The sequence below is a fragment of the Campylobacter sp. 1569 genome (assembly GCF_024723675.1).
GTDB lineage: Bacteria > Campylobacterota > Campylobacteria > Campylobacterales > Campylobacteraceae > Campylobacter_D > Campylobacter_D jejuni_C.
In genome coordinates this window covers 57,672-146,799 of record NZ_JANQDB010000003.1, presented here as the reverse complement: position 1 = coordinate 146,799, position 89,128 = coordinate 57,672, and the positions used below count along the sequence as shown (strand labels likewise).

At 31.1% G+C, this 89,128-nt stretch carries 107 protein-coding genes, 4 tRNA genes and 1 pseudogene (1 of these 112 running past the window's edge); 35 read left to right on the top strand and 77 right to left on the bottom strand.

The window, feature by feature from the left end; all coding sequences use genetic code 11:
- The first annotated feature begins 368 nt into the window (after positions 1-368).
- The 6 genes from CAMP5060_RS02740 (at position 369) to CAMP5060_RS02715 (ending at position 10,092) form a co-directional block, all read left to right on the top strand.
- On the top strand, positions 369-1,781 hold the full coding sequence (locus CAMP5060_RS02740) for an aspartate ammonia-lyase (protein WP_214100100.1): 1,413 nt from the start codon (positions 369-371) through the stop codon (positions 1,779-1,781).
- 18 nt (positions 1,782-1,799) lie between these two features.
- A complete protein-coding gene (locus tag CAMP5060_RS02735) occupies positions 1,800-3,134 on the top strand; it encodes an anaerobic C4-dicarboxylate transporter (RefSeq protein ID WP_087699000.1) in 1,335 nt (444 codons plus the stop codon).
- 96 nt (positions 3,135-3,230) lie between these two features.
- Positions 3,231-4,574, top strand: a complete 1,344-nt coding sequence (locus CAMP5060_RS02730) for a TrkH family potassium uptake protein (RefSeq protein WP_337217855.1) — start codon at positions 3,231-3,233, stop codon at positions 4,572-4,574.
- Complete coding sequence (locus CAMP5060_RS02725; RefSeq protein WP_263675611.1) at positions 4,571-5,212, top strand: potassium channel family protein; 642 nt, start codon at positions 4,571-4,573, stop codon at positions 5,210-5,212. Before CAMP5060_RS02730 ends, CAMP5060_RS02725 begins: the two co-directional genes overlap by 4 nt.
- 630 nt (positions 5,213-5,842) lie before the next feature.
- Positions 5,843-9,799 (top strand): inverse autotransporter beta domain-containing protein, encoded by a 3,957-nt coding sequence (locus CAMP5060_RS02720; protein WP_337217854.1) that lies wholly within the window; start codon positions 5,843-5,845, stop codon positions 9,797-9,799.
- 20 nt (positions 9,800-9,819) lie between these two features.
- Complete coding sequence (locus tag CAMP5060_RS02715) at positions 9,820-10,092, top strand: hypothetical protein (RefSeq protein ID WP_337217853.1); 273 nt, start codon at positions 9,820-9,822, stop codon at positions 10,090-10,092.
- 8 nt (positions 10,093-10,100) lie between these two features.
- Here the strand turns inward: CAMP5060_RS02715 and CAMP5060_RS02710 are convergent.
- Positions 10,101-10,177: transfer RNA gene (locus CAMP5060_RS02710), tRNA-Met, on the bottom strand.
- A gap of 126 nt (positions 10,178-10,303) precedes the next feature.
- Between CAMP5060_RS02710 and CAMP5060_RS02705 the strand changes: the two genes are divergently transcribed.
- The gene (locus CAMP5060_RS02705; RefSeq protein WP_337217852.1) at positions 10,304-10,954 is read left to right on the top strand and encodes a putative metalloprotease CJM1_0395 family protein; all 651 of its coding nucleotides are present in this window, start codon (positions 10,304-10,306) and stop codon (positions 10,952-10,954) included.
- On the opposite strand, the gene CAMP5060_RS02700 is transcribed toward CAMP5060_RS02705, so the two are convergent.
- Positions 10,955-11,042 (bottom strand) — tRNA-Ser (locus tag CAMP5060_RS02700).
- Between the two features lie 52 nt (positions 11,043-11,094).
- On the opposite strand from CAMP5060_RS02700, the gene CAMP5060_RS02695 reads away from it, so the two are divergent.
- The 4 genes from CAMP5060_RS02695 to CAMP5060_RS02680 are packed head-to-tail and all read left to right on the top strand — an operon-like array spanning position 11,095 to position 14,619.
- On the top strand, positions 11,095-12,441 hold the full coding sequence (locus tag CAMP5060_RS02695; RefSeq protein WP_337217851.1) for a hypothetical protein: 1,347 nt from the start codon (positions 11,095-11,097) through the stop codon (positions 12,439-12,441).
- A gap of 9 nt (positions 12,442-12,450) precedes the next feature.
- Positions 12,451-13,071: a penicillin-binding protein activator LpoB gene (gene lpoB, locus CAMP5060_RS02690; protein WP_087700844.1), complete on the top strand. Its 621-nt coding sequence runs from the start codon at positions 12,451-12,453 to the stop codon at positions 13,069-13,071.
- Complete coding sequence (locus CAMP5060_RS02685; RefSeq protein ID WP_087700843.1) at positions 13,065-13,940, top strand: hypothetical protein; 876 nt, start codon at positions 13,065-13,067, stop codon at positions 13,938-13,940. The genes lpoB and CAMP5060_RS02685 overlap by 7 nt, the downstream gene beginning before the upstream one ends.
- Before the next feature lies 1 nt (position 13,941).
- On the top strand, positions 13,942-14,619 hold the full coding sequence (locus CAMP5060_RS02680; RefSeq protein ID WP_261545069.1) for a class I SAM-dependent methyltransferase: 678 nt from the start codon (positions 13,942-13,944) through the stop codon (positions 14,617-14,619).
- Here the strand turns inward: CAMP5060_RS02680 and CAMP5060_RS02675 are convergent.
- Together CAMP5060_RS02675 and mutY are read right to left on the bottom strand one after the other, a co-directional pair.
- Entirely contained in the window at positions 14,609-15,460 is an 852-nt protein-coding gene (locus CAMP5060_RS02675) for a radical SAM/SPASM domain-containing protein (protein WP_261545070.1), read from the bottom strand. The two genes, CAMP5060_RS02680 and CAMP5060_RS02675, sit on opposite strands and share 11 nt — an antisense overlap.
- The gene (mutY, locus tag CAMP5060_RS02670; protein ID WP_251813767.1) at positions 15,450-16,493 is read right to left on the bottom strand and encodes an A/G-specific adenine glycosylase; all 1,044 of its coding nucleotides are present in this window, start codon (positions 16,491-16,493) and stop codon (positions 15,450-15,452) included. The genes CAMP5060_RS02675 and mutY overlap by 11 nt, the downstream gene beginning before the upstream one ends.
- A gap of 73 nt (positions 16,494-16,566) precedes the next feature.
- Between mutY and CAMP5060_RS02665 the strand changes: the two genes are divergently transcribed.
- From CAMP5060_RS02665 to CAMP5060_RS02640, 6 genes are all read left to right on the top strand, one after another.
- Complete coding sequence (locus CAMP5060_RS02665) at positions 16,567-17,319, top strand: SIMPL domain-containing protein (protein ID WP_337217850.1); 753 nt, start codon at positions 16,567-16,569, stop codon at positions 17,317-17,319.
- Positions 17,320-17,381: 62 nt separating this feature from the next.
- Complete coding sequence (locus CAMP5060_RS02660; RefSeq protein WP_214125556.1) at positions 17,382-17,807, top strand: DUF1104 domain-containing protein; 426 nt, start codon at positions 17,382-17,384, stop codon at positions 17,805-17,807.
- Between the two features lies 1 nt (position 17,808).
- Positions 17,809-18,495, top strand: a complete 687-nt coding sequence (locus CAMP5060_RS02655) for a response regulator transcription factor (protein WP_087700837.1) — start codon at positions 17,809-17,811, stop codon at positions 18,493-18,495.
- On the top strand, positions 18,485-19,792 hold the full coding sequence (locus tag CAMP5060_RS02650; protein ID WP_087700836.1) for a sensor histidine kinase: 1,308 nt from the start codon (positions 18,485-18,487) through the stop codon (positions 19,790-19,792). The genes CAMP5060_RS02655 and CAMP5060_RS02650 overlap by 11 nt, the downstream gene beginning before the upstream one ends.
- A gap of 8 nt (positions 19,793-19,800) precedes the next feature.
- Complete coding sequence (ung, locus tag CAMP5060_RS02645) at positions 19,801-20,490, top strand: uracil-DNA glycosylase (RefSeq protein WP_214135758.1); 690 nt, start codon at positions 19,801-19,803, stop codon at positions 20,488-20,490.
- 49 nt (positions 20,491-20,539) lie between these two features.
- A complete protein-coding gene (locus CAMP5060_RS02640) occupies positions 20,540-20,794 on the top strand; it encodes a TFIIB-type zinc ribbon-containing protein (protein ID WP_087700834.1) in 255 nt (84 codons plus the stop codon).
- Between the two features lie 20 nt (positions 20,795-20,814).
- Here the strand turns inward: CAMP5060_RS02640 and CAMP5060_RS02635 are convergent, their stop codons facing one another.
- Complete coding sequence (locus CAMP5060_RS02635) at positions 20,815-21,651, bottom strand: ATP-binding protein (protein ID WP_087700833.1); 837 nt, start codon at positions 21,649-21,651, stop codon at positions 20,815-20,817.
- 65 nt (positions 21,652-21,716) lie between these two features.
- On the bottom strand, positions 21,717-22,592 hold the full coding sequence (locus CAMP5060_RS02630; RefSeq protein ID WP_087700832.1) for a helix-turn-helix domain-containing protein: 876 nt from the start codon (positions 22,590-22,592) through the stop codon (positions 21,717-21,719).
- Between the two features lie 103 nt (positions 22,593-22,695).
- On the opposite strand from CAMP5060_RS02630, the gene CAMP5060_RS02625 reads away from it, so the two are divergent.
- Positions 22,696-23,235, top strand: a complete 540-nt coding sequence (locus tag CAMP5060_RS02625) for a superoxide dismutase family protein (RefSeq protein WP_337217849.1) — start codon at positions 22,696-22,698, stop codon at positions 23,233-23,235.
- Between the two features lie 33 nt (positions 23,236-23,268).
- Here CAMP5060_RS02625 and CAMP5060_RS02620 read toward each other — a convergent pair whose 3' ends face one another.
- Genes CAMP5060_RS02620 through CAMP5060_RS02565 form a run of 12 tightly spaced genes read right to left on the bottom strand, consistent with a single transcriptional unit; the run spans position 23,269 to position 33,267 of the window.
- Positions 23,269-23,790 carry a flagellar FLiS export co-chaperone gene (locus CAMP5060_RS02620; protein WP_087700830.1) on the bottom strand — a complete coding sequence of 174 codons (522 nt, stop codon included), beginning with the start codon at positions 23,788-23,790 and terminating at the stop codon, positions 23,269-23,271.
- Positions 23,791-23,832: 42 nt separating this feature from the next.
- Complete coding sequence (locus tag CAMP5060_RS02615; protein WP_261545071.1) at positions 23,833-24,423, bottom strand: ABC-type transport auxiliary lipoprotein family protein; 591 nt, start codon at positions 24,421-24,423, stop codon at positions 23,833-23,835.
- A 1-nt stretch (position 24,424) separates the two neighbouring features.
- On the bottom strand, positions 24,425-25,249 hold the full coding sequence (locus CAMP5060_RS02610; RefSeq protein ID WP_337217848.1) for an MlaD family protein: 825 nt from the start codon (positions 25,247-25,249) through the stop codon (positions 24,425-24,427).
- A complete protein-coding gene (locus CAMP5060_RS02605; protein ID WP_087700827.1) occupies positions 25,249-25,971 on the bottom strand; it encodes an ABC transporter ATP-binding protein in 723 nt (240 codons plus the stop codon). Before CAMP5060_RS02605 ends, CAMP5060_RS02610 begins: the two co-directional genes overlap by 1 nt.
- Positions 25,968-27,068, bottom strand: a complete 1,101-nt coding sequence (locus CAMP5060_RS02600; RefSeq protein WP_442863346.1) for an MlaE family lipid ABC transporter permease subunit — start codon at positions 27,066-27,068, stop codon at positions 25,968-25,970. The genes CAMP5060_RS02605 and CAMP5060_RS02600 overlap by 4 nt, the downstream gene beginning before the upstream one ends.
- Position 27,069: 1 nt before the next feature.
- Positions 27,070-28,974 carry a transketolase gene (gene tkt / locus CAMP5060_RS02595; RefSeq protein WP_337217846.1) on the bottom strand — a complete coding sequence of 635 codons (1,905 nt, stop codon included), beginning with the start codon at positions 28,972-28,974 and terminating at the stop codon, positions 27,070-27,072.
- 3 nt (positions 28,975-28,977) lie between these two features.
- Positions 28,978-29,823: a polyprenyl synthetase family protein gene (locus tag CAMP5060_RS02590; protein WP_337217857.1), complete on the bottom strand. Its 846-nt coding sequence runs from the start codon at positions 29,821-29,823 to the stop codon at positions 28,978-28,980.
- Positions 29,823-30,902 carry a DUF7488 domain-containing protein gene (locus tag CAMP5060_RS02585; protein WP_337217845.1) on the bottom strand — a complete coding sequence of 360 codons (1,080 nt, stop codon included), beginning with the start codon at positions 30,900-30,902 and terminating at the stop codon, positions 29,823-29,825. Before CAMP5060_RS02585 ends, CAMP5060_RS02590 begins: the two co-directional genes overlap by 1 nt.
- The gene (locus tag CAMP5060_RS02580; protein WP_039617208.1) at positions 30,899-31,204 is read right to left on the bottom strand and encodes a YbaB/EbfC family nucleoid-associated protein; all 306 of its coding nucleotides are present in this window, start codon (positions 31,202-31,204) and stop codon (positions 30,899-30,901) included. The genes CAMP5060_RS02585 and CAMP5060_RS02580 overlap by 4 nt, the downstream gene beginning before the upstream one ends.
- Positions 31,205-32,488 (bottom strand): UDP-N-acetylmuramoyl-L-alanyl-D-glutamate--2,6-diaminopimelate ligase, encoded by a 1,284-nt coding sequence (locus tag CAMP5060_RS02575; protein WP_337217844.1) that lies wholly within the window; start codon positions 32,486-32,488, stop codon positions 31,205-31,207. It abuts the gene before it with no gap.
- A complete protein-coding gene (locus tag CAMP5060_RS02570; protein ID WP_087700821.1) occupies positions 32,472-33,011 on the bottom strand; it encodes a histidine kinase in 540 nt (179 codons plus the stop codon). The genes CAMP5060_RS02575 and CAMP5060_RS02570 overlap by 17 nt, the downstream gene beginning before the upstream one ends.
- The gene (locus tag CAMP5060_RS02565) at positions 32,998-33,267 is read right to left on the bottom strand and encodes a NifU family protein (RefSeq protein WP_261529928.1); all 270 of its coding nucleotides are present in this window, start codon (positions 33,265-33,267) and stop codon (positions 32,998-33,000) included. Before CAMP5060_RS02565 ends, CAMP5060_RS02570 begins: the two co-directional genes overlap by 14 nt.
- Positions 33,268-33,390: 123 nt before the next feature.
- Here CAMP5060_RS02565 and CAMP5060_RS02560 point away from each other — a divergent pair, with 123 nt between their 5' ends.
- A complete protein-coding gene (locus tag CAMP5060_RS02560) occupies positions 33,391-34,632 on the top strand; it encodes a multidrug effflux MFS transporter (protein WP_087700820.1) in 1,242 nt (413 codons plus the stop codon).
- 128 nt (positions 34,633-34,760) lie between these two features.
- Entirely contained in the window at positions 34,761-35,054 is a 294-nt protein-coding gene (locus CAMP5060_RS02555) for a hypothetical protein (RefSeq protein WP_214100117.1), read from the top strand.
- A 454-nt stretch (positions 35,055-35,508) separates the two neighbouring features.
- Here CAMP5060_RS02555 and flgE read toward each other — a convergent pair whose 3' ends face one another.
- The 15 genes from flgE to infA all read right to left on the bottom strand — a co-directional run bounded on the left by flgE (position 35,509) and on the right by infA (position 47,521).
- Positions 35,509-37,905 (bottom strand): flagellar hook protein FlgE, encoded by a 2,397-nt coding sequence (gene flgE / locus CAMP5060_RS02550; RefSeq protein WP_337217843.1) that lies wholly within the window; start codon positions 37,903-37,905, stop codon positions 35,509-35,511.
- 221 nt (positions 37,906-38,126) lie between these two features.
- Positions 38,127-38,753, bottom strand: coding sequence for a bifunctional phosphoribosyl-AMP cyclohydrolase/phosphoribosyl-ATP diphosphatase HisIE (gene hisIE / locus CAMP5060_RS02545; RefSeq protein ID WP_337217842.1), 627 nt, complete (start codon positions 38,751-38,753; stop codon positions 38,127-38,129).
- An 11-nt stretch (positions 38,754-38,764) separates the two neighbouring features.
- On the bottom strand, positions 38,765-39,532 hold the full coding sequence (gene hisF / locus CAMP5060_RS02540; RefSeq protein ID WP_263667426.1) for an imidazole glycerol phosphate synthase subunit HisF: 768 nt from the start codon (positions 39,530-39,532) through the stop codon (positions 38,765-38,767).
- Entirely contained in the window at positions 39,514-40,248 is a 735-nt protein-coding gene (gene hisA, locus CAMP5060_RS02535; protein ID WP_337217841.1) for a 1-(5-phosphoribosyl)-5-[(5-phosphoribosylamino)methylideneamino]imidazole-4-carboxamide isomerase, read from the bottom strand. Before hisA ends, hisF begins: the two co-directional genes overlap by 19 nt.
- Before the next feature lie 6 nt (positions 40,249-40,254).
- Positions 40,255-40,836 carry an imidazole glycerol phosphate synthase subunit HisH gene (gene hisH / locus CAMP5060_RS02530; protein ID WP_337217840.1) on the bottom strand — a complete coding sequence of 194 codons (582 nt, stop codon included), beginning with the start codon at positions 40,834-40,836 and terminating at the stop codon, positions 40,255-40,257.
- Positions 40,833-41,900, bottom strand: a complete 1,068-nt coding sequence (gene hisB / locus CAMP5060_RS02525; protein ID WP_214100123.1) for a bifunctional histidinol-phosphatase/imidazoleglycerol-phosphate dehydratase HisB — start codon at positions 41,898-41,900, stop codon at positions 40,833-40,835. The genes hisH and hisB overlap by 4 nt, the downstream gene beginning before the upstream one ends.
- Positions 41,897-43,177, bottom strand: coding sequence for a histidinol dehydrogenase (gene hisD, locus CAMP5060_RS02520; protein ID WP_337217839.1), 1,281 nt, complete (start codon positions 43,175-43,177; stop codon positions 41,897-41,899). Before hisD ends, hisB begins: the two co-directional genes overlap by 4 nt.
- A 9-nt stretch (positions 43,178-43,186) precedes the next feature.
- Positions 43,187-44,086, bottom strand: a complete 900-nt coding sequence (gene hisG, locus CAMP5060_RS02515; protein ID WP_214100125.1) for an ATP phosphoribosyltransferase — start codon at positions 44,084-44,086, stop codon at positions 43,187-43,189.
- Between the two features lie 116 nt (positions 44,087-44,202).
- Positions 44,203-44,556, bottom strand: a complete 354-nt coding sequence (rplQ, locus tag CAMP5060_RS02510) for a 50S ribosomal protein L17 (protein ID WP_012660847.1) — start codon at positions 44,554-44,556, stop codon at positions 44,203-44,205.
- A gap of 3 nt (positions 44,557-44,559) precedes the next feature.
- Positions 44,560-45,573, bottom strand: a complete 1,014-nt coding sequence (locus CAMP5060_RS02505; protein ID WP_039627711.1) for a DNA-directed RNA polymerase subunit alpha — start codon at positions 45,571-45,573, stop codon at positions 44,560-44,562.
- Between the two features lie 14 nt (positions 45,574-45,587).
- Positions 45,588-46,214, bottom strand: a complete 627-nt coding sequence (gene rpsD, locus CAMP5060_RS02500) for a 30S ribosomal protein S4 (protein WP_039617184.1) — start codon at positions 46,212-46,214, stop codon at positions 45,588-45,590.
- Between the two features lie 30 nt (positions 46,215-46,244).
- Positions 46,245-46,637, bottom strand: a complete 393-nt coding sequence (rpsK, locus tag CAMP5060_RS02495; protein ID WP_012660844.1) for a 30S ribosomal protein S11 — start codon at positions 46,635-46,637, stop codon at positions 46,245-46,247.
- Between the two features lie 9 nt (positions 46,638-46,646).
- Positions 46,647-47,012 carry a 30S ribosomal protein S13 gene (rpsM, locus tag CAMP5060_RS02490; protein ID WP_012660843.1) on the bottom strand — a complete coding sequence of 122 codons (366 nt, stop codon included), beginning with the start codon at positions 47,010-47,012 and terminating at the stop codon, positions 46,647-46,649.
- 3 nt (positions 47,013-47,015) lie between these two features.
- A complete protein-coding gene (gene rpmJ / locus CAMP5060_RS02485) occupies positions 47,016-47,129 on the bottom strand; it encodes a 50S ribosomal protein L36 (protein ID WP_002781429.1) in 114 nt (37 codons plus the stop codon).
- Positions 47,130-47,302: 173 nt separating this feature from the next.
- Positions 47,303-47,521 (bottom strand): translation initiation factor IF-1, encoded by a 219-nt coding sequence (gene infA, locus CAMP5060_RS02480; RefSeq protein WP_012660842.1) that lies wholly within the window; start codon positions 47,519-47,521, stop codon positions 47,303-47,305.
- A gap of 136 nt (positions 47,522-47,657) precedes the next feature.
- Here infA and CAMP5060_RS02475 point away from each other — a divergent pair, with 136 nt between their 5' ends.
- The 4 genes and pseudogenes from CAMP5060_RS02475 (at position 47,658) to CAMP5060_RS08280 (ending at position 51,711) form a co-directional block, all read left to right on the top strand.
- Entirely contained in the window at positions 47,658-48,947 is a 1,290-nt protein-coding gene (locus CAMP5060_RS02475) for an MFS transporter (protein ID WP_214100126.1), read from the top strand.
- A 54-nt stretch (positions 48,948-49,001) separates the two neighbouring features.
- Positions 49,002-49,925 carry a cytochrome-c peroxidase gene (locus CAMP5060_RS02470; RefSeq protein WP_337217856.1) on the top strand — a complete coding sequence of 308 codons (924 nt, stop codon included), beginning with the start codon at positions 49,002-49,004 and terminating at the stop codon, positions 49,923-49,925.
- Positions 49,909-50,586, top strand: a pseudogene (locus CAMP5060_RS08285) (DAHL domain-containing protein); the annotation flags it as partial. The gene CAMP5060_RS02470 and the pseudogene CAMP5060_RS08285, both read left to right, overlap by 17 nt.
- 477 nt (positions 50,587-51,063) lie before the next feature.
- A complete protein-coding gene (locus tag CAMP5060_RS08280) occupies positions 51,064-51,711 on the top strand; it encodes a methyl-accepting chemotaxis protein (protein WP_410689932.1) in 648 nt (215 codons plus the stop codon).
- Positions 51,712-51,727: 16 nt separating this feature from the next.
- Here CAMP5060_RS08280 and map read toward each other — a convergent pair whose 3' ends face one another.
- From map to rpsJ, 30 genes are all read right to left on the bottom strand, one after another.
- Complete coding sequence (gene map / locus CAMP5060_RS02460; protein ID WP_214100129.1) at positions 51,728-52,483, bottom strand: type I methionyl aminopeptidase; 756 nt, start codon at positions 52,481-52,483, stop codon at positions 51,728-51,730.
- Between the two features lie 90 nt (positions 52,484-52,573).
- Complete coding sequence (locus CAMP5060_RS02455; RefSeq protein ID WP_087700806.1) at positions 52,574-53,941, bottom strand: L-serine ammonia-lyase; 1,368 nt, start codon at positions 53,939-53,941, stop codon at positions 52,574-52,576.
- Between the two features lie 11 nt (positions 53,942-53,952).
- Entirely contained in the window at positions 53,953-55,236 is a 1,284-nt protein-coding gene (locus tag CAMP5060_RS02450; RefSeq protein ID WP_087700849.1) for an aromatic amino acid transport family protein, read from the bottom strand.
- Between the two features lie 100 nt (positions 55,237-55,336).
- Positions 55,337-56,365 (bottom strand): oxidoreductase, encoded by a 1,029-nt coding sequence (locus CAMP5060_RS02445; protein ID WP_337217838.1) that lies wholly within the window; start codon positions 56,363-56,365, stop codon positions 55,337-55,339.
- A gap of 226 nt (positions 56,366-56,591) precedes the next feature.
- Positions 56,592-57,143 (bottom strand): ribonuclease HII, encoded by a 552-nt coding sequence (locus CAMP5060_RS02440; protein ID WP_087700788.1) that lies wholly within the window; start codon positions 57,141-57,143, stop codon positions 56,592-56,594.
- Positions 57,143-57,616 (bottom strand): DNA-deoxyinosine glycosylase, encoded by a 474-nt coding sequence (locus tag CAMP5060_RS02435; protein WP_337217837.1) that lies wholly within the window; start codon positions 57,614-57,616, stop codon positions 57,143-57,145. Before CAMP5060_RS02435 ends, CAMP5060_RS02440 begins: the two co-directional genes overlap by 1 nt.
- 55 nt (positions 57,617-57,671) lie before the next feature.
- Positions 57,672-58,319, bottom strand: coding sequence for a ferritin family protein (locus CAMP5060_RS02430; RefSeq protein WP_087700790.1), 648 nt, complete (start codon positions 58,317-58,319; stop codon positions 57,672-57,674).
- An 82-nt stretch (positions 58,320-58,401) separates the two neighbouring features.
- Complete coding sequence (locus tag CAMP5060_RS02425) at positions 58,402-59,433, bottom strand: type II asparaginase (RefSeq protein WP_261529926.1); 1,032 nt, start codon at positions 59,431-59,433, stop codon at positions 58,402-58,404.
- 114 nt (positions 59,434-59,547) lie between these two features.
- Complete coding sequence (murI, locus tag CAMP5060_RS02420) at positions 59,548-60,288, bottom strand: glutamate racemase (RefSeq protein ID WP_214135746.1); 741 nt, start codon at positions 60,286-60,288, stop codon at positions 59,548-59,550.
- Between the two features lie 40 nt (positions 60,289-60,328).
- On the bottom strand, positions 60,329-61,591 hold the full coding sequence (gene secY / locus CAMP5060_RS02415; RefSeq protein ID WP_047207857.1) for a preprotein translocase subunit SecY: 1,263 nt from the start codon (positions 61,589-61,591) through the stop codon (positions 60,329-60,331).
- Positions 61,591-61,983 (bottom strand): 50S ribosomal protein L15, encoded by a 393-nt coding sequence (gene rplO, locus CAMP5060_RS02410; protein ID WP_039617163.1) that lies wholly within the window; start codon positions 61,981-61,983, stop codon positions 61,591-61,593. Before rplO ends, secY begins: the two co-directional genes overlap by 1 nt.
- Positions 61,984-61,986: 3 nt before the next feature.
- Positions 61,987-62,430: a 30S ribosomal protein S5 gene (gene rpsE / locus CAMP5060_RS02405; RefSeq protein WP_039617161.1), complete on the bottom strand. Its 444-nt coding sequence runs from the start codon at positions 62,428-62,430 to the stop codon at positions 61,987-61,989.
- Positions 62,431-62,446: 16 nt separating this feature from the next.
- Entirely contained in the window at positions 62,447-62,803 is a 357-nt protein-coding gene (gene rplR / locus CAMP5060_RS02400) for a 50S ribosomal protein L18 (protein ID WP_039617157.1), read from the bottom strand.
- A gap of 9 nt (positions 62,804-62,812) precedes the next feature.
- Entirely contained in the window at positions 62,813-63,349 is a 537-nt protein-coding gene (gene rplF / locus CAMP5060_RS02395) for a 50S ribosomal protein L6 (protein WP_039617154.1), read from the bottom strand.
- A 78-nt stretch (positions 63,350-63,427) separates the two neighbouring features.
- Positions 63,428-63,823 (bottom strand): 30S ribosomal protein S8, encoded by a 396-nt coding sequence (rpsH, locus tag CAMP5060_RS02390; RefSeq protein WP_039617152.1) that lies wholly within the window; start codon positions 63,821-63,823, stop codon positions 63,428-63,430.
- 12 nt (positions 63,824-63,835) lie between these two features.
- Complete coding sequence (locus CAMP5060_RS02385) at positions 63,836-64,021, bottom strand: type Z 30S ribosomal protein S14 (protein WP_012660824.1); 186 nt, start codon at positions 64,019-64,021, stop codon at positions 63,836-63,838.
- Between the two features lies 1 nt (position 64,022).
- On the bottom strand, positions 64,023-64,568 hold the full coding sequence (gene rplE / locus CAMP5060_RS02380; protein ID WP_012660823.1) for a 50S ribosomal protein L5: 546 nt from the start codon (positions 64,566-64,568) through the stop codon (positions 64,023-64,025).
- A gap of 1 nt (position 64,569) precedes the next feature.
- Positions 64,570-64,797, bottom strand: a complete 228-nt coding sequence (gene rplX / locus CAMP5060_RS02375) for a 50S ribosomal protein L24 (protein WP_012660822.1) — start codon at positions 64,795-64,797, stop codon at positions 64,570-64,572.
- On the bottom strand, positions 64,797-65,165 hold the full coding sequence (gene rplN, locus CAMP5060_RS02370; RefSeq protein WP_012660821.1) for a 50S ribosomal protein L14: 369 nt from the start codon (positions 65,163-65,165) through the stop codon (positions 64,797-64,799). Before rplN ends, rplX begins: the two co-directional genes overlap by 1 nt.
- Complete coding sequence (rpsQ, locus tag CAMP5060_RS02365) at positions 65,165-65,416, bottom strand: 30S ribosomal protein S17 (RefSeq protein ID WP_039617148.1); 252 nt, start codon at positions 65,414-65,416, stop codon at positions 65,165-65,167. Before rpsQ ends, rplN begins: the two co-directional genes overlap by 1 nt.
- 9 nt (positions 65,417-65,425) lie before the next feature.
- Positions 65,426-65,611 carry a 50S ribosomal protein L29 gene (gene rpmC / locus CAMP5060_RS02360; RefSeq protein ID WP_012660819.1) on the bottom strand — a complete coding sequence of 62 codons (186 nt, stop codon included), beginning with the start codon at positions 65,609-65,611 and terminating at the stop codon, positions 65,426-65,428.
- Positions 65,598-66,023, bottom strand: coding sequence for a 50S ribosomal protein L16 (gene rplP / locus CAMP5060_RS02355; RefSeq protein ID WP_012660818.1), 426 nt, complete (start codon positions 66,021-66,023; stop codon positions 65,598-65,600). The genes rpmC and rplP overlap by 14 nt, the downstream gene beginning before the upstream one ends.
- Positions 66,024-66,025: 2 nt before the next feature.
- A complete protein-coding gene (rpsC, locus tag CAMP5060_RS02350) occupies positions 66,026-66,727 on the bottom strand; it encodes a 30S ribosomal protein S3 (protein ID WP_039617145.1) in 702 nt (233 codons plus the stop codon).
- A gap of 1 nt (position 66,728) precedes the next feature.
- Positions 66,729-67,103 carry a 50S ribosomal protein L22 gene (gene rplV, locus CAMP5060_RS02345; protein WP_087700793.1) on the bottom strand — a complete coding sequence of 125 codons (375 nt, stop codon included), beginning with the start codon at positions 67,101-67,103 and terminating at the stop codon, positions 66,729-66,731.
- 9 nt (positions 67,104-67,112) lie between these two features.
- Positions 67,113-67,394: a 30S ribosomal protein S19 gene (rpsS, locus tag CAMP5060_RS02340; protein WP_039617142.1), complete on the bottom strand. Its 282-nt coding sequence runs from the start codon at positions 67,392-67,394 to the stop codon at positions 67,113-67,115.
- Position 67,395: 1 nt separating this feature from the next.
- Positions 67,396-68,226, bottom strand: coding sequence for a 50S ribosomal protein L2 (rplB, locus tag CAMP5060_RS02335; protein WP_087700794.1), 831 nt, complete (start codon positions 68,224-68,226; stop codon positions 67,396-67,398).
- A 1-nt stretch (position 68,227) separates the two neighbouring features.
- A complete protein-coding gene (locus tag CAMP5060_RS02330; RefSeq protein ID WP_012660813.1) occupies positions 68,228-68,509 on the bottom strand; it encodes a 50S ribosomal protein L23 in 282 nt (93 codons plus the stop codon).
- 1 nt (position 68,510) lies between these two features.
- A complete protein-coding gene (gene rplD, locus CAMP5060_RS02325) occupies positions 68,511-69,125 on the bottom strand; it encodes a 50S ribosomal protein L4 (protein ID WP_039617137.1) in 615 nt (204 codons plus the stop codon).
- On the bottom strand, positions 69,122-69,697 hold the full coding sequence (rplC, locus tag CAMP5060_RS02320; RefSeq protein WP_012660811.1) for a 50S ribosomal protein L3: 576 nt from the start codon (positions 69,695-69,697) through the stop codon (positions 69,122-69,124). The genes rplD and rplC overlap by 4 nt, the downstream gene beginning before the upstream one ends.
- Before the next feature lie 9 nt (positions 69,698-69,706).
- Positions 69,707-70,018, bottom strand: coding sequence for a 30S ribosomal protein S10 (rpsJ, locus tag CAMP5060_RS02315; protein ID WP_012660810.1), 312 nt, complete (start codon positions 70,016-70,018; stop codon positions 69,707-69,709).
- A gap of 227 nt (positions 70,019-70,245) precedes the next feature.
- On the opposite strand from rpsJ, the gene CAMP5060_RS02310 reads away from it, so the two are divergent.
- Positions 70,246-70,321: transfer RNA gene (locus CAMP5060_RS02310), tRNA-Ala, on the top strand.
- 18 nt (positions 70,322-70,339) lie between these two features.
- Positions 70,340-71,401: an ATP-binding protein gene (locus CAMP5060_RS02305; protein ID WP_214135745.1), complete on the top strand. Its 1,062-nt coding sequence runs from the start codon at positions 70,340-70,342 to the stop codon at positions 71,399-71,401.
- Here CAMP5060_RS02305 and CAMP5060_RS02300 read toward each other — a convergent pair.
- From CAMP5060_RS02300 to coaE, 3 genes are read right to left on the bottom strand one after another with little or no spacing between them, the layout of a single operon-like run.
- The gene (locus CAMP5060_RS02300; RefSeq protein WP_214135744.1) at positions 71,398-72,105 is read right to left on the bottom strand and encodes a glucosaminidase domain-containing protein; all 708 of its coding nucleotides are present in this window, start codon (positions 72,103-72,105) and stop codon (positions 71,398-71,400) included. The genes CAMP5060_RS02305 and CAMP5060_RS02300 overlap by 4 nt on opposite strands.
- Complete coding sequence (dapF, locus tag CAMP5060_RS02295; RefSeq protein WP_214100135.1) at positions 72,080-72,829, bottom strand: diaminopimelate epimerase; 750 nt, start codon at positions 72,827-72,829, stop codon at positions 72,080-72,082. Before dapF ends, CAMP5060_RS02300 begins: the two co-directional genes overlap by 26 nt.
- Positions 72,826-73,419, bottom strand: coding sequence for a dephospho-CoA kinase (gene coaE, locus CAMP5060_RS02290; protein ID WP_087700798.1), 594 nt, complete (start codon positions 73,417-73,419; stop codon positions 72,826-72,828). The genes dapF and coaE overlap by 4 nt, the downstream gene beginning before the upstream one ends.
- Before the next feature lie 58 nt (positions 73,420-73,477).
- Here coaE and purM point away from each other — a divergent pair, with 58 nt between their 5' ends.
- Positions 73,478-74,467, top strand: coding sequence for a phosphoribosylformylglycinamidine cyclo-ligase (gene purM, locus CAMP5060_RS02285; RefSeq protein WP_214135743.1), 990 nt, complete (start codon positions 73,478-73,480; stop codon positions 74,465-74,467).
- Between the two features lie 31 nt (positions 74,468-74,498).
- Here purM and sodB read toward each other — a convergent pair whose 3' ends face one another.
- The 5 genes from sodB to CAMP5060_RS02260 all read right to left on the bottom strand — a co-directional run bounded on the left by sodB (position 74,499) and on the right by CAMP5060_RS02260 (position 79,025).
- A complete protein-coding gene (gene sodB, locus CAMP5060_RS02280) occupies positions 74,499-75,152 on the bottom strand; it encodes a superoxide dismutase [Fe] (RefSeq protein WP_087700800.1) in 654 nt (217 codons plus the stop codon).
- Between the two features lie 66 nt (positions 75,153-75,218).
- Positions 75,219-75,728, bottom strand: a complete 510-nt coding sequence (gene nrdG, locus CAMP5060_RS02275; protein WP_337217149.1) for an anaerobic ribonucleoside-triphosphate reductase activating protein — start codon at positions 75,726-75,728, stop codon at positions 75,219-75,221.
- Positions 75,700-77,979, bottom strand: coding sequence for an anaerobic ribonucleoside triphosphate reductase (locus CAMP5060_RS02270; RefSeq protein ID WP_337217836.1), 2,280 nt, complete (start codon positions 77,977-77,979; stop codon positions 75,700-75,702). Before CAMP5060_RS02270 ends, nrdG begins: the two co-directional genes overlap by 29 nt.
- A 132-nt stretch (positions 77,980-78,111) precedes the next feature.
- Positions 78,112-78,726, bottom strand: coding sequence for a BspA family leucine-rich repeat surface protein (locus CAMP5060_RS02265; protein WP_087700802.1), 615 nt, complete (start codon positions 78,724-78,726; stop codon positions 78,112-78,114).
- Between the two features lie 224 nt (positions 78,727-78,950).
- Positions 78,951-79,025, bottom strand: a tRNA-Glu gene (locus tag CAMP5060_RS02260).
- 110 nt (positions 79,026-79,135) lie between these two features.
- Here CAMP5060_RS02260 and CAMP5060_RS02255 point away from each other — a divergent pair.
- Positions 79,136-79,693, top strand: coding sequence for a manganese efflux pump MntP (locus CAMP5060_RS02255; protein ID WP_337217835.1), 558 nt, complete (start codon positions 79,136-79,138; stop codon positions 79,691-79,693).
- Here the strand turns inward: CAMP5060_RS02255 and CAMP5060_RS02250 are convergent.
- Positions 79,690-80,448, bottom strand: coding sequence for an exodeoxyribonuclease III (locus CAMP5060_RS02250; RefSeq protein WP_039617114.1), 759 nt, complete (start codon positions 80,446-80,448; stop codon positions 79,690-79,692). The genes CAMP5060_RS02255 and CAMP5060_RS02250 overlap by 4 nt on opposite strands.
- Positions 80,449-80,546: 98 nt before the next feature.
- Here CAMP5060_RS02250 and CAMP5060_RS02245 point away from each other — a divergent pair, with 98 nt between their 5' ends.
- The 4 genes from CAMP5060_RS02245 to pyrC are packed head-to-tail and all read left to right on the top strand — an operon-like array spanning position 80,547 to position 83,666.
- Positions 80,547-82,079: a phosphoethanolamine transferase gene (locus tag CAMP5060_RS02245; protein WP_337217834.1), complete on the top strand. Its 1,533-nt coding sequence runs from the start codon at positions 80,547-80,549 to the stop codon at positions 82,077-82,079.
- Positions 82,079-82,450, top strand: a complete 372-nt coding sequence (locus tag CAMP5060_RS02240; protein ID WP_214125608.1) for a diacylglycerol kinase — start codon at positions 82,079-82,081, stop codon at positions 82,448-82,450. The genes CAMP5060_RS02245 and CAMP5060_RS02240 overlap by 1 nt, the downstream gene beginning before the upstream one ends.
- Positions 82,435-82,665, top strand: a complete 231-nt coding sequence (locus tag CAMP5060_RS02235; RefSeq protein ID WP_139427021.1) for a helix-turn-helix domain-containing protein — start codon at positions 82,435-82,437, stop codon at positions 82,663-82,665. Before CAMP5060_RS02240 ends, CAMP5060_RS02235 begins: the two co-directional genes overlap by 16 nt.
- Before the next feature lie 8 nt (positions 82,666-82,673).
- Positions 82,674-83,666, top strand: a complete 993-nt coding sequence (gene pyrC / locus CAMP5060_RS02230) for a dihydroorotase (protein WP_087699068.1) — start codon at positions 82,674-82,676, stop codon at positions 83,664-83,666.
- Positions 83,667-83,675: 9 nt separating this feature from the next.
- On the opposite strand, the gene CAMP5060_RS02225 is transcribed toward pyrC, so the two are convergent.
- Positions 83,676-84,374, bottom strand: coding sequence for a class I SAM-dependent methyltransferase (locus CAMP5060_RS02225; RefSeq protein ID WP_087699069.1), 699 nt, complete (start codon positions 84,372-84,374; stop codon positions 83,676-83,678).
- Positions 84,375-84,434: 60 nt separating this feature from the next.
- Here CAMP5060_RS02225 and CAMP5060_RS02220 point away from each other — a divergent pair, with 60 nt between their 5' ends.
- From CAMP5060_RS02220 to CAMP5060_RS02210, 3 genes are read left to right on the top strand one after another with little or no spacing between them, the layout of a single operon-like run.
- Positions 84,435-85,271, top strand: coding sequence for a metal ABC transporter solute-binding protein, Zn/Mn family (locus CAMP5060_RS02220; protein WP_337217833.1), 837 nt, complete (start codon positions 84,435-84,437; stop codon positions 85,269-85,271).
- A complete protein-coding gene (locus tag CAMP5060_RS02215; protein ID WP_087699071.1) occupies positions 85,268-86,017 on the top strand; it encodes an ATP-binding cassette domain-containing protein in 750 nt (249 codons plus the stop codon). The genes CAMP5060_RS02220 and CAMP5060_RS02215 overlap by 4 nt, the downstream gene beginning before the upstream one ends.
- Entirely contained in the window at positions 86,010-86,819 is an 810-nt protein-coding gene (locus tag CAMP5060_RS02210) for a metal ABC transporter permease (RefSeq protein ID WP_337217832.1), read from the top strand. The genes CAMP5060_RS02215 and CAMP5060_RS02210 overlap by 8 nt, the downstream gene beginning before the upstream one ends.
- Positions 86,820-86,828: 9 nt before the next feature.
- Here the strand turns inward: CAMP5060_RS02210 and CAMP5060_RS02205 are convergent, their stop codons facing one another.
- The 4 genes from CAMP5060_RS02205 to CAMP5060_RS02190 all read right to left on the bottom strand — a co-directional run.
- On the bottom strand, positions 86,829-87,737 hold the full coding sequence (locus CAMP5060_RS02205; protein WP_337217831.1) for a DNA ligase: 909 nt from the start codon (positions 87,735-87,737) through the stop codon (positions 86,829-86,831).
- Positions 87,715-88,068, bottom strand: a complete 354-nt coding sequence (gene rplT / locus CAMP5060_RS02200) for a 50S ribosomal protein L20 (protein WP_039617097.1) — start codon at positions 88,066-88,068, stop codon at positions 87,715-87,717. Before rplT ends, CAMP5060_RS02205 begins: the two co-directional genes overlap by 23 nt.
- Positions 88,069-88,166: 98 nt before the next feature.
- A complete protein-coding gene (rpmI, locus tag CAMP5060_RS02195) occupies positions 88,167-88,358 on the bottom strand; it encodes a 50S ribosomal protein L35 (protein WP_039617094.1) in 192 nt (63 codons plus the stop codon).
- A 76-nt stretch (positions 88,359-88,434) separates the two neighbouring features.
- Positions 88,435-89,128, bottom strand: partial view of a DNA adenine methylase gene (locus CAMP5060_RS02190; protein ID WP_337217830.1) — the 3' portion only. The gene runs 401 nt beyond the window's last position; only the last 694 of its 1,095 coding nucleotides appear in the window; the start codon falls outside the window, past its right edge — the gene reads right to left on this strand; its stop codon occupies positions 88,435-88,437.

The window sequence follows — 89,128 nt, the reverse complement described above, 5'->3', positions numbered from 1 at the left end:
AATTAGTGTTTAACTAGCAAGCTAAGGCTTGTTAGTTTTTAAATACTAGTATGGAATTTTGTTTATTTTTGAAAAATGATTTTCTACAAACTCTAATCAACATAGTTTACATTACAAAATCATCTTATATATACAATAAGTAAACATAAAACAATTAATATTAAATATAAACTACTATAATAAATATCGTAAAACATAAAAATACACACTAAATAATTGATATTAAGAAAATGAATATCAATATCTGACATATTTTTATATATTTTTATTGAAATTAGTAAAATTTATGAAACTTTTATAAAAAATTGTTATATAATACTCATTAAGTTTATAAACAAAACTTAAATAAAACCCACAAGGAGTACATCATGGGAACAAGAAAAGAACACGACTTTATTGGCGAGTTGGAAATTTCTGACGAGGTTTATTATGGAGTGCAAACTTTTAGAGCACTAGAAAACTTCCATATGAGTGGCAGAAGGTTGCAAGATTATCCTTATTTTGTAAAAGCTTTCGCTCAAGTTAAAAAAGCGGCTGCACTTGCCAACAAAGAAGTTGGAGTTCTTGATGCAGATAAAGCTGATGCTATCGCTAATGCTTGTGATAGATTAATTGCTGGTGAATTTTTAGATCAATTTGTAGTAGATATGATCCAAGGTGGTGCTGGTACTAGTACAAATATGAATACTAACGAAGTTATCACTAATATTGCTCTTGAAAGTATGGGGCATAAAAAAGGAGAATATCAATACCTTCATCCAAATGATCATACAAACTTAGGTCAATCTACAAATGATACTTATCCAAGTTCAATTAAAGTAGCAACCTACGCAAAACTTACTGATCTTTTAAAAGCTATGGAGCTTTTAAAAACTGAATTAGAAGCTAAAGCTAACGAATACAAAGATATCATTAAAATGGGTAGAACAGAGCTTGAAGATGCGGTTCCAACGACTTTAGGAAATACCTTCAATGCTTTTGCTAGCTATATTAAAAGCGATATTGCTAAAATCACAGCAGCCCGTGAATCAATGACTTATTTAAATCTTGGTGCAACAGCTATTGGTACAGGAATTAACTGCCATCCTGATTACAAATTTGTGGTTGAGAAAAAATTAAAAGAAATTACTGGTGTTGAATTTAAACCAGCAGAAGATTTCATTGCAGCTACTCAAGATACAGCTGACTTTGTACATGTAAGTGGTGCATTAAAAACTGCAGCTGTAAGACTATCTAAAATTGCAAATGACTTAAGATTAATGAATTCAGGTCCAAGATGTGGTTTAGGTGAAATTAATCTACCAAAAATGCAACCAGGTAGTTCTATCATGCCAGGTAAAGTAAATCCAGTAATTTGTGAAGCAGTGGGTGAAGCTTGCTATGAAGTTATAGGAAATGATGTTACTATCATGCTTTGCTCTGAAAGAGGTGAGTTTGAACTTAATGCATTTGAACCAGGTATTGCTTATGGATTATTCAACTCTATAGTATTACTTGAAAATGCAATGAAATCTCTAGCTGAAAAAGCTGTAAGAGGTTTGACAGCAAATCCTGAAGCATGCAAACAATCTGTGCTTAATTCAATCGGTATTGTTACAGCATTTAACCCTGTTTTAGGATACGAAAAATCTGCAAGTATTGCTAAAGAAGCTTTAGAAACTGGTAAAGCAGTTGGCGATATTTGTCTTGAAAGAGGATATCTTCCAAAAGAAGAAATTGAAAGAATTTTAACACCAGAAAATATGTTAAATCCTCACATGACAGAAAAAAGAAAAGCTTAATAATTTAGGAGTTTAATCATGGATATTATGATTATTTTACAACTTGTTGTCTTTCTTGGGGCAATCTTCATAGGTATCCGCCTTGGTGGCATAGCAATAGGCTATGCCGGAGGTTTGGGTGTTGTTATTTTAGGTCTTGTTTTAGGTATGAAGCCAGGTAATATTCCTTGGGATGTTATCTTAATCATCGCCGCAGCTATTGCTGCAATTTCAGCAATGCAACAAGCAGGTGGTTTAGATTATATGGTAAAAGTTACCGAAAGAATTTTACGTAAACATCCAAGATTTATCAACTACCTTGCACCGGCTTGCGGTTGGTTACTTACCATTTTAGCAGGTACTGGTAATGCGGTATTTTCATTAATGCCTGTTGTTATTGATGTTGCAAAATCACAAAACATTAAACCATCAGCTCCACTTTCGCTAATGGTTGTTGCTTCACAAATTGGTATTACAGCCTCTCCAGTTAGTGCTGCTGTTGTTTATATGACTGGCGTATTAGAACCGCTTGGTTGGAACTATCCTGCATTAATTGGTATTTGGATTGTAACTACTTTTGCTGCTTGTATGATTACAGCTTTCATTGTAAGTTTAATCACTCCTATGGATCTTAGCAAAGACCCTGTATACCAAGAACGTTTAAAAGCTGGCCTTGTAAAAAGCGCTTCTGATGTTTTACAAAGCGAAGATAAACCAGGTGCAAAACTTTCAGTTGCTATTTTCTTATTCACAGTATTAGCAGTTGTTCTTTATGCTACAGCAATTTCTAACAACATCAAGTGGATTGATCCAGTAGTTATCCCAAGAGATGCTGCGATTATGAGTTTCTTATTAACTGCTGCAACTTTAATTACATTCTTATGTAAAGTTGAACCTGCAAAAATTTTAGATACAAGTGTATTTAAATCAGGTATGACAGCTTGTGTATGTGTATTTGGTGTTGCTTGGCTTGGAAATACTTTCGTTGCAGGTCATGAAGCAGGTATTAAAGAAGTAGCAGGTGAGTGGGTTAAACAAACTCCAGCTATGCTTGCAGTTGCTTTCTTCTTTGCTAGTATGCTTTTATACTCTCAAGCAGCTACTGCAAAAGCTATTGTTCCAGTTATCATTGCTGCATTAGGAATTTCAGCTACAAATCCTGCAGATTCTTATATGCTAGTTGCTTGTTTTGCTGCTGTTTCAGCACTTTTCGTTCTTCCAACTTACCCTACTTTATTAGGTGCAGTTCAAATGGATGATACCGGCACAACAAGAATTGGAAAATTTATATTTAACCATGCATTCTTTATCCCAGGTGTATTAGCTATAGCTATAGCTGTTGCCTTAGGTTTCTTAGCAGTAGGTATGTTTTAATACTCCAACTTTCCACTTAAAAGTGGAAAGTTTTCTTCTTTTACTCATTAACCAATTTTAAGTAGAATGTTTCTTTTTACTTTTTAAAGAAACAAAATGACAAAATTATCTTTAGATAGAAATAATATAAGAATTTTATTTATAGGCTATATACTTATAGCACTTTTTGGTAGTTTTATCCTTATGCTACCTATCATGCACACAAAATCTATATCTTTTTTAGATGCATTTTTTACTAGTGCTTCAGCTGTAAGCATGACAGGACTTGTTGTATTAAATACTTCACTAGATTTTAGCTTTTATGGACAACTTGTTATTTTATTACTTATTCAAATAGGTGGCTTGGGCTATATGAGTATAGCCATGGCTTTATATATTCTAGTGCGTAAGAAAATGAGTTTTGGAGAAAAAAACCTTTTAAGAGAATCTTTGATTTATCCTAGCACTGATGGACTTGTAGGATTTTTAAAAAAGGTTTTATTTTTTGTATTTGCTATTGAGCTTATAGGAGCAATATTATTATTTTTTAGATTTAAACTTGATATGAATTTAAGTGAGGCTCTATGGGCTAGTATTTTTCACTCTATTTCAGCTTTCAACAATGCTGGTTTTAGTGTATTTGAAAGTGGTTTAATGCCTTATAGAAATGATTTTTGGATTAACTTCATTATCACTTCTTTAGTTATCATTGGAGGTTTGGGTTATTTTGTATTATTAGAATTATACTTTTTCTCCAAAAGACGTTTTGCAACTTTAAGCTTGCACACAAGACTTGTTTTAATTTCTACTGTTGTATTAATTATTTTTGCTAGTTTGGTAGTTTTTTTATTTGAATATCACAACCCAAAAAGTATTGGAGAATTTTCTCTTTTTGATAAAATTATGAGTGCATATTTTACAGCAGTAAATTACCGAACTGCAGGATTTAACACTCTTGATATTAGCACCTTTAAAGATGCAAGTTTATTTTTTGGATCTTTATTTATGATTATAGGTGGTGCACCTGGTGGAACTGCTGGAGGTATCAAAGTAACTACCTTTGCTGTGTTATTAATTTATGCTTATTGGAGTATCAAAGACAGCAATACAAGGATTTTTAACTTTGAAATTCCAAATGAAACCATTAATAAAGCTTTTATTATAACAGTAAGCTCTATTGTTTATATCATCACTTGTGTATTAATTTTATCCTTAATTGAAGATGATAAAAGCTTTCTACCCTTACTTTTTGAAACAAGTTCAGCATTTGCTACTGTTGGAGTTTCAGTAGGCGATGGTGGGACTTTATCGCTTAGCGCGCTTTTTAATTCTGAAAGTAAGTTAATTATCATTTTGCTTATGCTTAGTGGTAGAGTGGGTGTGCTTGCATTTTTATTTAGTATATTTTTTAAAGAAAAAGAAAAATATTTAAATTATCCAAAAGGAAAAATCATACTATGAAAAAAGAAACTTATGGTATTATAGGGCTTGGAAGGTTTGGCTCGGTTTTAGCAAAAGAACTTATTGATCAAGGCAAAAGAGTTATTGTTTCAGATATTGATGAAGAAGCAGTTAAGGAATTACAAGATCATGCGGACTTTGCTTATATTTTAGATTCTACTCATACTATAGCTTTAAAAGAAGCAGGTTATGCAAATGCTGATGTTGTCATACTCAGTATAGGTGAAAATTTAGAATCAAGCATACTCACTTTCATGGCTTTAAAAGAAATAGGGGTAAAAAATATCATTGCCAAAGCAAATTCTTCTACACATGGACAAATTCTTTCAAAACTTGGGGTTAATAAAGTTATCTATCCTGAAAAAGAATCTGCAAAGCGTTTGGCTAAAATTCTTATCACTAATCCAAATTTTGAGATCATAGATCTTTCAGCTAATACCATCAAAGTAGCAAAACTTTTAATAGATGAAAATTTAGCAGGAAAAACTTTGCAATCCATTGGACAAAACTTAAAAGTCATTGCACATAAACAGCATGATACTTGGAGTATTATGCCAAATTTAGAAACCACCGCTTATTTGAATGATATACTAATGCTACTTGGCACTCAAGAAGAACTAAATCAATACGAATATTAAAAAATCTAAAGCTTATTTTTAAGCTTTAGATTTATATTTAAATCACCTTTCATTTTCCATTAAATATTTTATATATTATTTTACCTATTGCCTGATTTATAAAAACATATAAACTATAATTAAATATATTTTTTTAATAAGTTATTTTAAGATTATAACAACTATTATCAACTTTATAAAAAACTCTATATTCTAATTATCTAAATAGTATAATAAGATATTTATACTCTTTATTTATTACCATATATAAGCTTAGTATTTATACTTCATATACTAAATATAATAAATACACTTTATATGCTTATATAAATACTATTTTACCATACCTACACATATATTAAACAATACAACAAAGTATAAATATAAAAGCTATAAAAGTCTATTTTTGCATTATTTAAAAAAAGTAAATAAAAGTAATTTTTGATGATATGTAAATAATAATAAATCTATATGTATTTTTTTAATAAAAAATAAAAGTAATTTTGATTATAGTTTATAAATAATTATTATTTTTGATAATTTTTTGTCTATTTTTCAATATTTTTATAATTTTTTTATCATTTTTTTATTTTTTGTGTTATCATATTCTCATCACAAATCAAACTTTATGAAAAGATTCAGGAGGAACTTATGAAGAAAACGCTTTTGTTTGTTTTATTCATACACACTTTTCTTTTTTCTCAAATAATGACTTTAAAAAATCAAGATAAAGTCATTGTGGGTGACAGCCAAGTTCTTGCAATTAATGATGCAAGCTACAATCAAAAACAACAACTTAAAGATCAACAAAACACTGATTCAAGAATCAACAAGATTTTAAAGGATAAACCTAATAAAGATTCTAATCTTAGTAAAGAAGATGAAGAATTATCTAATAAGGTTATTAACACCATCCAAACCATAGGTAATGTATATAATGCCAAAGATGGTAAAGAAAGAGATGAGATTGTTAGAGATTTAGCAAGTAATTATTTAAGCTTACAAGCTAATACTTTAATCCAAGAATATTTACACTCTCTTAATCACTCTATTAATAGTGAGTTTAATTTAAACTATAATGACAGAGGCGGTTTAAACGGTAGTGCCAAAGCACTTTTACCTATTATGAGTGAAGAAAACCCGAAAATCTCTTATTTTTTACAAAGTGGTATAGGTGGATATGATAATAGACTCATAGGTCATTTTGGTGGTGGTATAAGATATTATCCTAATGCGCTAGCATTAGATAATTCAGGTAATATCATGCTAGGATTAAACTTAGTTTATGATCATGATTTTAATAGAGAACACAAAAGAATGTCTTTGGGTTTTGAAAGCATGCTAGATACACTCGCTTTCCATGCTAATATTTATCAAAGACTAAGCGATTGGGTAGGAAGTTATGATTTTGATAAAGATTATATATTAGAACGCCCTGCTAATGGTTGGGATATGGGCATTAAATATGCTTTCCCTGCTATGAGTAATGTAGCTGTTTTTGCTAATATGAATAAATGGTATGGAGAAAAAGTAGCTCCATTTGGCAATGCAAGTTGTTATGAAGATTTAGAAAAAAATCCTTTAGTATATGAAGGAGGTATTACTTATTCTCTTTGCCCTGCCTTAAATTTTTCATTAAGCCATAAAAGAAGTAATGAAAGTGATAAACAAGGCACAAATATAGCTATGAATTTTAGCATACCTTTAGATAAAGATGGATTTAAACATGCTTTTGATACAAAATTAGCAGGTATAAGTAATACCATTGAAGGCTCTAGAACTCATTTTATAGATAGAGATTATTCTATGGTACTTGAATACAAAGCTATTAACAATGCTTATTATATTTCTTATTGTGGAAACTTAGGAGATAATACTCATTGTATCATGCTTAAAGATGGGTTTAATCAAATAGTAAAAAATATTCCTGTAACAGTAACACCAAAACAAAGCAGTGTGATTTTGAAAAATGGAAACAATTATATTAGCAACGAAGAAGGTAAAATTTTTATAAAAATTATACATGCTTACGGGGTACATCAAACTAGTCTACTTGTTACAGCGGGTAACTCTCAAGAAAGCTTTCCTATTACTATTATAACTCCAAAAGGAGATTTTAGAGTATTTGCTAAGCCTTCTAATATACAAAGATATGAAAAATCACTAATTACATTTGCAGGAAATGATTTAGCTGGAAATTTAGATATAAACTGGAAGCTAAATGGTAAAGGAAGTTTAGAAAAAACTCCAAGCTCAGATAAAACCGACAAAGATGGAAATTCAAACATCATCTATAAACCTGATGCAAACATGAAAGATAAAGAAAAAGTTGAAATTATTGCTAATGTATTAGGAGCTACTTTAAAAACCTTTGTTCAAATAGCAATTTATGGAGATGATGATATCATCTTAGATAAAACCACTATAGGTAATAAAGAAAAAACCCATGCAAGTTATAAAAACTTACAGCCTAATTCTACTAAAGTTAAATGGAGTATACAAGGAGATAATGCTTTATTTATTGATAAAGATAAAACCTCTAAAGAGCTTAATTTAATAGCTGATAAAAACGGTGAAAGCAATGTAGAAATCATAGGACTTAATGGAAATGAAAAAGTAAAAATCATTGCTAAAAATATGAGTGATGAATTAGTAAAAGAAAGAAGTAAAGATTTAGAGATTAAAAATTATACAGCCACCATGGAGCTTCCTACTGGAAAAGATCCTGTGACTCATCAAGACTTTGAAAAAGGAATGATTGATTATAAAAGTGACTTTGAAGTAAGACTTAAAGGTCTAATGCCAAAAACAAAAGTTTCATGGAAAGCTAAAGATATACAAAGCAATAAAACTTTAAGAATTAACAATGATAAAGAAAGCACAGCTGATGATAAAGGTGAGAGTAAGGTAGTATTTGAAGGAGTGAAAGATTTTAATATTAAAAGATTACAAATCATTGCTACTTATAATCAAAGCGCAGCTAGTACTCAAGAAGTAAGCGGTGAAATAAAACTCCACCAATACACCCCAAGCATTAATTTTAACAAAAATACTATCCATGCTTATGAAAGTGATAACAACAAAGCTTTAAAAGATCCAAAGCCTGATCATGTTGAAGTAACTTTAAAAGGTGGCAAACCTAATGAAAAAATAGAATGGAGTTTAAGTGGAGACGCTAGTTTAAGCAATCAAGAAGCAACATTTAATACTAGCGGTGAAGCTAGAACAACCGTTACCGCTAAAGCTCCATTTAAAGCTAATCCTATCATTAGTGTAAACACTTTAGATCAAAAGGTAAGTAAAGAGTTGCCTTATGATATTAAAACCTATACACCTAAAATAGAATATCCAAGCTTTGGTAGCAAAACAAAAACAATAGAATATAAAAAAGATTTTTCAATAAAAATAAATAATCTTTTACCTAACTCTACAATAGATGCAATTAGTGGAAGCAAGGGAGTAAAAGCCAAAAAAGATAGCTTTGATGTTAACAATAAAGGCGAAGTAATTTTAGAATTTGAAGGTATTAGTAATTATGCTATACCATCTATAGATATCAAATTTACTTACATAAAACAAGGTAATGAAAAAGCTGTTTATAAAATGGATAAAATCAATATTCATAATCCATATGATTTGGTTTTTAATTATGATAGCTTTTTAAATCCTTATGAAGGAAAGGATGTAAATCTTGAAATTTCAAAAGGTTTGGCAAATAGAAAATTAAAGTGGAGTATTAGCGGAGATGGGGAGTTTAAAAATACACCACCTGAGTACTTTAGCGAAACGGGTAAGATAAATATTCAAATTAAACCTAAAAAACCTTATCAAAATTCAGTTAGAGTTAATGTTAAATATGAAGATGATCCTTCTAAAGAATTTAGTCAAAGTATAAGATATGATTATCATCCGACTATAAAGCATAATTATAAAAATAAATTGATCGTTGACTTCAATAACGGATCAACTTTAAAATTAACAGGCCTAAAACCAAATTCTAAAGTTGTTTTAACCCCAAGCACAACACTTACATATACAAAATTAAACGATACAACAATTATGGCAAATGAAAACGGGGAAGCAGATTTAAATTTTTCTCCAGTCAAAAATATTTCTTCTTTAAATTACGAAGATAATCACAAATTCTTTTTAAAAATGCAATACGATAGAGGAGATGAACAAACAACATCTATTAACTCGCAAAACATTTTCCTAATAACAAAACACATTGTTATTGAATATAGTGGCTACAATAAAGGTTTATACTATGAAGCTATTTTTAGAGCAAGAGGTGGCATACCAGGTTTAAGAATGGGTCAACTCGCCTCTGTTAAATGGGTTGCAGGGTTAAGTGATCAAACCACCAAAGAAAACTCAAAAAATTTTGATAAAAATGGCGAAACATTAATAAGAGAATCTTTTATCTTTGCTACTGTACCTGCTAATCATACAACAAATGTTGATTTCTACTTTGATGCGCCAGAATTAGGTATAAAAATAGAAGAAAAAGATCTTACTTTTGATGCTTATAAGACAACTTATGATCTAGAAACTAGTTTTGAATGGTTTAGCTATAGTGCTAATATAGATAAACAGACCGAATATTAACAGTAATTATAGGTGAAACTATGCCTTTGCTTAACTTTATGCAGTTTCTATCTTTACTAGCTCAAATGTCAGAGATAGATCTTAAAGTCCTTATGGAATATAAGGACTTTTTGCTTAAAGCTCTGTCTTCTTTAGATGAAATAAGAAATTTGGACACAAAAGAATACATACATCTTGTTAGCATCCTTGAAAAATCATTTTTCGATAAACTCCAAATAGAAGAAAGTAAAAAGAAAGAAATTTGCAAGAATATCATCAAAATACTAAAAAATCATTGGAAAATGTTTTTTTGAAAGCCAGATGGTGTCAAGGGGGAGACTTGAACTCCCGACCTCCGGCTTATGAGACCAGCGCTCTAGCCAGCTGAGCTACCCTGACATAAAAAGAAGTTAAAATTATACTTTATTTTGCTTAACATTTCATAAAATATTTATTTTGTAAATTTTATATATTTTTCAACTTTTTTGTGCTACAAATATAAAACTATATTAAAAAAGGATTTTAATGCAAATTAGCTCAAGTTATGGCAATGCCTTTTACACGCAAAATCCTTATCAAAATGAAGATAAAAAACAAACCAAAGAAAATATTTCAGAAAAAGAAAATCCACAGCAAATAAAAGAAAATGATAACAATCAAGAAAAAGATGAAAAAACTCAAAAAGTCAATGGTAAAGACTTAAGTAATGAAGAAGTAAAACAAGTACGAGAACTTGAAAAAATCGACAGAGAAGTAAGAGCTCATGAAGCAGCCCATCAAGCAGCAGGTGGAGCCTTAGCAGGTGCTGCAAGTTTTGGCTATACAAGAGGCCCTGATAATAAAATGTATGCAGTTGAAGGAGAAGTGCCTATAAGAATGCAAAAAGGCAATACTCCTGAAGAAACTATAGCAAATGCTATGCAAGTAATTGCCGCGGCTATGGCACCAGCTGATCCTAGTCCGCAAGATTATAAAGTAGCAGCTAATGCTATGCAAATGCAAAATGATGCGCGCACCGAACAAGCTAAAATAAAAGCAGAAGAGCTAAAAGCACAAAATGAAAAAAGTGAAAATGAGAATGAGGAAAAAACAAATTCAAATTCCAAAGCTATAAAATCATACACACAAAATACATCACAAGATTATATAGGAAGTCAGTACAACAAAAGCGCATAGTGGCAGAGAGGAAGGGATTCGAACCCTCGGTGAGTTGCCCCACACACGCGTTCCAGGCGTGCTCCTTCGACCGCTCGGACACCTCTCTAAAAACGAAAATTATAACTTATTTTTTTAAATTTACACTAAAAAGGGAATTTATGAAGCTTTTTTACTCTTGTTTTTATCTTTTTATTTTACTTTTTTTAAGTGCTTGTTCAAATCATGCTAATGTTAATTTATCTTATGAAAAAGCCTTTATAAACAAACAATGCGATGAAAACATCCTAGCTTTAAAAAATGCAGACAAAGACACCATATATACTGGGTTAAATTTAGCTTCCTTAGCAAGAGTTTGTAAAGATTATGAAAAAAGTAATGCATTTTTTGATAAAGCAGAAGAAGCTTATAAATATGATGTGGATTTACAAAATGGGCTTCAAAAAGCCACTAGAAATTTTAGTGAAATTTTACTTAATGACACCATCAATGACTATCAAGGTTATTTTTATGAAAGGATTATGCTAAATACCTACAAAGGCTTAAATTATATGAGCTTAGGAGATTTTAAAAATGCAAGAGTAGAGTTTAACCGAGCTTTATACAGACAAGATAGAATGAAAGAATATTTTTATGATTACATACAAAAAGCTCAAGAAGAATACCAAAAAGAACTTCAAAAAGATAAAAAAACCTATGCGAGTTTTCAGCAAAATTTAAGCCCTATCTATAAACAATATAACAATCTCCTTAGTGCATTTAACGCAAATAAAAATTATACTAATATCTATACTAGCTATCTTAGTGCTTTATTTTTCTTTTTTGATAAAGATTACATTAAAGCTTATGATCTTTTAAAAGAAGTAGCTTTAAGCGATGTAAAAAACAAACAACTTCAAAAACAATTTCAAGTATTTGAAAAATTCACTCATTTAAAAACAACCTTCCCTCAACAAAAATATATTTTTATTATCTATGAAGATGGTTTTAGTGCTACAAAAGAAGAATTTAATCTTACTTTACCATTTATTTTTAATGATAATCTTGCAAATATTAGCGTAGCTTTTGCTTATTTAAAATCAAGAAATGCTTCTTATAAATTCTTGCAAAGCCAAGATGAAAAAACACAAAATTTAATTTATTTTGATGATATTATAGCAAGTGAATTTAAAACTCTTTTACCTTCTATGGTAATGAAAACCTTAGCCTCAAGTGCTCTTAAAACTTCAATTAATTTAGCCATAGCTAATAATGATTCTAGTGGTTTTTTATCATTTATTAGCACTGTTAGCACTGCTTTAATTAACAAAGCAGATCTTAGAATGTGGCAAGCTTTACCAAAAAGTGCTAGTATTTTAATGCTAAAAAATGAGGGTTTAGTTAAAATTTATGATGATAAAGAAAAAATAATATTTGAAGATAAATTAGAAAAAGATAAAAATTATATTGTGCTTATAAGATCTTTTGTACCAAATTCAAATATTATTTATAAAATTAAAGAACAATAAGGAGATAAAATGAAAAAAAGTTTATTTTTTATGATTTTTACGCTTTTAGTTTTCAGCGCTTGCTCTTCACAGCCAAAATATACCGATGGTAAAGCTTCTCAAAAAGTTCAAGGCGATGCACTTACTTTGGGACTTGATAGAGAAGATTTTGAAAAAACTGCTGAAGATATGATACAAAGTTTACTTAGCGATCCTGCTTTTGCAAATTTAAACAGCTCTAATAGAAAAGTTATTGCTATAGGAAAAATTATCAATGACACCCCACAAAGAATAGATACAGATAAACTCACTTCAAAAATTACCATAGCATTAAGAAAATCTGGCAAATTTATATTAACAACCGCTGTAGCTGCAGGTGGAGCAAAAGATAGTTTATCTCATGATGTAAGAGATTTAAGAGACAATGAAGAATTTAATCAAAACTCCATAGCTAAAAAAGGCACACTCTTAGCCCCAAATTTCTCACTTTCTGGTAAAATCAGACAAGATACTGTGAAACTTTATAATGGCAAAATTCAAACCGAGTATTTTTTCCATTTAATTCTTACGGATTTAACTAGTGGTTTAGCATTTTGGGAAGATGAAAAAACTATTAATAAAACAGGTAAAAGCAAGAGTGTAACATGGTAAAAAAAATACTAATACTTTTTTTAACCCTTATTTGTTTTTCTCAAGCACAAAATATCTTAAATAAAGAAAGCACGGGAGAGGGTTATGGAGCCACTAGAAGCGAAGCAGTAAAAAATGCCATTAATGAAGCTTTAGGAAAAATGAACGGATTAAAACAGGTAAAATTAAAAAAATTTGAATTCAATTTCAATGGCAATTTTGACATAGGCTATGATGAGGAAATTGAGCTAATAAGTAATGGTATTTTTAACAGTTATGATATAAAAACATTAACACAAATTAGTGCTAACGAATTTTATGCAAAAGTTATGATTTACAAAAAGCTTTACACTGAAAAAAATCTTGAAGATAAAAGCTCCTTGTTAATTATCAATACTGTAAAAAACGAATTATCAGTAGAATTTGAACAAGAATTTTTAGGAATTTTACTACAAAGTAAAAAATTTAAAATTATAGATAGAGCACATTTGGATATCTATAAAAAAGAAAAAGATATTTTACTTAATAATGGCAACGATGATGAATTAATTAAATTATACAATATCCTAGGTGCAGATTTTTTGTTAAGATTAACTCCAAAAATAGATCAAATTCAAAGCGAATCTGATACAAAAATATATAAGATTACGATTAATTATCGTTTAATAGAGTTTGCAACAATGCAAATTAAAGCATCTAATACCTTAGAATTTAAAATGACTTCTACAAGCAAATCAAGTAAACAAAAAGCTCTTAGAGGTATAGCCACAAAAATCGCAGATGATATATTTAAGCACTCTAAAAATAATAACGATGAAGAAGAAATAGAGCAAGGTTTGGACGCAAACTATCAAATTAACAATGAAGGTGGAGTTAATTTAGGTTTTTAAAATGCAAAAGGCTTGGGATATTAATGCAAAATTTTGGGATGCACAAATGGGAGATGATTCTAATGAATTTCATAAAAAAGTTGTGCGTCCTAAAGTCGAAGAATTACTAAACATACAAGATGATGATTATATTTTAGATATTGCTTGTGGAAATGGAAATTTTTCCGCTTATATGTGTAAAAAATATAACATAAATATTTACGCTTTTGATTATAGCGATCAAATGATAAAATTAGCAAAACAAAGATGGAAAAATTTTTTACACAAAATTCATTTTCAAACCATAGACGCTAGCGATGAATTGACTTTGCAAAATTTAGCTAAAAAACACACCTTTAGCAAAGCTGTTTCAAATATGGCTATCATGGATATGGAAAATATTCAGCCCTTATTCAAAAGTCTTTATTCCCTACTAAAAGAAAATGGAATTTTTGTTTTTGCTACTCAACATCCTTGTTTTGTAACATTGACTAAACAATATCTTAGCTCGCATAATTATCTCGGATTTGCATTTGAAAAACAACCTGTAAAACATCACTACTACCACCGTTCTTTGGAAGAAATTTTCAACACTTGTTTTAAAAATGGTTTTATCATAGATGGATTTTTTGAAGAACCTTTTTTAGATAAAGAATTCCCTGAAGTTATAATTGTCCGAGTAAGGAAAATCAGTTTTTAAATTGCAAAAACTCACACCTTTTACAAAGCTCAGCTTTTAAAATTCCTTGCTTAAAGCCTTCTTTTAATTCTATATATAAAGACGAATTTAAAAGCTCACTAAAATCTTTTTCAAAACAATTTCCAAGTTTTATATCCCCTTTAGTATCCAAACAACAAGGCACTAAAGTTCCATCACTTAAAATAGCAATTTGTCCATTTAAAGCGTGACAAAACCCCTTCTCTCTAACAACCTCATCTTTTAAAGAAGGCCATTTAAAAAGTCTAGCTTGGTGTAAGATAATATGCCTTTTTAGGCGATTTTTAGCTTTTTGCTTTTGAATTTTTACTTTAAAATTTTGCTCTAAAAAATCATAAATTTTTTCATTTTCTAAAGGTGGGTTGAAATTTTTGTCCAAATTCCATAGCCTTAAGTTGATAAAAGAATTATTTTTATTTTCTAAGTGTAAAAAAATAAGCTTCAAAATAGGCTCAAAGTATTCTTTTAAACTCATTCTACTTTGAGATAAAAAAGCACCCAAAGAGATATTAATTTGGTGTATATTTTTAAAACTTAAAACAAGATTGATTTTTTCTTCATCAAAATAAAACCCACTTGTAGTAAGCTCTATTTGCATATTAAATTTCAAAGCTATTTTTAAATACTCTTTTAAATTTAAAACCCTTAAAGGATCTCCAAGCACATGAAAAGCAAAAAGCTTGGCATGATTATGCACACTTTTGCAAATTTTTTCAAAATTTTCAAGGCTCATTTGTTTTCTTTGGGCTTTTTGGCTAGGACAAAAATCACATTTTAGCCCACAAATATCACTTAATTCTATATAAATTTTCTCAAAATGCATAATCACTCTTTTTAAAAAGCTCAAATGCTTTTAAAGCAAGTTTTGAAAGCGTGATATACTCTAATTCTTTATAAGCAAAAGCTTTAGCTTGCAAGTCTTCAAAATCATCATCTTTTAAAAAATACACCTTAGCGTTGATTTTGTATTTGGTATAAGAATGTTTGAATTCTCCTATAAATTTTGCTTTTTTTTGGTTTTTGTATTCTAAAAAATTATATAAATTAAAATACAATTTTTCTTGGCTCTTAATGAGTAAAAACTGCTCGTTTTTTTGCACTATAAGTATTTTTAAAATAGTATTTTTGTATTGAATTTTTTTAGATACATGAAATTTTTCATATTCATTTTTTCCACTACAAAAGTCTTTTAAAGGACAAATTTCACATTTTGCATTTTTAGGCAAGCAAACCAAAGCTCCTATATCTAACAAAGCTTGATTATGATCAAATGCATTATCATAGTTTAAAAATTCTTTCGCCCTTTGTGTTAAAAGTTTAGAGCTTGGATTTTGCAAACTATAAAATCTACTCAAAACTCTTTTTATATTTGCATCCACAAAAGACTTAGCTTGCAAAAAACCAAAGCAAGCTATAGCACCAGCTGTATATTCTCCAATACCAGGAAGCTTCTGAAGTTCATTAATATCAGATGGTAATTTTGCATTAAACTCTTGCGTGCAAATTTTTGCGCATTTGTGTATATTTCTAGCTCTAGTATAATACCCAAGTCCTTGCCAAGCTTTTAAAACCTCATCTTCACTTACCATAGAAAGCGCTTTTAAAGAAGGAAATTTAGCTAAAAACTGAAAATAATAATTTTGTAAAACACTTTTTACCTGAGTTTGTTGCAACATAATCTCACTGACATAAACCGCATAAGCAATATCAATGTTTTTTAATTTTTCTAAATCATCTGCTTTAGCGTATTTTTTATACTCATCATGCAAAATACGCCAAGGAAGACTTTTCCTACCGTTTTCGTTGTACCATTTCAAAATATTTTCATGAATTTTTTGCATTAAAACTTTCTTTATTTTTAAAAAATTATACAATCTATTCTTAAAGGCTTTATGATAAAATAAAAAAATATTTTAAAAAGGAGTAAAAATGAAAAGTTTTTTAAAAGGTTTGGGTTTAGGATTACTTTGTCTGGTATTATTTGTACTAGGAGTGGTTTTTAACACTGAATTTTTAGGCTTAAAAAATCACAATAAACAAAATATAGAATTTTCAAGAAATATAGAAGTATCTAATGAAATTATGCCAAATATCTTTAATGCTACTTTAAATTTTAGTGCGAGCGAAGAACTTAGTAAAAAAACCATTATTTCTAGCGATGAAAAAAATTATATTGCTAAAACATTTAAAGAAATCTCAGATCGTATTGCAAAAGAAAACTACTGTAAAGGCGGAAGCTATACTTTAGAGCCAAATTATAATTATTATCAAGGGGTAAAAACGTTAAATGGATATAGATTGTATTCTAATTTCACTTGCCAAATTCCACAAAATAAAAGTAAAGACTATGAAAATCTTATAAAAGATATAGAAAGCATTAGCGCTACCAACGTTTTCATCTCTTTTAATACTAAAGCCTTACAAGCTGGTTTTGATGAGGCTATTTTAGAAGCAAACAAAGAAGATTTATATGATCTTGCATTTAAAAAAGCTTTTGAAAAGGCTCAATATTATTCTAAAACTTTAGCAAAAACTTGCGTGATAAAAAACATTCATTTTGATAGTTGCAATATCAAACACAACGCTCCAAGCTTAGCAGCTAGTGCAGATAGTGTTGTATTGCCTATCGTTAAAAATGAAAAACAAAACCTAAAAGCAAATGTGCTTTTTGTTTGTCAATAAATTTCATTTTGGCTTTATTTTGAACTTTTATAATTTCTCATCATTAATTTAAAGGAGAAAAAATGAAAAAAATTATAAGTTTATTTATCGTAGGTTCTTTAGCGGCTTCATTTGCACTAGGAGCTGATTTTTCTAAAAAAAGCAATGATGAGATTTTAAATCTTGCAAAAAGCGTAAAAGCACAAGATCAAGCTGATTTAGTTATTGAGATGAAAAAAAGAATGAATGAGATGAAATACAAAGACGCAAGAGATTTTCATCAACAATTTAAAAACAATTTACGTGAAAATATCTCTAAACTCTCTCCACAAGAAAGAAATCAAAGAAGGGTTGTAGTACGAGAAAATATGCAAAAATTAACTGATAATATGAGTGGTAAAGAAATAAGAGAATTAAATTTGTATCATTATGGTAAAAATCCACACAAAGCACATCCAATGGATCATCAAAACCATAGAGTAAACCATGCAAACTGTCCAATGAGATAAAATGGCTACAAAAATTTTACTTCTCGAAGATGATTTAAGTTTAAGCGAAATTATATGCGATGCCTTAAGCGATGAGGGTTTTAAAGTCTCTTGTGTATATGATGCACAAGAGGCACTAGAAAAAGCTTATGAAGAAAATTTTGATCTTTGGATTTTTGATGTTAAAGTTCCAAAAGGAAACGGCTTTGAAGTCTTAAAAGAACTAAGAGAAAGTGCTAAAAACACCCCTGCTATATTTTTAACTTCTTTATCTATGCTTGATGATGTAAAGCAAGGTTTTTTATCAGGTTGTGATGATTATATTAAAAAACCTTTTGACATAGACGAATTAATTATCCGTGTAAAAAATATAATCAAACGAAATTTTAATCATCAAAAAGAAGATTTAATTTTAATAAGCCCCTCAAAGCATATTTATTTCGACACCATTAACAAAACTCTTTATCAAAATAAACAAATCATCACTCTCACTAACAAAGAAAAGGAGCTTTTAGCTTTACTTTTAAAAAAACGTCCGCATTTTGTAAGCTTAGAAACTATATTTGAAGAAATTTGGAGCTTAGATGAAGAGCCTGTAATTATGAGTCTTAGAGTTTATGTTAAAAACTTAAGGAAAATTCTTGGTAAAGATTTGATTATTAATCAAAGAAATATAGGATATGCCATCAGGTTAGAAGATGAAAAGTGAAAATTTCAATAACACTATTTTTAAAATTTTAACTCTTTATATTATCACAAGTGGAGTTTTTCTTGCATTATTTTTTATCACTTTTTACCAAAAAGAAGCAAGTTATATACGTTTAAATCAACTTACACATATGTATACTCATCATAATTATATATTACAAAACATCATAGAGTCAAAACATAACCAAATTCCACTAGAAAAAATCAACTTTACAGAAATATCCAACAAGCTTAACACATCTTTCGCCATCATTGCAGATAAAAAAATAATTTTTAGCAATCTATCCTTTGAAGCTTTAGGTATTTTAAATCAATTAGAAAAAAATGACTTTATTTATAATAAAAACAAAAAACTATTTATAGAATTTCTAAGAATTAGAAATCTTGATACTTATATAGATAGAAGCTACATAAAAAAACCTAGACACTACTTTAAATTTTTAAAATATAGAAATATTCATATTATTATGGAAACTGATGATCTTGGTTTTAAAAAAGAACAATATCGTCAAGATAATTACAATAATATTAATATTAATGATTTTTCAAATGAGCTTTGGAAATTGAAATTAAAAACTATTTTTTATACTCTTATATGTATTTTAATACTTGCCATCATTGCCTATATATTAATTTCACTTGTTTTTAAAAATATTGAGGAGCAATTTAAAGCATTAAATGATTTTATTAAAGATACTACGCACGAAATTAATACGCCTTTAAGTGTGATTTTAGCTAGTATTAAAAAATTTGATGATAATAGCTTAACTCCAAATAATGCAAAAAAATTAAATCATATTAAACTAGCAAGTAAAAATTTAAATCATATCTATCAAAATCTCATAGCATTAAATTTTTTCATACAAAAAGAAAATACCAAGGAAGATATAAATTTGAAAGAACTTTTAGAGCAAAGATTAGAATATTTTGACACTTTAATCTCACAAAAAAATCTCACCATTGAAAAAGAGCTTTTAGAGCAAAATTTCTATGCAAATAAAGAAGAAATACAAATTTTAATCGACAATCTTTTAAGCAATGCTATAAAATATACTAATACCCATAAGAAAATTTATATTTATTTAAAAGAAAAAACACTTAGTATTAAAGATGAAGGTCAAGGTATGAGTCAAAATGAAATGGCTCAAATTTTTACACGCTATAAACGCTTTAATCAAGATCAAGGTGGATTTGGTATAGGCTTGAATTTAGTTAAACAAATAGCTGATAAAAACAATATCAACATTAAAGTTTTAAGCAAAGAGAATGAAGGAAGTGAGTTTATACTTTCTTGGTAAGGATAAAAATGAATATTTGTTTAGAAAAAATAAAAATGGAACAAACTTGGAAAGAATTTTTAAAAGATGAGTTTTTAAAACCTTATTTTTTAGAGATAAAAACTCATTATATTAATACCATAAACGAAGGAAAAACCATATATCCGCCAGCAAATTTAATCTTTAATGCTTTTAACCTAGCTCCTTTACAAGATTTAAAAATCATACTTTTAGGACAAGACCCTTATCACAACCCAAATCAAGCTATGGGTTTAAGCTTTAGCGTGCCAATGGGAGTTAGAATTCCTCCATCTTTGCTTAATATCTACAAAGAATTGCAAAACGACTTAAACATCCCTATAGCAAAACATGGCGATCTTAGCAAATGGGCCAAACAGGGAATTTTACTTTTAAACTCTATCTTAAGTGTAGAAGCAAACAAACCTACTTCACACGCACATTTTGGTTGGCAAAAATTTACCGATGCGGTTATATCAAAACTTAGCAATGAAAAAGAGGGTTTGGTATTTTTACTTTGGGGGAATTATGCTAAAAACAAAAAAGTTTTAATCAACCCTCAAAAACATTTTATCCTAGAAGCGGCACATCCTTCGCCCTTAGCAAGAAATGCTTTTTTAGGTTGCAAACATTTTTCAAAAAGTAATGAAATTTTATTAAAACTTGGTAAAAGTCCTATTGATTGGGATTTAAACTCATAATTTACTTTTAATCTATATACTTTAATAAAATTTTTTATAAAGGATAAATATGAATTGCCCAGTTTGTGTAAATACAGCTTTATTGATGAGCGAAAGAAATGGGGTTGAGATTGATTATTGTCCAAAATGTCGTGGTGTTTGGCTTGATCGTGGTGAACTTGATAAAATCATAGAAAGAAGTTCTTCTCAAAGTACACAACCATCTCATCAACAAAATTATAACCAACAAGCAAACTATCATCACAATAATAGCTATAAATACAAGAAAAAAGAAAGTTGGCTTGGAGAATTATTTGACTTTTAAGCCAAAAGGCTTAAAAGTTTTTATAATTTTACTTTAATCAAGGCATTCTCTGCCATTTTTGGCACCCATAAATACTCACCATCAAAAAACATATCCGCAGGACCTTTTATAGGATTTAACTCTAATTTCATCTCTTTATTATCTTTTAAAGTATAAATATATCCCTGTAAATCTTTGCCCCAACTAGATACTAAAAGATTTTTATCTTTATCATACACAATACCATCAAACTGTTCTATTTTGTTGCTTAATTCTTGAATTTTCTTTGTATTTAAATCAACACTGATAATTTTTCCACCTGCTTTATCGCTTGGATCATAACCTGCTATAAATAAAGTATTTTTATCTATCAGCAATCCATTTGGACCACCATATTTTGAATCTAAATGGATAAAGTTTTCGTATTTTTTATCTTTTAAAAATACCTTATGAATATATCCTGTTCCTGTATCACTCACTAGTAATGTATCATTATCTAAAACTGCTATATCATTTAAAAATATTGCATTTTTTATAGGGAGTTTAAAAATTTCTTTTTTACTTTTTACATCAAAACCATATAAAACATCAATATCTACAACATACAAAGTATCACCTATTTTAGACATACCCTTTGGAGCATTAAGATTTTTGATAAATTCTAATTCTATAACTTTTCCATCTTTATCTAATTTTGAGATAAAACCATCATTATCTTTCCTTAGTGGAGCTAACTCTTTTCCTACATTGGACACATAAACTACACTTTCATCTACATACACACTTTCAGGATGTGCAAAACCTTTAAATTCTTGAACCTCTAAAGCATTTGCACTACAAAATGCAAATAAAGCTAAAGCTAAAATACTTTTTTTCATATTGTTACCTTTCTTAATTTTTATTCACAAATTTTAATATAATTTAAAAATAAAATCTATCATTTTTAAGATAAAAAATATAAGTTTTTTGATTTTTGTTCTTGTTTTGGAGTAATACCATATCTTTTTTTATATCTTGCTATAAACCAAGCAGGAGAATTAAACCCAAGTTCGTGACAAATTTGAGTAATATTCTTAGTAGAAAACTCTAATAGAAATTTGGCTTTTTCAAAGCGTTTATTATCAAGCCATTCCTTAGGACTTATACCAAAACTTTGTTTAAAATTGCGACTAAAACTTGCTATATCCATTTTACTAAATTTAGCCATAGAAGCTACATTTTCAAAATCATTTTGACAATATGCAAACATCTTATAAAGATCTAATTTAAAACCGTTTAAGATAGTCTTTAAAAAAGCTAGAAATTCTGCATTATCCTCACTATATAGCAAAGATAAAAACAATTCTTCAAATTTCAATCTAAGCAAATATTCATTATTTTTAGAAGTGCTTATACAAGGTAAAAACGACTGAAAAATACTCTTAGTTACAGAATCTGTTTTTAGGCTAAACAAACTTTTAGCACACTTTAAAGAGTTTAGCTTATAAATTAAATCTTGATATTTAAAAACAAGTTCTATTAAAACACTCTCTTTAAAACTCAAAATAATAGACTCATATGTATTTGCCTCATTTAGATAATCTCTAATAGAAAAGGAATTTTTTGTAAAAAAAATAATTTCATCTTTATTTACTTTAAAATGATTATCAATAGTATAAATACCTTTAGAACCTTCTAATATAAAAACCAAAGCATAGTCTTCAAATACGATTTCTATATTTCTATTACTTGAATTTTTTTGATAATAACATAACGACAGTAATGAATTTTTTAAAATATTTTGACTAACTTTTTTAAAGTCTCTTGGAAAAACTAACATTTTGACCTTTTTATAAGTTTTTTGATTATTATATTTTATAAAAAATAATTTTTTATTAATATTATATGTTACAATAAAATAATTTTTAACAAAAGGAGAGAAAATGAAAAAAATTATACTAGGCTCTTTACTGGCATCAAGTTTCTTAATTGGGGCAAATTTAGAAAATTTTGATCCAAAAGCACAAAAAGATCATTTAGTTATCAAAATGGAAATTCTTGATAAAAATGCCAACAAAAACGCAGGTGAAGTAGTAGCGGTACAAACTTCTTATGGAGTAGCATTTTACCCAAATCTTCAAGGTTTAGAAAGTGGAATTCATGGTTTTCATGTTCATGCGAATGCTGATTGTGGAGCAACTGATAAAGGTTTAGGTATGAAAGCAGGTGGCCACTGGGATCCTGAAAAAACTGATGCACATTCAAGTCCATGGGATGATAAAGGACATAAAGGAGATTTACCGCCACTTTATGTAGAAAAAGATGGGAAAACAACTAATCCTGTATTAGCACCAAAAATCAAAACTCTTGATGAGCTTAAAAACCATGCTCTAATGATACATTTTGGAGGAGACAATCACAGTGATCACCCAGCTGCACTTGGCGGTGGTGGTGCTAGAATGGCTTGTGGGGTTATTAAATAAATACACATACTAAAGGCTTTTTAGCCTTTAGTATCATTTAAAAAGCTTAGTAAAATCAAAATCATTTATAAGATCATGGCTTGATCCACCAAAACTTTGACTAGGACTATAAGTAGCAATAGCTACTGCAAGCTCACTAAGCATAGAAGCTATTTCTTCTCTTTTATCAACTATATAAGCTTTCATACCTTCATAATCACTTGTTTCTAAAATTTTTAAAGGATTGTAAATTTCAAAAGCAAAAGCCTTTGAACCAACATTTACATTATAATTATTATCAAATAAAGCATTGCCTAAAAATGAGCAACTATCTACTATTTTCAAACTTTCACTCGCGATTAAAACTTTATCTTGCACATCTTCATAATTTTTATCTTCTAAAAGTTTTGAAATTTTTTTCAATGAAGAATCTAAAATTTGCAAAGCACCGACAAAATCATTTGCATCGGTAATATCTTGACTAAATTTTTGTGTTTGGTGTTTTAAATTCGCACCATCTATACTTGAACCTACTTGTCCTAAATGTTTTTGCAAGATTTCTAATTCATCTCTCATAATACACCTTCCTTGTTATTGCTATAGCAAGAAAAGCATTTTTTATTCCAAATTTTGATTTATCCAAATCCTAAAATCTTTAGCAAAAAGCAAAAAAACCTCATCATAGTTTTGGATTAAAATTTGAGGATTATTATCATTTAATTCTTTTTCGTAGTAAAAATACTTACTCGCTATAAGTTTTTTGGTGTTTATTTGCACTAAATTTAAATTAATACCAAACTTTATTTTAGAATGCATCTCATCACTAAAATCTTGCTCTAATATATCTACTTTGCTCTCTAAAACATAATCAGCACTAGCTAGACTATCTTGATTTAAAACTGCTTTAAATACCCCCAAATCTTGCAAATGAAATTCCAAAAAAGATTTTATCATTAAAGCAGGATTTTCTTTCCAAAAATGATAAGCATAGGTATTAATAGCATAATCTTTTTTATAAAAAATTTCATTAGTATAAGCCAACCCTTTAGGTAAGGAAACTATGATAGTTGCATTTTTTTTATTTTGACTTTGTTCTAGCTTTTCTAAATTAATACTAAAGTATTTATTTGCAGGTAAAGTTTGACTTGGACTAATCAAAGAGCAAGCACTAAAAAGAATAGCTATTAAACTAATATATAAAAATTTCATTTTATTCTCCTGGAGCATATTGAGTTGCTTTATCTTTATAAATTACATTTGAAGGATTTTGCTTTAGACTATTTAATAATTGCGTAAAATCCAAAAATAAAACTCTTAAAATATCTAAATTTTCATTTAAAAGCATTCTGCTTTTATTAAGCTCATTAAGTTGGCTATTAGCATTGTTTAAAAAATTTGAAAATTCATCTGCACTTTTGCCAAGTTTAGAGCTTGTTTTATTTAAATTTGCTAAAAATGCTGGCGCATTAGCATTTAAATGTGCAGATAACTCTGATGAATTTTGTAAAATTTGCTCGATATTTTTTAAATTTTTATCGCTTAAAAGATTTTCTAGCTTAAGTTTTGAGACATTAATAAGCTCTAAGAGATTATTTGCTTGCTTATCTATACTTGTCAAAAAACTTTCTTTTGATGTTATAATAGGATAAGTATCATCATCTGCTTTTAAGACGCTAGCTTCTTCACTTCCGCCTGCAAGTTGAATAAATTTAAATCCTGTTATACCTTGAATTTGCAAGCTTGCATAAGTATCTGTTTTAACAACTAAACTAGAATCAAGCTTAACTAAAATTTTTACTCTTAGTTGCTTGCTCGAGCTATCTATGCTAATATTTTCGACACTGCCAACATCAACCCCTAAAAATTTAACCGGAGCTTTTACACTAAGTCCTGCAACTGATTCTTCCATATAAATTTCATAATATTTGAATGTCTCATCTTTTAAATTCCCATACCACACTATAAAAAACAAGCTGATAAAAAACAACACACAAACAAAAATTCCGATCAGAATATAATTTGCTTTATTTTCCATTATTGCATAAACCTCTCATAAAGTCTTGGATTTTGCTCTTGTAAAGCTTCAACATTTCCCAAAAAACCAACTTTTTTATTCTCTATAATCAAAAAGCGATTTAATACATTTTTCATACTTTCCTTATCATGAGTAATCAAAACCACACATAGTTTAAAACTTTGCTTTAAGTTCAAAAGCAATTCATCAAATTCTCTTGAACTATAAGGATCAAGCCCTGAAGTTGGCTCATCTAAAAAAAGCAATTTAGAATCAAGCGCTAAAGCTCTAGCTATGGCCACTCTTTTTTTCATACCCCCACTTAACTCACTTGGATAAAGCTTAGCCACACTCTCATCAAGCCCCACCATCTTAAGCTTCATCATAGCTATTTCTTTGATATCATTTTTATTAAGCTTTGTGTATTCAACTAAAGGTATGCTAATATTTTCAAGTATATTAAAAAAGCTAAATAATGCTCCATATTGAAAAACAACACCCCATTGTTTTTGCAAAAATAAAGCATCTTCATCACTTATATTTTTTAATTTCTTACCCAAAATTTCATACTCACCCTTATCAAAATGCTCAAGCATTAACATTTGTCTTAAAAGTACAGATTTACCACTACCACTACCACCTAAAATGCCAAAAATTTCATTATCATGCACTTCAAAGCTAATATCTTCATGTACACATTTGCTTCCAAAATAAGTGCTAATATTTTTAGCTTTTATAATCAAAATCCAGCCTTTGTTAAAAATACAGAAAAAATTGCATCAAAAGCTATCACCCAAAAAATAGCATTTACCACACTTTTTGTCGTATAAACACCTATGCTTTCGGTAGTTTTTTGCACAAAAAATCCTCTAAAACAAGCAATAGAAGCAATCAAAAATCCAAAAATAGGTGCTTTTATAAGCCCTATGATGATATGTTTTAACTCCACTGCTTCTTTAAAACGACTCATAAACTCACTCGCACTAATTTCTAAACTAAACCAAGCAACTACAATTCCACCTATAATGCTTAAAATATCAGCTACTATTACTACTAAAGGCATAGCAAGTGCTAAGGCTAAAACCCTAGGTAAAATGATAAACTCACTTTCTTTAAAACCCATAGTTTTCATCGCATCTATTTCATCAGTAAGCTTCATTACTCCAATTTGGGCTGTATAAGAACTTGCACTCCTACCAGCTATAACTATAGCACTAATTAATGGCGCAAGTTCTCTAGTGGCAGAAATTCCCATTAAATCAACAATATAAATATTAGCTCCAAATTGTGCAAGTTGATACGCAGCTTGATAAGCAAGCACTACACCGACAAGTAATGAAGTTAGCATAATAATAGGTAAAGCATTAATAGCACTATTTTCTACATGATATAAAAATGCCTTAAAGCGAAGTTTTTTAGGATTTAAAAGTGTTTTAAAACAAGTATAAATAATAAGCCCAATGAAATTTAAAAACTGCACCAAAAGCACAAAAGATTCAACAACCTTTTTTCCTAAATTTTCAAAAAAATCTTTGATTGTTTTTTTATCTTCATGAGAATTATAAAAGCTTTTATAGTGTTTTTGACAAAGTTCAAAAAGCTTAGCATGCTCACTTTTAAGATTTACTCTACTAAGCTCAAAACCTTTTTGCTTAAGTTCATTTTCTAAAGCTAGAAAATACCTAATCCCAGCAGTATCTATAAAATCTAAATTTGCATAATCAAAAATAATATTTTTTTGAGTAGGAAAATCTAATTTTTCTAATTTTCCTACACTAGTTTTATCCCATATACCAAAAACACTAAAAACACATTCTTGGTTTTTAATGTCTTTGATGATTTTATTTTTCATTACATAGACTTAAAATATATGAGCTTAATTTCTCCTCACTAAATCCAAAATGCTCAAATACATCTTTATCTTTACCACTCTCACCAAAACTTTCTATACCATAAAACTCATCACAAATTCTATAAAGTTCATTTGAATTTGCAGCTTCCACGCCTATAACCTTACCTTGTAAAATTCTTTCTTTATAAGACTTTTCTTGAGCAATAAATAACTCATAACAAGGCATAGAAACTACATTAGCAACCACACCTTTTTCTTTTAAAATCTTAGCTGTTTTTACACACAATGATACTTCACTACCACTTGCTAAAAGTGTAAATTGTGCATTTGCGTTTTCTTCTAATAAATAAGCCCCATTTTCCACATCTCCAAAAACAGGCTCACTTAAAGCGCTTAATTTTTGACGTGATAAAACAAAAACACTTGGCATATTAGTTTTAAGTGCAATCTGCCATGCTTTGACATTTTCAACCCCATCAGCTACTCTAAATGTCAATGAATTTGGCATAGCTCTAAAAGTGCTAAGTTGCTCTATAGGTTGGTGTGTTGGGCCATCTTCGCCCACACCTATGCTATCATGAGTAAAAATGAAAAAATGTTTAACCCTCATCAAAGCTGCTATTCTTGCAGCAGGTTTTAAATACTCGCTAAATATAAAAAAGGTAGCACAATAAGGCAAAAACAAACCATATCTAGCAAAAGCATTTGATATCGCAGCCATTGCATGCTCTCTTATACCATAGTGGACATTTTTTCCATTTGGAAAATCGCCCATATCTTTAAGTTCAGTTTTATTTGATGGACCTAAATCTGCACTACCACCTAAAAATCCCGGTAAAGCTTTAGCGATAGCATTTAAAATCATACCATTACTATCTCTAGTAGCTAAATCTTGTCCTTTAAAATCAGGAAATTGTATTTTTGAAAAATCAGGCTCTAAAAGCTCTTTTAATAAAGCTTGTTTTTCTGTATTTAAATTTTGCACTTTTTGATTCCACTTAGCTTGTGCTAAATCCCCAAGTTCTATTGCAGTGCTAAAGCGAATTTTAACTTCTTCTGGGATTTCAAAAGTTTTTTGCGGATCAAAACCTAAAACTTCTTTTGCCTTTTTTATAAGCTCTTCACCCAAAGGTGCTCCGTGAGAATGATGACTTCCCTCAAGATCTAAAGCTCCTTTAGCTATGGTAGTATGAGCGATGATTAAACAAGGCTTTTTACTTTCTTTAGCAGTTTTTAGTGCTAAATCAATTTGCTCAAAATCATGCCCATCTATCTCGAGTACTTCAAAATTTTGCGCTCTAAAACGCTCTTTTACATTTTCATTAAAAGCAATAGCCACATCACCTTCGATTGAAATATTATTGCTATCATAAATGATGATTAAATTATCAAGTTTGTGAAGTCCTGCTAAAGAACAAGCTTCATAAGAAATTCCTTCTTGTAAATCCCCATCACCACATAAACAATATACTTTGTGATTGATAATATCTTCACCCAAAAGCAAACTTGCCTTTTTAGCTGCCATAGCAAAGCCAACCGCATTTGCAATGCCTTGTCCTAAAGGTCCTGTAGCGATTTCAACACCTGGAGTGAAAATTTCGGGATGACCTGGAGTTTTAGAGTGTAATTGACGGAAATTTTTTAAGTCCTCTAAACTTACATCATAACCACTCAAATGCAAAAAGCTATAAAGCAAAGCACTAGCATGACCACCTGAAAAGACTAATCTATCGCGATTTAACCATGTAGGATCTTTTGGATTATGCACTAAATGAGTACTTAAAACACTTATAATATCTGCTAGACCCATAGGTGCACCTGGATGGCCCGAATTTGCCTTTTGTATCATATCCGCACATAAAAATCTTATAGTGTTGGCTTGTTTTTGTAACATTGTTTAACCTTTTAAATATTTATCAATCAAAATTTGAAGCTCATTAACAAGCTTAGAGTCTAAATTTTTCATTTTTTCTTCACATAGTGCAATTTTATCATCTTTTGCCTTTTTAGCACCTTCTAAACCTAAAAGTTTTACAAAAGAATTTTTGTGCAAGTCATTATGAGTTGGCTTTCCTGCTTCTTGAGTATCTAAAGTCGCATCGATAATGTCATCATTGATTTGAAAAACTAATCCTATCAAAAGCCCTATTTCATAAATTTGCTCGCATTCTTTTTCATCTAACTCACAAATTTCACAACCCATTTTTAAAGCCGCTGCGATTAATCTTGCAGTTTTATGAATGTGTAAAAACTCAACTTGTTCTAAATTTAAAGGCATGTCTTCAAAATAACAATCAATAGCTTGCCCGATAATCATACCGCCAAGCCCTGCATTAAAAGCTAAAGTTTCTATGAGTTTTAATTTAACATTTTCTTTTAAATCAAGTCTTGAAAGCAGTAAAAAAGCTTCGGTATTTAAAGCATCACCTACTAAAATAGCTGTGGTTTCATCGTATTTTTTGTGTAAAGTTTGCTTTCCTCTGCGCAAAGAAGCATTATCCATAGCAGGTAAATCATCATGTATTAAAGAGTAAGTGTGGATAAATTCCAAAGCCAAAGCCGCATTTAAAGCCTTTTCAAACAAAGCAGGATTTTTAGCATTCACTATCCCTAAAAGCAGTTGAGCTCTAAAATGCTTCCCACCAGCTTCTAACATCCATTTTAAAGCTTCATTGAAAAACGGATGAAAGCTTTGAATTTTAGGAAAATTTTGCTCTAAATGCTGTTTGAATTTTTCTAAAATCACTTACTTAGCCTTATAAAAAAGTCAAAATATCCTTTATTAAAATGCTCAAAATCATTATTTTTCGCCGAAGGGATATTACTTGCTTGTCTTGAAACTAAAACATCAAAAGTATTAGCTTGAGTTAATATGGTTTGAAGTTCATTGAAATTGTTGATTTTTTGATTATTAATTCTTAAAATTTTATCCCCTTTCATAAATCCAGCCATTTGCGCTTTAGAATTTGGAGTTACTTCTGTAACATTCATTTTCATATCTACGCGCAATCCTAGATTACTATAAAAAGAAGTTGGTTTAGCTTGAACTACTTTTTTAGGTTTAGCAAAAACCCCCAAATCTTTATCAAAAACTGTCGTGGAAATATTTACATCTTTATTATCTCTTAGCATATTAAAGTACAAAGTTGCACCACGATCAGCAAACAAAATTTTCTCATTTAGCTTTCTTAAATCATCATAAACTTGTCCATCTACACTCACAAGCTCATCATTAAGCAAAAATTGTCCGTTTTTGCGCACATTTTTTACATAAATTTTGCCATCACGCATATCAAAATCCACACCTATATCACCCCAATAAACATCAGGATATTTTGCAAAGTGTTTTAAATAACGATTACCTATGAGCTTGCCATCTTCTAAAGTTATACCTAACATTTTACAACATGGCGAGTTAAGCTCTCCGATTTTAGAAGTAAAATCAAGCTGATCACGCTCTGTTAAACTTTGTCCAAAATACTTCAAATGCCCTATATAGCTTTTATTGCTATCTAAAATTCCCACCCAGCTATTGCGCGTTAATTCTTCTTCATCTCCCATAAGAGCAGGGATTAAACTAAAATCTGTCTTTACCAAATATAAATTTAAAAAAGGATCATACTTGGTATAGCTGTTTAATTTCGCGTTTTTAGTTTTAACCACTGCTAGAGTATTTTCATTTAAAGCAAAGGCAGGTAAACCCTCATAAATTAACATACTAGCTTTGTTTTTTTCATAACAACCCAAAAAATCATTAAAAGTCGGTCTTGGTACAGCAAAAAGTACACAAGTTATACCCAAAATACAAAGTAAAATTCTCATAGCATTCCCATTCCGCTAAATAAATTACTAGCCATTGATTTTTTATTTTGTTCTACCATTTTCATCACATCATTCATCGCTGCTATTAATAAAATTTGCATAGATTCTTTATCTTCAAGCAAAGAATCATCAATATTTATATCGATGATTTCACCTTTTCCATTAGCACTAACTTTTACTAAACCACCGCCACTTTTTGCACTAAATTCTTTTTTTAAAGCCTCTTGCTCTAATTCATTTGCTTTCTCTTGAGCCTTAGTTAAAAGCTCACCCATTTTAGAAAAATCCATATTTTCAAACATTTATTTTCCTTCTTTTAATATCTCTAATACTACTTCTTTATCATTAAAAGGATATTTTACACCCTTAATCTCTTGATAAGTCTCATCACCCTTACCTAAAATCACCACAAAATCATTTTTAGTTTTAAGTTTTAATGCTTTTTTTATCGCTTCTTTTCTATCACATTCTATAAAAACACTCTCATCTTTTTCTATGCCACTTAAAATATCATTAATGATATCTATAGGCTCTTCTGAACGCGGATTATCACTTGTGATGATAAGGTTTTTAGCATAGTGTTTGGCAATTTTAGCCATTAACGGACGCTTAGTTTTATCTCTATCTCCCCCTGCTCCAAAAACTACAATCAAATCACGATACTTTAAAGCATCTAAAACTTTTTCTATACCATCAGATGTATGGGCAAAATCTACAATCACATCTTTTGCGACTACTTGCATTCTACCTTCAATGCCACCAAAATTACTAATGGCCTTTTCAAGCTCTTTTAAATTTGGTTTTACAAGTTCATTCACACAAGCACTTGCAGCTAAAAGATTATAAAGATTAAAAAGCCCCACCAAAGAAGAGTCAATCATAAAAGTTTCTTTTCCAAAATTTACCACAGCTTCAATGCCGTTTTTTAAAGCATAAGCTTTAATGTGATAATAACTTGGATTTTCTACTCCGTAAGTAAAAGCACCTTTGACATTAAAATTTATAGCTTTTGCATCTTTATTGATAAATTTCATACATTCATCAGTAAAAAAACTTTCTTTTGCCACTTGGTAGTTTTGAAAATCCCCATGAAAATCTAAATGATCTTGAGTGATATTAGTAAAAATTTTAGCCTTAAACTCAAGCCCTTCAATGCGGTTTTGCACCAAAGCATGCGAACTTACTTCCATAATTAAAAATTCACATTTTTCCTTACTTGCTAAAGATAAAAGCTCTAAAGTTTGCAAAATAGGAGCAGTAGTTAAGCCTTTTGGAGTGATATTTTTATCATTTATAAAACTACCCCTAGTTCCCATCAAAGCGCATTTATAACCTAAATCAAGCAAGATAGAATAAATAGCACCTGCAGTAGTTGTCTTGCCGTTTGTGCCTGTTATGCCTATGATTTTTATATTTTCATCTATATTTAAAAGTTTCTTACACTCAGCTATACTTATAATTTTTGCTTGTTTTTCTAAAGCTTGATGAAGAAATTTTTCATTTTGAACAGTTTTTAAGAAAAAACAATCTTTTTCGCATTCATTAGAATTATCACAAATGAAAGTATTTTCAATCTTTACTATCATAATTTAATTCCTTGATTTTCTCACTAAGCTTGATAAATCTATAATTAGAATAAAAATGCGCTGAAACATCTTCCATATAGGCTACAAGCATATCTTTATAACCATGCTCTAAAAGTTTTTCTAAAAAATCCACAAAGTCTTCTTTATCATTAATGATAAGTTTATTTGATATTATAACATTTTCTAAAGCTTGTTTAAACCCAACTTTTGCTTCACTCAGTAAAAAATCTTGATAACTCAAACCCTCAAAATCCTCACTATCTTCTTCAAACTGCACACTTTGACTAAGATTAATGAGTTTTTCTAAGTCTTTATCTACTTTAGTATTTTTATAATTTTGCATAAAAAATTCAAAAAAAACAAAAGCTTCTTCAGGGCTTTTTAACGCCAAATCACAAATACTAATAAAAGTCAAAAGTCTTTTGTTTTTACGCTTTTCATAAGCAAGAGAAAAATACATCTTAGCATTTTTAAAATCTTTTTTATAAAAACACTCTATGGCTATTTTTTTATAATTTTGCAAATTCGCTTTCCCCGCCTGCTAAATTTACTATAGAAATATCTGGATGTATGTCGATTTTAAGCTGTTTTTCCAAACCGTATTTTAAAGTCGTCCCACTAGCTGGACAGCCATGACAAGCTCCGGTTAATTTTACATAAACTACACCATTTTTTACACCTAAAAAATCAAGCCCCCCGCCATCATTTTCTAAAATATGCATAGTTTTAGCTAGACTTACTTTTACAGGCTCGATTAATTCCTCATCACTAAAAGGCATATTCATAACTTTTCCTTGATTATTTTTAGTTTAATTTTATCTTATTTGCCTTTAAAAAATGTAAATTATTGCTTATTTTAAATTCTTTTACTATACAATGATAAAAATATTTTAGGAATACTTATGCAACAGCACACACAGATAAAAGGTTTTGAAAAACTCAAGCTTATTATAATTTTGGCTTTTTTATCATCTATTGCACCACTTTCAACTGATATGTATTTGCCTGCTTTAAATGAAGTAGAAAAAAGCTTTCAAACCAATTCTTTTTATACTCAACTTTCCCTTGCAAGTTTTTTCATAGCCTTTTCTTTGGGTCAGCTTTTTTATGGGCCATTAAGTGATGTATATGGCAGAAAAAAACCTTTATACATAGGACTTTTTCTTTTTATTTCTTCGAGTATTGCTTGTGTTTTGGTTGATTCTATTCATGCTTTTATAGCTTTGCGTTTTTTTGAAGCTTTGGGAGGTTGTGTAGGCGTAGTTGTAGCAAGAGCTATAGTAAATGACGTTTTTGAACTTAAAGAGGCGGCAGGAATTTATGCACTAATGATGGTTTTTACCTCTTTAGCTCCTATGCTCTCACCTACTTTTGGTGGGATTTTGCTTGAGTTTTTTTCTTGGCGTAGTATATTTTTGACATTATTTATTTTAGGTTTTATTTTGTTTATGCTTGTTATTTTTGCTTTAAAAGAAAGCAATCATAATACTAAAGGAAAAAAATTTAATCATAAAGAAGTTTTAAAAGGTTATAAAAAAATTTTAAAAGACCGTCGTTTTGTGGTGTATTTGCTTTGCGGTAATTTAATCTTTGCAGGTTTTTTTGCTTATTTAACCGGATCATCTTTTATTTTTACACGTATTTTTAATCTTAGTGAACAACAATATGCTATACTTTTTGGTATAAATGCATTAGGCTTTGTGATATTTGCAAATATCAACGCAAGATTAGCTCTTCGTTTTTCTCCTTATTATATACTACCTAGATCTTTTATGATGATTACTTTTTTAACTTTTTTACTCATTTTAGGAGCAACTTTTGATCTAGGTTTTTGGGCTTTTGAAATTCCTTTATTTTTGATTATAGCAAGTTTAGGTTTTATCCTGCCAAACACCACCACTTTAGCTATGGCAAGATCAAAACAAAATGCAGGTAGTGCTTCAGCACTCTTAGGTGCAGCACAATTTGCTATGGCAGGAGTGATGGCATTTTTAGTAAGTCTTTTAAATGCTAATACACCTATATTTTTATCACTTATTTTAGGCACTTGTGCGTTTTTATCTTTGGTTTCTTATCTTAGTTTAATCAATAAAAGAAAGCTAAATAAAATCAAAAAGAAGTTAAGCGTGATTTCTCACGCTTAATTAAGCAATATTTTTGAAAAGATTCACTGACTATATCGAACCTTTTTTAAAAAACTTTATATTTATTTTCAAAACACTTATAAACAATTTATGTTAAAATTTCTCATCAATCAATAAAGGCTTTATTAATGAAAAAAATAGCTACTATTTTTGCAAGAGCCGAAGGATGTGGAAAAACTACCTTGTATTATAATGAACTTGAAAAAAACAAAGACTTTGGACTTAGAATCAACATCGATGAAATCGTAAGTAGCTTTGGCGACTGGAAAAATCAAGAAGATCAATTTAGAGCTTCAAGGATAGCCATTAAAATGCGTAAAAACTATATCAAAAAAGCTTATGATTTTAACCAAGAAACCACACTTTGTGGCACTAGCATTTTATCTTTATTCAAAAAGCTACAAAAAATTCTTACACTATAAATCTTTACTACATCGGACTAGACTCTCCAAACACAGCAAAACAAAGAGTTAAAATTCGCGTAGCTAAAGGCGGGCATGATATAAAAGAAGAACTTATAGAAAAAAGATACTATGAATCTTTACAAAATTTTAACACCGTTGCTAAATTCTGTAATCACATTACTATTTTTGACAATACTCAAAATTATAAAAAACTCTTAGAATTTAAAAACAGCAAGCTAGAAATATTTGAAACTACCAAATGGCTAGAACCATTAATGATAAATTTTAAAAATCCAAGTTTATAAATTTTTATTTTAACTTGTCGATATGCAAATCATGCTACTCACTCCTTAAGGCAAGAAAGAAGTGAGTTAGCAATAGATTGAAGGCTTCAAGGCTATCAAGTATTACAAGGCTACCTCGATAACCTTGTAAAGCTTGATCCCAAGGTTTTTAAAACCTTGGGTTATAATTATTGTTTTAATTGAAGCAAAGTATTTAAAAGCTGATCACTTGTAGTAATCGTTTTTGAGTTTGCTTGATAACCTCTTTGGATTACAATAAGCTCAGTTAATGCACGACTTAAATCCACGTTTGACATTTCTATAGCTGAGCCTTTTAAGCCCCCTCTACCACCTTCACCAGCATGGCCTATAGTAGGACTACCTGAGTTAGCAGTTGCTTTGAAAAGGTTATTACCCATTTCTTCAAGACCCATATTATTTGGAAAAGTAGCTAGAGCAACCTTAGCTAGAGCTAGAGTTTTACCATTTGTAAATTCTCCATAGATATAACCATTCTCATCAGTTCTTAATGCATCTGGCTTTAAGTTACCACCTGTGTAACCATCAGTTTCTTGTTTAGTGGTAGCTGAGTCTTTATCATAGCTTGTTAAACCATCAAAACCACCTGTTGTACCAAAGTCAAGTTTTATAACTTGATCTGGTTTTGAGCCGTTATTTCCGGTGAAATTTAATACATTTGGCGTATAGCTTTGAAGTGATCCATCATTACCAAATCTTAAATTTCCTACTACTATATTTCCTGGAGCTCCATCACCACTGAAGTTAATCTCTGCAGGCTCAGGCACTGAGATGATGATAGACCATTCAGCCCCACCATCTGCTGTTTTAGTCTGCTTAGTAAATTGTACAGTTAACTCATGTCTAGTTCCTAATGAGTCAAAGATTTCTATACTAGCAGTATGCGCTGAAAGATACATGTCTTGAGAGTATTTTTCATTATTACCTGCATTGAAATTTCCATCTAGCGCACTAAACATCGCTGTGAATTTATCATTTGTAGCGATTTTATTAGTTTCATTAGAATAACCTGTAACTTTAAAAGTCATATCCTTAGCACCTTCTTGAGCTGGATTAACTATCTTAAATCTACCATCACTCTCCACTGTCACAGCAACACCGGTATTAGCATCATCTCCTCTAGGTTCTATTGTTCCATCACCATCATAATCCACTGCCCATCTAGCATCCCTTTGCAAAAGCTCCCTTAAATCTTCTGTAGTATGAAAAACTCTTTGTCCTGTAGGACTTGGAAAATTTTCTTGACCAGCAGTAGCAGTTGGATTTGGATTAGCACCTATGTCCACACTATTTGAACTATAAATATACTCGTGTGCTGTTACTACATTAATAGGTTGCGCTGCTCCTCCTATTAAATCTGTTCCAGGTTGAACTGGAAAAGGATTAACATTGCTATCTGCTCCAGTTCTAATAGATTGTCCAGCAGTATTAGCAGCCCCTAGTGTAATGTTTATATTTTTAGATTTTGCCGTTGTTCCTGTGCTATTATCATTAGTAAAAGTCATCTTACCATCTACTATAGAAGCTACTACACCAGTTTCTGCTGTCTTAGCATTGATAGCATTTATAAAAGTGTCCTTACCAACACCTGTAGCATTTATATGCACACCATTTATAGTTATATCTAAAACTGCTGGCTGTTGAGTTCCATTAGCATCTGTAAATCCCCAAAAAGTATATTCCGTATCCGGTTGAAAATTAGCTTGCTCAGTAGGTAAATCAGTATTAAAAGTGTTTCCACTAGTCCACTTAGCATCAGCATAACTTACCCATATACCTTGTCCGTCTCTTAAATTCAAGCCTTCACCCTGAGCATTAAACACCACACCCATGTCTACACCTTTTTCGGTTACTTGGGCTCCACTTTTTGAAGTAGTGTAAAACTCAGTATGCCCCGTATCATTTTCATCTATAGGTTTACCTATATCATCTCTTTTACCATGAGTTGAATCTAGTGCATAAATAGGACGCTTAGCAGAAGCATTCATACCTAAAGTATTACCACTATCTAAATTCGCTGTAAGTTTTACTGAAGTACTTGGTCTAGCAGGCATACTCATACCAGGTGGGATCACTATATCGCCCACTGAAGTTGAAGAGTCAATTTGTCCTGTTTCTTGATTATAATTCCAACCTTGAACGGTGTAGCCGTTATTATCTACGAAATTTCCTACTGCGTCTGTTTTAAAGTCCCCTGCACGAGTAAAAAACTGTGTTGTGCCACCATCATTTGAAACGATGAAAAATCCATCCCCATTAATAGCCATATCGGTGTTTTTGTCTGTAGTTTGGATATTACCTTGAGAGTGAATTCTAGTAGTAGAATTTACACCCGCACCAAGTCCAACTTGCATAGGGTTTTTACCACCTAGGTTGCCATCTGGAGCTGTAGCTATCTTAGAAGTTTGGCTCATAAGCGTTGAGAAATCCGCACGAGAATACTTAAAACCAAATGTATTAACATTGGCTATGTTGTTACCTTCTACATCCATTGCGTATTGATGCGCTTGGAGTCCTGAAACCCCAGCCCAAAGAGATCTCATCATAATTAAATCCTTTAAAAAATATTGCTTTGTGAATATCTCACAATCTTCTATTGCTTAGCAGATATAAAGCAATAAGTGTTCCAAAATACAAGTAAAATGAAATAAAAAAGTAAAAAATAAATCAAAATTAGATTTTAATGTGTAAAGTTTTTTAAAAATTACTCGATATAGTTAGTGAATCTTTTCAAAAATATTGCTTAATTAAGCGTGAGAAATCACGCTTAACTTTTATTTCTTTCTTTTAATTTAGCAATCACATCGTTTAAACTCAAATCCGCATCAGCTAATAACACTTCTAAATGATAAAGCAAATCAGCAGCTTCATTTATAAGCTCATCTTTGTCTTTAATAGTAGCAGCCAAAGCGGTTTCAACGCCTTCTTCGCCTACCTTTTGTGCTATGCGTTTAGTGCCTTTTGAAAAAAGTTCAGCCGTGTAAGAAGAACTTGCGCAAGTGTTTTTACGTGAATTAATCAGTCTTTCAAGACGCGATAAAAACACAAAATCAGCTTTTTTAGAAAGCGTTTCAAAACAAGAAGTATCGCCTGTATGACAAGTAGCACCTTGAGCTTTTACAAGGATTAAAATACAATCTCTATCACAATCAAGCCCCATATCTATGATATGTAAAAAATTTCCACTTTGCTCACCTTTCATCCACAAACGCTCTTTAGTGCGTGAGTAAAATACAACCTTTTGGTGCTTAAAACTCTCTCTTAGAGCTTGTTCATTCATAAAACCTTGCATTAAAACTTCACAAGAATGATAATCTTGTATGATCACAGGAACAAGGTTATTAACCTTTTGCCAGTTAATGCTTTTTATAAATTCTTCTTCATTTATCTTCATAGCTTTTCCTTTTAAATACGAATTTGTATGCCTTGATCTTTTAAAAATAGTTTTAATTCTTTAATATCTATAAGTTTTTTATGAAACACAGAAGCTGCCAAAGCTCCATCAACACCAAATTTAAAAGCGTCTAAAAAATGCTCTTTAGCTCCTGCGCCACCGCTTGCTACTAAAGGCACAGGACAAATTTGTCTAACTTTAGCAAGTTGATCAAGATCATAACCCTTTCTCATGCCATCTTGATTCATCATATTTAGCACGATTTCACCCGCTCCTAACTCGCATACTTGCTTTACCCATTCTAGTGTTTTTTTACCACTATGATGAGATTTGCTCTCATCTCCGGTGTATTTATAGACTAAAAGCTCATTATTTTCATCTTTAAAAGTATCTATGCCTACGACTACACATTGTACTCCAAAGTTTTTTGCAAGGCGTGAGATCAAATCAGGGTCATTTAAAGCAGGGGAATTAATAGAAATTTTATCAGCACCATTTGCTAAAAGCTCTTTTGCATCATCTTCACTTTTTATGCCCCCTGCAACACAAAATGGTATAGAGATATTTTGTGCTACTTTGCTTACCCAAGTTCTATCAATGCGCTCATTTTTAACTGAAGCTGTTATATCATAAAATACAAGCTCATCAATGCCATTTTGTGAGTAAAATTTAGCAAGCTCGATGATATCGCCCATATCTTCATGGTTTTTAAACTGCACCCCTTTAACTACTCTACCATCTTTTACATCTAAACATGCGATTATGCGTTTTGCAAGCATTCTTGAGCCTCCTTTATGCTAAATTCTTTATCAAGCAAGGCTTTACCTACGATGATACCACTTACTATGCCATTTAACTTTTTAAAATCTTCTAAGCTTGCCACGCCTCCACTTGCTTGGGTTTGCAAATGTGGGAATTTCTCATGTAAAGCTTTATATAAAGTGATATTTGCTCCACTCATCGTGCCATCTTTAGAAATATCTGTGCATAAGATATGTTTTACATCTTTATAAAAATTTAAAAGCTCAAATAATTTTTCATCGCTTGTTTTACTCCATGCATCAACAGCCACAAAAAACTCATCTTTAATACAAATACTATCAAGTGCTAAGACTATATTTTCTACGCCAAATTCATTTAAAAGCTCTTGTGTAAAGGCTTTGTTTTTAACCGCTAAAGAGCCTATAACTACGCGTTTAACACCGCTATCAAACAAAGCTTTAACCTCATCTTTAGTGCGAATTCCTCCACCTACTTGAAGATTTACTCTAATTTTTGAAGCTAGCTTTTCTATGAGTTTTAGTTGTCTTTTACTAGGATCTTTTGCACCACTTAAATCCACCAAATGAAGCCAAGCAATGCCTTGAGCCTCATACTCTTGAAATTTAGCTAAAGGATCAAAGCTGTATTCTTGCTTTTTAGTATAATCTCCTTTATAAAGCCTTACTACTTTGCCATCTATTAAGTCTAATGCTGGAATGATTTGAGTTTGCATTTTTACCTACATATTTATGAAATTTTTTAATAATACTTCACCCGCTTCACCACTTCTTTCAGGGTGAAACTGCACACCATAAAAATTATCTTTATTTAAACTTGCACTAAATTTGGTAGAATACTCACACTCTGCGATGGTGTATTCATTTAAACTCACACAATAACTATGCACAAAATAAAAATAAGCTCCATCCAAGCCTTTAAAAAGCTCATGAAAGCTAAAGACTTGATTCCACCCCATATGTGGGAAAGTAAAATTTGCTTTTTCTTGGAATTTTTGTGTCTCAAAAGGCATAATACCAAGTGTTTTTTGGTGTAATTCTTCTGAAAATTTACCCAAAATTTGCATACCAAGACAAATGCCTAAAAGTGGTTTTGTGGTAGTTTGGATAAAATTTTCTAAACTAAGTGCTTGTAGATTAGCCATTGCTTTAGCTGCGGTGCCAACCCCAGGAAGCAAAAGCTTATCTGCTTGCGAGAGTTCTTTTAAATCATGCGTGATGATACTTTTTTGTCCTAAACGCTCGAGTGCAAAAGCAAGTGAAGCTAAATTCGCACAACCTGTATCTATAATAGCTAGTTTCATATCACTCCTTTTGAGCTTGCTAGGTTTTCATTTTCTATTTTTATAGCCATTTTTAAAGCTCTTGCAAAAGCTTTAAAAAGTCCTTCGGCTTTGTGATGATCGTTTTTGCCTTTAACTTTTAAATGCAAACTCGCACCCATAGCATAGCTTAGTGAGTAGAAAAAATGCTCTATCATTTCTGTGCTTAATTCTCCAAGTTTTTCTTTTTTAAATTTAGCCTTATAAACTAAATGCGGTCTATTGCAAAAGTCAATCGCACAACTTGCCAAGCACTCATCCATAGGCAAAACAAAGCCATATCTTGCAATGCCTATTTTTTGATCAAGTGCATTTTTAATAGCCTCACCCAAAGCAAGCGCGACATCTTCTATGCTGTGATGTTCATCAACTTCTAAATCCCCTTTGCATTTTATCTCTAAAGATATATTCGCATGCGTAGCAATTTGCTCTAACATATGATCAAAAAATGCGATATTTGTTTTTATATTAGCTTTTGCTTTTTCATTAAAAGCTATTTTAACTTGAATTTGAGTTTCTTTGGTATTACGCTCTATACAGGCACTGCGGTAATTTTGCAAGATAAAATCAGCGATTTGTTCCCAGTTAAAATCATTTTTATCATATTTTAAACCTTGAATTTCAAGATTTTGTGCCAAAAGCATATCGCTGTCTCTATCGCCTATAACAAAACTTTTATTTTTATCATAAAGTTTATTTTTGATATAGTTTTCAAGCATGGCAGTTTTTGGCTTCCTACAGGCACAATTTTCATGCTCAAAATGTGGGCATATAAAGATATCTTCAAATTCTATACCACAACTTTGAAAAACACTTAGCATTTTTTCATGAGCCTTGTCAAAATTTTCCTTAGGAAAAGAATTTGTGCCTAGGCCGTCTTGATTACTCACCATAACAAATTTAAAACCAAAATTTTTTAACTTTAAAAGTGCATTGATGGCACCTTTTTCAAACTCAAGCTTTTCTAAAGAGTCAATTTGAAAATCATCTTTTGGTTCATCAATGAGCGTGCCATCTCTATCGATAAATAAAATTTTTGCACTCATTTTAGACTTTCTAATCTTAAATTCACGGCATTTTTATGCCCATCAAGCCCTTCAGCTGCTGCTAAAATTTCCACCACAGGCCCAAGTTTTTTAAAGCCTTCTTTGCTAAGTTCTTGCACGGTCATTCTTTTCATAAAATCAGCAAGTCCTAAAGAAGAATAAGACTTGGTAAAACCATAAGTTGGCAATACATGATTTGTCCCACTTGCATAATCTCCCATGGATTCTGGAGAATACTCACCTAAAAATACTGAACCTGCATGCATAATATCATCAAGTAAGCTAGATGGATTTTGTGTATGAATGATCAAATGCTCGGGTGCATAGTCATTTGAAATACTTATGGCATGTTTTATATCTTTCGCAAGAATGATTTTAGAGTGTGCTAAAGATTTTGAAGCAATTTCTTTACGCGAGAGTTTTTCAAGCTGTAAAGCAACTTCACTATCTACTTCTTTGGCTAATTTTTCACTTGTACAAACTAAAATCGCTTGAGAATCTGCTCCATGCTCAGCTTGTGAGAGTAAATCTGAAGCTATAAATTTAGCATTAGCAAACTCATCTGCTAAAACTAACACTTCAGAAGGCCCTGCTTGCATATCAATAGCTACTCCATGATTATTAACTTGCTTTTTGGCTTCAGTTACAAAGGCATTTCCTGGACCAAAAATTTTATCTACTTTTTGCACACTTTGCGTTCCATAAGCAAGTGCTGCTATGGCTCCTGCTCCACCTATTTGATACACTGCATCAACTTCACAAAGTTTTGCTACAAAAGCAATAGCAGGGTGCAGTGGTGCTGGGGAAGCTAAGGCTATGAATTTACATTTTGCAATTTTAGCAGGGATAGCTAGCATAAGTGCGGTTGAAAAAAGTGGTGCTAAGCCTCCTGGTATATAAAGCCCTACTTTTTCAATGGCTCTTGTTAGCACTTTGCAAGTTACCCCTTCAAAGGTTTGAACCTCTATGGTTTGACTTTCTTGAGCTTTGTGGAATTTATAGATATTTTCATAAGCTATTTTAATAGCTTGTTTTAACTCATCATCAATTTGCTCTGCTAAACCGCTAAGCTCTTCATCGCTTAGTTTTATAGAATTTAACTCTACTTTATCAAATTTTATGGCCATTTGTTTTAAAGCTGCATCGTCATTTATTTTGACATCTTCAATGATTTGTTCTACTATGGTTTTAACCTGTACATTAGCACTCATAGCAGGACGCTTGAGTGCTAATTCTTGTTCGCTTTGGTTTAATTTTTCAAAATCCAGTATTTGCATGTTTATCCTTTAAGAGAGCATTTTTTCAATAGGTAAAACTAAAATCGCGCTTGCACCTTCTTTTTTTAAAGCTTCCATAGTTTCCCAAAATAAATTTTCTTGACTTACCATATGTAGCGCCACTCTAGCTTTATCATTTTCTAAAGGTAAAATCGTAGGTTTTTCAACACCTGGTAACAAGGCTGTAATTTTTTCTAGCTTTTCAATAGGAGCATGCAACATGATGTATTTTGACTCTCTTGCTTGCATAACTCCATGAATTCTAATGAGTAATTTATCGATTAATTCTTGTTTGTGTGAAGCTAAACTTTCTTTTCTTTGGATAATACAAGCTTTTGACTTATAAATTACCATAACTTCTTTAAGTCCATTTGCTTTTAAAGTAGCTCCACTTGAAACCAAATCACAAATTCCATCGGCTAAATTTGCACTTGGTGCTACTTCAACTGAGCCTGTTAACATACAAGTTTTATAAGGAATATTATTTTCTTCCATAAAACGCTTTAAAAGCTGTGGATAAGAAGTTGCTATACGTAAATTTTTAAAACTTTCTATACCTTTATACTCGCTAGTTTCTGGCAATGCTAAAGACAAACGACATCCACCAAAATCAAGCTTTTTAAGCATGATAAAATCTGCATTTTCGTTTTTTGATTTTCTTTCTAACTCATTTTCTTCTAAAACATTTTCCCCAACTATGCCAAGATCTACTACCCCATCAAAAATTAATCCTGGTATATCATCATCTCTTACTCTAAGTAGATCAATAGGTAAATTTGTAGAAAAAGCAATTAAACTTTGATCGTGTATGCGAAGTTTTACACCTATAGACTCAAGCAAGGCAATAGAATCTTTGCTTAAACGACCTGATTTTTGTATAGCTATGCGTAATCTTGAATTTTCTTGCATTTTTTTCCTTTTTTGTAGTTAAAAGATTAATAGTAGCAAAAAATGGATAAAAATACAAAAAATAGTAAGTAAATAAATAAAAATAAGAAGTTTTTAGCCTTTAAAAAGGCTAAAAATTAAGCTACGAATTCGATGAAAGCCATTTCTGCAGCATCACCACGGCGAATTCTTGTTTTAATAATTCTTGTATAACCACCGTTTCTATCTGCAAATTTAGGTGCGATTTCCGTTACAAGTTTATTTGTAGCTTCTTTATCTTGTAAGCTAGCAAAAACTGCTCTGTGAGCATTGAAATCACCTTTTCTTGCACGAGTGATCAATCTTTCAACATAACCTCTTAATTCTTTTGCTTTAGGTAATGTTGTTTCTATCTTACCTGCTTTAATAATAGCAATAGTAAGGTTTTTTAATAAGGCTGCACGATGAGTAGAAGTGCGACCTAACTTTCTATATCCATGTCTATGTCTCATTGATTATCCTTCATTTTGTGCTTTTAATTCTGTAATTTTTTTCTTTAGCGTTTCTTTTGCACTATCACTGAGTTTTGAATTTCCTATAGGGAAACCTATAGATTCCATTACGCTTTTAATCTCATCTAAAGATTTTTTACCAAGATTTTTTAAATCTGCAAGTTCGCTAACACTCATTAAAGCAAGCTCGCCGATATAAACTACATTTGCTTTTTCTAAGCAGTTAAAACTTCTTGCACTTAAATTTAACTCAGTTATATTTTGAAGTAATTTTACATGTTCTACTTCATTATTTGGTGTTTGACTTCTTACAACGCTTTGTGCATTAGTGATTTTATCAAACACTGATAATTGTTTATACATTGCTTCTAAAGCATTTTTAAAAGCATCACTTGGTGAAATTTGACCATCGGTTGTGATTGTAAAAACAACTTTTTCATAATCTGGATTATCTTCAAAAAGCACTTTTTCTATATCATAAACCGCATGTTTTACCGGAGTAAAGAATGCATCAAGTGCTATAAATTCAGGATCTAAGAAATTTTGAATTTCTTCAGAAGGCACATAACCTATACCTTTTTCAATAATTAAAGTAAATTCTAAATCTGCATCTTCATTAATCGTTGCAAGATAGCTATCTGCATTCACAACTTCAACAACTTCATTGTCTAAGTCTTTTCCGCAAATTTCTTTTGGTCCTTTAAAACTAAAAGTTACGATTTCTTTTTCAGAATCTGTTTTTAGTTTAAATCTTAATTTTTTTAGATTGATAATAAACAATGCTACATCTTCAAGCATACCACGCATACTATCAAATTCATGTGCTACGCCTTTGATTTTAACTCCTGTTGGAGCAAAACCTACTGTGCTTGAATAAAGCAAACGACGCAAAGGATGCGCCAAAGTAATAGCATAGCCGATTTCAAAAGGCCATGCACTTACTTTTGCTACTGTATCACTGATATTTTCAATACTAAACTCTGTTGGTGTATAAGCAGAAGTTGTAATATGTCTCATATCAAAAACCTTTATTATTTAGAGTACAACTCAACGATATATCTTTCCTCAACTGGAATGATAACTTCTTCTCTTTCAGGTTTTCTTGTAAAAATTCCAAATCTTTTATCTTTTTCTACATCAACCCAAGCAACTATACCAGTTTGAGCAGTAAGCTCGATCGCTCTTGAAATTTGAGGATTGTTTTTGCTTTTTTCAATCACTTCAATTTTTTGACCTGCTTCTACTCTATAACTAGGAATATCCACTCTTTTACCATTTACTAAAATATGTCCATGAGTTACAAGTTGTCTAGCAAAACGACGTGTTGTGGCAAAACCCATTCTATAAACAACATTATCTAGTCTTTGTTCTAAAAGCTGAATTAAAAGTGCACCGGTGTTGCCATCTTTTCTAGCAGCTTCACTAAATAATCTTCTAAATTGTTTTTCGCTAACCCCGTACATAAATTTAGCTTTTTGCTTTTCTCTTAATTGAAGTCCGTATTCGCTAATTTTAGCTTTTCTTTGTCCATGCTGACCTGGTGCGTAAGGGCGTTTATCTAAAGCACTTTTACCTGCTAATCTTCTTTCGCCTTTCATTGCCAAGCTTACGCCAAGTCGTCTTTCTAATTTCTCTACTGGTCCTCTATATCTTGCCATTATAATTCTCCTAAATCTTATATCTTATTCTTAGACACGACGACGTTTTGGTGGTCTACAACCATTATGAGCTAATGGGGTAATATCTTTTAAGAAAGTTACTTTAATACCTTCCATAGCACCTACACTCTTAACCGCTGTCTCACGACCACTTCCTGGTCCTTGTACTTTAATACCTACTTCTTTAATACCATGTTCTTTTGCTTTATTTAAAGCATCCTCTACTGCTTGTTGTGCTGCATAAGGAGTTGATTTTTTAGAACCTTTAAATCCTAAACCACCTGCACTACTCCAAGCAATAGCATTTCCCATTTCATCAGTTACAGTAACCATAGTATTATTAAATGTTGCACTGATATAAACTATACCTTTAGCTATATTTTTTTTAACTACTTTTTTCTTAACTACTTTTCTTTTTGCCATTTTCTATCCTTATGATTTTGCACCAACGGTTTTTCTCTTACCTTTTCTAGTTCTGGCATTTGTTTTAGTTTTTTGACCACGAACTGGTAAGCCTTTTCTATGTCTTAAGCCTCTAAAGCTTCCTAGATCCATCAATGCTTTGATATCCATAGCAACTTGTTTTCTAAGATCACCCTCAACCATATAATTTTCTTGAATTTCTTTACGGATAGCTGCTGCTTCATCTTCACTTAGCTCATGAACTCTTTTATCATAAGAAATTCCTGTTTTATCTAAGATTTTTCTTGAAGTATGTAAACCTATACCATAAATATAAGTCAAGCCATATTCAATTCTTTTTTTCTTTGGTAAATCCACACCTGCAATACGAGCCATAAATTATCCTTGTCTTTGTTTGTGTTTTGGATTTTCGCAAATAATGCGAACTACGCCTTTACGACGAACTACTTTGCATTTGTCACACATCTTTTTAACAGATGGTCTAACTTTCATGCTTTACTCCTGTTATTGTAAATTCCACTTTTTTACAACTGCACCAGGTTTTTAGAGCAACCAACTATTTTCAAAATAAGTGGTGATTTTGAAAATACTTCTTCATACAGTTTTATTGCAATTTCTGCAAAAGTGCTAATTATACTTTACTTTTGCTTTTAAACAACTTAGACTTATTTGTATCTAAATGTAATACGACCCTTATCTAGACTATAAGGCGTTAGCTCTACTTTAACTCTATCGCCAGGCATAATCCTAATATAATGCATACGCATCTTACCTGCAATATGACAAAGTATCACATGTTTATTATCTAATTCAACTTTAAAAGTTGCATTAGGTAAAGCTTCGATTACATTACCATCGATTTCGATAATATCATCTTTTGCCAATGCATTCTCCTTTCTATTAAAATACAAAACTATTATTTTAACACAATTTTTCTTTTTAAATTTTTAATATTTTTTGACAAACTATGATATTTTTTTACTATAATTATAAAATTACTACAAAAAAGAAAGTATTTAAATGCCAAAAAGTTTAAAAAGAAGTGATTATAAAACTCTTTCCTTATCTTCTTTAGGTGGAGCTTTAGAATTTTATGACTTTGTGATTTTTGTCTTTTTTGCTAATTATATTTCAAGAAATTTTTTTCCAAGTGATATGAGTGATTTTTGGAAACTTTTAAATACTTATGGAGCTTTTGCAGCAGGATATTTAGCTAGACCACTTGGTGGTATAGTTATGGCTCATTTTGGCGATAAATTTGGTCGTAAGAAAATGTTTATGCTAAGTATATTGCTCATGGTGCTTCCAACTTTTTCTTTAGCTTTTATACCTACTTTTGAAAACATAGGTTATTTGGCTCCTATTTTTTTACTACTTGTTAGAATAGCTCAAGGTATAGCTATAGGAGGGGAATTGCCTGGTGCTTGGGTATTTGTGAAAGAGCACGCACCTGATGGTAAAGATAGTTTTTATATTAGCGCTATTAATGCCTCCATGGCTTTTGGTATCCTTTTAGGATGTTTTGTTGCGCTAGTAATTAACCATTGTTTTGATCAAGAATCAATTTATGATTATGCTTGGCGTATTCCATTTGCTATAGGTGGTATTTTTGGCATTATTTCAATATATCTAAGAAAATTTCTAGAAGAAACACCTGTTTTTCAAAAAATGTACCAAGAAAATAGCTTAGAAAAATTTCCTTTAAAAACATTTTTTAAAGAAAAAAATATTTTTTTAGATATCATCGCCTCTATGCTTTTGACATGGATGCTTACAGCTTGTGTAATCATACTTATTTTGCTTATGCCAAATTTTATACCTGAAGTTTTAGTTCTTGATAAAACAGATGCTATTTTAATACAAATGATTGCAATAGTAATTTTATCTTGCGGAACCTTGCTTGCTGGAATTTGGGTAGATAAATTTGGTTTTTTAACCACTAGTTTGATTTTTACAATAGGTTTTAGTCTTTCTTGCTTTTTTTATTTTTATTTTTTCTATGCACAAATTTTACATTTGAGTATATATTTTTATTTTATAGCATGTTTTTTTGGTGGTATTAATGCTTTAGCACCTATTTTAATGTGTAAAATTTTTAAACCAAACATTCGTTTTAGCGGAATTTCTTTTTCTTATAATATAGCTTATGCTATAGCAGGTGGCTTTACACCTCAACTTGTATTTGCATTACACTCTTTAGCCATAAAACCTGAAAATCCTTTTGTATATGGAATTTTTATTTATATTTTATTTCTTTCACTAATAACGTTGTTAGCTACTGTGTTTACTTATAAGAGATTAAGATTTTAATGTTATAATTAAGAAAAATTATTAATTAAAAATTTATAAAAATAAAGGAAAATGATTATGAAAATTTTTATTATTTTAATATTTTCTTTACTTCCACTTATTGCACTTGAAATGATCACACCTATACCAGAAAGTATATCTTATGATAAAGAAAAAGCTATCTTAGGAAAAAAACTCTATATGGATACAAGTTTATCAAAAGATAAAAAAATATCTTGTAACAGCTGTCATGATATTGCAAATTTTGGAGTAGATAATAAAACTTTTTCAACAGGTATTAATGGTATAGTAGATGAGCCATTCCATACCCCTACAAATTTTAATGCTGTTTTTAATCTAGCTCAATTTTGGAGAGGTAATGCAAAAGATTTGCAAGATCAAGCTAAACATCCTTTATTAAATCCTAAAGAAATGGGTTTAAAAGATGCAGATGAAGTGGTGCAAATAGTAAAAGCTAACCCAATTTATGAAAAAGAATTTAAAAGACTTTACGGAGAAATAACCTTTGATAATATAACACATGCTTTAGCTGAATTTCAAAAAACCTTACTTACTCCAAATTCACCTTTTGATCGCTATTTAAAGGGTGATAAAAACGCTATAAGTGAGCAAGCAAAAAGAGGTTATAATGCCTTTTTATCAAATGGTTGTATAGCTTGCCATCAAGGACAAAATGTAGGTGGTAATATGTATCAAAAAATGGGAGTATTTGTGCCTTATGATAATGGAACAAACTGGAAAGGGCGCTATGAAATCACTCAAGATCCTCATGATCAATTTGTAGTAAAAGTCCCAAGCCTTAGAAATATAGCTAAAACTGCTCCTTATTTTCACGATGGCTCCATGCCAACACTTGATGCTTGTGTACAATTTATGGCGTATTATCAACTTGGTAAATTTTTAGAGCAAGATGTGGTTGATGATATAGTTGCGTTTTTAAATTCTTTAACAGGAGAATACCATGACCCACTCAAATAAAAAATCTTTTTCTTTTTTAAAACAATTTATTACTTTATCTATAGTGGTTTTGGTGTTACTTTTAACTTTGACTTTGTTTATTTTTAATACCTATAACACTACAAAAAGAAATTCACTCATTATGGGTTCATTTCAGAAATTAGAAATTCTAGATACCAAAATAGATGAGATTTTTAAAAATAAACTCAACTTGCAAAACTATGATACTAGTGTTGCTTTAGTGCAAGAATTTGAAAACACTTTAGCAATCCTGCAATCTAATAAAATAGACATCAAAAAAATACAAACAATTTTTGAGAAAAAAAACACTCAATTACAACATTTCAAATCAGCTAATTCCATTGCTATAAACTCAAAACTATACCTTTATGAAATTCAACAAGAAATCATCAAGCAAACAAGTCAAATAGCACTCAATACTCAAGAAGCTAAACAAATAGATTACACAGGAGATATATTAAGTATTATAGGAACTATGGATATATTAGAGCCTTTATCACAAAATAGACTACAAAATCTTGTCACAAATTTGAATGCAAAAGATTCTCAATTGCCACAAGATTTATTTGAGCTTTTTAGCACACATTGTAAAATGATACTAAGTCAAATAAAAGTTTTAAAAGATAATTCTCAAAGTTTTCTTGACCAAGAACTACAAAAAGAAATTATTGCTCATAAAAATTTAATTGCTCAAGAAATTAATCTTAATAATAAATATAATCTTTACACCGCTATAGGAATTTTCTTATTTATTTTAACTGTGTTGGTATTTTTTATATTACTAACATTAAAAAAAGTAATTATACCTATATCTTTGCTAGAAAAACTAAGTGCAAACTTAGCTGGTGAGCATGCAAATTTAAGTGCAAGATTAAATATTGACAAAAAAAGTGAATTAGCTACAAGCGCTGGTTATATAAACTCTTTTATACAAATAGTACAAAATTCAGTTTTAGAAGCTATACAAACTGCAAATTCAAGCCACAAAAGCTCACAAAAACTTTCTCAAAATGCTGAAGTTTTACAGCAAAGCTCGCTTTTACAACATGAACAAATTTCTAATGTGCACGAGATAAGTTCTGTTTTAGAAAGCCATATAGACTTAACTCAAAACCTAGCTAAAGACACTATAAAAGATATGTATGATATGCAAGAAGTGATGGGAGAAGTTGAAACAACGCTTAAAGAATTAGTAGAGCTTATATTATTAAGTGGTGAAAAAGAACAAAGTGTCTTAAGCGCTATGGATATGCTAGTGCAAAGTGCTGATAGCATAGTAGAGGTTACCACTACTATAAAAGATATAGCAGATCAAACCAACTTACTAGCTTTAAATGCAGCTATTGAAGCAGCGCGTGCAGGAGAACATGGACGTGGCTTTGCTGTTGTTGCTGATGAAGTTAGAAACCTAGCTGATAAAACCACAAAATCCCTAGTTGCTATAGAAACTACCGTAAGAACTATAGTACAACAAATCAATGACAACAAAAGCTTAATGGATGGGATTCATCAGTCCATGAATGATACTTCTAATAAAGCTAATATCTTACAAGGTGAGGTTGGAACGTCTATAGAAAAATTAAAAACAAGTATTCATTCTACTAAAATCATGGAAGAAAAAAGTGATGAATCAAAAGCTAAAATGAATGAGCTAGAACAAAATATAGAAAAAGTAACTGAACTTGCAAATTGTGTTAAAAATTACTCACTTGATTTAACACAAATTTCACAAGATGTTTTAGAAAATGCTTCTAAACTTTCAGAAAAATTAAAAACATTCGAGTAAGAAAGATTAAACTTTCTTACTTAGATAAAATATCTGCTTTACCATTTATAATAGCAACACAATGCTCATAATGAGCCGCATTTAAACCATCTTTACTTCCTGCTTCCCAATTACCTTTTAAATGTATTGGTGTACCATCTTTTTGGCATACCATAGGTTCTATGCAAAATACCATACCATTTTTTATTTTAGGGCCACTTTTTGCACTAGCACCTGGTTCTAAATAATTTGGAATTTCAGGCTCACCGTGAGGTTTTTTACCTATACCATGACCACAATAACCTTTCAAAGGTACAAATCCTCTTTTAGTGATAAACTCGCCAAGCTCATATGAAAGCTCTTTAAAACGCATACCTTCTTTGATAATATCTATAGCATAATACAAAGCATCTTTAGCACAAGCAATTAACGCTTCATCGGTGGCTGAAATTTTACCTATAGGTATAGTCCTTGCTGCGTCTCCATAATATCCATCTATACAAGTACCTACATCAAGCCCTAAAATATCACCTTCTTTTAAAATACGCTCATCACCTACGCCATGAATGCAAGCTTGATTAAGCGAGATGCAAATACTACCTGGAAAACCATACAAACCTTTAAAAGATGGTTTTGCACCATGATCAAGTATAAATTCTTCTGCTTTAATATCAATTTCTTTTAAGCTCATACCTGGAACTATAATACCCTCTAGATAATCAAGCGTTCTAGCTACAAGCTCATTTGCTTTGCGTAGTTTTTCTATTTCTGCTGGTTTTTTGATTTCTATCATTTATATTTTCCTTAAAATTTTTAAAAATTTAGCATTTATGCGCTTTTAAAAGCTTTAAGGAAAAAACCTTAAGTTCTAAAACTTAAGGTTTTAGCATACACTTGTAAGATTGGTAGCTAAGCCACCTAAAGAAGTTTCTTTGTATTTTGAGTTCATATCCTTGCCGGTTTCATACATAGTTTTTATAACCTCATCAAGACTTACTTTTGGAGTTGATTTTCTACTCATTGCCATTCTAGCGGCTGAAATAGCTTTAATCGCTCCAAAAGCATTTCTTTCTATACAAGGAATTTGCACCAAACCACTTACTGGATCACAAGTTAGCCCCAAATGATGCTCCATTGCAATTTCAGCAGCATTACAAGCTATCTTTGCATCAAAACCCATCACAGTAGCCATAGCTCCTGCTGCCATAGAACTTGCACTGCCAATTTCAGCTTGACAGCCAGCTTCAGCACCGCTTATGCTTGCATTTTTCTTATAAAAAGAGCCTATTAACATAGCAGTAAGTAAAAAATTAATAGCTTTTTCATCGTTAAAGCCAACCGTGTGATTTTTAAGATAGAGCATTACAGCAGGCACAACAGCACATGCTCCATTAGTTGGAGCAGTTACCACTCTAGCTCCACTTGCGTTCTCTTCTGCAATAGCAATAGCATATAAAGAAATAAAATCAATAATTCCTAAAGGATCACTTGTCATAGCCAAACGCTCATTTAGTCCTTTCGCACGGCGTTTTAAATGTAAATTTCCTGGAAGGAAATCTGAACTTGGATGAATACCATTATAATAAACCTCTTGCATTACTTCCCAAATTTCTAAACAATAAGCTCTAATTTCTTCTTTGGTGTGAAATTGAAGCTCATATTCATAAGAAAGTTTTGCTAGATCCCATGATTTTTCTTCGCAAATCCTTAAAGCATCGCTTGCATTATTAATATCAAGTTCTAATTTAGTATGTTTTTGCTCACAAGCTCCATCTTTGTGTTTTTGAAGCTCAGCTTCACTCATAACAAAACCACCGCCCACTGAATAATAAATTTCTTCAGCAATGATTTCTCCGTTTTCATCATAAGCGCTTACTCTTAACCCATTTTCATGCAAAGGTAGAAAATCTTTTTCAAAAATCAAATCTTTATCATAATCAAAACTTAATTCTTTTTGAGCATTTAAAACCAAAATTTTATCTTGCAAAATTTTATTAAAAACGCGATCTTGCAAAGCAGCATTGAGTTCTTTTGCTCTTAAGCCACTCAAGCCCCATATAATAGCCTTATCACTTAAATGGCCTTTACCAGTAAGCGATAAAGAGCCATAAAGTTTGATTTGAATTTTTGTAATTTGTGTGATTTTATCTTTGATTTTTTCACAAAACATATTCCCTGCTAACATTGGTCCTAAGGTATGAGAAGAAGAAGGACCAACACCAACTTTAAATATACTTAAATTACTACTCATTCACTAGCACCTTAAAAAGTATAAATTACAGTGATGATTGTCAAAATACCTGTGATAAACACAAACGCATCTAAGGCTTTGTTTTGGAATTTCTTCATTTTAGAAACAGTGTAAATTGCAATCATAGGCATTAAGAATAAAATCGCAGCAATAATTGGACCACCTAAGCTTTCAATAAAGCCTAAAATACTTGGATTTACATAAGCAGTAATTAGCATAACAATATACATTACTAAAGTTGAATAAACTGCGATTTTTTTCAAATCAGGATTTTCATTGCCTGCTAATTTGCAGCATTTTCTAACTATACCATAAGCACCCTCTCTAGCACCAAAATAATGTCCAAAGAATGAACTAGAAATTGCTAAAAATGCGATTAATGGACCACCATAAGAAATAAATGGATTATCAAGTTTGTTAGCAAAATAAGAAAGTACAGGTATGTTTTGTGCTCTAGCTTCATTAAGTTCTGCAGGAGTTAAAGAAAGCACGCAAGATACCACAAAAAACATAACAAAGGCAAGTAACATCACAGAAGTTCTAAACAATACTTGATTTGCTTTTTGTACTGAATTTTCAGGATATTGTCTTTTTACACTTAAAGAAAAAGTAGAAATCGCTGGTGAGTGATTAAACGAAAACACTAAAACTGGTAAAGTTAGCCATACTATAGTGATAAATTCTTTTGTCCCAGGAATAGCGCTAAAACTTTCAAATGACCATTGTGGGATAAGATATAAAGAAAATAAAAATAAAATAGCACATAAAGGATACACAAGCCACTCGCATACTTTAGTGATTAATTCTTCACTAAAAAGCATAATAAGCATAAAAATACTTACCAAAACAAAAGCAAAAAGCGCTCTATAAAAAGGAAGTAAATTAGCTATAGTTTTTCCTTGCTCATTAACACTTGTTTGATACATAGCACTAATTGCACTTGCAAAAGAACCATTTGGATCTAAAAGTGGTAAGAATTGATTATAAATAAAACTCTCAAAAGTATTAGTTATACCTACACAATATGCTAAACAAATTGGAAAAATTGCAAAGAAATAAAGCACAGAAATAAAAATACTTACTTTTCTACCAAAATACTCTTCAGCCGCATGAGTAATGTCTTTATCATTACCATTTGCTTGGCATACAAAACGACTTAAAGCTCTATGGCTTAAATATACCATTGGGAAAATAATCAAAGCCATTACAACAACTGGCCAAAAGCCACCAACACCCGCCTTAATAGGTAAAAATAAAATCCCCGCACCAACTGCAGTCCCAAAAAGAGAAAGCATCCAACGCGTATCAAAAGAATTCCACTTAAGATTATCCACATTTTCTCCTTGTAAAAAATAATAAAAAAAGCTTTTACCTAAAAAAACTTTTTGTATTATTTTACAAATATGCTCTAGTGTAATTTGGCATAATTTTTTCTCTTTCATTTAAAGCAACTGCGGCTTCATTTGCAAAATTTGGATTTCTTAATAATTTTCTACCATAACAAACCAAATCACACACCTCACCCAAAAGCAAAGCCTCGCCTTCACTAGCACTATTTATAAGACCCACACAAGATATAGGAATTTTAACAACTTCTTTTAAGGCCTTAGCATAAAGAGCTTGATAAAGTGGTGCTATGTTTGGCACTAAAGAAGGTTTGTTGATATTTCCTCCTGCTGAAACATCTAGCATATCAATGCCTAATTTTTCTAAAATCAAAGCAAGTTTTTTACTATCTTCTAAATTCCAACCACCCATTTCCCACTCTGTAGCTGAAATTCTTACAAATAAAGCAATATCAACTTCTTTTTTTATACGCTCAATGATATCACATAAAAGACGTGTTCTATTTTCAAAACTGCCACCATATTCATCGTCTCTTTGATTTGATAAAGGCGATAAAAACGAACTAAGCAAATACCCATGAGCGCTATGAAGCTCTACTGCGTCATAACCTGCTTCTTTAGCCCTTTTAGCGCTTTGAATAAATTCTTGCTCAATTTGTAAAATTTCATCTTTGCTTAAAACATGAAGTTTGGAAAATTTTTCACTAAAAGCTATATTGCTTGGAGCTTTTGATATGGCTTCTTTGCACGAATTTTTACGGCCACTGTGATTTAACTGAATGGCGATTTTAGCACCAAAATGATGACAAAGCTCAACAAGCTCTTTATGTCCTTGAATTTGAAAATCCCCCCAAAGACCTATATCATTATCAGCAATTTTTGCATTTTCATTAATCGCACAAGCTTGAACTATAATAAGCCCGACACCGCCCAAAGCTCTAGCTCCATAATGCATCAGGTGAAATTGATTAATCTTGCCATCTAAAACTTGTGTTTCATACATATCCATAGGGGGCATTACAATGCGATTTTTTACATAAAAATTTCCAATTTTTAGCTCACTTAAAAGTAAAGACATAATACCCCTTGAAATATTTTTATATTACTATAATAGAAAAAAATTAATTTTTCTTAAAACATATAGCAATTTTAACTAATATTATTATTTTTAATAAATAATTATTAAAAAAATATTTTTTGACTATATTTTTTTATCTTAATAATAATACTTCAAATATAAAAACATTCTATTATTTTTAAAAGAAAATAAATTTCAAAATACAAAAGTGTAAAAATCACACAATTTAATCAAATAAGCTTTTCTCAAAACACTTTAACATAAAGCTTTTGCGGTGTAAGGGCGAATAACCAAATGTTTTAATCTTTTCTATATGAGCTTTTGTACCATAACCTTTGTGTTTATCAAAATCATAACTATTATATAGTTTAGAAAAATAACACATTTTTTGATCACGACTTACCTTGGCTAATATGCTAGCTGCTGAAACCTCTTGTACCTTCATATCAGCTTTAATCATAGTTTTAATACCCAAAACTCCATAATTTAAATTTCCATCATATAAAATATCATCTTGATTATAATGTTTTTTAATAATTTTTAAAGCCAGTTGCAAACACTGACTAAGCCCCAAAGTATCAATTTGCAAAGGCGAAAAAGCAAGGATTAAAAAATTTGAATGATGAAGAATTTGCTCATATAGCTCTTCTCTTTTTTTTGCACTTAATTTTTTAGAATCAGCTAAACCATCAATTTCTTTAAAAAGCTTACAAGCCCCTATATGCATATCTCCAGCTAAGGCTCCACGCCCAGCCTCATCTACTCCAACTAAAGCCATTATTTTTCCTTTATAATAGTGTATTTTTCAACTAAATTTTCCAAAGAATAATTCATATTAGCAGGAGAGCTTGAAGGAAGTTCAAAAAAATCTTTATCAGGATAAAATTTAGTAAAATATTTACTTGCAACTTTACCTAAAACACAAATTTTTTCTATATTTGCCTTATCTAAAATAATATTTATATCATTTGCTTTGGCATAAGAAATAGTTTTATCATCTGAATTTTTTATCTTACAACTTGCTATAACATCCCAAAGTGCTATATGATTTGCTTTTAAGAAAGACTTTTGAACTTGTACTGTTTTTAACTCACACTCAAATAATATTTCAAAAATACGCCAAAAACGATTTTTGCTATGTTGATAATAAAAATTTTCTTCTCTTGATTTAATAGATGGAAAAGAACCTAGTATTAAAACTTTTGAGTTTTTATCAAAAAAAGGTTCAAAAGGATGAGTTAGAATTTGCATATTAGACCTTGATAAAAAATAAAATATTTTATCATTTTTATCAAGGTTTTTAAAATTATCCTAAAAATTCGCGTTTGAAGTATTCTTTAGGAGCTTTACATAAAGGACAGGCATTTGGTGCTTTTTTGCCACGGTGTATATGCCCACAAACTTCACAAACCCATAATTCTTCTACTTCTGAATTAAAGAAATCTTCTTCTTCGAGCATTTTTTTAAGTGCTAAATATTCTCTTTCATGTTCAATTTCTACTTTACCTATAGCTGTAAATAATCTTGCTATATTTCTTTTACCCTCATCTTCTGCAATTTTTGCAAAATTTGGATACATAGTAGTATGCTCATAATTTTCACCTTCTGCTGCACAAATTAAATTTTTAGCAGTTTCTTCTAAAGCTTTACCATCTACTAATTCATGATAAGCTTTAAACTCAGCTCTTGCGTGCCATTTTTCATTTTCTGCAGCTTCTCTAAAATGCTTTGCAATAGCATGCCAACCTTCTTCTTGAGCAATATCTGCAAATAAATCATATTTGTTTCTTGCCATAGACTCGCCTGCAAAAGCTTTCATTAAATTTATAGCTGTTAAATCTTTAGTGATACACTCCATTTCTTGACCACAACAACTAAGCTTTCCACCGCCTACATTTTGCACTTCCACTTCATTGCCACATTTTTGGCATTTATAGCTTTCATATTGTCTCATTTAATATCCTTGTGATTAATTATAGGTAGATTTTGTAAGAAATCCACCCAAATGTTATTGTAGCATTTGGGTGTTAAAGATTTTAGTATTTTAAGAAATATTCTTGAATTTTCTTAGGATCACTTGTTTTAGTTAGAGCAAGCATTAATAATACTCTAGCTTTTTGAGGGCTCATATCGCCTGTATCAATAAAACCAAGTTTTGCATCAGCATCACTTACTGCAACTCTACCAGCTACTACGCGTGAGCTTACCGCTACATTAAGACCTTTTTTAAGCAATTCTTTTAACACATCTTTTTGATAATCATGAATACTACCAGCACCTGTTCCAGCTACAACTATACCTTTAGTTCCATTTTCAAACAAAGCTTTTGCTGCAACACCGCTACCATCATTTGCATAACTATAAAGAATATCTACTTTTGGTAATTCTTTTAGCTTGCTAACATCAAATGGAGATTTTTTGGTGTGTAATTTTGTATTAGTATTATAGAAAAATGCTTTTCCATCTACTATGTAACCCATATCGCCCATATCTGGTGAGCTAAATGCATTTACATTTAAACTATGAGTTTTCATAACGCCTCTAGCACTTTGAATTCTATCATTCATAGCCACCATTACACCTTTATTTTTTGCCTCAGGGTTTGCTGCTAATGCTACAGCATTGTAAAGATTTTTAGGACCATCTGCACTAATTGCAGTTGATGGGCGCATTGCACCAACTAAAACAACAGGTTTGTCACTTTTTACGGTTAAATTTAGGAAATATGCAGTTTCTTCCATGGTATCAGTACCATGAGTAATTACAACTCCATCTACATCAGATTTTAAAAGCCTATTAACTTCTTTAGCAAGTTTTAGCCAAATTTCATTTGTCATATCTTTGCTATCAATATTAGCAATTTGATCCCCACTAATTACTGCCAAATCTTGAATTTGAGGTACTGCTTTAATCAAAGTATCAACCCCCAAAACTCCGGCTGTATAACCTGTAGTTGCTACTGAGCTATCAATCGAACCAGCGATAGTTCCACCTGTAGCTAAAATTGCAATTTTTGGTTTTGCTTCCAAAATTCCTGCTCCTAAACTTAGTGCCATAGCTGCACACATTAACATTTTTTTCATGTTAGTCCTTTCATTAGAAATGATAAAAATTATAATGCAACTATATTTAAATAAAAATAAATTATTAATATAAAAATAACTTTAGTAAATAATATTAACTTAAAGCCATAAATTTGCAATTTTTTTTAGTTTTTCTACATCACTTGAAGCATAAAATTCAATATTAACTTCTTCTTGGATTGATGTTAAGTTAAATTCTTTCTGCAATTGCAAAGCTATAGCCTCACCTGAATGGATAAGTTTTGTATTTTTACCAAAATATTCTGCTAAAGAATGGGCGATTAAAGGAAAATGCGTGCATGCTAAGATTAAAGCATTAGGATGAAATTTGAGCTTATTGAAATAATACTCAAAAGCAGCTTTTAAAAAATCCCCTTGAAAAATCCCTTCTTCTACCATAGGTACAAAAAGTCCCGTTGCTTTTTCTTCTACTTTTAAAAATCCTTCTTTGACTAAAGCTTGCTTATAAGCATGAGAATCCACTGTAGCTTGGGTTGCAATGACTAATATATTAGAGTTTTTATCTTCTAAAGAGTTTTTAACTGCCAAAACCCCAGCCTCTATAACTCCAAGAACTGGAAATGGTGCATTTGCTTTTAGAATTTCTAAAGCATGCGCACTAACTGTATTACACGCAATAATAAGCATATCGACTTTTTTTTCTTTGAAAAAATCTAAAGCTTCTAGAGAAAATTTAATGATAGTTTCTTTATCTTTAACCCCATAAGGCACTCTTGCAGTATCCCCATAGTAAATATATTCTTTAAAAAGTTTTGCTTGAAGTAAAGATTTTAAAACACTAAGCCCACCTACACCGCTATCAAAAACGCCTAGTCTCATCAAAATCCTTAAAAGAGAAGAAAGTAGAAAATCTACTTTCTTATAAGCCTACTGCACTTAAAGTTTGGTATTTATTCATATAAATTTGAGCTTCAATTTTCCTCATCGTATCAAGCGCTACTTGAACTACGATCAAAACAGAAGTTCCACCAAAATAAAAAGGCACACCAAACAACTTCACAATAAGCCATGGTAATGTAGCTACAAGCCCTAAATAAATAGAACCTGACAAGGTAAGTCTTGATGCTACTTCATTAAGATAATTTGCAGTTCCTTCGCCTGGTCTAATACCTGGTATGAAACCACCTTGTCTTTTAAGATTTTCGGCTATATCTTTTGCGTTAAATACAATTGATGCATAAAAATACGCAAAGAAAATAACAAGTAAGAATGTTAAAAAATGAAAGAAAAATCCATTTGGATTTAAAAAGTCATAAATCTTTAACACATATTCATTTGTACTTGTTTGCAAAATAGTACTTGGAAACATCAAAATCGCACTTGCAAAAATAGGAGGAATTACCCCGCTTAAGTTGATCTTAATAGGTATATAATTCATAATGCGTTTGTTTTGATTTTGCATGATTACTTTTCTTGAGTAAGAAATAGGAATTCTTCTTTCTCCAAGTTCTACTACTATAATAGCCCAAATAGTAAGTAAAATTACAACTAAAATGGCAATGATAGTCAAGAAATTCATCTCACCTGTATTTACCAAATTTACTGTTCCACTAATTGCACCTGGAATTGTAGAAACAATACCACCAAAGATGATTAAAGAAATACCATTTCCTATACCACGTTGAGTGATTTGCTCACCTATCCACATCAAAAGCATGGTACCTGCGAGCATAGAAACAGCAGAAAGTGCGATAAAAGTATTCATATCAATCATAATAGCTGACTGACCTGCTTTTCCATGAAGACTTTGTAAGCCTATAGAAACGCCTATACTTTGTATCAAAGTGATAGCTATAGTAGCATAACGGATAATTTGCATATATTTTTGCATACCATCACGTTCTTTTTTCATTTTTCCTATGTTAGGAAAAGTTGCCGCTAAAAGCTCCATAATAATCGAAGCAGTAATATAAGGCATAATGCCTAGAGAGATGATGCTAAGTCTTTCAGCAGCACCCCCGCTAAACATATTAAACAAGCCTAATGCGTTAGATGCATTAGAATCAAAAAATTCCTTGATAACACTGACATTAACCCCCGGAACTGGAACATAAGCTAATATTCTATAAGCGAATAAAAAAGCCAATGTTATGAGAATTTTATTTGTCAATGTTTTATTCATTATTTTTGTCCGCTAAAAGTAATCTTCTCGTCTTTAATTTTACTAGCAAGATCTTTAGCGCTTGCCCCAATAAGCTTAACTTTATTTACATTTTTTGAAAGCTTATGAATGCTATTGATTGTTTCAAATGTAATTTCACTAAGCTCTTTGATTGCTGTGATTTTTTCAACATTAATCACATAAGGTTTTTCAAATTTAGAAGTAAAGCCTACTTTTGGTAAGCGTCTTTGAAGTGGTTGTTGACCCCCTTCAAAACCTCTTTTTTCATTATAACCTTTTCTAGCAGTTTGGCCTTTTCCACCTTTAGTAGAAGTTTTACCCATACCACTACCTTGACCACGGCCTATTCTTTTGGTTTTATGTGTTGAACCTGGTGCTTTTGTTAAATTCATTGATTATCCTTTAAGCATTGTAAGTGCTTTGATAGTAGCACGCACAACATTTGCTGAATTATTTGAACCTAAAGACTTAGTTAAAATGTCTTTAATACCTGCAAGTTCCACGATAGGACGTGTTGAACCACCTGCAATAACCCCTGTACCTTCGCTTGCTGGTTTAAGTAAAATTCTACTTGCGTTGTATTTTACTTCTACATCATGAGGGATAGTTGAACCTTTTGTTTTAACTTCAACAATGTTTTTAAAAGCATCATCAACTGCTTTTCTTATAGCATCTGGAACTTCTTTAGCTTTTCCATAGCCCACACCAACTAAACCTTTTCTATTTCCAACGATAACTAAAGCAGTAAATCTAAATCTTCTACCACCTTTAACAACCTTAGTAACCCTGCCGATATCGACGATTACTTCTTCAAATTCTTCTCTATTATATTTTTCCATCGATCTTCCTTTTGGGTTATAGTTTGATTCCGTTTTCTCTTAGTGCTTCAGCTAATGCTGCAATCACACCATGGTATAAATAACCATTTCTATCAAACACTGCTTCTTCTATGTTTTTAGCTTTTAAAACTTTTGCAAATTCAGCTGCTATTTTTTTAGCGCCTTCTTTATTTGCTTTAACACCAATTTTTCTTCCATCTACTGCTGCTAAAGTTACTGCTTTAACATCATCGATAGCTTGGATATATAAAGTTCTGTTTGATTTGAAAACAGAAACTCTTGGAAGAGCTTGTGTTCCTGAAATTTTTGCTCTAATTCTTTTTTTTCTTTTAATTCTTAAAGATATTTTTCTTTTTAATACATTTGCTCTCATATTCTATCCTTACTTCTTAGATGTCTTACCAGCTTTGCGGATAATACGCTCATCTGAATATTTAACACCTTTTCCTTTGTAAGGCTCAGGTGGTCTAAATTCACGAATTTGAGCAGCAACTTGACCTACCACTTGTTTATCACTACCTTTGATAATAACATTGTTTTTATCAACAGTAATTTCTATGCCTTCTGGAATAGCATAGTTGATAGGATGAGAAAAACCTAAAGCAAGTTCAAGAACTTTACCTTTTAACGCAGCTTTATAACCAACACCGTTGATTTCTAAAGTTTTGCTAAAACCATCAGTTAAACCGATGATGATGTTTTGAGCTAAAGCTCTATAAGTTCCCCAATAAGCTCTACTTTGTCTATCTTCACCTTTAGGAGAGAAAAGAATTTGTCCTTCTTTAATCTCAACATTAACATTTGCTTTTGTATCAAGCTCTTTTGCTAAATTTCCTTTTTTGAATTTTAGCAAGTTACCTTCTAATTTTACTTCTACTCCACTTGGAATAGCAACTGGTTGTTTACCTATACGAGACATTCATTTTTCCTTTTTACTTGTCTACGATATGACTACTTTATAAGAATGGATACCGAATACCATAAAAAGTAGAAACTCTTACCAAATAGTACATAAAACTTCGCCACCAACGCCTGCTTTGTAAGCTTCGTCGTTAGCTAAAACACCTTTTGAAGTGCTTACTACGATAGTACCATAACCGTTTTTAAATCTTTTGATCTCATCTTTGCCTTTATAAACACGACGACCAGGTTTAGAAATACGCTTAACTTCGTTAATTACGCTTTTACCTTTTTCATCATATTTTAAAACTACATTGATGAATTTCTTTTTATCCTCTTCAATAACATTAAAGCTTTCAATATAGCCTTTAGCTTGGAAAATTCCAAGTAAAGCTTCGATAACTTTAGAATGCAAAAGTTGAGTAGTTTCTAATCTTCTCATCCCTGCATTTCTAATTCTTGTTAGTGAATCTGAAATTAAATCATTTATCATGGTTCTTTCCTCTTACCAACTTGCTTTTTTAAGACCAGGAATTAAACCTTCATTTGCCATTTTTCTTAAGCAAACTCTGCAAATCCCAAAATCTCTATAAACTGAATGTGGTCTTCCACAAATTTGGCATCTAGTATACCCTCTAACGCTAAATTTAGGTTTGCGGGCAGCTTTTGCAATCATTGATTTTTTAGCCATATTACTTTCCTTTTGCAAATGGCACGCCAAATAATTCTAATAATTTTTGTGCCTCTTTATCTGATTTTGCTGTTGTAACGATAGAAATGTTCATACCATGAGTTCTTAAGATTTTATCATATTCAACTTCTGGGAACATTAACTGCTCATCTAAACCAAAGTTATAGTTTCCTCTTCCATCAAAACCATCTCTTGGAAGACCTCTAAAGTCTTTAACACGAGGAAGAGCTATAGTAATAAGCTTATCTAAGAAAGCATACATATTGTCTTTTCTTAATGTTACCATTACACCTACTGGGAAGCCTTCTCTCACTTTAAAACCAGCAACTGATTTTTTAGCTTTTGTGATAACTGCTTTTTGTCCAGCGATCAATGAAATAGTATCTGCAACATTTTGTAATACTTTTTGATCTTTTGCTAATTCCCCAGCACCTACGCTGATTACAACTTTTTCAATAAAAGGAATAAGCATAGGATTTTTGATATCAAATTCTTTTACTAAAGCAGGTTTGATATTTTGAGTATATTTTTCTTTCAATCTCATCATCTTATTCTCCTGCCTTTGCTACATTTGAAATATCCATTGGCATTTCTTTGTTGATAAAACCGCCATTTGGATTTTTATCACTTGGCTTAACAGCTTTTTTAGCGATTTTACAACCCTCAACAATTACTTTATTTGTTTTAGGGAATACTGCTAAAACTTTACCTGTTTTGCCTTTGTCATCACCTGCGATAACTTTTACCATATCATTCTTTTTAATTTTTAATTTCATTACAACACCTCCGGTGCTAGTGAAACAATTTTCATAAAGCCACCATATCTTACTTCACGACCTACTGGTCCAAAAATACGCGTTCCGATAGGCTCTCTTTTAGCATCAAGAATAACTGCTGCATTTTCATCAAAACGAATTAAAGAACCATTATCTCTATGAATTTCTTTTTTAGTTCTAACGATAACTGCTTTTACTACTTGACCTTTTTTAACTTTACCATTTGGTAGAGCTTTTTTTACAGATGCAACGATTACATCACCAACAGTAGCGTATCTTCTTTTACTACCACCTAAAACCTTAATACACATTAATTCTTTTGCACCGCTATTATCAGCAACTGCAAGCCTAGTAAAACTTTGAATCATTACTCAACTCCTGCTGATACTATAGTTTTTAAGCGAAATGATTTTCTCTTAGAAAGTGGTCTACATTCAATAGCAACTACAGTATTTCCCACTTTAAGTTCATTTCTTTCATCATGAATTAAATATTTTTTAAAGCGTTTTACGATTTTTCTGTATTTTGGGTGAACCACTTTTCTTTCAACCAAAATTGTTGCTGTTTTATCTCCAGCAATTTGAACAACAACGCCTTGAATTTCTCTTTTAAATGCCATTTTCTATCCTTATTTTAAAGCGCTAATTGCAGTATTGATTCTAGCGATGTCTTTTTTAACTTCGCTAATCTCTTTAGGATTAGTTAGCTGCATTGTTTTTAGCTTTTGTCTTAAAGTAAATAAAAGCACCTTTTTTTCTTTTAGCATTGTTGCAAGCTCACCTGCTGTTTTATCTTTAATCTCAGTATATTTCATTTTGGCTCTCTCTTGTAACAAACTTAGTTTTAAATGGCAATTTGTGCATCGCTAAAGTTAAAGCTTGTCTTGCCATTTCTTCATTAACCCCTGCCATTTCATAAATGATACGACCTGGTTTAATGTTCATTACCCATTCCTCAACTGCACCTTTACCTTTACCCATACGAGTTTCTAAAGGTTTTTTAGTTAGAGGTTTATCTGGGAAAACTCTAATCCAAGTTTTACCTTGTCTTTTTACAAAACGAGTTAAAGCAATACGAGCTGCTTCGATTTGGCGTGAATTGATACGGCCAGCTTCAGTTGCTTTTAGGGCAAAATCACCAAAAGTAAATTCAGTCCCTCTGTTGGCATAACCTCTGTTACGCCCTTTCATCATTTTACGATATTTTGTTCTTTTTGGCATTAACATGATTATTTACCTCTTCTTGCTCTTCTAGTTTTTTTAGCTGGAGCGTTTTCTTCGGTTTTTTCAGGTTGAACACCCTTTTGTAAAACTTCACCTTTGAAGATCCACACTTTGATACCTATATTTCCATAAGTAGTATGTGCTTCTGCAAAACCGTAATCAATTTTTGCTCTTAAAGTGTGAAGTGGAACACGACCTTCTAAGTACCATTCAGTTCTTGCCATTTCAGCACCACCTAAACGGCCTGAAACTGAAACTTTAATCCCTTTAGCACCTGCTTTTTGCGCTCCTTGAATTACTTTTTTCATTGCTCTTCTAAAAGCAATTCTTTTTTCAAGTTGAGTAGCAACACTTTCAGCTGCAAGCTGAGCTGAAGCACCTGCTTTTCTTTCTTCTTTGATATTGATATTAACTTCTTTTTTGATTAAATCTTGAAGTTCTTTTCTTAAAATATCAACATCACTACCTTTTTTACCAATAATAATCCCTGGTCTTGCAGCTACAACAGTTACTCTTAATTTTTTCGCTGTTCTTTCTACAAGAATTTGGCTAATTCCTGCATAATAAAGTTTTCTTTTTAAAAAAGTTCTGATTTTATAATCTTCACCAATATTTTCTGCTAAATTAGCTTTTGTAGGAAACCATCTTGATTCCCAATTTCTATTAATTCCTAGTCTTAAACCAATCGGATTTACTTTTTGTCCCATATTAGCTTTCCTTTTTCACTGATGCTTTTTTAGCTTTTGTAGTTTTTTCAGCACTTGCTTCTACTTTACTAACTTCTACCAAAATGTGTGAAGTTGGCTTTCTAATACGACTAGCACTTCCTCTAGCTCTTGGTCTAAATCTTTTTAAAACCGCACCAGCATCAACACGACAACTTGAAACAATAACTTCATTTGCTTCAAATCCGCCATTTGCTACAGCACTTGAAATAGCATTTGCTATAAATTTAGCACCTTTATTTGGCATAAATTTCAAACTAGCTAATGCAAGCTCTGCATTCATACCTTGAACTTCTCTAGCAATCAATCTCGCTTTAGTTGGAGATAATCTTATGAATTTAATTAACGCTCTACTCATAAATCTCCCTTACTTACCTATTTTTTTCTGAACAGAGCCTTTGTGACCCTTAAATGTTCTAGTAGGTGCAAATTCACCTAATTTGTAACCGATATGATTTTCAGTAACATATACTGGGATAAAGCTTTTTCCATTATGAACATTAAAAGTTAAACCTATCATATCAGGTATAATAGTGCTGCGTCTTGACCAAGTTTTAATTGGCTTACCATCGTTAGCTTTTTTAGCAGCGATGACTTTTTTCATTACATGGTCATCAACAAAAGGACCTTTTTTTAGTGACCTAGCCATCTTACTTTCCTTTTCTTCTTGAAATTATTAGCTTATCGCTAGCTTTTTTACGGCGAGTTTTAGCACCTTTAGTTGGTTTACCCCATGGAGTAACTGGATGACGGCCTGAATTTTTCTTACCTTCACCCCCACCGTGCGGGTGATCAACTGGGTTCATCGCAGAACCTCTTGTTTGAGGACGAATACCTCTATGGCGATTTCTTCCTGCTTTACCAATAGTCACGTTTGACCATTCTTCATTACCAACTTCACCAATACTTGCCATACATTCAGCTAAAACTTGTCTCATTTCACCACTTGCAAGTCTTAAGATAACGTATTTTTCTTCTTTACCCATTAATTGAGCATAAGCACCTGCTGAACGGATCATTTGACCGCCTTTGCCTGGTTTTAACTCGATATTGTGTACGATAGTACCCACTGGGATGTTTCTTAATTTCATTGCATTACCTGGTTTAATGTCAAGTCCGCTTTCAGCAGCACAAACAACATCACCAACACCTAAACCTTTTGGTTGTAAGATGTATCTTTTTTCACCATCTCTATAAGAGATTAATGCAATACGACAATTTCTGTATGGATCATACTCGATTGCTTCAACTTTACCTTCAATACCAAATTTTCTTCTTTTAAAATCTATAATTCTGTAAAGTTTTTTAGCACCTGCTTCTTTATGACGGCTTGTGATTCTACCATTATTGTTACGACCTGCATGAGCTGGAAGTTTTACAAGTAATGAACGTACACTAGCTTTTGCTGTGATATCATCAGAGCTTACACCTGTAATGTATCTTCTACTTGGAGTATATGGTTTATAAGTTTTAATTGCCATCTTATGCCTCCGAACTTTCTAAGCTCACACCTTCTGGTAGCTTAACATAGAATTTTTTAAAGCTATTTCTTTGACCTTCACGACCTCTAAAACGCTTTATTTTTCCATCCATTTTTAAAGAATTAATTCTTACTGGAGTTACACCAAAATATTCTCTTAAAACTTCTTTTAGACCATTTTTAGTCATTTTTGGAGAAGTTTGAATAACTACAACACCTTGCTCTTGAAGGTTTAAGCTTTTTTCAGTGTAAAGTATTGTTTTTATATCAGTAATATCTGCCATTTTAACCCTCTTTTACGATAGATTCAAGCGCTGCTTTTTCAATGATAACAGCATTAAATACAGATACTAAATAAGCATTTACTTCGCTAATATCAACTACATAGCAATTTGCTAAGTTTCTAAAAGCAAGAAGTGTTTTTTCATCTAGTAAATCTTTTACAATTAAAGCATCTTTTAAACCAAGCTTTTTAATAACTGCATTTGCATCTTTTGTTTTACCGCTTTCAATGCTTAAACTATCTACTGAGAATAATGCATTGTTTTGTGCTTTATCAGCCAATGCTCTTTCAAGCGCTAAGCGTTTTTGTTTTTTATTAACTTTTTGGAAATAATTACGATTGTTTGTAGGACCAAATGCTACAGCACCACCAACCCAAACATTCGTTCTTGTTGAACCTGCTCTTGCACCACCACGACCTTTTTGTCTCCATGGTTTTTTACCACCACCGCTTACATCGCTTCTACCTTTAGTATGAGCTGTGTTTGCTCTAAGGCTAGCAAGATAAGATTTTACATATAAATAAAGGTTGTGAGGATTAACTTCTGCATATTTTGCTGGAAGATCGAGTTCACTAGCTTTTTCAAATTTATCATTTAAAACAGTTACTTTACTCATTTTGCAATCCTTATTTTACCCATAGCACCATTAAATCCTGGTACTGCACCTTTTACTACTAAGATGCCATTTTCTTCATCAAATGAAACTACTTCATTTTTAACAGTAACTTTTACATTACCATAATGACCTGCCATTTTCATACCTGGTTGAACACGACCTGGCCATTCGCGGTTACCGATTGATCCGTGACGTCTGTGAAATCTTGAACCGTGACTTGCAGGACCTCCGGCAAATCCGTGTCTTTTAACAACCCCACTATAACCTCTACCTTTAGAATTAAAGCTTACTTTTAAAATAGAAGCTTCTTTTAAAGGATTAAGATCAATATCGCCTGCTTCTGTGTTTGCTACTTCTAAAGAAGCAAATCTATTATATTCAGCTGAAAGATTGTATTTTTTTTGCTGACCTGCAATGCATTTATTATTTGCTTTGCCTTTTACATAAGCAACCAAAGCTTTTCCATTTTCTACTTCACATACTTTAGTTTGAACAAGTTTAAGTAAGGTTACAGGAATGCTTGGCGTGCTGATTGTTCTACTCATACCAATTTTTTCTACAATGTATTCCATATTCTATCCTTATTTACCCATAGCTCTTACTTCAACATTGACCTCTGGAGCCAAGTCAAGCTTAGTGAGTGAATCTACTGTATCTGGAGTAGCTGCTACAATATCAAGCATACGAGCATGAATTCTCATCTCAAATTGTTCGCGTGAATCTTTATTGATGTGTGGAGATTTCAAAACTGTGTATCTTTTAATTTTTGTAGGCATTGGTACTGGACCTCTGATGTCAGCACCTGTTCTTTTAACAGCTTCTACAATTGCTGCAACTGTGCGATCTAGAACTCTGTGGTCATAAGCTTTTAGCTTAAGCCTGATTCTTTCCATATTTTTTCCTTTGTAAAGAACTCGTTAGACCCATAAGAATCTAACCACCATATAAAATGATGTTGAGATTATATAAAAAGAGCCTTTGCTATGTCAAGAAATTTATACATTTTTTTTAATTATTTTCCTTTTAAAAAGGATAAAAATTAAATTTTATAAAAATTTATAAGATTTTTTATACATTAAGAAAATCTAAGAAAAGATATAGTATGATTTCAAAATCTAAAGGGGCATTAGCTCAGCTGGGAGAGCACAACGCTGGCAGCGTTGGGGTCAGCGGTTCGAACCCGCTATGCTCCACCATTTAGTATAAAGAAATCTATGAAATCGCTACATTTTTTTTATGATAATTACCCAAAATTTCAAAAATTTGATGAAAGAAAAATTCAAATCCAAACCCATAAAAACATCATCATAAAAGGTGGTTTTGCAAGTGGTAAGAAAAATTTGATCTTAAATTTTTTATCTTTGTATAAAGCAGAAAATATACTTTTTATTGATTGTGATGATTTGAAATTTCAAGCAAGTGCTTTAGTAAATTTAAATTCGTTTTTAACTTATAATCCACAAATTAAATTTCTAGCTTTGTGTAATTTTGCTCACGATTTTGACTTTACTAGTTTAAAACATCTTAATTTGCAAATTATACTTAGCGTGTGTGATAGTAATTTTCATTTAGATTATTTTGAAGAACTTCATTTAGATTATTTAGACTTTGAAGAATTTTTAAGCTTAAATAAAAAATACACTGACACCAAAACTATGGTAAGTTATTTTTTACATACAGGACGCAATGTAATTTTAAACCATAATTCTAATACAAACTCATCATACCTAAAAAGCTTTTATACTCCATTAGAACTAATTATACTCAAGCAAATTGCCTTAAAACTTGGGAGCGAATTTAGCGTTAATGAATTGTTAAAAACTTTAAAAAACACCATAAAAATTTCCAAAGATACTTTATATAAAAGCATAGAAAAACTAGAATCAAACTACACTTTGTATTTTGTTAAAAATCTTGAAAAGAATTTAAAAAAAGTATATTTTTGGGACTTTTCGCTAAAAAATTCTCTAAGTATACAAAAAGACTTTGGTGCTTTGTTTGAAAATTTGATTTTAAGCGAGTTGTTTAAATTCAAGCAAGAAATTTTTTATACTAAGCATTTTGATTTTTACTTACCAAGTTTTAAAAATGCATTTTTATGCTCGCCCTTTAAAGATAAAGATTTACTTAGTTTAAAAGTCAAAAAAATCCTTAGCAAAAACCAGCTCGCACTTTCAACTATTTATATCATCACGCTTTCACAAAGAGATGAGTTTTTCATTGAAGGGGTGCGCGTGATGATTTTACCTTTTGATGAGTGGGCTTTAGGTAATTAATCTAACTCATCAAGATTATGTTGTTCTATAATAGAAACAATAAGCTTAGTATAATTACTTTTAATTTCTGAATATTTTTCTAAATGACTTGCTGCTTCTTTACCATCAAGTTTTTTATTTTCACTTATAATATTCCACCGCCAAGCCCTGAATTCTTTATAAGCATCGTGGCGATTTAAATTAAGCAAATACGAATCCACACTTTCTTGCAAGCTATCAAATATACGAATTTTATGCGTTTTACCTTCACCTCTTTCTTTTGGAATCAAACCTTTTTCACCCCAAGTCCATTCTCCAAATAAATTATTTGCTTCTTTAGCAAAACGGCTTGTGCCGGTTGCACTTTCAATAATAGCTTGAGCTATAGCTAAAGATTTTGGCACTTTTTGAATACGCATTTGGTATTCTTTATGATCGTATAAATTTTTAACGCGATATTTTTCTTTTAAAAACCATAGTTTTTGCACAGCATTAGAATTTAACTTTCTAAAATTGTTCTTTAAAGCTTCCTTAAAAAAAATATCTATAAATTCTTTTTCTTTTTCTATTTCTTTAAAAGAAACATCTAGTAAAGCATTGATTTTTTTTATAAAAACCTCACGCTTTTCTTTTATACTTAAAGCATAATAATGCTCATCAAAACCTGCTATAAATTCAGCTTTTAAAAACAAAACACTACTAAGTAAAATTATAATCAGCTTCAAAACAGCACTTCACCTTTCCTCTAAAAAATATTTGATCCTCTTCTAATCTAAAATGCAAGCTTTCATTGCTTTTTGGCTTTACCAAAATATCATCTTTTACTTTTTGATTTAAATACGCTAAGTAAAAACAAGCTCCCATGCCCGTACCACAAGCTAAAGTCTCATCTTCCACCCCGCGCTCATAAGTTCTAACTCTTATAAACTCTTCATCTTCCACTTTAGCAAAATTAACATTTGCATTATATTTTTTACGCACTTCTTTGCATAAATTGACATCAAATTCATTTAAATCATCAACAAAGGTTACTATATGTGGAACTCCGGTATTACAGCCTTGCCAAATTCTACCCTTATATTCAAAGGCTTCTTTGATATCCTTTACCCCGCTAAGTTTGATTTCAACCATATCATCATCAACAAAAGATTTTATAAGTCCTGCACCGGTTAAGAAATTTAAATATTGAGATTTTTTTAAATAATGATGAGCAAAATGTGCTGCTGCGCGTGATCCATTACCACACATACTTGCCTTACTCCCATCACAATTATAAAATTCCCATTCAAAATCATATCTATCATGAGGCACTACCACTATAAGTCCATCAGCGCCTATGCCCTCATAACGATTACAAAGAATTCTAGCTAATTCACTGCGATCTTTCTTTTCGCTATCTGCAAACACCACAAAATCATTCCCGCTAGCACAGTACTTATAAAATTTCATTTTTCAACCTTTAAAGTGTGTTTTAAAAAATTTAGCACATTTTTCTCAAAATTTTCATAACCTGAAGTATTTTTTATCACAAAATCTGCTTTTTTTAGTTTTTCTTCTATATCAAGTTGTAAATTAATTCTTTTTAAAGCTTCATTTTCATCTAAATTATCTCTTTGCATTAGTCTTTGAAGTAAAAGTTCTTTTGGAGTATAAATCAATATACTTTTTCCTAAATTTTGATAGTGATTGTTTTCAAAAAATAAAGGCAGTTCTATAAAAAAAGCCTTGTTGTTTTTATCTAAAATTTGAGCTTTTTGTAAAATTTCTTCTTTGATTTTAGGATGTAAAAAATCTTCTAACTTTTTTTTGGCATTTAAGTCATTAAATACAATAGCACCAAGTTTTTTTCTATCTATTTTTCCTGCTATGATTAAATCATCATTATTAAAAAGCTTAGCTATAGAATTTGCATTTTCATTTAAAAGCTCATGAGCTATCACATCTGCGCTTAAAGTATCAAAACCCAAATTTTGAACTATTTTTATAAAGCTTGACTTTCCACCTGCTATACTTGAAGTTACAAAATAAGCATTTTGCATAATTTAGCCTTAAAACATTTTTAGTTAAAATACCTTTTAAATTCTTAAAGGAAGATAAATGAATATAAGCTATGAAGATGCGGGCGTAAGTATAGATAATGGTAATGCTTTTGTAGAAGCAATCAAGCCTTTAGTAAAAGAAACTTTTAATGAAAACGTTTTAGGTGGTATAGGCTCTTTTTCTGGTGCTTTTGCTATGCCAAGTGGTTTTAAAAATCCTGTTATGTTGGCAGCTACAGATGGGGTGGGTACGAAGTTACGCCTTGCTATTGATAGTCAAAAATTTGACACAATAGGTGAGGACTTAGTAGCAATGTGCGTGAATGATTTAATTTGTAATTTTGCTACACCTTTGTTTTTTTTAGACTATTATGCAACTGCAAAACTAGATGTAGAAGTAGCTAAAAAGGTTGTAGCAGGGATTGCTAATGGTTGTAAAAAAGCAAATTGTGCCTTAATAGGTGGAGAAACTGCTGAAATGCCTGGCATGTATCATAGCAATGACTTTGACTTAGCAGGTTTTTCAGTAGGTATGGCTGAAAAAGATGAGATAGATAGAAGAAATTTTGTCAAAAATGGAGATATTTTACTAGCTTTGCCTAGTAGTGGACTTCATTCTAATGGATATTCTTTAGCTAGAAAAGTATTATTTGAAGTACAAAAGCTTAAGTTTGATGATAAACTAGATGGTAAAAATTTAATCGATATCTTACTTGAACCTACAAGAATTTACGTAAAAGACTTTTTAAAATTAAAACCTTTCATTAATGCACTAGCTCATATAACAGGCGGTGGTTTGGTAGAGAATTTACCTAGAGTTTTCCCAAGAGGAATAGGTGCTATCATCAGAAAACATCATCTCAAAACTCCTGAAATTTTTTACCAAATAGGCCAAAGCGTAGAAGAGGCTGAAATGTATAGAAGCTTTAATATGGGTGTGGGCTTAGTTATGGTGGTAGATCCATCTAATGTAGGAAAAGTTTTAGAAAGCTCAGACGCTTATGTAATAGGCGAAGTTGTGCTAAATGAGGGAGTGGTGTTGGAGTAAAATCTCTTAGAAACCCTAAGAGATTTTATTTTTAGTTTAGTGGATGAAGTTCGTTTGCATAAAAGCTTACTGAGTTCATACCTTCTTTGATAGCCCATTCATAAGCTTTTGCTACAAATTCCCAGTTAATATGTGCGTAGAATTTTTCTAAATACGCAGGACGTGCATTACGGTGATCTACATAATAAGCATGCTCCCATACATCAACTACTAAAAGTGGAATTTTACCTTCGGTGATAGGTGTAGCAGCATTACTTGTGCCAACTAGCTCTAATTTTTGATTTTGAGTGTTATAAACTAGCCAAAACCAACCAGAACCAAACACTCCGGTAGCGCCTTTGATAAACTCTTCTTTTAGATTTTCCATAGAACCAAAGTCTTTTTCAACCGCTGCTTTAAACTCATCACTTAAAGAACAGCCACAGCCACAGCATGTTTTTGGCTTAATGCAGTCAAAATAAAAGTCATGATTATACACTTGAGCAGCGTTGTTAAAAATTCCGCCATTTGAGTTTTGTATGATATAAACTAAATCTTTTCCTGCAAATTCAGTATCTTTAATAAGATTATTTAGGTTATTTACATAAGTTTGATGGTGTTTGCCATGATGAAATGCGAAAGTTTCTGCACTTAAAAAATCTCCAAAAGCGTCTGCTTCATAAGGTAATTTTCTTAATTCAAACATATTGTTCTCCTTTTTAAATTTTATAACATTCTAACATAGTTAAATTAAAAAAGACTAAACAACTCTTTATTTTTCAAAAAGTATTACTTTTCCTTGCTCTAAGCTTTTTGCTACATCAATAATGCGTTGGTTTTTACTACCTTTAAATTTTAAAGATAAATCTTTTTGCTCTAAAATAAACTTCCCATCTATCAAAACATCAGCCAAAACGAGCAATTCTTTCATAGCTTGTTCTTGCAATAGCTCTTCATAAGTAAAACCTGTATATATGGTAAGATCAAGTCCTAAAGCCTTGATATGCTTTGCTAGAATGCTTAAATTTTTTGCCTGCATAAAAGGCTCCCCGCCACTAAAAGTAACACCTTGAAGTAAAGGATTTTTACAAATATCATTATATAAACTTGCTAAATCTTGTAAATATCCTTTGTTAAAATCATGTGTTTGTGGATTATGACAACCTTTGCAATGATGAGGGCAGCCTTGAGTAAAAATCACATAACGCAATCCATAGCCATCGACTATGGATTCTTTTATAACACCAGCTAATCTAAGAAAAATCGTGTTTAATTCTTGCATGAACTTCGGCTTTTTTAGCATCGTTAAAACGATCGAGTGTTCCTACTAAATAGCCCGTGATTCTTCTTATGCGTTCAAATTTAATACCATCTTCTTTTCTATGGCATTTTGGACAAAACTCATCTATCACGCCACTATAACCACACACTGGATCCCTATCTAGCGGAAAATTAATCGAGCCATAGCCTATATTGCTTTCTTTCATACATTTTACAATGCGTTCAAAACTTTCTAAATTCTTACTCACATCGCCGTTTAATTCTACATAAGTAATATGCCCGCCATTATTTAACTCATGATATGGGGCTTCTATTTGAATTTTTTCATATATACTAATAGGAAAATCTACAGGAATATGAAAAGAATTAGTATAAAATTCTTTATCGGTTATGCCTTTTAAAATGCCGTATTTTTTTTGATCTAGTTTTAAAAATCTTCCACTTAAACCTTCAGCTGGAGTAGCTATGAGCGAAAAATTAAGCTTATCTTTGAGTGCTTTTTCATCGACAAATTCACGCATAAAACGCACGATTTGCAAGCCAAGCTCCCTTGCTTCTTGACTTTGTCCATGATGAGAACCTATCAAAGCCATTAAACTCTCACAAAGTCCTATATAGCCTATAGCCAAAGTCCCGTGTGCTATGATTTTTTCTACACTATCATTTTCTTTTAAAGAATCTGAATCTATCCAAATTCCCTCGCCCATTAAAAATGGAAAATTTTTAACCTTTTTTAGACTTTGAATTTTATATCTATGAAGTAATTGCTCATACACAAGCTCTAATTTTTCTTTTAAAAGTGAGTAAAAAAGCTCTAAATTTCCTTTGGCTTCTATGGCTAAACGCACAAGATTTATACTTGTAAAGCTTAAATTTCCCCTGCCGCTTGTGATTTCTTTGCTCTCATCATAAACATTTGCCATGACCCTAGTTCTACAACCCATATAAGCTACTTCGCTATTATAATCACCTTTTTTATAGTATTTTGCGTTAAAACTTGCATCTAAAAAGCTAAAATTTGGAAAAAGTCTTTTAGAAGCACATTCTATGGCAAGCTTAAAAAGCTTATAGTTTGGATCTGTTTCATTATAGTTAATACCTTCTTTTACTTTAAAAATTTGCACAGGGAAAATCGGCGTTTCGCCATTTCCTAAACCTCTCATCGTGACTTTGAGTAAATTTTCTATCACCATTTGCCCCTCAAAAGAAGTATCGGTGCCATAATTTAACGTACTAAAAGGTACTTGAGCACCTGCTCTTGAGTTCATAGTATTAAGATTATGCACTAAAGCTTCCATGGCTTGAAAAGTTGCATCTTGAGTTTGCTTTAACGCTCTTTTGTAAGCATAAGCATTTGCTTGTTTTAAAAAATTCTCATCGCTATTTAAGTCAAACCTTAAAAGCTCTTTGAAGCATTCTTTTTCGCTTGAAACTTGAAAATTAGCATTTTTAAAGCATTGCCCATCTAAACTTTGTTCTAATTTTATTTCAAAAAAAGCATTTATAGCCTTTTTATATTCTTTTTGAAAAGTCTTTGCCACACCCTTTGCCATAGCAAAATCAAAATTTGGTATAGATTGACCCCCATGCATTTCATTTTGATTAGCTTGCAAGGCAATGCAAGCTAAAGAAGCATAAGATCTGATATCATTTGGCTCACGCAAGCTTCCATGCCCTGTGCTAAAACCCTTTTCAAAAAGCTTTAACAAATCTATTTGACAACAAGTTTGTGTTAGCATATAAAAATCTTTATCGTGTATGTGTATATCGCCGTTTTTGTGTGCATTTGCGATATGTTTTGGTAAAATACACTCATCTACATAGTATTTTGCGCCTTCTGAACCATATTTTAACATCATACCCATGGCACTATCTGAATTAATATTTGCATTTTCTCTTTTTAAATCAGCTTCTTTAGAATCTTTGAAAGTTAAATCATCATACAAACTTAACAAATCATAGCTGCCATTACGAATTTGTGTTCTTTTTTGGCGGTATAAAATATAAGATTTTGCGGTATTGACTAAGGCATTTTTGATTAAAACTTCTTCAACTTTATCTTGAATTTGCTCTACTTGCGTGTGATTTTCATCAAGTAAAGCCACAACCTCATCACAAAGCTTATCTAAAAAATCATTTTTTAATTTTTCATCTGTAGAGTTTATATTAGCTTTAAAAATAGCATTTTTGATTTTAAAAATATCAAATGCAACTTGACTTTTATCTCTTTTTATAATAAATTTTATTTTCATGGAAATTTTCCTAAAAAATAATCTCTAAATACTGAAAAACAGCACTTTGAAAAGATAAGTTTAGTACAAAAAGTTGATGGAAAACTTAAAAAGATAAAAGAAAAATTCACACAAAAAATGTGTGAATTTTGTTTATTCTAGCTCTATACCTTTTACGGTATAAATTTTATCAAGACCACGATTTCCAAACATTTTTTGGGTATTGCAATCTTTTTGGATGTTCCATTCATCTAATTCGTGGTGAAAATTTTTACAATTATGGAAAAGATATGCCATGGTTATTACATTTTGCACATCCCAATTTGCCACGCTATGCTCATACGCATGACAGTTTTCAAAGCAATGTGCCATTCTGGTTGCATTTGAAGTTTTCCAGTGCAATAAAGAATGGTTAAAACTAACACAATTGAAAAACATATAAGACATATCTTTTAGACTTTGTGTATTCCATTTTGATAAATCTTGATTGAAATTTTTACAATTAAAAAACATACTTGCCATATTTTCAACATTAGAAACATTCCAACGCGACAAATCTGCATTAAAATTTTCACAACAATAAAACATATAAGACATATCTTTGGCATTTGAAACATCCCAACGTTCAATACCTAAAAAATCTAATCTTTTAGAATAATAAAACACATAAGAAAAATCATCAATCAAAGATACATCAATATCTCTTAAAGAAATTCTTTCATTGTGCACCAAATTCATTAACTCGTTTTTGTTTTTAGGTCTATACATTTTATCCTCCTTTTTTGTACATTTTAAAAAACAATTGTGAAGTCAATGTAAATTTAAAAATAATTAATAAAAATTTTAAAAAATTTAATAGTAATTAATTTAAAATTAACTTAATTTAAATAAAAGAAATTAGATAAGAAAGTATTTGTCAAAAACAATGTAACTTTTTGTAAAAAATGACAATGATTATCAAAAACTATGAAAATGAAAATAGCATTAAGAAGTGGTGACCCATACGAGACTCGAACTCGTGTTACCGCCGTGAAAGGGCGATGTCCTAACCGCTAGACGAATGGGCCACTTACAGTATAAAATAAAAATTATATCTATACTTTACTTAATAAATAATTAATTTGTTATTTTATATAAAAATATATAATTTCATCCTATTAAGTAATCAAGGAAAAAAATGGATATTTTAAGTTTAATTGTTTTATCTTTTGCTTTAGCAGCAGACGCTTTTGCGGTCTCATTGTGTAAGGGTTTTAGTGCTAAAGAATTAAAAATAAGACATTATTTAATAGTTGGATTATATTTTGGTGGCTTTCAGGCTTTAATGCCGGCTATTGGATACACTCTAGGGGCTTCTTTTGGTTCTTTTGTGGAAAAAATTGATCATTGGATTGCTTTTATTCTTCTTGGTGCTATAGGTGGTAAAATGATACAAGAATCTTTCAAAAAGGATAGTTGTAAAGAAAATTCAAATTTATTTGATTTCAAAACCATGATAGCTCTTGCTATTGCCACTAGTATCGATGCGCTTGCTGTTGGGGTAAGTTTTGCCTTTTTAAAGGTAGATTTATTTATAGCATTGTTATGTATAGGTGTAATCACTTTCATAATGTGCGTTCTAGCTTTAAAAATCGGTAGTAAATTCGGCACTTACCTCAAAAGTAAAGCCGAATTTCTAGGTGGTACGATTTTAATTTTACTAGCGGTTAAAATTTTATTTGAACATTTATCTTAGATATCTATTTCTATCCCTACAGGAGCATGATCTGAACCAAAAATGTCATCTCTTATGAAGGCATTTTTGAGCTTATCTTTCAAGCCATTAGAAATGAAAAAATAATCAATCCTCCAGCCTACATTTCTTTCTCTTGCTTTCATTCTATAGCTCCACCACGAATACTTTTCTTTAACATCGCCATTTATATGTCTAAAAGTATCAATAAAGCCTAATTTTAGCAAATCATCTATCCAAGCACGCTCAATCGGTAAAAAACCTGAAGTTTTTTCATTGGCTTTTGGGTGGGTTAAATCTATCTCACGGTGAGCAGTATTTACATCTCCGCAGATAATGATTTCTTTACCTTCTTTTAAAAGTTTATCTAAATACACTAAAAAATCATTATAAAATTTCATTTTAAAGTTCAAACGCTCTTCATCTTTTTGGCCATTTGGAAAGTAGATATTAAACAAAACTACATTTTTAAAGCTATGCTCTAAAACCCTGCCTTCATCATCATCAAAAAACTCACATTTTTTGACTTCACAATCAAAATTACACAAGCTCATTACACCTGAATACCCTGCTCTTTTAGCGCTATTTGAATACATATGTTTAAAAGGATATTCATAAATTCTTTTTGGAAATTTATCCTCGTGTGCTTTGATTTCTTGGAAACCTATAAAATCAATTTCTTCTTTTTCAATCCAATCAAGTGCATTTTTATCACAAATTGCCCTTAGGCCATTTACATTCCATGATAATAATTTCATAAAATCCCTTTACTAATCTTCTTTTGTTGCTATTTTATATGCGATTTATTAATTTTATTCAAATAGACTAAGTTTTTATTTTATTCTAAAGGAAAAAAATGCACCTAAAACTTTCATGGACAAAATTTACCCTGCTTAATGCGGTTTTTATCATGGTATTTAACTTTCCATTGTTTGAGTTTGTATATGAAAAGATAGATCAAAACACTATGCTCTTTAGTGTATTTTTTGGAATTTATTTTTTCTTAGTTTTAAGTGTTTTGTCTTTGGTGTATTTTCCCTACATCGCCAAAATTTTAAGCATTTTTTTACTTAGCACTTGTGCTATTTGTAGTTATTTTGTTAGTAATTATGGGGTTTTAATCGATGATCATATGATACAAAATGTTGTTGAAACAGATAATAGGGAATTTTTTTCTTATTTTAATTTTTCCTTTGCTTTGTATATTTTAGCCTTTGTGGTTTTTCCTAGTTTACTTGTGATTTTTACTAAGATTGATTATCAAAAATATTTTTTCAAAAAAAGCGTATTGCTTTTAGGCTCTTTAGTGTTTTGCTTTGCTTTAGTAGCTCTTAGCTCAAAAACACTTTTGCCTTTTTTAAGATCACACAATATCGTTAGAATGTATAATCTACCTTTTTACCCAATATACTCAAGCATAGAATTTACAAAGAAAAAGCTAGCAGGTAAAAAAGAACTAACTATCATTTCAAATGATGCAAGTTTAAAAGATACTAATACAATTAAACTTATGATTTTGGTCATAGGTGAAACTGCTAGAGCGAGTAATTATTCTTTAGGCACTTACAAAATCAATGATACGAATTTTTATACCAAAAATGAGCCAAATTTAGTGTATTTTAGTGATATAAGCTCTTGTGGCACTGCTACTGCAAGAAGTTTGCCTTGTATGTTTTCAAGACACAAAAGAGTAAATTTTGAAGATGGGCTATATGAAGAAAATGTTTTAGATATCTTACAAAAGGTTGGAGTACAAAGTATTTGGTTTGGTAATAACTCAGGAGGCTGCAAAGGAAATTGTGATCGTATAAAACACAAACTAATTCTAAAAGATTATGATGAGAGCTTACTTGAGCTTGTAAAACAAGAACTTGAAAATATAAATTCAAACAAAATTATCGTTGTGCATTTACAAGGCTCACATGGACCAACTTACTATAAACGCTATCCAAATGCATTTAAAAAATTTACGCCAACATGTGATACAAACGAGCTTAACACCTGCTCACACGAACAAATCATAAATACCTATGATAATACTTTACTTTATACAGACTTTATTATAAAAAGCCTTATAGATATGCTTAAGCAAAATCCTACCAAAGAAGCTTCTTTGCTTTATTTATCAGATCATGGAGAAAGCTTGGGTGAAAATGGAATTTATCTTCATGGCATGCCTTATTTAATAGCACCAAAAGAACAAAAACACATACCGATGATATTTTGGAGTAAAGATAGTAAATTAAGCCAAGATTTACAAAGCAAAAAAGACTATAAACTTTCTCAAGATAATCTTTTTTCAAGTTTGCTCGGGTATTTTGGTGTAAATAGCAAAGAATATGAGGCAAATTATGATATATTTAGCAAAAATTTAAAGGAAAATCCTTAATGAAGCCAAAGTATTCTTTATTTAAAAATGCAAGCTATGCCTTTAGTGGAATTAAATTTTTACTCCAAGATGAAATGGCTTTTAGGATAGAATTTGCCATTATTTTACCTTTGATTTTTGCAAGCTTATTTTTACCTGTGAGTTTTTTAGAGCATTTTGTGCTTGTATTTGTTTTGGTGCTAATTTTGATCGTAGAAGCGCTAAATTCTGCCATAGAAGCTTGTGTGGATCTTTGCACCAATGAATTTCACATCTTAGCTAAAAAAGCAAAAGATTGTGCGAGTGCTGGGGTGTTTTTTAGCGTGGTTTTAGCTATAATTACTTGGAGTTTTATTCTTTTTGATTTGGTTAGAGAATGGATGATAAAGTAAAAACGCTATGTGTGAAAATCTTTGGTAAAAAACGCTTTGAAATTTTAGAATTTTTAGCCCTTCATGCTGATGATGATGGTTTTGTCTTTGCAAATATAGAAGAACTTTCTAAAAGGTTAAATATCAGCAAACCTACCATCATTTCTACTTTTAAATTTTTAGAAGAAAAAGCTTTACTTGAAAAACTCAAAAACGGCTTATATAAACTCAAATAGGAGATAAAATGACACTTAAAAACCCTTTGGATATGCATTTACATTTACGTGATGAAAGTATGCTTGAACTTGTAGCCCCATTTAGCGCAAAAGACTTTAAAGCAGGGGTTATCATGCCAAATTTAATTACCCCGCTTACCGAAACAACTGCACTCAAAGCTTATAAAGAACGCATTTTAAAAGCATGTAAAAATGAAGATTTTACGCCTTTGATGACTTTATTTTTTAAAGACTATGATGAAAAATTTTTAGAAAAAGCTAAAAATGAGCTTTTTGCTATCAAGCTTTATCCTGCAGGTATCACTACCAACTCAGATAATGGAATTTCAAGCTTTGATATAGAAAAGTTAAAACCTACACTAAATGCTATGAGTGAGCTTGGCCTGCCTTTACTTGTACATGGAGAAACAAATGATTTTGTAATGGATAGAGAGGCAAATTTTGCTAAAATCTATGAAAAATTAGCTAAAAACTTCCCAAAATTAAAAATCATAATGGAACATATTACCACTAAGGTTTTGTGTGATTTATTAAAAGATTATGAAAATTTATATGCAACTATCACTTTACATCATTTAATGATAACCCTTGATGATGTAGTGGGTGGTAAGATGGATCCGCATTTATTTTGCAAGCCTATTGCAAAACGCTATGAAGACAAAGACGCTTTATGTGAGCTTGCTTTTAGTGGTTATGAAAAGGCTATGTTTGGAAGTGATAGCGCACCTCATCCATTACACACTAAAGAATGTTGTGGCTGTGCAGCTGGAGTATTTAGCGCACCGGTGATTTTACCTGTGCTAGCTGAACTTTTTGAAAAACATTCAAATGAAGCAAATTTACAAAAATTTATTTCAGATAATGCTTGTAAAATTCATAATCTTAAATTTGAAAAAGATAAAATCATCACTTTAGAAAAACAAGAATGGCAAGTAGCGCAAAAATACGGCGATGTAGTGCCATTTATGGCAGGAAAAACTTTAAATTTCAAGGTTATTTAGCCTTGAAATTTAATCAATAATCAAAAGTTTTATCTTAGCTTCTATAATCTCTTCTACCTCATCTTTTACAAAGCTTTCTAACTCTTGTTTGTTTGCATTAACACCATTCATACTCAAATGCCACAAAGCATTTTCTATCGCACTTTCTTTGTCTCTTTTTACTACTCTAGTTTCGTTAAAAATTTCACTCTCATAAGGGATATTTTGCGCATTTAAAAAACCTTGCAAGTCCTCTTCATAAAAACCTTTAAAATGCGTGTTAAAACGCTCAAATATAGGATCTAAAAAGCTACTTTTGCGCCTACTCGCCCAGCCTAAATATACTTTTTTAGAAGCTAAGCTTAAAAAAGCTTTATAGTCTTTTTCATTTTGTAAAGCAGGGGACATACTCAAAAAGGCTAAGTCAAATTTTGTATTATTGTTTTTATAAAAGTTTTCAAAGTCCAAATTTAGTGTTTTTACATTTGATATAGCATGAGTTTTTGCATCTTCTTGCAAAATTTCAAGCATAGCACTAGAGCTGTCTACACCCAAAACACTTTTTGCTTTTTGTGCTAAATGCAAAGTCCAAACACCACTCCCACAACCTATATCTACCACGCTTTTACCTCGCAAGGATCCAAGTTTTGCAAAAGTAGCTTTTTGAATTTCGTTTAAATCAGGATTATACCTTGCATAGCTTTTTGCTTTTTTATTCCATAAATTCATCTTCACTCCTTATTTTTTCTAATATAGTATAATATTTTTTTGTTTTTAGAAAGGAAAATTATGCGTGTATTGTTTTTGTGTTTGATTTCATTTTTAAGTATATATGCTAAAGATTTGGTAAGTGTTAGTATAGCTCCACAAGCTTACTTTGTAAAGCAAATTGCTAAAGACACTTTAGATATTAATATAGTCATACCGCCTAATGCAAATGAGCATACTTTCGAATTTAAACCAAGTGGTATTTTAAAACTTGAAAAAAGCGATATTTACTTCACGGCAAATTTGGAATTTGAAAAAATTTGGATTTTAAAACTTAAAGATAATCTCAAAAATACCAAAATCATCTCTACTCAAAATGGCATTGATTTTATACCTTTGCAAGAGCATGCACATGAAGGACACTATCATCATGGAGATGATCCTCACACATGGCTTGATCCACTTTTAGCGAAAACTCATGCTAAAAATATCACCCTAGCGCTTATAAAACAATACCCACAAAATAAAGCATTTTATGAGCAAAATTTAGAAAATTTCTTAAAAGAAATGGATACATTAAATTTACAAATACAAGCTTTATTTAAAAATGCAAAAAACAAGCATTTTTTAGTTTATCATCCATCTTGGGGGTATTTTGCAAAAAGATATCATCTAAGTCAAATTCCTGTAGAAATAGAAGGAAAAGAGCCTAAGCCAAAAGACTTAGCCAAGCTTGCAAAACTCATACAAAAAGAGCAAATCAAAGCTATTTTTGTACCCAAAGGAGCTAATAACAATACCATTAAAGCTATGGCGAGTAATTATGATCTTAAAATCATAGAACTTGATCATTTGCCAAGTGATTATAAAAATGAGCTTTTAAAAGATGCAAAAAACATAGCAAGCGTTTTACAATGATAAAAATCAATATTAAAAATTTAAACTTTTCATATAATCAAGATGAGGTTTTAAAAAATATCAACCTAAACTATGAAAGCAAAGACTTTTTAGCCATAGTAGGACCAAATGGTGGGGGTAAATCTACACTTTTAAAACTCATACTAGGCTTGCTAAATAGTCATAAAAATATAAACTTTGAAAACTTGAGTTTAAAAGATATAGGTTATGTCCCACAAAATACTTTAGCTAATCCAAACTTTCCAGTATGCGTACTAGAAGTAGTGATGATGGGAAGAGTGGATAAAAAATTCTTTGGTTTTTATACCAAAAAAGATCAAGAGCAAGCCTTACTAGCCTTAGAAAAAGTAGGTATGAGAAATTTTTGGGATAAAAAAATCAACGAATTAAGCGGAGGCCAAAGACAAAGAGTTTATATAGCAAGAGCTCTAGCAAGCGAATGCAAACTTTTAATCCTTGATGAGCCTACTGCAAGTATAGATACTAAAGGCTCGGTGCAGATTTTTGAGCTTTTGAAAAAATTACACGAAAGCGGGGTTGGCGTGATAGTAATATGCCATGATTTAAATGTCAGCTTAGCTTATGCAAATAAAATAGCGTATTTAAATAAAGAATTATTCTTGCATGAAAACACCCCTGAAAAAAAGGCACATTTACTAGCACATTTAAGCCAAAATCACACGCATTTTTGTGATGTGGAGCTTAGCTTGGAGCAGTGTTGCTGTGAAGGAAAAAACCATGCTTGAACTTTTATCTAGCTCTTTTATACAAAATGCTTTTTTGGCTGCATTTTTAACTAGCATTGCTTGTGGGATTATGGGGACTTTAATCATGATCAACCGCTTAAGCTCTATGGCAGGAGGCATTACACATGGGGCTTTTGGGGGCATAGGTATAGCATTTTATTTTGGTTTGCCAGTACTTGTTAGCACGAGTTTATTTACTCTTTTTTTAGCCTTGCTTGTAGCATTTTTAGTGCAAAAATATCCTTTTAGGAGCGATAATATAGTCGGTGTTATATGGGCTTTTGGAATGGCTGTTGGTATCATACTCATAGACTTAACTCCTGGGTATAATGGTGATTTAATGGGATATTTATTTGGTAGTATTTTGTCTGTACCTACACAAGATATAGTTTTATTTGCAGTAATTGATGTGATTTTTGTCATTTTAGTATTGCTTTTTTATCGTCAATTTGAAATTCTAAGCTTTGATAAAGAATTTGCAAGCTTAAGAGGGGTTAAAACTAATCTTTTTCATTATCTTTTAATCGCGATGATGGCTTTTTGTATCGTTATAAGTATCAAAGCAGTAGGGCTTATACTTGTGATAGCTTTACTTAGCATACCTGCATTTATCGCAGAAAGTTTTTCTAAAAAGCTTGGTCAAATGATGATCATCTCTACACTTTTGAGCATAAGTTTTTGTGTGATAGGGCTTTTTGTGAGTTTTTATTATAATCTTGCAAGCGGAGCTTGTATTATAGCAAGTGCTTGTGTGATTTTTGTGCTTTATCTTTGTTTTAGCGCCTTTTTAAAGAAAAGTTAAAATTTACTTTTACTTTAAAACGCTATTTTCATGCACTCTTAAAAAACTAGCAAATTTTGGCTTGCCATTTTTGGTTAAGCCGTTGTATTTAAAAGTGATGATAGCGCCAACTGGCGGAGGGTTTAAACGATCGCTTTCTTTAAAACCCAAACCTATTTTAAAACTTACTTTTTTACCCTCAATCACTGCTTCACAGAGCAAAGATCCCATTTTATCTTCAAATTTTCCTTTACCTTCAAAATGCTTTTTTACAACACATTCTGTATCATCAAAAGGTTTTAGTTTGTAAGCATTGTTTGATCTTTTCTTTTCATAAGGTGCGTTGTTTAATCTTATGATTATACCCTCGCCTTTATGCGAAATGATATCTTGGTAAAATTGCTTTAAATGATTTTTATCTTTAATGCGAATTTGTGGGATGATTTTTATAAAATCATTTGGATTTTTAGTCAAATACTTTTTTAAAACTTCTAATCTTGCTTCTAAGGTGCAAGGATCAAGCTTAAATTCCTCACAAACATTTGGCACATCAAAGACATTATAACTTACTTTTTGCCAAAGTTTTTCATCAGGATTTTCTTGGCGTATTAAAGATGAAATTTCTTCAAAAGAAGCTCTTTTTATCCAAAGTTCTCCATCTAACTCAAATTTAGGAAAGTTTTTTGTGAAAAACGAAGGGAGTTTTATAGCATTTCCTGCTCTTGTTTGCATAGACTTACCACTCCAAAGCCCTCTTACACCATCGAGCTTTTCACTCATGAGATAATGGCTTAAATTTATATCTTTAAATGCTTTTTCATCATAAACTTTAAAAAGTAAAATATCTTTAGCAAAAAGAGGATTTAAAAAGAAAATAAAGAGAAAAACAAGGCTTATAAAAAGCCTTGCAATAAGATTAAAGTGCTTTTTTAGCAGCATCTGCTATTTTAGCAAAAGCAGCTGCGTCATTCATCGCTAAATCAGCTAAGATTTTTCTATCAAGCTCAATACCTGCTTTTTTAAGACCATTTATAAATCTTGAATAACTAATATCATTTAGTCTGCAAGCTGCATTGATACGTACTATCCAAAGACGACGGAAATCACGTTTTTTGCGACGTCTATCACGATACGCATAAACCAAACTTCTTTCTAATTGTTCTTTAGCTTTTCTAAAGTGTTTGCGGCGACCACTATAAAAACCACGCGCAAGTTTTAAAACTTTTTTATGTCTGCGGCGTCTTACAACACCTGTTTTTACTCTTGCCATATTTATCCTTTCACAAATTGGCGTTCGTTAAACGAATCTTGCCCTTTAAAATAAGGGGAGCTTGAATGACTTTCGTCAAAAACTAAATTTAAGCGAGCTTAAATTCCTAACATTTTTTCAACCGCTTTAACATTGGTTGAGTGAACATACTTAGAAGTGCGAAGATCACGCATTCTTTTAGCAGGTTTTTTAGTCAAAATATGGCTTCTATAAGCAGCGCCTCTTTTGATTTTATTTTTACCTACTTTGAAGCGTTTAACAGCACTTTTAACGCTTTTCATTTTTGGCATGTGTATCCTTTGGATCAATTTTTTCATAAAAGAAAGCTATCATTTTACTACAACTATGCTTTAGAAAAATTAAATTCTAATTCTTCTTTTTTAACACATAAAGTTGTTCTTGTATATACATAGAGCGTTTAGAGAGGTTTCTACTAGCTCTAAAGGCATTATACTTTTGCTCAAGCACAAAGCATTCTCCAAGACTTTGAAGTCTTTTTGTGAAATTTTCTTTTTTTACAAAACCTTCACAATTATAAGAAAGCAATACAATCTTAGCTTTTAAATCATTAATCAAATCAAACAAAGCATCTTCGGCTTTTTTTTCTTTGTTAAAAGCACTGCGGTTCCAGTCTTTTGGTATACCAGAAACCTTTGAAATTTCCTTTGGCTTTTTATAATTAGCAATTAAATTTAACATAAAATAATTTGATCCATAAGGGTGTTGATTATAAGGTGGGTCTAAATACGCCACATCAAAGCTATCAAGCTCTTTGGCTAAAATATTTGCATCTTTTTGAAAAACCTCATATTCACAAGTAAAATTTGAAAAAATAGGCATTTTTAAAGCTATATCACCCTTTATACGACTAAGTGCGTTTGCTCCATTTCCTCCAAATTTACCAATGCCATTTTTATCTTTATAAAAGCCTTTAAAAACCCCGCTTGTATTTGCATGCACACTTGCTTCATAAATAAGTGGTGCAATGAAATATTTTTGAATTTCTTTTGGCAAGCTTGAAATTTTTTCTCGCATAGAGTCTAAATACATAGCGTTTTTA

Coding starts and splice junctions, on each gene's coding strand:
- CAMP5060_RS02740 (WP_214100100.1), top strand. CDS start 369: ATGGGAACAAGAAAAGAACACGACTTTATTGGCGAGTTGGAAATTTCT.
- CAMP5060_RS02735 (WP_087699000.1), top strand. CDS start 1,800: ATGGATATTATGATTATTTTACAACTTGTTGTCTTTCTTGGGGCAATC.
- CAMP5060_RS02730 (WP_337217855.1), top strand. CDS start 3,231: ATGACAAAATTATCTTTAGATAGAAATAATATAAGAATTTTATTTATA.
- CAMP5060_RS02725 (WP_263675611.1), top strand. CDS start 4,571: ATGAAAAAAGAAACTTATGGTATTATAGGGCTTGGAAGGTTTGGCTCG.
- CAMP5060_RS02720 (WP_337217854.1), top strand. CDS start 5,843: ATGAAGAAAACGCTTTTGTTTGTTTTATTCATACACACTTTTCTTTTT.
- CAMP5060_RS02715 (WP_337217853.1), top strand. CDS start 9,820: ATGCCTTTGCTTAACTTTATGCAGTTTCTATCTTTACTAGCTCAAATG.
- CAMP5060_RS02705 (WP_337217852.1), top strand. CDS start 10,304: ATGCAAATTAGCTCAAGTTATGGCAATGCCTTTTACACGCAAAATCCT.
- CAMP5060_RS02695 (WP_337217851.1), top strand. CDS start 11,095: ATGAAGCTTTTTTACTCTTGTTTTTATCTTTTTATTTTACTTTTTTTA.
- lpoB (WP_087700844.1), top strand. CDS start 12,451: ATGAAAAAAAGTTTATTTTTTATGATTTTTACGCTTTTAGTTTTCAGC.
- CAMP5060_RS02685 (WP_087700843.1), top strand. CDS start 13,065: ATGGTAAAAAAAATACTAATACTTTTTTTAACCCTTATTTGTTTTTCT.
- CAMP5060_RS02680 (WP_261545069.1), top strand. CDS start 13,942: ATGCAAAAGGCTTGGGATATTAATGCAAAATTTTGGGATGCACAAATG.
- CAMP5060_RS02675 (WP_261545070.1), bottom strand. CDS start 15,460: ATGCATTTTGAGAAAATTTATATAGAATTAAGTGATATTTGTGGGCTA.
- CAMP5060_RS02665 (WP_337217850.1), top strand. CDS start 16,567: ATGAAAAGTTTTTTAAAAGGTTTGGGTTTAGGATTACTTTGTCTGGTA.
- CAMP5060_RS02660 (WP_214125556.1), top strand. CDS start 17,382: ATGAAAAAAATTATAAGTTTATTTATCGTAGGTTCTTTAGCGGCTTCA.
- CAMP5060_RS02655 (WP_087700837.1), top strand. CDS start 17,809: ATGGCTACAAAAATTTTACTTCTCGAAGATGATTTAAGTTTAAGCGAA.
- CAMP5060_RS02650 (WP_087700836.1), top strand. CDS start 18,485: ATGAAAAGTGAAAATTTCAATAACACTATTTTTAAAATTTTAACTCTT.
- ung (WP_214135758.1), top strand. CDS start 19,801: ATGAATATTTGTTTAGAAAAAATAAAAATGGAACAAACTTGGAAAGAA.
- CAMP5060_RS02640 (WP_087700834.1), top strand. CDS start 20,540: ATGAATTGCCCAGTTTGTGTAAATACAGCTTTATTGATGAGCGAAAGA.
- CAMP5060_RS02635 (WP_087700833.1), bottom strand. CDS start 21,651: ATGAAAAAAAGTATTTTAGCTTTAGCTTTATTTGCATTTTGTAGTGCA.
- CAMP5060_RS02630 (WP_087700832.1), bottom strand. CDS start 22,592: ATGTTAGTTTTTCCAAGAGACTTTAAAAAAGTTAGTCAAAATATTTTA.
- CAMP5060_RS02625 (WP_337217849.1), top strand. CDS start 22,696: ATGAAAAAAATTATACTAGGCTCTTTACTGGCATCAAGTTTCTTAATT.
- CAMP5060_RS02620 (WP_087700830.1), bottom strand. CDS start 23,790: ATGAGAGATGAATTAGAAATCTTGCAAAAACATTTAGGACAAGTAGGT.
- CAMP5060_RS02615 (WP_261545071.1), bottom strand. CDS start 24,423: ATGAAATTTTTATATATTAGTTTAATAGCTATTCTTTTTAGTGCTTGC.
- CAMP5060_RS02610 (WP_337217848.1), bottom strand. CDS start 25,249: ATGGAAAATAAAGCAAATTATATTCTGATCGGAATTTTTGTTTGTGTG.
- tkt (WP_337217846.1), bottom strand. CDS start 28,974: ATGTTACAAAAACAAGCCAACACTATAAGATTTTTATGTGCGGATATG.
- CAMP5060_RS02585 (WP_337217845.1), bottom strand. CDS start 30,902: ATGAGAATTTTACTTTGTATTTTGGGTATAACTTGTGTACTTTTTGCT.
- CAMP5060_RS02580 (WP_039617208.1), bottom strand. CDS start 31,204: ATGTTTGAAAATATGGATTTTTCTAAAATGGGTGAGCTTTTAACTAAG.
- CAMP5060_RS02575 (WP_337217844.1), bottom strand. CDS start 32,488: ATGATAGTAAAGATTGAAAATACTTTCATTTGTGATAATTCTAATGAA.
- CAMP5060_RS02565 (WP_261529928.1), bottom strand. CDS start 33,267: ATGCCTTTTAGTGATGAGGAATTAATCGAGCCTGTAAAAGTAAGTCTA.
- CAMP5060_RS02560 (WP_087700820.1), top strand. CDS start 33,391: ATGCAACAGCACACACAGATAAAAGGTTTTGAAAAACTCAAGCTTATT.
- CAMP5060_RS02555 (WP_214100117.1), top strand. CDS start 34,761: ATGAAAAAAATAGCTACTATTTTTGCAAGAGCCGAAGGATGTGGAAAA.
- flgE (WP_337217843.1), bottom strand. CDS start 37,905: ATGATGAGATCTCTTTGGGCTGGGGTTTCAGGACTCCAAGCGCATCAA.
- hisIE (WP_337217842.1), bottom strand. CDS start 38,753: ATGAAGATAAATGAAGAAGAATTTATAAAAAGCATTAACTGGCAAAAG.
- hisF (WP_263667426.1), bottom strand. CDS start 39,532: ATGCTTGCAAAACGCATAATCGCATGTTTAGATGTAAAAGATGGTAGA.
- hisA (WP_337217841.1), bottom strand. CDS start 40,248: ATGCAAACTCAAATCATTCCAGCATTAGACTTAATAGATGGCAAAGTA.
- hisH (WP_337217840.1), bottom strand. CDS start 40,836: ATGAAACTAGCTATTATAGATACAGGTTGTGCGAATTTAGCTTCACTT.
- hisB (WP_214100123.1), bottom strand. CDS start 41,900: ATGAGTGCAAAAATTTTATTTATCGATAGAGATGGCACGCTCATTGAT.
- hisD (WP_337217839.1), bottom strand. CDS start 43,177: ATGCAAATACTGGATTTTGAAAAATTAAACCAAAGCGAACAAGAATTA.
- hisG (WP_214100125.1), bottom strand. CDS start 44,086: ATGCAAGAAAATTCAAGATTACGCATAGCTATACAAAAATCAGGTCGT.
- rplQ (WP_012660847.1), bottom strand. CDS start 44,556: ATGAGACATAGACATGGATATAGAAAGTTAGGTCGCACTTCTACTCAT.
- CAMP5060_RS02505 (WP_039627711.1), bottom strand. CDS start 45,573: ATGAGACATATTACAACTTCTGCTTATACACCAACAGAGTTTAGTATT.
- rpsD (WP_039617184.1), bottom strand. CDS start 46,214: ATGGCAAGATATAGAGGACCAGTAGAGAAATTAGAAAGACGACTTGGC.
- rpsK (WP_012660844.1), bottom strand. CDS start 46,637: ATGGCAAAAAGAAAAGTAGTTAAGAAAAAAGTAGTTAAAAAAAATATA.
- rpsM (WP_012660843.1), bottom strand. CDS start 47,012: ATGGCTCGTATTGCAGGTGTGGATTTACCAAAGAAAAAAAGAATTGAA.
- rpmJ (WP_002781429.1), bottom strand. CDS start 47,129: ATGAAAGTTAGACCATCTGTTAAAAAGATGTGTGACAAATGCAAAGTA.
- CAMP5060_RS02475 (WP_214100126.1), top strand. CDS start 47,658: ATGCCAAAAAGTTTAAAAAGAAGTGATTATAAAACTCTTTCCTTATCT.
- CAMP5060_RS08280 (WP_410689932.1), top strand. CDS start 51,064: ATGTATGATATGCAAGAAGTGATGGGAGAAGTTGAAACAACGCTTAAA.
- map (WP_214100129.1), bottom strand. CDS start 52,483: ATGATAGAAATCAAAAAACCAGCAGAAATAGAAAAACTACGCAAAGCA.
- CAMP5060_RS02455 (WP_087700806.1), bottom strand. CDS start 53,941: ATGAGTAGTAATTTAAGTATATTTAAAGTTGGTGTTGGTCCTTCTTCT.
- CAMP5060_RS02450 (WP_087700849.1), bottom strand. CDS start 55,236: ATGCTTTCTCTTTTTGGGACTGCAGTTGGTGCGGGGATTTTATTTTTA.
- CAMP5060_RS02445 (WP_337217838.1), bottom strand. CDS start 56,365: ATGTCTTTACTTTTAAGTGAGCTAAAAATTGGAAATTTTTATGTAAAA.
- CAMP5060_RS02440 (WP_087700788.1), bottom strand. CDS start 57,143: ATGGCTTTAGTTGGAGTAGATGAGGCTGGGCGTGGAGCCTTAGCTGGA.
- CAMP5060_RS02435 (WP_337217837.1), bottom strand. CDS start 57,616: ATGCAAATTCTAACTCATCCTTTTGAACCTTTTTTTGATAAAAACTCA.
- CAMP5060_RS02430 (WP_087700790.1), bottom strand. CDS start 58,319: ATGAGACAATATGAAAGCTATAAATGCCAAAAATGTGGCAATGAAGTG.
- CAMP5060_RS02425 (WP_261529926.1), bottom strand. CDS start 59,433: ATGTGTGCAGCTATGGCACTAAGTTTAGGAGCAGGAATTTTGGAAGCA.
- murI (WP_214135746.1), bottom strand. CDS start 60,288: ATGAGACTAGGCGTTTTTGATAGCGGTGTAGGTGGGCTTAGTGTTTTA.
- secY (WP_047207857.1), bottom strand. CDS start 61,591: ATGAATAAAACATTGACAAATAAAATTCTCATAACATTGGCTTTTTTA.
- rplO (WP_039617163.1), bottom strand. CDS start 61,983: ATGAATTTAACAAAAGCACCAGGTTCAACACATAAAACCAAAAGAATA.
- rpsE (WP_039617161.1), bottom strand. CDS start 62,430: ATGGAAAAATATAATAGAGAAGAATTTGAAGAAGTAATCGTCGATATC.
- rplR (WP_039617157.1), bottom strand. CDS start 62,803: ATGAGAGCAAATGTATTAAAAAGAAAAATATCTTTAAGAATTAAAAGA.
- rplF (WP_039617154.1), bottom strand. CDS start 63,349: ATGTCTCGTATAGGTAAACAACCAGTTGCTATTCCAAGTGGAGTAGAA.
- rpsH (WP_039617152.1), bottom strand. CDS start 63,823: ATGATAAATGATTTAATTTCAGATTCACTAACAAGAATTAGAAATGCA.
- CAMP5060_RS02385 (WP_012660824.1), bottom strand. CDS start 64,021: ATGGCTAAAAAATCAATGATTGCAAAAGCTGCCCGCAAACCTAAATTT.
- rplE (WP_012660823.1), bottom strand. CDS start 64,568: ATGATGAGATTGAAAGAAAAATATACTCAAAATATCAAACCTGCTTTA.
- rplX (WP_012660822.1), bottom strand. CDS start 64,797: ATGAAATTAAAAATTAAAAAGAATGATATGGTAAAAGTTATCGCAGGT.
- rplN (WP_012660821.1), bottom strand. CDS start 65,165: ATGATTCAAAGTTTTACTAGGCTTGCAGTTGCTGATAATAGCGGTGCA.
- rpsQ (WP_039617148.1), bottom strand. CDS start 65,416: ATGGCATTTAAAAGAGAAATTCAAGGCGTTGTTGTTCAAATTGCTGGA.
- rpmC (WP_012660819.1), bottom strand. CDS start 65,611: ATGAAATATACTGAGATTAAAGATAAAACAGCAGGTGAGCTTGCAACA.
- rplP (WP_012660818.1), bottom strand. CDS start 66,023: ATGTTAATGCCAAAAAGAACAAAATATCGTAAAATGATGAAAGGGCGT.
- rpsC (WP_039617145.1), bottom strand. CDS start 66,727: ATGGGACAAAAAGTAAATCCGATTGGTTTAAGACTAGGAATTAATAGA.
- rplV (WP_087700793.1), bottom strand. CDS start 67,103: ATGAGTAGAGCGTTAATTAAATTCATAAGATTATCTCCAACTAAAGCG.
- rpsS (WP_039617142.1), bottom strand. CDS start 67,394: ATGGCTAGGTCACTAAAAAAAGGTCCTTTTGTTGATGACCATGTAATG.
- rplB (WP_087700794.1), bottom strand. CDS start 68,226: ATGGCAATTAAAACTTATAAACCATATACTCCAAGTAGAAGATACATT.
- CAMP5060_RS02330 (WP_012660813.1), bottom strand. CDS start 68,509: ATGGCAGATATTACTGATATAAAAACAATACTTTACACTGAAAAAAGC.
- rplD (WP_039617137.1), bottom strand. CDS start 69,125: ATGAGTAAAGTAACTGTTTTAAATGATAAATTTGAAAAAGCTAGTGAA.
- rplC (WP_012660811.1), bottom strand. CDS start 69,697: ATGGAATACATTGTAGAAAAAATTGGTATGAGTAGAACAATCAGCACG.
- rpsJ (WP_012660810.1), bottom strand. CDS start 70,018: ATGGAAAGAATCAGGCTTAAGCTAAAAGCTTATGACCACAGAGTTCTA.
- CAMP5060_RS02305 (WP_214135745.1), top strand. CDS start 70,340: ATGAAATCGCTACATTTTTTTTATGATAATTACCCAAAATTTCAAAAA.
- dapF (WP_214100135.1), bottom strand. CDS start 72,829: ATGAAATTTTATAAGTACTGTGCTAGCGGGAATGATTTTGTGGTGTTT.
- coaE (WP_087700798.1), bottom strand. CDS start 73,419: ATGCAAAATGCTTATTTTGTAACTTCAAGTATAGCAGGTGGAAAGTCA.
- purM (WP_214135743.1), top strand. CDS start 73,478: ATGAATATAAGCTATGAAGATGCGGGCGTAAGTATAGATAATGGTAAT.
- sodB (WP_087700800.1), bottom strand. CDS start 75,152: ATGTTTGAATTAAGAAAATTACCTTATGAAGCAGACGCTTTTGGAGAT.
- nrdG (WP_337217149.1), bottom strand. CDS start 75,728: ATGCAAGAATTAAACACGATTTTTCTTAGATTAGCTGGTGTTATAAAA.
- CAMP5060_RS02270 (WP_337217836.1), bottom strand. CDS start 77,979: ATGAAAATAAAATTTATTATAAAAAGAGATAAAAGTCAAGTTGCATTT.
- CAMP5060_RS02265 (WP_087700802.1), bottom strand. CDS start 78,726: ATGTATAGACCTAAAAACAAAAACGAGTTAATGAATTTGGTGCACAAT.
- CAMP5060_RS02255 (WP_337217835.1), top strand. CDS start 79,136: ATGGATATTTTAAGTTTAATTGTTTTATCTTTTGCTTTAGCAGCAGAC.
- CAMP5060_RS02250 (WP_039617114.1), bottom strand. CDS start 80,448: ATGAAATTATTATCATGGAATGTAAATGGCCTAAGGGCAATTTGTGAT.
- CAMP5060_RS02245 (WP_337217834.1), top strand. CDS start 80,547: ATGCACCTAAAACTTTCATGGACAAAATTTACCCTGCTTAATGCGGTT.
- CAMP5060_RS02240 (WP_214125608.1), top strand. CDS start 82,079: ATGAAGCCAAAGTATTCTTTATTTAAAAATGCAAGCTATGCCTTTAGT.
- CAMP5060_RS02235 (WP_139427021.1), top strand. CDS start 82,435: ATGGATGATAAAGTAAAAACGCTATGTGTGAAAATCTTTGGTAAAAAA.
- pyrC (WP_087699068.1), top strand. CDS start 82,674: ATGACACTTAAAAACCCTTTGGATATGCATTTACATTTACGTGATGAA.
- CAMP5060_RS02225 (WP_087699069.1), bottom strand. CDS start 84,374: ATGAATTTATGGAATAAAAAAGCAAAAAGCTATGCAAGGTATAATCCT.
- CAMP5060_RS02220 (WP_337217833.1), top strand. CDS start 84,435: ATGCGTGTATTGTTTTTGTGTTTGATTTCATTTTTAAGTATATATGCT.
- CAMP5060_RS02215 (WP_087699071.1), top strand. CDS start 85,268: ATGATAAAAATCAATATTAAAAATTTAAACTTTTCATATAATCAAGAT.
- CAMP5060_RS02210 (WP_337217832.1), top strand. CDS start 86,010: ATGCTTGAACTTTTATCTAGCTCTTTTATACAAAATGCTTTTTTGGCT.
- CAMP5060_RS02205 (WP_337217831.1), bottom strand. CDS start 87,737: ATGCTGCTAAAAAAGCACTTTAATCTTATTGCAAGGCTTTTTATAAGC.
- rplT (WP_039617097.1), bottom strand. CDS start 88,068: ATGGCAAGAGTAAAAACAGGTGTTGTAAGACGCCGCAGACATAAAAAA.
- rpmI (WP_039617094.1), bottom strand. CDS start 88,358: ATGCCAAAAATGAAAAGCGTTAAAAGTGCTGTTAAACGCTTCAAAGTA.